Source organism: Pseudomonas sp., assembly GCF_050739935.1.
GTDB lineage: Bacteria > Pseudomonadota > Gammaproteobacteria > Pseudomonadales > Pseudomonadaceae > Aquipseudomonas.
Genome location: NZ_JBOICF010000043.1, coordinates 1 through 114,847 on the forward strand (window position 1 = coordinate 1; position 114,847 = coordinate 114,847).

A 114,847-nucleotide genomic window follows, 5' to 3' on the forward strand; every position below is an offset into this window, starting at 1 on the left:
CGGCGTGTCAGACAACGCATCTGTAACTGACTCACCGCATTCGCCAGCAAGCCGGCTTCTACACAGAGCGCGGTGTCAGTGATTTCGTCATCACCTCGCTTGAGTGCACGAGGGGTCCATTTACGACGCAGATCCATTCCAGAAGCCGGCTCGCTGGCGAACCCGGCGTGTCAGACAACGCATCTGTAACTGACTCACCGCATTCGCCAGCAAGCCGGCTCCTACACAGAGCGCGGTGTCAGTGATTTCGTCATCACCTCGACAAATTTGGCCGCCGCAGGGCTCAGCCCGAATCCCGCCCTCGTGATCAACCCAATCTCCCGACTCACTCCCGCATGTTCGATCTGCACCTGCACTAGATCGCCCCGTCCTTCGTCGGCCGATTCGGGCAGTAGAGTCATCCCCAGGCCCTGACGCACCAGCGCCATGACCGTCGACATGTAGTTCGCTTCCAGTCCAGGCGTCAGCGCCAAGCCTTCTTCGGCAAACAATTGCTCGACCCGCTCGCGCACGCTGCTGTCGCGGCCAGTGAGGATGATCGGTTCCCCGGCCAGCAGCGACAGCGGGATCGACCGACGCAGCGCCAGCGGATGCTCCTGTGGCACGAACAGGCTCAACCGGTCGACCATTACCACCTGAAAATCCAGTCCGTGACTCATCCGTGCCCGCACGCCCAGGCCGAAATCCACCTCACCCTCGCGCACCAGCGCATCGATGCGTTGCGCCACCACGTCGCGCAAACGCACTTCGACACCCGGAAACTGCTCGCGGAAGGACTTGAGGATCGGCGGCAGCGCTCCCGAGCACATGGAGGGCAAGGCAGCGATCGTCACGACTCCCCGACGCAACGCCGCCAGATCCCGCGAGCCGCTGACGATGTTGTCCAGATCGAGCAAGAGTTTTTCCATCGGTCCGCGATTATTCTGCCCGGCGGCGGTGAGGCTGACCTGACGCGGGCTGCGTTCCAGAAGGGTTACGCCGAGCCATTCTTCCAGTTGCTGAATCTGCACGGTCAGGGCCGAAGGGGACAGGTTCAGCTCGACCGCCGCCTTGGCGAAGCTGCCACTGTGGGCCACGGCCAGGAACGCGCGAATGTGCTGGATCGAATTTTTCATGCTGTTCCTTTGGAGAAGCCGGAATGATGGTTGCTCTGTAGCAGCACGGCTTGCCGAGGTAGCGGCCTTGAAATCGCCACCGCCGGCGAGCCGGACTGCTACAACGGGATCGCGCAGGACCGGCGGGCGGGTTTGATCGTTCCCCGCTCTGCGTGGGAATGCATTCCTCGACGCTCCGCGTCGTCAACATTAAATTCGGTTTTTCCGAATGCAGGCCCGCAAACATTTCAATTTACAAAGCTTACCCCCGTTTCGATACTCGCTGAAAACAACAACAGCTCATTCCGCCGCCTGCCGGACAGGAATGACAAGGACCGCCTATGCTCGCCACCCTCGGTGTCATCACCATTCTCTGTTTGCTCGCCGCCGTCATGAGCAAGCGTCTTTCGCCTCTGGTTGCCCTGATTGCCTTGCCCATCATCGCGGCGCTGCTCGGTGGTTTCGGCCTGCAAACCAGCGGCTTCATCATCACCGGCATCAAGAACGTCGCCCCCGTGGTCGGCATGTTCGTGTTCGCCATCCTGTTTTTCGGGGTGATGACCGACGCTGGCATGCTCGACCCGATCATTGACCGCATCCTGCGCACGGTTGGCACGCGTCCTACGCGGATTGTCGTCGGTACCGCTCTGCTGGCGTTATTGGTGCATCTGGACGGCTCGGGCGCGGTGACTTTTCTGGTGACCATCCCGGCGATGCTGCCGCTGTACACGCGACTGGGCATCGACCGTCGGATTCTTGCCTGCGTGGCAGCGATGGCGGCGGGCGTTAACTTCCTGCCATGGACCGGCCCGGTGCTGCGTTCGTCCGCAGCGCTGCACGTGTCGGTGGCCGAGCTGTTCCAGCCGCTGATTCCGGTGCAGATCGTCGGTCTGGCCTTCGTCTTCATCAGCGCCTGGCTATTGGGACGTCGTGAAGAGAAGCGCCTGGGGCTGGGCCGCCTTCAAGGGGCTGCCGCGAAGGTCGATGTGGTGCCTGAACGTGTGTTGACCGAGCAGGAAGAAGTGCTGCGTCGCCCGCGCCTGTTCTGGCTCAACCTGCTGCTGACCATCGTGGTCATGGCTGTGATGATCGCCGGTTGGGTCGATCCGGTGGTGATGTTCATGGTCGGCACCGTGCTGGCGCTATGCATCAATTACCCCAACGTTGACGCGCAGCGCGCACGCATTGATGCTCACGCCAAGACCGCGCTGACCATGGCCAGCATCCTGCTCGCGGCTGGGGTTTTTACCGGGATCATGCAGGGCACCGGCATGCTCAAGGCCATGGCCGAAGTGGCGGTGGCGCAAATTCCCGCCGGGCACGGCAAGCTGATTCCGATGATGGTGGGCTTCCTGTCCATGCCGCTGAGCCTGCTGTTCGACCCGGATTCCTTCTATTTCGGAGTGATGCCGGTGATCGCCGAAGTCGGCCGCGCGCTGGGTGTCGACCCGCTACAAGTGGCGCAGGCGTCCTTGCTGGGCGTACACACCACCGGTTTCCCGGTCAGCCCGTTAACCCCTGCGACTTTCCTGCTGGTGGGCCTGTGCAAGGTAGAACTGGCCGATCACCAACGCTTCACCATCCCGTTTTTGTTTGGCGCATCGGTGTTGATGACCCTCCGCACTGCTGCTGGGAGTGTTTTGAATGAAGATTTTACGCATTGGCTCCGGCGCCGGTTATTCGGGCGACCGCATCGAGCCTGCCGTGGAACTGGCCGACAAGGGTGCGCTGGATTATCTGGTGTTCGAATGCCTGGCCGAACGCACCATCGCCCTGGCGCAACAAGCGCGGCTGGCGAACCCCGAGGCCGGTTACGATCCTCTGCTGAGCGAGCGCATGCGCCGGGTGCTGCCGTTCGTAGCTCGTGGACGTGAAGCCGGGCAAAGACGTCTGCGGGTGATCAGCAACATGGGGGCGGCCAATCCGTTGTCGGCGGCGCGGGAAGTGCGGCGGATTGCGATGGAGCTTGGACTGCCTGGCTTGAAAGTCGCGGCTCTGACGGGGGATGACGTGCTCACGCAGCTGAATCCCGAGCAATTGCTGGATAACGGCGCGACAGTCGAATCGCTGGGTGAGCGTCTGGTGTCGGCCAATGCGTATCTGGGCGCCGAAGGGATTGTCCAGGCCTTGCAGGCCGATGCCGATGTGGTGATCACCGGGCGAGTGGCCGACCCTTCGCTGTTTCTGGCGCCGCAGTTGTTTGAGTTCGGTTGGGCGCAGGACGACTGGACGAGGTTGGGGCGCGGCACGCTGATCGGCCATCTGCTGGAATGCGCGGGGCAGATTACCGGTGGCTATTTTGCCGATCCCGGCGTGAAGGATGTGCCGGATCTGGCGCGTCTGGGCTTCCCGCTGGCCGAGGTCGATGCCGAGGGCAGGGCGGTGATCAGCAAAGTGCAGGGTTCCGGCGGACGTATCGACACCGCAACCTGCACCGAGCAGATGATCTATGAAGTGCATGATCCCAAGGCCTATCTGACGCCCGACGTGACCGCGGATTTTTCCGACGTCTCGTTCAGCGTCGTCGCGCCCGATCAGGTGCGTGCGGAGGGTGCCGATGGCCGAGAGCGCCCACAGACGTTGAAAGTCTCCGTGGGTTATCTCGACGGCTGGATTGGCGAGGGGCAGATCTCCTATGGCGGCCCCAGGGCATTGGCTCGGGCGCAGCTGGCGCGGGAGGTGGTGCTTGAGCGGCTGAAGATGATCGGCGTGGTCTTCGACGACGTGCGCGCCGAGTTGATCGGAGTCGATTCGCTGCACGGTCCTGATTTGGGCTCGCGTACGTCCAGCGAACCTTGGGAAGTGCGCCTGCGGGTAGCTGGCCGCTGCGCCGATAAATCCGAAGCAGTGCGCATCGGCAACGAAGTGGAAACCCTTTACACCAACGGCCCTTATGGCGGTGGCGGAGCGACCAAGAGCGTACGCCAGGTGGTGGCCGTGGCATCGCTGTTACTGCCCAGGGATGCCGTCACACCGCAGGTTCATCTGGAGGACGCATCGTGAGTGCGGTCAAATTGCGTGAGCTGGCCCATTCGCGGACCGGGGACAAAGGCGATACGTCGAATATCTCGGTGATCGCCTTCAAGGCCGAGGATTACTCACGCCTGCGCGATCAACTGACGGCCGAGCGCGTGGCAGCGCATTTCGCGCAGCTGCTGGACCCCAAGGCGGGGTCGGTGCGGCGGTATGAGTTGCCGAATGTGCAGGCGCTCAATTTCGTCTTGCCGGGGATCCTCAAAGGCGGGGTGACCCGATCCCTCGCGCTGGATGCTCACGGCAAGGCGCTGGGGGCGGCGTTGTTGGATATTGAGATCGAGCCGTAAGGCTTCTGCGTTCGGTGCATCCACCACGCCTTTCAATTGGTCAACAGCTGCGGGTCGGGGTTGCTGCTCCAGTCCCATCAGGTCGTAGATTTGGTGTGACTTTCGCTTTTAATTCTGGCCGCAGGCCGTAGGAGCCGGCTTGCTGGCGAACGCGGTGGGCCAGTGATGGAGGTGTTGGCTGACCCACCGCCGTTCGCCAGCAAGCCGGCTTGTACAGTAGGTCGGCGTTCAAGCCTCGGGATTTACTGAGCGGCGATAGCCGCACTGCGCCACTGCTTCGGACTTACCCCGAACCAGCGTTTGAACGCTCGGGAGAAGGCGCTGGTTTCCGAGTAGCCGAGCATCGAGGCGAGCTGGGTGACGCTGAGGTTTTGTTGCTTGAGGTGGGCGATGGCCGATTCCTGGCGGATCTGGTCTACCAGCTGCGTAAAGCTCAGGCTGTAGTCGCGCAATTTACGTTGCAAGGCCCATTCGGACAGGCCCAGGTGATGGGCGATCTCGTCCAGCGCGGGCTCGCCCAGATGCAGCGTGGCGAAGATGGTCTGGCGGGCGCGGTCCAGCAGGCCGGCTTCACTGCTGACGCCGCTGCCGGTATTACCTAGCTGGCGAATCGCGTCCTTGATCAGCATCAGCAGGATCGGGTCGCTGCCGGGCATGACCTTGTCGATGAGTTCGCATTTGGGAATCAGCAGAGAATTGCAGCCCTGAGCGAACTGCACGTCAGCCTGGAAGGCGTCGCGATGTTCGTGCCAGTCCTGGGGCCTTGCATGTTCGAAAGCGACCTGCCGAGGCGCCCATTCCGGGCCCAGCACATGGCGTACCAGATTCAGCGCCATGCCCATGGTCAGCTCGGCGTCCTGACGGCGTTCGTTGATCGCGCCATGCCGCACTTGGTAATCGAAGCGGTAACATTCGCCCTGATCCACTAGCTCGATCAGCGTGCTGTGCTGATGAAAGGGGAATGCTTCGGAGAAGTTGATCAGCGCGTGTTCCAGCGTTGCCGGGCACAGGCCTATGTAGCCAAGCAACCCCAAGGCCTGTGGTTGAAACTGTTGTCCGTAGTGCAGGCCGAAATTGTCGCAGCCGGTCTGCCGCGCGGCTTCTTCCAGTACTTTGCAGTAATTGGTCAGGGGCAGGCTGAGGGTCGGATGCAGCAGTTGCTCGGGGTCGATGCCGGAGCGGCCAAAGACCCGATCCAGGTCACCGCCGTGCTGCACGATAAAGCCATCCAGACCATTGGCGGCAGCCGACAACACACCGCGATTGCTGGCGGCAGGGGTGTTGGGAGCAGCGCTTGGCATGAGCGTCTGAAGCATTGGGTGAACGGCCTTCAGGATCTGTATGAATTTAATTCAAGCAAATGTCATACCTTGTCACGACTTGAGCCTGGATTGGCAAGCTCGGCAACGCCCGAAACCGTGGGAGTGAGCTTGCCCATGAATGCTATGGTGCAGCCCTGGATGAGGTGTCGGATGTCGGGGTCCCTTCGTGAGCAAGCTCGCTCCCACATGATTCTTCGTTACGAAGGTCACAGCTAACGCTGCAAATTTGCTACTCAACGACCCAATCTGCAAACGCAGCGTTGGGTAGTCAGGTGCCACCCCGCCCGATCATGACCTGAGATAACGCATATCCGTCATTGCACGCTCCAGCGTGGCGCAGCTATGCAAATACCCACAAAACTTGACCGCACAGGACAACCCGCGCTCTGCACGGTCAAGCCTTGGCCGCGCAGCTGTGGCTATGCTCGACGTCAGGCAAATACCGTCGATTGGCTACCGGGGTGCACAGACATGACTGTTTCACAACTCAAACCAACATTGGGAACCCTGCATTTATGGGGGCTGGCCGTGGGTCTGGTGATTTCCGGCGAGTATTTCGGCTGGAGTTATGGCTGGGGCACCGCTGGCACCCTGGGCTTTCTGGTGACCACGCTGATGGTGGCCGTGATGTACACCTGCTTCATCTTCAGCTTCACCGAGTTGACCACCGCCATCCCCAACGCAGGTGGGCCGTTCGCCTATAGTCTGCGCGCCTTCGGGGTGACCGGCGGAATGATCGCCGGCCTCGCGACCCTGATCGAATTCGTCTTCGCACCGCCAGCCATCGCCATGGCGATCGGCGCCTACCTCAACGTGCAGTACCCGTCGCTGGACCCTCGCATTGCGGCCATCGGCGCGTACATCGTGTTCATGACCCTGAACATCCTCGGCGTCAGCATTGCCGCAACGTTCGAACTGGTTGTCACGGTGCTGGCCGTCGCCGAACTGCTGGTGTTCATGGGGGTGGTCGCGCCGGGCTTCAGCTTCAGCAACTTTGTGCTGGGCGGCTGGGCCGGTTCCGACACGTTCGGCCTGCCAGCGATCAGCGGCATCTTCGCGGCGATTCCTTTCGCGATCTGGTTCTTCCTCGCCATCGAAGGCGCAGCCATGGCTGCCGAAGAAGCCAAGGATCCGAAACGCACGATCCCTCGCGCTTATGTCGCGGGCATTGTGACCTTGGTGACGCTGGCGATCGGCGTGATGATCTTTGCCGGTGGCGTGGGTGACTGGCGCGCGCTGTCGAACATCAACGACCCACTGCCTCAGGCCATGAAAGCGGTGGTAGGCAACAACTCCAATTGGATGCACATGCTGGTGTGGATCGGCCTGTTCGGTCTGGTGGCGAGCTTCCACGGCATCATTCTCGGCTACTCCCGGCAGTTCTTCGCCCTGGCCCGCGCGGGTTTCCTGCCACCGAGTCTGGCCAGACTGTCGCGCTTCCAGACCCCGCACCGGGCGATCATCGCCGGTGGCGTCATCGGCATCGCGGCGATTCTCAGTGACGGTCTGGTCAACCTGCAGGGCATGACCCTGACCGCCGCGATGATCACCATGTCGGTATTCGGCGCTATCGTGATGTACATCATCAGTATGCTCAGCTTGTTCAAGCTGCGTCGCAGCGAACCGCATCTGGAACGCAGCTTCCGTGCGCCAGGTTATCCGATCGTGCCGGGCATCGCGCTGGTGCTGGCTGTGGTCTGCCTGATGGCGATGGTCTGGTTCAATCTGGTGATCTGCGGCATCTTTGTCTGCCTGATGGCGCTGGGCACGCTGTTCTGCATGTTGGTACGCAGTCGCGGTCCGGTTGTTGCAGTGGCCGGTTAATCACGTTGATCGATAGAAGGAAGATTGCCCATGAGCTTCGCCCACAGCATCGGTGGCATGGTCTGGCGCTTCGACAGCCTGCGGGAGCTCATGGCCAAGGCCAGTCCTGCGCGTTCCGGCGATTTCCTGGCCGAGGTCGCCGCCACCAGTGACGCCGAACGTGCGGCGGCGCAGATGGCCCTGGCCGACGTGCCGCTCAAGCGCTTTCTCAATGAGGCGCTGATCCCCTACGAAGAAGATGAAGTCACACGGTTGGTCGTCGACAGTCACGATTTGGCGGCTTTCAGCCCGGTGAGTCATCTGACGATTGGCGGTTTGCGCGACTGGCTGTTGGGCGACGATGCCACCGAAGCCAGCCTCAAGGCCTTGGCGCCGGGGCTGACCCCGGAAATGGCGGCAGCGGTGTCGAAGATCATGCGCGTGCAGGATCTGGTGCTGGTGGCGCAGAAGATCCGCGTGGTCACACGCTTTCGCAACACCGTGGGGCTGCGCGGGCGAATGTCGACGCGCCTGCAGCCCAACCACCCGACCGATGACCCTGCGGGCATCGCCGCCAGCGTGCTAGACGGCCTGTTGTACGGCAATGGCGACGCGATGATCGGCATCAACCCGGCCACCGACAGCGTCAGCGCCATCAGCGAGCTGTTGAAGATGCTCGACGGTGTGGTTCGTCATTACGAGATTCCGACCCAGACCTGCGTGCTGACCCACGTCACCTCGTCGGTGGCGGCTATCGAAAAGGGCGTGCCGCTGGATCTGGTGTTTCAGTCCATAGCGGGCACCGAAGCGGCCAACAGCAGCTTCGGTATCAGCCTGGAGATTCTACGTGAAGGGTACGAAGCGGGCCTGAGTCTGAATCGCGGGCCGCTGGGTAACAACCTGATGTATTTCGAAACCGGGCAGGGCAGCGCACTGTCGGCCAACGCCCATCATGGCGTCGATCAGCAAACCTGCGAAGCCCGCGCCTACGCCGTGGCCCGGCATTTCAATCCGTTTCTGGTCAACACCGTGGTCGGCTTCATCGGCCCGGAATATTTGTACAACGGCAAGCAGATCATCCGCGCCGGACTTGAAGACCACTTCTGCGGCAAGCTGCTGGGCGTGCCCATGGGCTGCGACATCTGTTACACCAACCACGCCGAAGCCGATCAGGACGACATGGACGTGCTGCTGACGCTGCTCGGGGTCGCCGGGATCAACTTCATCATGGGCATTCCGGGGTCCGATGATGTGATGCTCAACTATCAGACCACCTCCTTTCACGACGCCTTGTACGCACGCAAGACGATTGGTCTGCGCCCAGCGCCGGAGTTTGAAGAGTGGCTGATGCGCATGGACATTCTGCGTCAGGATGACGGCGGCGTGCGGCTGGGGCAGGGTGTGCCGCCGCTCTTCCGCCAGGCGCTGGCGCAGCTGAAATGAGGATATGACCATGAGCGATGACCACAGCAAATCACCGGCTCAGGCCGATGCCTGGCGTCAGCTGCGTTCGCTGACTTCGGCGCGCATCGCCCTGGGGCATGCCGGGACCAGCCTGCCGACCGCCGCACAGCTGGATTTTCAGTTCGCCCATGCACAGGCCCGCGATGCGGTGCATCTGCCATTCGATCATGCTGCATTGAGCGAACAACTGAACGCCCGTCAACGTGAAACCCTTACGCTTCAAAGCTCGGCGCCGGACCGCAACACCTACTTGCAACGACCGGATCTGGGGCGACGCTTGTCGGCGGATTCGGCACAGCAATTGCGCAGTTACGTTGAGGCGCATCCCGAGGGCTTCGACCTTGCGGTGGTGATCGCCGACGGGTTGTCTTCATTGGCGGTGCAGCGCCACAGCCCGGCAATGCTTGAACGGATCGACCAGTTGGCAGCGGCCGAGGGCTGGAGCCTGACGCCGGTGGTGCTGGTGGAGCAGGGTCGGGTCGCGGTGGCTGATGAAGTCGCTGAACTGCTCAAGGCGCGGATGGTGGTGATCCTCATCGGCGAACGCCCAGGCCTCAGTTCGCCGGACAGCCTCGGTTTGTACTTCACTTTCGCGCCACGGATTGGCCTGAACGACGCTGCGCGCAACTGCATCTCCAACGTACGGCTTGAAGGCATGAGCTATGCGATGGCCGCGCATAAATTGCTGTACCTGATGCGCGAGGCCTGGCGTCGGCAGTTGTCGGGGGTGAGCCTGAAGGACGAAGCCCATGTGCCGGTGCTCGAGGCGGGCGAAGCAGCGCGGCCGGGGAATTTTTTGCTCGGTCCTGAATGACCTGTAAGCGATCACTTTTCAAACACGCCGCAATCCTTATAGGAGACATCGGAGGTTACGACGGCAGCGAAAGCGGGGTGTCAGCCGAAAGATGTGTATCTGACCCCCGATTCGCCAGCAATCCGGCTCCTGCAAGTACTGCGGTTTGATCCTCGGCGCGGGAGTCCTCAGAGGTTTACGGGATGTTCATCGGCATTGCGAGTCGGCGCAAGAATGACCCGCACCGAGTACACCGTGCCGAACAGGATCAATGCCAGACCAATGCCTTCGACCAGGCTCGGCAAACGACCGTGAAAGGCCAGCCCGAGCACCGTGGCGAAGAACGACTCCAGCGCGATCAACTGGCCCGACAGCACCATCGGCAGGCGTCGCGAAGCCAGGTTCCAGGCCCCGGCGCCGATGACCGAGGACAGCAGGGCGATCATAAAGGCCCAGGCGTAAAGGTGCAGCGCATCCGGCGTCGCGACACCCAGGATCGGCAGTCGCAGCAGGTTAGTCATCCAGGCCAGCGGCGTCAGTATCAGGGCAGCGAGACCTGCGCCGATCATCATCAGGCAGGTCCAGGCCGTAGTGGCGCTGGTATGCAGATGCTCTATCGCTGCCTGATTGACCACGCTGAACGACAGCCACAGCAGCACCGCGGCCAGAGAAAACGCCAGCCCCACCCACATCTGGGTACCGACTCCGTTCGGCTCATGCAGCAGTTGCAGATTGATCAGCATCAGCCCCAGACCCAGCATGCCGATCGGCATTGCCAGCTGACCCCAGCGCAGCGACCGGTGTTGCGCATTGCCAAGCAAGGCCTGCAATACCGGCACGGTGCCGATGAACGCAGCGATCAGCAGGGGCCCGCCGTAGATCACACCGCCAGCGATGCAGCTGCTGTAGCCCAGATAACCCAACACGCCGAGGCCCATGCCGGTCAGCCATTGCCTGGGGCGCAGACCGCGTAACTGAGCGCGGTAGAACGGCAGCAACACCGCGCCCAGCAGGCCGGCCATCAAGAAACGCACCAGCATGAAGTCCTGGATGCTGTAGCCCTGCAGCACGTAAGGCGCGATGAAATTGCACGCCCAACTCAGCGTCGCCAGCACTGCCAATGCCACGCCTTGCAAGATGATCGCGCGCGATGAGGTCATGTTAATTCCTGTGGTGAGGCTGACGCGATATCTGTAGCAACATGGCTTGCCGACGGCGGAGCCAATTGCAATCGCCCCGCCGCCAGCATGCTCCTACGGCCTTCTGCCAGAAGCGATCCAGTCCCTGGGCGTGCCTGCCGCTTCCGGCAGGAACCTGGTTATCGGTGCCATCTTGCCGATCCCCGACACTGTGCTACAAATGATTTCTGCGCCTCAATGCATTACTGGAACTTATTGGGTCTGGCGATAGGCTGGTCGCGGACCTCGCAGCGCAATGACAGCCGACAATAGATGAGGAAGTGCGCAGATGGCTCGACTCACCGCTAAGGATTTCGCCCCTGAGTTGCTTGATCTGTATGACTTTTACGTCCACGGCAAAATCAACCGCCATGAGTTCCTCGACCGTGCCGCGGTGTTCGCCCTGGGAGGTCTTACCGCGACAGCGATTCTGGCGTCGTTGAGTCCCGACTACGCGCTGGCTGAACAGGTTGAGTTCACCGACCCTGAGATCATCGCCGAATACATCGCTTACCCTTCTCCCAACGGCCACGGTCAGGTGCGGGGTTACCTGGTGCGTCCGGCGAAAGCGAGCGGCAAAGTGCCCGCAGTACTGGTGGTGCATGAGAACCGCGGTCTCAATCCGTATATCGAAGACGTGGCGCGACGGGTTGCCAAGGCCGGGTTCGTCGCGCTGGCACCCGATGGTCTGTCCTCGGTCGGCGGTTATCCCGGTAACGACGAAAAGGGGCGTGAACTGCAGCAGAAGGTCGACCCGGAAAAACTCATGAATGACTTCTTCGCGGCCATTGAATGGCTGATGGCCCATCACGCTTCAACCGGCAAGGTGGGCATCACCGGCTTCTGTTACGGCGGAGGCGTGGCCAATGCCGCCGCTGTGGCCTACCCGGAGCTGGCGGCGGCTGTACCGTTTTATGGCAAGCAACCGAAGGCCGAGGACGTTGGCCGGATCAAGGCGCCGCTACTGCTTCACTATGCGGAGCTGGACAAGCCCATCACTGATGGCTGGCCTGCTTATGAGCAAGCGCTGAAAGCTGCGGGCAAGACCTATGAAGCGCATATCTACCAGGGCACCAACCACGGTTTTCACAACGACTCGACCCCGCGTTACGACGACGCCGCTGCCAGGCTGGCCTGGGATCGGACCGTGGCGTGGTTCAACAAGTATCTGGTGTAAGCCAGTACGACCAATGGAAATGCTGCTGCCGCGAATCCTGTAGCGGTATGGCTTGCCGGCGGTGGCGTTCTGGGATCGGTGCCGCCAACAAGCCGTATTGCTACCGGGACTGCATCAGCCTGAGCACGTGAAGCGCCGTTGAACCTACGGGAGTACTGGAGCTGTGCGACAGTGGCAAATGCGCTGGTGTCAGGCTGCCTCGATCACCGCGGATTGCGCCGCTCCTCAACCTCGGCCAGCACCGCAAGATCCATCTCGCCCTGGCCGTGTTCGACCGCGTCCTGCAGGTTGGCGCGGACCCGGTCGGCGGTGGGCATTTGCACCGATACCTGACTGGCCGCGGCGAGGACCAGGTCGACATCCTTGAGCCCGAGCACGGCTTTGAACGCGGCCGGTTCATAGCGGCGTTCCCCGATCAACGCGCCGTAGCCGGAATAGACTGGGCCTGTGAGGATGGTGTTCGACACAAGGTCCACCAGATCCTTCGACTCCAGGCCGTGACGGCTCACCAGCACCGCCGCTTCGCTCATGGCCTGCACCGCCGATACCAGCAGGAAGTTGGCCGCCAGTTTCATCGCATTCGCGGCCGATGCCTTCTCGCCCAGTGGCCAGGTTTTGCGCCCGATCAGATCGAACAACGGCTGGACCTGATCGATGGACTGTGCAGGGCCGGCAGCCAGAATGTTCAGTTGTGCCGCTGCGGCGACATTCGGCCTGCCGAGTACGGGAGCGGCGATGTAGCTGATGCCCTGAGCGTCGTGCAGTCCGGCCAGCTCATCAGCGAAGGCCACCGAAATCGTCGCCATGTTGACGTGGATCAGCGGTGCCTTGAGCTGCTTCAACAGCCCGGAATCCAGCAACACCGAACGCAGCGCCTTGTCGTCGGCGAGCATGCTGAACAGCACATCGACGGCGACTGCCTGCGCCGGCTCCGTAACGGCTTTGGCGCCGAGTTCAACCAGCGGCTCGGTCGCTTGCGGCGAGCGATTCCAGACCACCAGTTCGTGCCCGCCTATCAACAGATTGGCCGCGATGGCCTGCCCCATGTTGCCAAGACCCAGGAAACCGATTTTCATCAGATGTATCTCCGGTAAGCAGCAGTAATGAAGGTGATGCGCGTAGTGACTGCACTCTAGCACCCTCATCGATGCTCACCGAACCTCAGCCGACATGATCTTCAGACCCCGCCATGCGCCTGATGATCAGATCGATCTGAATCTTGATTCCATCCCCGATGTGACCGAATCCAGAACCCCCAAGCGCCCGGATCGGCAGAGATCGGCCTTCGAATACGCCTGCGATCCGAAGCGATGAACGGTTTCGCACATCGCGTTAAGTCGCTACCCTTGCACCCCCCCTGGTGCGTCGGGAACGCCATTTCATGAGTCTGGAAGTGTTCGCAATCATCATGCTGGGCGCGATACTGCATGCGTCCTGGAATGCCGTGGTCAAGGGTGGCGGGGACAAGCTGCTGACCACCTGCACGATCACCTCGGTGGCGGCGGTGATTGCCTTGGTTGTCATTCCTTTCCTTCAGATACCCGCTAAAGAAAGCTGGCCATTCCTGGCTCTGTCGGTGGTTTTCCAAGTGCTGTATTTCGTGTTGGTGGCAACGACCTATCGGATCGCGGACATGAGCCAGACCTATCCGATCATGCGTGGCACCGCGCCTTTGCTGGTTGCGACTTTGAGCCTGATGCTGTTCCCGGAAACCTTGTCTGCATTGGCGTGGACCGGCATTGCCATCATTTGCCTCGGCATCCTGTGCATGGCGGGCCGTCCACCGGTTGGTCAGAGAAAGGGTGTGGTGCTGGCCCTGATCAATGCCTGCGTAATCGCCGGTTATACCTTGATCGACGGTCTGGGCGTACGTCGATCCGGGGCACCTGCGGCCTATTCCCTCTGGATATTTCTGCTGACCGGAATCCCTCTCGCTGCGTGGGCGCTGGCAAGCCATCGAGCTGCGTTCTGCACCTACGTCGCCCGTAACTGGCGGCTTGGAGTCGTCGGCGGCTTCGGAACGGCGGCATCCTACGGCCTGGCGCTGTGGGCGATGACTGAGGCACCGGTCGCGGTGGTGTCAGCTTTGAGAGAAGCGTCAATTCTGTTCGGTGTGGCGATCTCGGCACTGGTGCTTAAAGAACATCTGCCGCGTATTCGCATTGTCGCGGCCTGCATCATCGCGCTCGGCGCGATCGTGCTGCGTCTGGGATGAGGGATGGGAGCGGGGCGGCGACTCGCGGCTTTTGATTCTGGCCGCGTCTTGCGGGAAGAGCATCAATGCGCGGCACCGTCCTTGACTCCGCTCGGCAGCTTTTTGGTCAGCATCACCGCCAGCATGCTAATGCCCAGGGCCAGGCCGACAAAATGAAAGGCGTCGTTGTAGGCCATGATCGCGGCCTGCTGGTGGGCGATTTCGCTGAGTTTGCCCAGTGCTGCGGTTTCGTTGCCCAAGCGATCGGTGAGTTGCGCCATGCGCTCGGCGACCTGCGGGTTGGCCGCAGACACCGATTCGCGCAGGTAGTCGAAATAGGTCTTGGTCCGTGCGTCCAGCAGCGTAGCCAGCAAGGCGATGCCGATGGCGCCGCCCAGATTGCGCAGGATATTGAAAAGGCTCGATGCGGAACCGGCGTCCTGGGGCAGGATGTACGCAGTGGCGATCAGCGAGATGGTGACCATGATCAGCGGTTGGCCCAGCGCGCGGATGATCTGGATCTGGTTGAACTGCGGCCCGGCGAAATCGGGGTTGAGCACCCCGGATGAAAAACTCGCAATGCCGAACAGCCCGAACCCCAGCGTACACAGCACCTTGGGCGAGATGATCTTCATCAACTGCGGCACCAGCGGAATCAGAAACAGCTGCGGCACGCCCATCCACATGATCACTTCGCCGATCTGCTGGGCGTTGTAGCCCTGGATTTGCGCCAGATACAGCGGCAGCAGGTAGATCGAGCCATAAAGCCCAACGCCCATCCCGAGGCTGGAAATGCTCGACAGGCCGAAGTTGCGATTACCGAGAATGCCCAAATTGATCAGCGGTCTGGGTTTGGAGAACTGGATGATGACGAAGGTGATCAGGCTGAGCAGGGCGATGCTGCCCAGCGTGACGATCAGGCTCGATTCCAGCCAGTCCTTGCGATGACCTTCTTCGAGAAACACCTGCAGACATCCCAGACCTACGCCCAATGTGACGATGCCCGCGTAGTCGGTGCTCTTGAGCAGTTCCCAGTGTGGCGCTTTTTTCTCCAGGCCATACATCAGACCGGCGATCATCACCAGCCCTGGCGGGATGTTGATATAGAAGATGTACTCCCAGCCGAAATTTTCCGTTAGCCAACCGCCCAGGGTCGGGCCGATGGAGGGTGCGAAGGTCGCAGTCATGGCGAACAGCGCCATGCCCTTGGCGCGGTGATGTTCCGGCAATTTAATCAGGGTCAGCGTGAACGCCAGCGGAATCAGCGCGCCGCCGGTGAAGCCCTGCATGGCGCGGAACACGATCATGCTTTCCAGGCTCCACGCCATCGAGCAGAGCAGGGATGACACCAGGAAGCCCAGCGACACCCACACCGCCAGCCGACGCGCCGAAAGCAACTGCACCAGCCATGCGGTGAGCGGGATCATGATGATTTCCGCCACCAGATAAGAGGTCGAAATCCATGAGCCTTCTTCCAGAGTCGCCGACAGCGCGCCCTGAATGTCTTTGAGCGAGGAATTGGTGATCTGGATGTCGAGCACCGCCATGAAGGCGCCCAGCATCACGCTCATCACCGCGATCCAGTCGCGTCGGGACGGTTCGCCGACCGGGCGGAGCAGATCATCACCGGCCATTTTGTGCGTCGTCACCGGTTTTGTCGTTGGATTTGATGTTGACCGAGACGGTCACCGACATCCCCGGACGGATCTTGCCATGCAGCGGGTTATCGGGCTCGAACGTCAGTTTCACCGGAATACGCTGCACGACCTTGGTGAAGTTGCCGGTGGCGTTGTCGGGCGGCAACAGACTGAACTGTGCCCCCGATGCGGCGAACAGGCTATTCACCCGGCCCTGAATCGGCGTGCCGGGGAAGCTGTCGAAGGTCAGCTCGGCGGACTGGCCGATCTCCATGTGCTCGATCTGGGTTTCCTTGAAATTGGCCTGCACCCAGATGTCCTCATCGGGTACCACCGACAGCAGATAGGCGCCAGCCTGCACGTATTGGCCATTGCGTGCCGCACGCTGACCGATCAGGCCGCTGATGGGGGCATGGATTTGCGTGCGCTTCAGATTGATTTCAGCCTGAGACAGGTCGGCGCGAGCAGTGGCGATCTGTGCATCCAGACGCTTGATTTCGGCGTTCAGGGCATTGACCTGCTGGCGCTGACTCTGGGCATCGGCCTGGGCCTTGGCCACCTGTGAGCGCGCCACATTACTGTCGGCGGTCATGGTGGTGACTTGTGCTTCCGAGACGAAGCCCGGGGTGCGCAGCTTTTGCAGGCGCGCCAGATCAAGCTGGGTGCGCCCAAGGGTTGCCTGATTGGCCTGCACCTGCGCGTCACTGGCGGCAATCAGGCTTGATTGCTGAGTCAGTTTGCTCTGCGCCTGCATACGTTCCGCTTCGCGGGTGGCGAGCGTCGCCTGAGCGCGATCGATAGCCAGGCGAAAATCGTCCGGCTCCAGGCGCACCAGCAACTGGCCTTTTTCCACATGCTGGTTGTCTTGCACCAACACCTCACTGACCCGAGCGCCAAGCTGGCTCGAAACCCGGGTGATTTCCCCCTGAACATAAGCGTTGTCGGTAGTTTCGTAAAAACGTCCTTTTAAATACCATTCGGCGAGAAAGGCGAGGGCGATCAGCAAGACCACCACGAAAAAGATGAGCAGGCGGCGTTTGAGTTGGGCAGGCATGGTTGTTCTGGATTATTGGAATGTAAGGAAATTTATCAGCAAATTGACTTTGGCACCTAGCCATCGTCGTAAAAATGACTGGAACTGATGATTGAGTATTCATTTCCGACCCAACGCTGTGCGCCGACTATGCTGCATCCCCGCCCGCACGAATCTGGCCTCTGCTCGTTCCGATGCTGGAGCCGCGAGGGCTGCGCCTGTTAAGATTCGCGGCCTGTTCGACCTATTCGGAATTTTCCATGACCACCGTTCGTACCCGCATCGCGCCATCGCCTACCGGCGACCCCCACGTCGGCACGGCTTACATCGCACTCTTCAACTACTGCTTTGCCAAGCAGCATGGTGGCGAATTCATCCTGCGCATTGAAGACACCGATCAGCTGCGCTCGACCCGCGAGTCCGAACAACAGATTTTCGACGCACTGCGCTGGCTCGGCATCGAATGGAGCGAAGGCCCGGACGTCGGTGGCCCGCACGGCCCGTATCGTCAGAGTGAGCGCGGTGACATCTATAAGAAGTACACCCAGCAACTGGTCGACGCCGGCCACGCCTTCCCATGCTTCTGCACTGCCGAAGAACTGGATCAGATGCGCGCCGAACAGATGGCTCGTGGCGAAACCCCGCGTTATGACGGTCGCGCGCTGCTGCTCTCCAAGGAAGAAGTCGAGCGCCGTCTGGCCGCGGGCGAGCCGCATGTGATCCGCATGAAGGTCCCGAGCGAAGGCGTGTGCGTGGTGCCGGACATCCTGCGTGGCGAAGTCGAAATCCCGTGGGACCGCATGGACATGCAGGTGCTGATGAAGACCGATGGCCTGCCGACCTACTTCCTGGCGAACGTCGTCGACGATCACCTGATGGGCATCACCCACGTGCTGCGCGGCGAAGAATGGCTGCCATCGGCACCGAAACTGATTCTGCTCTACGAGTATTTTGGCTGGGAAAAACCGGCACTGTGCTACATGCCGCTGCTGCGTAACCCGGACAAGAGCAAGCTATCCAAACGCAAGAATCCGACCTCGGTAACGTTCTACGAGCGCATGGGTTTCATGCCTGAAGCGATGCTCAACTACCTGGGCCGCATGGGCTGGTCGATGCCGGACGAGCGCGAAAAGTTTTCTCTACAGGAAATGGTCGACAACTTCGACCTGAACCGCGTCTCCCTGGGCGGGCCGATTTTCGATATCGAGAAACTGTCCTGGCTCAACGGCCAGTGGCTGCGTGAACTGCCGGTCGAGGAGTTTGCCGCGCGGGTGCAGAAGTGGGCGTTCAACAGCGATTACATGATGAAGATCGCGCCGCACGTACAGGGACGCGTCGAAACCTTCAGCCAGGTTGCGCCGCTGGGCGGTTTCTTCTTCGCCGGTGGCGTGAACCCGGACGTGAAATTGTTCGAGCACAAGAAGCTTTCGCCCGAGCAAGTGCGTCAGGTGATGCAGCTGATTCTGTGGAAACTCGAATCCTTGCGTCAGTGGGAAAAGGACAGCATCACTGGCTGCATTCAGGCGGTGGTCGAGCATCTGCAACTCAAGCTGCGCGATGCCATGCCACTGATGTTTGCCGCGATTACCGGCCAGGCCAATTCGGTCTCGGTGACCGACGCCATGGAAATCCTCGGCCCGGACCTGACCCGTTACCGTCTGCGTCAGGCGCTGGACCTGCTGGGCGGCGTGTCGAAGAAAGAAAACAAAGAATGGGAAAAGCTGCTTGGCGCCATCGGCTGAGTGATGTGCGGTCGTTGTGCGTCCCATCACTGGACCGCGCAACGGCCAATGATCTCCGGGCCTTGCGGGGGAGGGCGGTAAGTGATTGTTATCCCGGAAAATTCTTTTGAAATATGTTTAAAAAAAGTTTGACAGGTATCCGGGTCGCACTTAATATGCGCCCCGTCCACACGGCAACACAGAAACACGGCGACAACGCAGTGTGATGTGTCAGTGTAATGTGGGGCTATAGCTCAGCTGGGAGAGCGCCTGCATGGCATGCAGGAGGTCAGCGGTTCGATCCCGCTTAGCTCCACCAATTTAGAAGCTTCAAGGTTGGCTACACTGCTTTGAAGTTTGTACCGCAAGTCGGAACCAGCACCGATCAGGTACACAAAGGGTTACGTCCCCTTCGTCTAGTGGCCTAGGACACCGCCCTTTCACGGCGGTAACAGGGGTTCGAGTCCCCTAGGGGACGCCAGTTTTACCGAGAGTCGCCGCAAGGTTAATCTCCGCCGCGAGGCGCTAAATCTGGGGCTATAGCTCAGCTGGGAGAGCGCCTGCATGGCATGCAGGAGGTCAGCGGTTCGATCCCGCTTAGCTCCACCAAATTTGCCAGGATTCGTCGAGAAGTAATTGGCGGATTCGATTGAAGGTTTTGCGTCCCCTTCGTCTAGTGGCCTAGGACACCGCCCTTTCACGGCGGTAACAGGGGTTCGAGTCCCCTAGGGGACGCCACGATTTCTCGCTCTGCGAGACCAAGGGTCATTCGATTATTGAATGGCCCTTTTGTTTTTTTGGGGCTTTATTTTCCCGCCTTGATTCAGTCGCTTAGACCTGAACGCCTTTCTGACCGAAACCCGGTTCTTTAGCAGTAAGGCTTGTCGGCGGTGGCGATTTCAACGACGCCACCGCCGCAAGCTATGCTGCTACAGGGGCCGTAGCCCGCATCGGTCGTCGCCCTTGCCATCCCAGATGATGCAGATAATATTACTGCCATCATCCCGGAGGCGGACATGAACGACAAAAAAGCACAAACCCGCGAACGCATTCTCGGCGCTGCCAGCGCAGCACTGATTGCGCGCGGTCCCGTGGAGCCCAGCGTCAACGAAATCATGGGCGCAGCAGGGTTGACGGTCGGCGGGTTCTACGCGCATTTCGACAGTAAGGAGGCCCTGATGCTGGAGGCTTTCAACCAATTGCTCGGCGAGCGTCGCGAGATGGTCGCGAAGATCGACGATCGACTGCCGGGTGACGAGCGCCGGGCCTTGCTGGCGGCGTTTTATCTATCGCGCAAGCACCGGGACGCCGAAGAGCACGCCTGTCCATTGCCCACCGCAATCGGGGAGATGGCGCGTCTGTCGGACGATTTCCGTGGCGCCTTGTCCGAACACATCGAACTGATGGTCGCGCAACTGGCTTCAAGCCCCGAAGAAACCGACAAGACCCTGGCTGACATCGCCCTGATGCTCGGCGGACTTGCGCTGGCCCGCGCATTGGGGCCTAACGAGCTGTCCGACCGGGTGCTGCGAGCTGCAAAGTCGGCCATGCAGTGAGGCGTTCAGGTCAGATCGAAACCATCGTCCGACGCTTTTGGTTACACTGCCTCGCGAATGTATTCATGAGGAGCTGGAACGAGGATGGTCTGGGATCTGGCAACGCCGTTCGTCATCGACCTGCAGGTCGGTGGGGACGACATCGATGGATTGGGGCACGCCAACAATGCCGTGTATGTCACCTGGCTGGAGCGCTGCGCGTGGCGTCATTCGCAAGTCCTGGGGCTGGACCTGGCCGAGTATCGGCGTCTGGATCGGGCGATGGCAGTGGTCCGGCACGAGATCGATTACCTGGCCAGCGCCTATCAGGATGACGAGTTGCAATTGGCGACCTGGATCGTCGATTGGGATCAGCGCCTGAAGATGACCCGGCGCTTTCAGCTCAAGCGTCCCAGTGATGGCGTAACGCTGCTGCGAGCGCAAACCACTTTCGTCTGCATCGAACTGTCCACCGGCAAGCCCAAGCGCATGCCGACCGAGTTCATCGAGGGTTATGGACCGGCCTTACAGTTGGCCGTTTCCTGACGCGCGGCCCGTTCACAATCCAGTCGCCACTGCGTAAACTGCCGGACTTTTTTCGAGTGTGACCCCATGCAAATTGCTCTGGCGCCCATGGAAGGCCTGGTCGACGACATACTGCGCGATGTGCTGACTCAGGTCGGCGGCATCGATTGGTGCGTGACCGAATTCATCCGGGTGACCGAGCGTCTGTTGCCCGAGCACTACTTCCACAAGTTCGCTTCTGAACTGCTCAACGGCTCGAAGACCCGCGCGGGCGTGCCGTTGCGCGTGCAGCTGCTCGGCTCCGATCCAGTGTGTCTGGCGGAAAACGCCGCATTCGCCGCCGAACTGGGCGCGCCCGTGATCGACCTGAACTTCGGTTGCCCGGCCAAGACCGTGAACAAGTCGCGGGGCGGGGCAGTGCTGCTCAAGGAGCCGGAACTGCTGCACTCGATCCTCAGCCATGTTCGGCGTGCGGTACCTGCGCACATTCCAGTCACCGCCAAGATGCGCCTGGGCTACGACAGCACCGAGCCTGCGCTGGATTGCGCGCGGGCGCTGGAAGCGGGCGGCGCCGAGCATATCGTGGTTCACGCGCGGACCAAGGTCGACGGCTACAAGCCGCCAGCGCACTGGGAATGGATCGGCAAGATTCAGGACGTGGTGAAGATCCCGATCATCGCCAATGGCGAGATCTGGACGGTCGACGACTGGCGCCGCTGCCGCGAAATCTGCGGCGCCCGGGACATCATGATCGGCCGCGGTCTGGTGGCGCGCCCGGATCTGGGGCGGCAGATCGCTGCAGCGGAGGCGGGGCGGGAGGTTGTCGAGATGACCTGGCAAGAGCTGCAACCCCTACTTCGGCACTTTTGGCTGCAAGCACTGGCGAAGATGACCCGCGTCCAGGCTCCAGGTCGGCTCAAGCAGTGGGTCGTGCTGCTGACCAAGAGCTACCCCGAAGCCACTGTGCTGTTCGATTCCTTGCGTCGTGAGACCGACTGCGAGCGGATAGGCCAGATGCTCGGTGTCAGCCAGTCAGAAGCAGCCTGAAAAAAATTTCATAGCGACTCTTGAAACAGAAGTGACTGTCCCTATCTAGGGATTACGCGATGCCGAAGTCGGGTCGCGGAGACAAACACTTGCTGATTATCAGGAGATTCACATGACTACCGCATTTTCTCTGGCTCCACTTTTCCGCTCTTCCGTGGGCTTCGACCGCTTCAACGACCTGTTCGAGTCGGCGGCCCGTAATGAGTCGGCCAGCACCTATCCTCCCTACAATGTCGAGAAACACGCAGACGACCAATACCGCATCGTCATCGCGGCTGCGGGTTTCCAGGAAGAAGACCTGGAGTTGCAGGTCGAAAAGGGCGTGCTGACCGTCACCGGAAACAAGCGCGAAAAAGCGGCTGAAGACGTAACCTTCCTGCATCAGGGCATTGCCCAGCGTGGGTTCAAGCTGTCGTTCCGTCTGGCCGATCACATCGAAGTGCAAAACGCTGCGCTGGCAAACGGCCTGTTGAACATCGATCTGCTGCGGCTGGTGCCGGAAGAGGCCAAGCCAAAACGCATTCAGATCAACGGGCAGAAGACTCTGACTCATTGATGCGTAGCCAGTAACGAAAGAAGGCGCCCCGCAGGGCGCCTTCTTTTTTTGTAGCTCTGGTCCAGTCGATATCGCTCAGGCGACATCCGCCTGGGCATCGAGCAACGCCATGAAGGCCCTTGCGGCGTTCGACAGCGTGCGTTCCGTGTGGACAATGTAGCCGAGCTGGCGACGCAGTTGTATCCCAGGCAGCGGAATGCGTCTGACTTGCTCATCGAGCATGGTTCTTGGCAGCACGCTCCATGCCAGTCCGATGGACACCATCATCTTGATCGTCTCCATGTAGTTGGTGCTCATGGCGATGTTGGGTTTGAGTCCCTGGGCCTCGCACAGGCCGCTGACAATGTGGTGGGTGAAGGTATTGCCGCCGGGAAACACCGCCGGGTAATCCGCGATGTCGGCCAGACTGACGTTCGGGGTGTTTGCCAGCGGGTGTTCAGGGGCCGCGACGAAATCCAGTGGATCGTCCCAGACCATCACGGCCTTGACCAGCGAGTGCGGCTCGGGCGCCAGCGTGATGACGGCCAGTTCTGCGCGTCCGTGGAGTATTTCATCGTAGGCCACTTCCGAATCCAGAAACTCGATGTCCAGTGCGACATCGGGGTAGGTGCGGGTAAACGTCCTTAATAGAGAAGGCAAACGGTGCAGACCAATATGATGGCTGGTCGCCAGACTCAGTCGGCCGCTCACTTCCCCGGTGAGGTTGGTCAACGCCCGGCGCGTATCGTCCAGCACGTTGAGGATCTGATAGGCGCGAGGCAGCAGCGCGCGTCCGGCCTCCGTCAGGCTGACTTCCCGTCCGAGCCGGTCGAACAGGCGTACATTAAGCTGCTGCTCGAGTCCCGCGATACGTTTGCTGACCGCAGGCTGGGTCAGGTGCAGGCGCTCACCGGCGGCCGAAAAACTGCCGGTCTCGGCAATGGCAATGAAGGCATTAAGGTTCGCCAGGTCCATCTCGAATTCCTGTGGGTTATCCAAAGCATGAAAAATATGAATTTGAGTTATTTAAGCATATTCCATAGCATCGTCCCCACAAGCAAGGGGGTCTTTGCAGCGTCATCGTGATGTCGCTGAGCAAGACATGGAACACGCTGATCAGGGTGCCAGGAGCGCACGGGCGGGCTGCGACGAATTCATGGTTACATGCAGTGAAACAGTGAATTTGAGTGGTTGGCCGACGTCTCTTAGCATCTCCCCACGAGCCAGGGGATCGCTGACATGTCGCTGTGATGTCGATGACCCCAGGGCATAGAAACAAGCTGATGAGGAAACCGTCTGATGACCGGCAAAACGCTCTACGACAAGCTCTGGGATTCGCATTTGGTCAAGCAGCGCGACGATGGTTCGGCGCTGCTCTATATCGATCGTCACATCATCCATGAAGTGACCTCGCCACAGGCGTTCGAGGGCTTGCGCCTGGCTGGCCGCAAACCCTGGCGTATCGACGCCAACGTCGCCACCGCTGACCACAACGTTCCGACTACCCCGGACCGCAAGGACGGCGTCGACGCCATCGTCGATCAGGTTTCGCGCCTGCAGGTCCAGACCCTGGACGATAACTGCGACGAATACGGCATCACCGAATTCAAAATGAACGATGTGCGTCAGGGCATCGTGCACGTGATCGGCCCTGAGCAGGGCGCAACCTTGCCGGGCATGACCGTAGTCTGTGGTGACTCCCACACCTCTACCCACGGCGCGTTCGGTGCCCTGGCTCACGGTATCGGCACCTCCGAGGTCGAGCATGTGCTCGCCACCCAGTGCCTGGTCGCCAAGAAGATGAAGAACATGTTGGTGAAAGTCGAAGGCAAACTGCCGTTCGGCGTCACCGCCAAGGACATCGTGCTGGCGATCATCGGCAAGATCGGCACCGCCGGCGGCAACGGCCACGCCATTGAATTCGCCGGTAGCGCCATCCGCGACCTCTCGGTCGAGGGCCGCATGACCATCTGCAACATGTCTATCGAGGCAGGCGCTCGCGTCGGCCTGGTGGCCACGGATGAAAAGACCATTGCCTACGTCAAAGGTCGCCCGTTCGCACCCACGGCCGAGCAGTGGGACGCGGCTGTCGAAGCGTGGAAGGATCTGGTTTCCGACGACGATGCAGTGTTCGACACCGTAGTCGAGCTCGACGCCGCCCAGATCAAACCGCAAGTGAGCTGGGGTACCTCGCCGGAAATGGTACTGGCCGTGGATCAGAATGTGCCGGATCCTGCGCAGGAAGCCGATCTGGTCAAGCGTGATTCCATCGAGCGCGCGCTGAAGTACATGGGCCTCAAGGCCAATCAGGCAATCACCGACATTCAGCTGGATCGCGTGTTTATCGGGTCCTGCACCAACTCGCGAATCGAAGACCTGCGCGCAGCGGCGGATATCGCCAAGGGCCGCAAGGTCGCCTCGACCATCAAGCAAGCGATCGTGGTCCCAGGCTCGGGCCTGGTCAAGGCGCAGGCGGAGCAGGAAGGTCTGGACAAGGTCTTCATCGAAGCTGGTTTCGAATGGCGTGAGCCAGGTTGCTCGATGTGTCTGGCGATGAACCCGGATCGCCTGGAAAGTGGCGAGCATTGCGCGTCCACCTCCAACCGTAACTTCGAAGGCCGTCAGGGCGCCGGTGGTCGTACCCACCTGGTGAGCCCGGCAATGGCGGCGGCAGCGGCGGTCAATGGTCGTTTCGTCGATGTTCGCACCATGAACCAGCACTAAGGAGCCCAGCATGAAGCCTTTTACCCAACACACCGGTTTGGTCGCTCCGCTGGATCGTGCCAACGTCGACACCGATCAGATCATCCCCAAGCAGTTTCTGAAGTCGATTCGCCGCACCGGTTTCGGTCCGAATCTGTTCGACGAGTGGCGTTATCTGGATGTGGGTCAACCGTATCAGGACAACTCCAAGCGTCCGCTGAACCCTGATTTCGTGCTCAACCACGAACGTTATCAAGGCGCCAGCGTGTTGTTGGCGCGGGAAAACTTCGGTTGCGGTTCGAGCCGCGAGCATGCGCCCTGGGCGCTGGAAGAATATGGTTTTCGCAGCATCATCGCGCCGAGTTACGCCGACATCTTCTTCAACAACAGCTTCAAGAACGGTCTGCTGCCGATCATCCTGAGCGAAAGCGAAGTCGATGAACTGTTCAAGGCGGTGGAAGCCAAGCCGGGCTACCAGCTGAAAGTGGACCTCGACGCGCAGACCGTGACCCGCGAAGACGGCAAGGTGTACAACTTTGAAATCGATGCCTTCCGCAAGCACTGCCTGCTCAATGGCCTGGACGACATCGGGCTGACGCTGGTGGACGGCGACGCGATTGCGACGTTCGAGAGCAAACATCGCGCGGCGCAGCCTTGGCTCTTTCGGGATGCCTGATTGACGCACGACTGTAGGAGCCGGCTTGCTGGCGGACCGGTGGTGTCAGTCAACAGATGGGTAGCTGACCCAGCGCACTCGCCAGCAAGCCGGCTCCTACGGTTTGAAACACCCGCTTTTTAAATCGGCGCTCCTGCAGCGCCGATGCACATATTGAAACGAGGATGTTATGAGCAAGCAGATTCTGATTCTCCCAGGTGATGGCATCGGCCCGGAAATCATGACCGAAGCGGTCAGGGTGCTCGAGCTGGCCAATGAGAAGTATCAGCTGGGATTCGAATTGAGCCACGATGTCATCGGCGGCGCGGCCATCGACAAGCACGGCGTGCCTTTGGCCGACGAAACGCTGGAGCGTGCTCGCGCCGCCGATGCGGTACTGTTGGGCGCGGTGGGCGGTCCCAAGTGGGATGCCATCGAGCGTGACATCCGTCCTGAGCGCGGTCTGCTGAAAATCCGTTCGCAGCTGGGTCTGTTCGGCAACCTGCGCCCGGCGATTCTCTACCCGCAACTGGCCGATGCCTCCAGCCTCAAGCCGGAGATCGTGTCGGGCCTGGACATCCTCATCGTTCGCGAGCTGACCGGCGGTATCTACTTTGGCGCGCCACGCGGCACCCGTGAGCTGGAAAACGGCGAGCGTCAGTCTTACGATACCCTGCCGTACAGCGAGAGCGAGATCCGCCGTATTGCCCGCGTCGGTTTCGACATGGCGCGCGTACGGGGCAAGAAACTATGCTCGGTGGACAAGGCCAATGTGTTGGCGTCCAGCCAACTGTGGCGTGAAGTGGTCGAGCAGGTCGCCAAGGACTATCCGGACATCGAGCTGAGCCACATGTATGTGGACAACGCCGCCATGCAGCTGGTGCGCGCACCCAAGCAGTTCGATGTGATCGTCACCGACAACATGTTCGGCGACATCCTGTCCGACGAGGCCTCGATGCTCACCGGTTCCATCGGCATGCTGCCGTCGGCGTCGCTGGATTCGAACAACAAGGGCATGTACGAGCCATGTCACGGTTCGGCTCCGGACATCGCGGGCAAGGGCGTGGCCAACCCGCTGGCGACCATCCTGTCGGTGTCGATGATGCTGCGTTACAGCTTCAATCAGCACGCTGCGGCCGATGCCATCGAGAAGGCGGTGAGCCTGGTTCTGGATCAGGGCCTGCGCACGGGCGATATCTGGTCCGAAGGTAACGCCAAAGTCGGTACGCAAGAAATGGGTGACGCCGTAGTCGCCGCGCTGCGCAATCTGTAATATCTCGGGCCCACTGCTGCAAGATCGAGTCGAAAAGCTCTCTGCGGGAAGGGGCCCCACTTTTAATTAAGGTGTAGTTGCGATGAAACGTGTAGGTCTGGTCGGTTGGCGCGGTATGGTTGGTTCCGTGCTCATGCAGCGCATGCTGGAAGAGCAGGATTTCGATCTCATTGAGCCGGTTTTTTTCACCACCTCCAACGTCGGCGGACAAGGCCCGTCGGTGGGCAAGGATATTGCGCCGTTGAAAGATGCCTACAGCATCGACGAGCTCAAGACCCTGGACGTGGTGCTGACCTGCCAGGGCGGCGACTACACCAACGAGGTGTTCCCCAAGCTGCGTGAAGCGGGCTGGCAGGGTTACTGGATCGACGCGGCCTCATCCCTGCGCATGCAAGACGATGCGGTGATCGTTCTTGATCCGGTCAACCGCAAGGTCATCGACCAGCAACTGGACAACGGCACCAAAAACTTCATCGGCGGCAACTGCACCGTCAGCCTGATGCTGATGGGCCTGGGCGGTCTGTTCGAGGCCGGTCTGGTCGAGTGGATGAACGTCATGACGTATCAGGCGGCCTCTGGCGCGGGCGCGCAGAACATGCGCGAACTGATCAAGCAGATGGGCGCCATCAATGCGTCGGTTGCCGACGAACTGGCCAATCCGGCCAGCGCCATTCTGGATATCGACCGCAAAGTGGCCGACGCCATGCGTGGCGACAGCTTCCCGACCGAAAACTTCGGTGTGCCGCTGGCTGGCAGCCTGATTCCATGGATCGACAAGGAACTGCCAAACGGCCAGAGCCGCGAGGAGTGGAAAGGGCAGGCAGAGACCAACAAGATCCTCGGTCGCTTCAATCGTCCGATCCCGGTGGATGGTATCTGTGTGCGCATCGGCGCCATGCGTTGCCACAGTCAGGCGCTGACTATCAAGCTGAACAAAGACGTGCCGATCGCCGATATCGAGGGCATGATCAGTCAGCACAACCCTTGGGTGAAGCTGGTGCCGAATAACCGCGAGGCGAGTATTCAGGAGCTGAGCCCGACTGCGGTAACGGGCACGCTGAATATTCCGGTGGGTCGCTTGCGTAAGCTGAATATGGGCTCGCAGTATCTGGGCGCGTTTACGGTGGGTGACCAACTGTTGTGGGGCGCGGCTGAGCCGTTGCGTCGCATGTTGCGGATCTTGCTGGAACGGTGATTCAGCGGGTTTGGTAGAGATAAAAAAACCGCCTTTTAGGGGCGGTTTTTTATGGCTTGTTTTTCGGGGGCGGTTGCTGATTTTGGGTGTATATCCGTTATTTGGGGTGGCGCTGGGGTTTGTTCTGCCTGGGGGCAGAAGAACCAGCGTTCACGGCCTCACCGCAACGCCCTTCAAACCTGCTCGGGCCGCGGATCATCCTTGCGCCGGCGGTACAGCGTGCCGCGTTTCCAGTGTTCGCCGAACCGGATCCCCGGCGCTTCGATGTAGCAGTGGGTCAACATCGACACCACAACCACGGCGACAACGACGAACAGCATCAACAAGTTGTCATTCAATGCGCTGCCAGTGCTCAGATAACGCACCATTGTCCCGGCAGCCTCGCTGGGCTTGTCCATCAGTAGCGCGTATCCGCTGAATTTCGCTGCCACCGCCAGAGCAGTCGCCAGTACGAAAATCACTGCCGCATGAGTCAGGTAAATCGATAGCCATAATCGCCCCAGCGCCGGAAACAACCGCAGGCGCAGCAGTTGCGATATGAGTCCTGCCTCTTGGGAGAAAATCAGGATCGCGGCGCAAAAGAGCAGCCCCAACTCGATGGTCAGCGGTTGCTCGCCCTCGGTCATCATCCAGTAGATACCGCCCAGCACTGCCACCTCCAGCACCGTTGCGATGAACGGTCCAGGCATGGAGTCGCGCAAGCGAACATAAACCCGATAAGTGATCGCGCCTGCGAAGAAGCAGGAAATCCCCCACAGCACATTGCGCGGGATCAGGCTGAAATCCCGGTACAGCGCCACGAATGCGAGCACGCACAGCAGCGAAAAGATCTTTCGCGCGAAGCCGGGAAGGGCGAACAGAATCAGCGCGAAGATCGTCCAGGTATAAAACTGCACACTGATGAGCCAGGACGGGTAGTTGAATGACAGTGCGTTGAACCCCGGCCACCAGGCCTGAATCAGCAACAGGTTGGGCAGAATTTCTCCCGGCGCACGGTCACCACTGAAGGCTGGGTAGTTCAACGACAAGCCGTAGCGCTCCAGCACCAGCTTCAGACATTCGAAGCCGATGAAGAACAGCAGCACGGCGATATGCAGGGGCACCACGCGGCAGATGCGGTTGACCATCAACTCGCCCAACTGTCGCGTCGTGCTCACACGATCGATGTAGCGCCGGTAAATCAGAAAGCCGCTCAATGCGAAGAAGAATCCAGCGAACTGGCTGGCATTCCGGAAAAATGTCAGCTCAGTGATGCTGCGCTCGATGTGCGAGTGATGGACGATCAGGGCCAGCGCGCAGAGGCCGCGGAAGCTGTCGAGCACGAGGAATCGCTTCATCTTACGGGTCCTTTTGTAGATGCGTGAAGAAGCGGATGGCAGTGCAGACCATGCGCGAAACGCACACGTCCGAATCCCGAGACGGGTAAGAAAAAAGCGGGGAAGTTACCACCTTCAGCACTGATGGCTGATGAGCGGTGGTGTTGCATGGTTGTGCAAAGCCTTCTAGCGACACCATGCCGGTGTCGGCATTTTCGAGATTGCTACCGCTAGCGAGCCATGCAGCTACGCAAGCAAAACCAGAATGGCCGGGGCCAATCAGCCGCGAGTATGCCCCAGACGCTCCCGGCGCTGCCATAGACGAATATCAGGCTCTCGCGTACGTTCGTCGTAAATCGTTAGATGCTCCCACTATGTGGGACAACAAATTACATATTGAGATATTTCCGATTTCAGGTTTATAGTTCGCCTCGCATTCACTCATTAATAACAATCAGGTGAAGCCATGCAGGCGCAATTGATCGCGCTCGATTGGGGAACGACCTCCCTTCGTGCGTATCGACTCGGCGAACAAGGCCGGGTACTGGAACAACGCTCACTCGGTGCGGGCATCATGCAGTTGCCAACGACGGCTCGACCCATTGCCGGGCAGATGTGCTCCGACGGTTTCGAACTGGCCTTCGATGAAGCCTGTGGTGATTGGCTCGACCTTGAACCGAACCTGCCAGTCATTGCCTGCGGCATGGTGGGCAGTGCGCAGGGCTGGCGTGAGGCTGTGTATCAGGAGACGCCCGCCAGCGTTGGCGCGCTCAGCAGCGCGCTAGTGACGGTGCGCAGTGTCCGAGGCGTTGATATCCACATCGTTCCCGGTGTGCTGCAGCGCTCTGAGCTGCCCAATGTCATGCGCGGAGAAGAAACCCAAGTCCTCGGCATCCTCAGTTCGTTGCCCGCCAGCGAAACCGGCAAACCTCTGCTGATCGGTCTGCCCGGCAGCCATTCGAAGTGGGTGAGGGCGGTGGACGGGCGGATTGTGCATTTCGATACGTTCATGACTGGCGAGGTCTACGCCGCGCTGTCCAGTCACACCATCCTCGGTCGCACGCTGCAACGCAGTGAGGTGTTCGATTCGGCAGCATTCGATCGCGGCGTCGGTGTTGCGCGGTCGGCCCAGGGCGCTGCTGGCCCCTTGTCGACGATCTTCAGCTCCCGGACGCTGGGCCTGACGGGCGTTTTGTCCGGTGCTGCGCAGTCCGACTATCTGTCTGGCCTGTTGATTGGCCATGAGATCGTAGCCTTGGCCCAATTGCTGAATCAGACCAAAACCTCTTTGCCTGAAGTGATTCTAATCGGCAGCGGCCCGTTGCTTGAGCGCTATCAGCGCGCGCTGGACGCCAATGGCTTCCCTCAGGTGACCTTCGCCGAGCAGGCCACGGAGCGTGGCCTGTGGCAGGTCGCTATACAGGCCGGTCTGATCTTATCCCCTTCTACGGCCGTCGTCCGGCCCTTTCATATCGAGAACTGAAATGCTCAAACAAGCCCTCGCGCAAAATGGTTTGGTCGCAATCCTGCGCGGCCTGCGCCCCGAAGAAGCCCCGGCAATCGGTGATGTCCTGTACACCGCGGGTTTTCGCGTCATTGAAGTGCCGCTCAATTCCCCGCAACCGTACGACAGCATCCGCCTGCTGCGTCAGAGCCTGCCCGCTGATTGCCTGATCGGTGCTGGCACGGTGCTGACCCCCGAGCAGGTACGCCATGTGAAGGAAGCGGGCGGCCAGGTCATCGTCATGCCCCACAGCGATCCTGAAGTGCTGCGTGCCGCCAAGTCCGAAGGCTTGCTGCTCTCCCCGGGTGTGGCAACGCCGACTGAAGCGTTTGCCGCGCTGGCCAACGGCGCGGACGTGCTGAAGATGTTCCCAGCCGAGCAGATGGGGCCAGCGGTGGTCAAGGCTTGGCTGGCAGTGTTGCCGGCCGACACGGTGTTATTGCCGGTGGGGGGCATCACGCCGGACAACATGCAGGTTTTCCTTGATGCAGGGGTGCGTGGTTTCGGCCTGGGTTCGGGCCTCTTCAAGCCGGGCATGAGTGCTGACGACGTGGCCGAGCGGGCCAAGGCCTATGTCGCCGCCTGGAATCAATCCCGTCCCGCGAGCAGCAAATAGCCTGACTTAGTCGAGCCGTCCATGACGTGCCGTAGCTGAAGAATCGTCTTTGAATAAGCGTCTTCGAATAAGAGAGATATGAGATGAAAATCACCAAACTCACGACCTTCATCGTTCCGCCGCGCTGGTGTTTCTTGAAGGTTGAAACCGATCAGGGCGTTACCGGTTGGGGCGAGCCCGTGGTCGAGGGCCGCGCGCACACGGTCGCCGCTGCCGTTGAAGAACTGTCCGATTACCTGATCGGCAAAGACCCGCGCAATATCGAAGACATCTGGACCGTGCTCTATCGTGGCGGTTTTTACCGCGGCGGCGCGATTCACATGAGCGCACTGGCCGGTATCGACCAGGCACTGTGGGACATCAAGGGCAAGGCGCTGGGGGTTTCGGTTAGCGATCTGTTGGGCGGCCAGGTGCGTGACAAGATTCGCGTGTACTCGTGGATCGGCGGCGACCGTCCGGCCGACACCGCGCGTGCTGCCAAGGAAGCTGTCGAACGTGGCTTCACGGCGGTGAAGATGAACGGCACCGAAGAGCTGCAATTCCTCGACACTTTCGAGAAGGTCGATCTGGCCTTGGCCAACGTCGCCGCCGTGCGAGATGCGGTGGGTCCGAATGTCGGCATCGGCGTGGATTTTCATGGCCGGGTGCACAAGCCCATGGCCAAGGTGCTGATGAAGGAACTTGACCCGTACAAACTGATGTTCATCGAAGAACCGGTGCTCAGCGAAAACTACGAAGCGCTCAAGGAGCTGGCGCCGCTGACCAGCACGCCGATCGCGCTGGGCGAACGCCTGTTCTCGCGCTGGGATTTCAAACGTGTGCTAAGTGAAGGCTACGTCGACATCATCCAGCCGGACGCCTCCCACGCGGGTGGTATCACCGAGACGCGCAAGATCGCCAACATGGCCGAAGCCTATGACGTCGCCCTGGCGCTGCATTGCCCGCTGGGACCGATCGCGCTGGCGGCGTGCCTGCAACTGGATGCGGCCTGTTACAACGCGTTCATCCAGGAGCAGAGCCTGGGCATTCACTACAACGAGAGCAACGACCTGCTCGACTACATCAAGAACCCCGAAGTCTTCGACTATGACAAAGGGATGGTGAAAATCCCCAACGGGCCAGGCCTGGGGATCGAGATCAACGAGGAGTACGTCAAGGAACGCGCGGCCCTCGGTCATCGCTGGCGCAACCCGATCTGGCGTCATGCCGATGGCAGTTTTGCCGAGTGGTGATTGAACGCCGGACCGCTCTGCCGAAGCCGTCGGCGGCACATGTTGGCTAACGCAGAAATCGAGCGTCGGCCGCAGAACCTGTAGGAACCGGCTTGCTGGCGAAAGCGGTGGGTCAGGCGCTGTATTGGTGAATGACAGATTGCGTTCGCCAGCAAGCCGGCTCCTCCAGGAACGATGACTCACACACGAAATACTAAATTCCAGACCTCAGACAACCATAAAAAGAGGCACTCCCATGCGCACGCAGACCTTGCCGGAGGCGCGGGCAATCGCCGCCACGCCGACTCGCAAACGCTTTTTCATCATGGTGCTGTTGTTCATCACCGTGGTCATCAACTACCTGGACCGCAGCAACCTGTCCATCGCCGCGCCGGCCCTGACCAGCGAGTTGGGCATCGATCCGGTGCACGTCGGCCTGGTGTTTTCGGCCTTCGGTTGGACCTACGCCGCCATGCAATTGCCCGGCGGCTGGCTGGTGGACCGCGTGCCGCCGCGCATTCTCTACACCGTCGCGCTGGCGCTGTGGTCGGTGGCAACCATCTTTCTCGGTTTCGTCGGCAGCTTCATCGGCCTGTTTGTCCTGCGCATGGCCGTTGGCGCGCTGGAAGCGCCGGCTTACCCGATCAACAGTCGAGTGGTCACCGCCTGGTTCCCGGAAAAGGAGCGCGCCACTGCCGTCGGTTTCTACACCTCCGGGCAGTTCGTCGGTCTGGCCTTTTTGACCCCCGTCCTGGCCTGGCTTCAGGCCACGTTCGGCTGGCACATGGTGTTCGTCGCCACCGGTGGCGTGGGTGTCCTGTGGGCAGCGATCTGGTACATGGTCTATCGCGAGCCGCGTGATTTCAAAGGCGTGAATCAGGGCGAGATCGAGCTGATCAAGGATGGCGGGGGGCTGGTCGATATCCAGACCGACACGGCTCGGGTCAAGACCGGTTTCAGTTGGGGGGATCTGGGCATCGTCCTCAGCAAACGCAAGCTGTGGGGCATCTACCTTGGTCAGTTCTGCCTCAACTCGACGCTGTGGTTCTTTCTCACCTGGTTCCCGACCTACCTGGTGAAGTACCGAGGCATGGATTTCATCAAGTCCGGTCTGCTGGCATCGCTGCCGTTTCTGGCAGCCTTCATCGGCGTGCTGTGCTCGGGCTTCTTCTCGGACTGGCTGATCCGCCGCGGCTACACCGTGGGCTTTGCGCGCAAGTTGCCGATCATCGCTGGTTTGCTGATTTCGACTTCGATCATCGGCGCCAACTATGTCGAGTCGACGCCGTTGGTGATCGCGTTTCTGGCGTTGGCGTTCTTCGGCAACGGTCTGGCGTCGATCACCTGGTCGCTGGTGTCGACGCTGGCTCCAGCCCGTTTGCTGGGCCTTACCGGTGGCACCTTCAACCTGATCGGCAACCTGGCTGCTGTCGCCACGCCAATCGTGATTGGCTTCCTTGCCTCGGGTGAATCGTTTGCCCCAGCGATTACTTACATCGCTGTTCTGGCCCTGCTCGGGGCGCTGTCCTACATCCTGTTGGTAGGCAAGGTCGAGCGGATCGAGATCTGACCCTTGGCACTGAAAACAGCTGGCGACGATAATGCCGCCAGCTTTCTGATTCGATAAGGCGGGATATGCAAGACACTTCCGACACGACAGGCGTGGCTGGCAAAGATGCCGCCGCACCCACCGGCACACAAACCCTGCTGCGCGGGCTGGGCGTGGTGCAGGCGGTGGCCAGCGGCGCCCGTGACCTCAAGGAAATCGCCCGCTTGATCGGTACCACACGCAGCACGACCCATCGGCTCGCCAGTTGCCTGGTCGATGAGCGTTATTTGCGCGTGCTGCCGCAAGTCGGGTATCTATTGGGGCCCAAGCTGATCGAGCTGGGGTTTCAGGCGCGTGAAGAACTGCCCCTGGCAATGCTGGCCCGGCCGTTTCTCGACGAGTTGTCGGCGCTGACCGGCGATACCGTGCATCTGGCCGTTCGCGATGGCGATGAGGTGCTGTATCTGCACAAGAACCCTGGCCGTAATGGCCCGGAAATGCGTTCTCGAGTTGGTCATCGCATGCCATTGGCGCGTACCGGCATTGGTAAGGCGCTGCTGCTGGACAGCCCGGAAAGCGAGTGGCGGCGGCTGTATGACATCAGCGTGCCGGAGGTGACGCGAAATCCGCTCTGGCCCGCGCATCAGGAGCAGACCTGGGAACAAGTGCGCGAGCGGATGCACGAGTATGTGAAGGGCGGCTATGCCTTCGATCTGGAAGACAACGAACCGTCGATCCGCTGCGTAGCGGCGCCGATTCGCGATGCCAGCAAGCACATCGTCGCTGGAATCAGTATCGCCAGTACCGTGCCGTACATGCCGCTGGAAAAGATGGCCGACCTGGTGCCAGTGATCAAGGAGACCGCGGCGCGGTTGTCAGCGGAGTTGGGTGGGTAGGCCTTGCGGGCAGGGAAAATGTGTTCCTGAATGGGCGCGACCTGTCTTGTGTTGCATAACCCTATGGGACCGACATTTGGGATAGGCCGGTACATCCGCCGCATTCCATCGGCTGACACATCGCATCCCGAATAAATCCGGTCCCACAGGAATCGCCCCGCGGCAGGCGGGGCGATCCATCGTCAGGCCTTCAACGTCGCCATATCGATCACGAAACGGTACTTCACATCCCCCGCAATCATCCGGCTGTACGCTTCGTTGATATTCTTGATGTCGAGCATTTCGATGTCACAGCTGATGTCATGCTCGGCGCAGAAATCCAGCACTTCCTGAGTTTCCGCGATGCCGCCGATCAAGGAACCTGCCAGAACACGGCGCTTCATGACCAGATTGGCGGCGTGCAGCGCCGGATCGACCGGTTCGATCAACCCCACCAGAATATGCACGCCGTCGAAGCGCAGGGTTTCCAGGTACGGGTTCAGGTCGTGCTGCACGGGAATGGTGTCCAGCAGGAAGTCGAAGTGACCGGCCGCGGCCTTCATCTGCTCCGCATCGGTGGATACGATCACGTGATCGGCGCCCTGACGACGGGCTTCTTCTGCCTTGCTCGCCGAACGGGTGAACAATGTCACTTCAGCGCCCATGGCTTTGGCGAACTTGATGCCCATATGGCCCAGACCGCCCATGCCCAGTACGCCCACCTTGTCACCCGCCTTGACGCCGTAGTGTTTGAGCGGGGAATAGGTGGTAATGCCTGCGCAGAGAATCGGTGCGGCCGCGGCCAGGTCCAGCTTTTCCGGAATGCGTACCACGAAGTGTTCGCTGACCACGATGCTGCTGGAGTAGCCGCCCATGGTGTTGGTGCCGTCGATGCGGTCCGGCGTGGCGTAGGTCAGGGTCGGGCCTTCCAGGCAGTATTGCTCCAGATCTGCAGCACAGGCCTCGCAGTGACGGCAGGAGTCGACCATGCAGCCGACGCCGACCAGATCGCCTACTTTATGTCTGGTAACGTTGGCGCCGACTTCGGTGACCTTGCCGACGATTTCGTGACCGGGCATCAACGGGTAAACGGCGATACCCCATTCGTTGCGCGCCTGATGGATGTCGGAGTGGCAGACGCCACAGTAGAGGATGTCGATGGCCACGTCGTCCGGGCGCGGACTGCGGCGGTTGAAGGTCATGGGGGCGAGGGGAGCAGTGGCCGATTGGGCGGCATAACCGATAGCTGTGTACATGTGAAACCTCGCAAAAACGCTGACAGTTGAGGCGATACATTCTGCGCAGCGAGCTCATTTGCGGCCATGATCATTCCTCCGTGTGTCATGCCTAATCCTCCGGAACTGCCTCGTGGGGTGCTGCTTTGTGCCGCAGATCTGCGATGATGCCAGTGTCTAATCCTCTGTCCGGCCGCCCATGTCTCTGACTCTTCATTCTGACGCCAACGCGACTCTGCTTGCCCTGATCAAGCCGCTCGCCTCACGCCCGGGCTTCGTCGATACGCTTGTTCCGGGCGTGCAGGCAATGTTCTGGGATTACTACGTCGCCAGCAGTCCGCAGATCTACGAACCGAGCCTGGTGATCCTCGCCCAAGGCAGCAAACTTGCGCGACTGGGATCTCGGACCCTGGAATATGGGGCTGGTCATTATCTGGTGCAGGCGCTGTCGGTGCCGTTCATGTGCGAGACCTTCGCTACGCAAGCAGAGCCTATGTACGGGGTGGCGGTGATGATCGATCGCACGGTGCTCAGCGAGTTGGTGCAAACCATGGGGCAGGCGCCGGATGTCACGGTGCGGGCGCAGACGCCGGAGTCCATGAGTTCGGCCGAACTGGATGCGTCGATGCGCGAGAGTGTCGAGCGTCTGTTGCAGTGTCTGCATGACCCGCTGGACGCTCAGGTGATGGGGCCGGCACGGGTGAGGGAGGTCTTGTACGCGGCGTTGCGCGGACCGCAGGCCGGGGTGCTGCGGGCGTTGGTCGAGCAGCAGGGGCATTTCGCGCGTATCGGCGCGGCGTTGCAATATCTGCGCGATCATTACAGCGAAACCTTGAGCGTCGACGATCTTGCCCGATGCGCCAACATGAGCGCATCGACGTTTCACGAACATTTCAAACGCAGCACGATGCTGTCGCCGGTGCAGTACCTGAAGCGTCTTCGATTGCTCAAGGCGCAACAGATGCTGATCGGTGAAGGGATGGGCGTGGCCCAGGTGGCACACAAGGTCGGGTATCAGAGCACGTCGCAATTCAGTCGTGAGTACAAGCGCTACTTCGAGCGTAATCCGGGGGAAGAGGGCGAGCGGCTGAGGGTTTCGGCCTGATGGTGTGCAAATGAGAACACTGCGGGGCCGAATTCATTCGCGAAAACCCGTCCAGGCGATAGAGGTGTATCGGTTGTGCCCATCTCGCGCGAATGGATTCGCTCGCGGGGTGGGTGTCAGCTTTCGAGTCGGCGTCTGTCTGATGCTCATAAAAAAGGCGCCATGATCGGCGCCTTTCTTTTGCAGCTTAAAGCCTGTTCCTGCTGTTTACATATTCGGGTAAGTCGGCCCGCCCGCGCCTTCAGGGGCTACCCAGATAATGTTCTGCGACGGATCCTTGATGTCGCAGGTCTTGCAGTGCACGCAGTTCTGCGCGTTGATCTGGAAGCGCTTGGCCCCGTCCTCCTGCGTCACCACCTCGTACACGCCTGCCGGGCAATAGCGCTGCGCGGGCTCGTCGTACTTGGGCAAGTTGACGTTGATCGGAATGCTCGGATCCTTCAGCTTCAGGTGGCAAGGCTGCTCCTCTTCGTGGTTGGTGCCGGAGATGAATACCGAACTCAATTTGTCGAAGCTCAGCTTGCCATCGGGTCTCGGGTAGTCGATGCGCTTGGAATCGGCTGCCAGCTTCATGCACGCATAGTCAGGCTTGTTGTCGTGCAGGGTGAACGGGATCTTGCCGCCGAACAGGTTCTGATCGATGAAGTTGAACGCGCCGCCCAGAATCGGACCGAACTTGTGGATCGCCGCGCCGAAGTTGCGACTGGCGAACAGCTCTTCATGCAGCCAGCTGCCTTTGAACGCATCGACATAGGTGTTCAGTGCGTCGCCGCCTTCGTTGCCGGCGAACAGCGCGTCGGCCACCGACTCTGCCGCCAGCATGCCGGACTTCATGGCTGTGTGGCTGCCCTTGATCTTGGCGAAGTTGAGCGTGCCCAAATCGCAACCGATCAGCGCGCCACCCGGGAAAACCATCTTCGGCAGCGAGTTCAGACCGCCCTTGCAGATCGCGCGAGCACCGTAGCTTACGCGCTTGCCGCCTTCCAGATACTGCTTGAGGATAGGGTGATGCTTGAGACGCTGGAACTCGTCGAATGGCGACAGGAAAGGGTTGGCGTAGGACAGGTCGACGATCAGGCCGACCACCACCTGATTGTTTTCCAGGTGATACAGGAAAGAGCCGCCGGTGTTCTCTGTACCCATCACATCCAGCGGCCAGCCAGCGGTGTGCACGACCAGACCCTGCTGATGCTTTGCCGGATCGATTTCCCAGATTTCCTTCAGACCGATGCCGTAATGCTGGGCGTCGGCGTCGCTGTCCAGGTTGAAACGCTTGATCAACTGCTTGCCGATGTGGCCGCGGCAGCCTTCGGCGAACAGCGTGTATTTGCCACGCAGTTCCATGCCAGGGGTGTACAGGCCTTCTTTTGGGTTACCTTCGCGGTCGACACCCAGATCGCCGGTGACGATCCCGCGGACCACGCCGTTTTCATCGATCAGTGCTTCCTGAGCGGCGAAACCCGGATAGATTTCCACGCCCAGGTTCTCGGCCTGTTGCGCCAGCCAGCGGCACAGGTTACCGAGCGAAATAATATAGTTGCCTTCGTTGTGCATGGTCCTGGGCACGAACGCGCCTGGGACTTTGGTGCCGGCTTCGGAGCTGGTCAGCACATAGATGTCATCGCTCTTGACGGGCGTGTTCAGCGGTGCGCCCAGTTCTTTCCAGTCAGGAAACAGCTCGTTCAGTGCCCGGGGTTCGAATACCGCACCCGAGAGGATGTGAGCGCCAACTTCAGAGCCTTTTTCCACCACGCAAACGCTGATTTCCTGGCCAGCTTCGGCGGCCTTCTGTTTCAGACGGCATGCGGCGGAAAGCCCGGCGGGGCCGGCTCCGACGATGACGACGTCGAATTCCATAAATTCGCGTTCCACTGGCTATCTCCTGATCAAGGCTCAACGGTATTTTTTTATAAGTGCTGAAAACCGACACGCGGAACGGTTGTCATCCGTGCGTCATCTTAAAGGGGCGCATTATATCTACACCACCTTGCAGGTCCAATACAAACGTTTGTTTGAATCAGCTGAAACCCTGATAAAACATAGGGAGACGGCTTGTGACTGGCGTTTTTGTCGTATTGACCGCACTAGGCGTTCCGGTCAAGATACGGGCGGTTTTGCGCTCGCCGTAGGCTGACCGTTGGTAAGAGAACTCCTCTGAAAACGACGCCAGTGCCGTGCAGCAATTCTGCTTCATCCCCGGCATTGGCGGGCGGGGAGCAGTTTACACGCACGGCCTGCGTATGACTTGGCCTGGAACGGGAGGGCGGTTGTTTTTTGCTGAACTCACCGTTAGGCAACAACGAATACGCTGTTTTCAAAGGTGTTCTTTACACTGACGTGTACCCATCGCCAGGCTTGGCCTGGCGACTTCTTTTCACCGGAGAGTAACGAGGAATCCATGAAGGTTCTTGTAGCTGTCAAACGAGTGGTCGACTACAACGTCAAAGTTCGCGTCAAAGCGGACAACTCCGGCGTCGATCTCGCTAACGTAAAAATGTCGATGAACCCCTTCTGCGAAATCGCCGTGGAAGAAGCCGTACGCCTGAAAGAGAAAGGCGTTGCGACCGAGATCGTCGTCGTTTCCATCGGTCCGACCACCGCTCAAGAGCAACTGCGTACCGCTCTGGCGCTGGGTGCCGATCGCGCCATTCTCGTTGAATCCGCTGACGAGCTGACCTCCCTGGCCGTGGCCAAACTGCTCAAGGCCGTTGTCGATAAAGAGCAGCCACAGCTGGTTATCCTCGGTAAACAGGCCATCGACAGCGACAACAACCAGACCGGTCAAATGCTGGCTGCGTTGAGCGGTTACGCGCAAGGTACCTTCGCTTCCAAAGTCGAAGTCTCCGGTGACAGCGTCAATGTCACCCGTGAGATCGACGCCGGTGCACAGACTGTTTCCTTGAAGCTGCCAGCTATCGTCACCACCGACCTGCGCCTGAACGAGCCGCGCTACGCGTCGCTGCCGAACATCATGAAAGCCAAGAAGAAGCCTCTCGAAGTGCTGACGCCTGATGCCCTGGGTGTTTCCACGTCCTCCACCAACAAGACCCTCAAAGTCGAAGCCCCAGCTGCCCGCAGCGCTGGCATCAAGGTCAAGTCGGTTGCAGAACTGGTCGAGAAACTGAAAAACGAAGCGAAGGTGATCTAAATGGCTACCCTGGTACTCGCTGAGCACGAAAATGGCGTGATCGCTCCCGCCACCCTGAACACCATTGCCGCTGCCGCCAAGATCGGTGGTGACATTCACGTGCTGGTCGCTGGCCAGAACGTGGGCGCCATTGGCGAAGCTGCCGCGAAAATCGCTGGCGTGACCAAAGTCCTGGTCGCCGACAACGCTGCCTATGCCCACCAGTTGCCGGAAAACGTAGCGCCTCTGGTCGCCGAGCTTGCTTCCGGTTACAGCCATGTGTTGGCTGCCGCCACCTCCAACGGCAAGAACATCCTTCCCCGCGTTGCTGCGCAGCTGGACGTCGATCAGATTTCCGAGATCATCTCGGTCGAAAGCGCCGACACTTTCAAGCGTCCGATCTATGCCGGCAACGCCATTGCGACCGTGCAGTCCTCGGCCGCTATCAAGGTCATCACTGTGCGCGCTACCGGTTTCGACGCCGTTGCCGCCGAAGGTGGCTCTGCTGCGGTTGAAGCGGTGGCTGCCGCCCACGACGCGGGCAAATCGTCCTTCGTCAACGAAGAGCTGGCCAAATCCGATCGTCCCGAACTGACCGCCGCCAAAATCGTCGTTTCTGGCGGTCGCGGCATGCAGAACGGCGATAACTTCAAACACCTGTACGCCCTGGCCGACAAGCTGGGCGCTGCGGTCGGTGCGTCCCGCGCGGCTGTCGACGCAGGCTTCGTACCCAACGACATGCAGGTCGGGCAGACCGGCAAGATCGTTGCGCCGCAGCTGTACATCGCGGTCGGTATTTCCGGCGCGATCCAGCATCTGGCCGGCATGAAAGACTCCAAAGTGATCGTTGCGATTAACAAGGACGAAGAAGCGCCGATATTCCAGGTCGCCGATTACGGTCTGGTGGCGGACCTGTTCGAAGCCATTCCCGAGTTGGAGAAGCTGGTCTAATCCAGCCACCTGACTTATAAAGAGAACCCGCTCGTTTCAGGGCTGTTCGAAAGCGTTGACCGTCGAGATTTTTCGATGACTTGCGCTTTCCGCAGCTTTGAATGAGCGGGTTTTTTATTGGCTCGAGAAAAGGATGTTGCCATGTGGTCGCCGAGGCAAACGCTGACATCGCTGGTCACAGCAGTGTTGTTGTTTCAATCGATGAGCGCCCTTGCGGCCGGGAAATGCGAGCGACTGGTCGTGACCGGCAGCCCGGACGCGCCGCCTTATCTGTGGCGCGACCCTCAGGATCCCAAGCACTTGATGGGCGCCAACGCTGATCTGCTCAAGGAAGCGGCGACGCAGATCGGCGTCAAGATCGAGGTGCTTTACGCAGGCAAACGCGGCCAGGCCCTTGAAGAAGTGCGCACGGGACGCATGGACCTGCTCGCCGATACGCCGTTGAACAACAGCGAACTGGAATCGCTGGATTTCATCCACCCACCGATCACCCAGAACGAAATCATGGTCTGGACCCGCGTGGGACAAGCGCAGCCATTCAATTCCCTTGCCGATCTGCATGGGCATCTCGGGGCGATATCCGAAAAAACCCGGATCACTTCAAATTTCGATGCGGCGATCAAAGACCACCTGACCCTCGAACAGCAGCCCACTTTGACCCAGGCATTTCAAAAGCTGGTGCTGGGGCAGGTCGAGTTCGTGCTTGCCGGTCGTTATGCCGGCATGGCGTTGACCCAGACCCTGGGCCTGTCCAAGGACTTGCTGACGCAACCACTGCCGCTGGATAGGCCAGGCTTGTACCTTGCGCTGTCCTTCAACTCAGCGTGCAATGATTCGTGGTTGCGCGGACAGTTGACGAAAAAAATGACAGAATTGGCGGCTTCGGGCCGCTCCGCTGAAGCCATCTCACGCAATCTGGAGTTATGGAAGACTCAGCAGCCGCCGCCAGCGCCGTAAATCAGTAGGAATGTTTTTTTGAGCGTTTTTTTGAAAGCACGACCTTTATTCGCAGCCGTGGCGATCGCCGCCCTGTCCGGCTGCGCCAGCGATCCAGCGCCAACAGAGCAGCTGAAACTGACCGAGCAGGCCGTTGCCCAGGCCACAGCCGTTGGCGCCACTGATGACCAACCGGACATGGCCACTGCCCAATCGAAGTTGACTCAGGCGCAGGCGGACATGGCTGACAAATCCTACAAGCAGGCGCGCATGCAAGCCGAACAGGCCGAACTGGACGCGCGATTGGCCGAAGCGCGGGTGCTGACCGAGAAGAGCGAAGAGCAGCTGGGTCAGGTGAACACGCGACTGGATCGTCTGCGCAAGCAACTGGGGGCTGCACAATGAATCGCATCCCTCGTTTATTGAGCGTTTTGCTGTTGCTGGGCAGCGCCGGGTTGTACGGTTGTGCGGGTCACCAGAACAGTGAACACGCTTTGCAGAGTGCCAACGCCGATTTTCAAAAGGTAAAGGGCGACACCAATGTGTTGCGCAGCGCACCAAAAGACGTGATTCGAGCCGGTGAATTACTGGCGCGGGCCGAACGTCTATCCAGTTACGTCGGCAGCTCGGACGATGTCAGCCATTACGCTTACCTGAGCAGTCGCTACAGCGCTATCGCAGCCGAGCACAGTCAGTTGCTGCTCAACCAGGAAAAACTCGCTCGCCTTGAACTCGAGCGTCAGCGTCTACAGTTGGCGTTGCGCGAAGCCAAACTTGCCGGCGCGCAGCAGCAAGGCAAATGGGCCGAGGATCAGGTCATCAGCCTCTCGACTCAGCAGAGCGAGCGGGGCCTGGTGATGACCTTGGGTGACATGCTGTTCGACACTGGCCGGGCGGAACTCAAGAGTACGGCCAATCGCACCGTGTTGAAGGTCGTGCAGTTCCTGCAGTTCAACCCCAAGCGCGTCGTTCGCATAGAAGGCTACACCGACAGCACCGGCGATAGTCAGGAAAACCTGCAGCTGTCCCGTGATCGCGCCCAAGCGGTGGCTGATGTGCTCACGGACCTTGGCATCGAGGATGAGCGTATTCGGGTCGAAGGCTATGGCGACCAGTTTCCGGTCGACGTGAATACCTCTGAACGTGGCCGTGCGCAAAATCGTCGAGTGGAAATTGTGTTTTCGGACGAGAAAGGCAATCTGAGCGCCGCCCGCTGAAAAATATTTGCTATTAAGCCCGGTTTTTCGAGAAAAGCCGGGCTTTTTTGTGCAAAAAAGCTGCTCATTTGGCGCTTATGTCACGTAAATTTTTTCAGCAAACTAAGGAAGTACTGGCAGTCTCGGTAACTGTCCCCGTACAATTGCGAACTGTTCCGGTGATCTCTTCGCTGCGATTGCCGCCCATTGCCGAAAAAATGGTTTCGCAAGCGTGCATCGAGGGACGCCAAATGACCAATCTTCTGCTGTATCAACGCATCGCCCAGCAGTTGGCTGAGGACATTCGTCGTGGTGTTTATCAGCCCGGTGAGCGGGTTCCTTCCGTACGGAAGATGAGTTCGCAGCTCAATGTGAGCCATGCAACGGTGCTCCAGGCGTATGCCAACCTTGAAGATCAGGGTCTGATCCGAGCGCGCCCCCAGTCCGGTTACTACGTACACCAAACTCCGGCGTTGACCGCGCCAACCCCTGATATTGCGCGCGTGGAGCGGCCTGGCCTAGTCACCCGCGCCAGTATTATCCAGCAGGTATTGGTGGAAGCTCGGCGTGAAGGTGTCTTCGCATTCGGCGCGGCGGTGCCTCATATCGATTACTTGCCGTTACGTGCTCTGCATCAGCAATTGGCCAAGGTCACCCGGTTCCAGAGTCCTCGCGCTTTCAACTATATGTTCAGCCCTGGGTTCGAGCCCCTGCGGCGGCAGGTGGCGATCCGCATGCGTGACGCTGGCGTCGTGGTCGACCCTTCGGAAGTGGTGATCACCCACGGCTGTGTAGATGCGCTGCAGATGTCTCTGCGGGTACTCACCAGCCCCGGCGACCTGATCGCTGCCGAGTCACCGACCTATTATGGGTTACTTCAACTGGCGGATTTGCTGGGTTTGAAGGTTATCGAGATCCCCAGCGACCCGAACACCGGGATCAGCCTGGAGGCCTTGCAGTTGGCGGCCAATCAGTGGTCGATCAAGGCGCTGGTAATGACCTCGCGCCTGAGCAACCCGTTGGGCAGTACCATGCCGGAGGAGCGGCAGAAGCATCTGCTGCGGCTGGCATCGGACTTCGATATCCAGGTCATTGAAGACGATATCTATGGCGAGTTGATGTACGAGCAGAACAAGACCAAGGCGCTCAAGGCGTTCGATCGTCTGGGTCGGGTGATCTACTGCTCGAGTTTTTCCAAGACCCTTTCGCCAGGGGTGCGGATTGGCTGGATGATTGCCGGTAAATACCAGGCGGAAATCCAGCGATTGCAGACCTTCAGCACTCATTCGGCCTGCAGCGTGACGCAGATGGCAGTAGCGTCCTACCTCGAAAATGGAGGTTACGACCGTCATCTGCGCTATATCCGTCAGGAGCATCGCAAGAATCTCAGCGCGTTTCAGCTGGCGGTGCAGCAGATGTTTCCGGAGGGTACGCAGATCAGTCGGCCTGCGGGCGGTTTCATTCTGTGGATCAGCCTGCCGGGCAGGGTCAATACGCAAGAGCTGCATGTACGTGCGCTGGAGCAGGGCATCAGCATCGCGCCGGGCCTGATATTCAGCAATACAGAGCAGTTCAACCACTGCATTCGCCTCAATTGTGGGCTGCCTTGGAACCGGGAGGCGGAGAGGGCACTGATGACGCTGGGGATGCTCGCCAAGCAGTTATGCCAGGACGCCGGTCAGGCGTGGTGAACTCGGAGCCGACGGCGTTTTCCATCATTTGAAGGGGCCGGCTGACGAGGCATTTACTTGTCAGCGGCCATGCAAAGAGCCAGCATATGGCTTGTGCCTATTTTCCTGCCGTCAATTATGAATTCACTGCGATGTATCGGTTTGCTTTTGGTGATGTTGCTGAGCGCCTGTGATGCCGAAAAGGCTCCTGCACCAACGCCTAAGGTTGCTGCTCAAGTTCCTTCCGAATCGTCTCAACCGACGACGCAGGCCGTTGCGCCTGTTCCCCGGCCGCCTGAAAAGCCCGTCCAAAAGACCGCCGAGGCTGAGGCGCCGGTCCATGAATTGAAACCAAATGTATCGGTGGTGCCAGTAGTTGCTGCTAGCAAGCCTGATCCGGCGAAATCCGAAGCCGCAAAAAAAATCACCACTGCGGCCAAGGCTGCGTCTGTCGAGCGAAAGGCGCCTAGCAGCAACGCTAAATCAGCCAAGGTCAAAGCGGATAACGCCGAGATCGCCAATCGCGCACCGGTCTCCAGCAAGAGCAAATCCGCCTCACAAGTCGTAAAGGATACCCGCTTGCCCAAGGCGTCTCTGGACCTGAGCCTCCCTACGGATATGGTCAAGCAGCTGGCGCCGCCGCCCGGCGTCATTACTGCTGCAGCCAAACCGAAGACGCCGGCTGCCGGGGCCAAACCGCTGCTGCCGAAGATGTTTCCCGACTCTGACAGTGATCCGGACTTCCAGCTTCAAGGGCGTTTGCTCAGCAACGAGATGCAGTTGCAATTGCGCAACGAAGCGCGCAAGGACGTGGAAGGTGCGGCACTGGATTTCACTTTCAAGCAGTGATCCATCCAGTCTGGTCGCTGGATCTCGCATTTCAAACATACGTTTAAGCGGGTAACATCCGCTCATCTCCCATCGTCTCCTGTGAGGATGTTCCATGGAATGCCGTCCGGGCTGCGGCGCCTGTTGCATCGCGCCGTCGATTTCTTCGCCGATTCCTGGCATGCCGCAGGGCAAGGCCGCCGGAGAGCGCTGCATCCAGCTTTCTGTCGACATGCTGTGCAAGATTTTTGGTCAGCCCAATCGGCCGGCGGTATGCAGCCATTTCTCTGCCGATCCCGAAGTCTGTGGTAGCAGCTCCGAGGAGGCGGTCCGTCTGATTGGCTGGTGGGAGCAGGTCACCTCCGTTGCTTAGTGGGGAGGGCCTAATTGCAGCACTGCGACATTTGATCTGCATCGGAACTACAGACAATAAGGAATAAGATATGGGTTCGCTGTACCGGATTGCATTTGGCATTGGCATGACTGTACTGGTCGTCGGCGCCGTTCAGGCCGATGATTGGAAGGTGGCCAAGGACGAAGACGGGATCAAGGTTTTCCTCAGTGATGTCACGGGCTCGAAGTATCAGGCCTATCAGGGGGTGACGACGATCAAGGCCAGTGTCGCCAAGCTCAGGGGATTGCAAGAGGATGTCGCGGGAGCCTGCGCCTGGGTTCATGAATGCAAGTCGCAGAAGATCCTTAAGCACGAAGGCAACAAGACGTGGACCTACACCCAGTTCAACACGCCTTGGCCGGTAACGCCGCGGGATTCGGTTCTGCAGATCACCACGGTCGAAGGAGCGGATGGCAGCCTGACGCGCAACCTACGGGGTGACCCCAAGTACATTCCGGAAGAAAAAGACTTCGTGCGCGTGGCTCAGGTCGAAGGCTTCTGGAAGCTCGTTCCAAAAGGGCCGAACGAGACCGAAGTGACTTATCAGGTTCACACCGAGCCGGGCGGCAGCGTGCCATCCTGGGTAGCCAACAAGTTTGTCGTGGACGCTCCTTTCAATACGTTGAAAGCGCTGCGGGAGCGGGCAGCGAAGTGACAGGCTGACCGATACAGTTTTTGCGAGAATTAAAAAAGGCTGCCACTGGCAGCCTTTTTGTTTTCAGTGACGCTTACTGCTTACTTGCGTTCAGCAAGTGGAACGATGTCGCGAGAAACTTCACCAGTGTACAGCTGGCGAGGACGGCCGATCTTGTATGGGCTGGAGAGCATTTCTTTCCAGTGCGAAATCCAGCCGACGGTACGCGCCAACGCAAAGATCACGGTGAACATGCTGGTTGGAATGCCGATCGCTTTGAGGATGATGCCCGAGTAGAAGTCAACGTTCGGGTACAGAGAGCGCTCGATGAAGTACGGGTCGGTCAGCGCGATTTCTTCCAGGCGCATCGCCAGCTCCAACTGTGGATCGTTGGTGACGCCCAGCTCGCGCAGGACTTCATCGCAGGTCTGCTTCATCACGGTTGCGCGTGGGTCACGGTTCTTGTAAACGCGGTGACCGAAGCCCATCAGCTTGAATGGATCGTTCTTGTCCTTGGCCTTGGCGATGAATTTGTCGATGTTCGAGACATCGCCGATTTCATCGAGCATGGTCAATACGGCTTCGTTGGCGCCGCCGTGGGCAGGGCCCCACAGTGCAGCGATACCGGCGGCGATACAGGCGAACGGGTTGGCACCCGAAGAGCCCGCCATGCGCACGGTGGAAGTCGATGCGTTCTGTTCGTGGTCGGCGTGGAGGATGAAAATCCGGTCCATCGCCTTGGCCAGCGTCGGGCTGATCGGTTTGATCTCGCACGGCGTGTTGAACATCATATGCAGGAAGTTTTCCGCGTAGCTCAGGTCGTTGCGCGGATACATCATGGGTTGGCCCATGGAGTATTTGTAAACCATCGCGGCCAGGGTCGGCATCTTGGCGACCAGGCGGATCGCGGAGATTTCGCGATGCTGCGGGTTATTGATGTCCAGCGAGTCGTGGTAGAACGCCGATAAGGCGCCGACGACGCCGCACATGACGGCCATCGGGTGAGCGTCGCGACGGAAGCCGTTGAAGAACGTCTTCAGCTGCTCATGCACCATGGTGTGATTCTTCACGGTGACGACGAATTGGGCTTTCTGCTCGGCGGTTGGCAGTTCGCCGTTGAGCAGCAGGTAGCAGGTTTCCAGGTAATCCGATTGCTCGGCCAGTTGCTCGATCGGGTAGCCGCGGTGCAGCAGAATGCCGTTATCACCGTCGATGTAGGTGATCTGGGATTCGCATGAAGCGGTCGACATGAAGCCTGGGTCGAATGTGAAGCGTCCGGTGGCGGTCAGGCCGCGTACGTCGATTACATCGGGACCAACGGTGCCGGTCAGAATGGGCAGCTCGACGGGGGCTGCGCCCTCGATGATCAACTGCGCTTTTTTGTCAGCCATGTGGCCTCCTATTTATGCTTCAAATCATCAGACAGGCCCCCCACGCAGGGCCCGCATCACTATAGTGAGATAAATTCTAAAGTCAATTTGCCGAAAGTGTTGTGGGAGAAGGCCTTAACCCAAGGTTTTCCTCGAAATTCCCTGCCATTTACGCCTTTTATTCCGCTAAAGCAATCCGCCATTAGGGGCGGGTCTGTGCGTTGTCATTAGTTGGCTAACTGTCTATACTCGGCACCCGACCGCCAGGGGCTTGCAGGCCCGTTTTTCTGGGGGTCGTCACTTCCTGGGTAGTGGGTACCTGACCAGTGCACTTCCCAACAACTTGCCCTGATTGTTAGGGGCTCTTCAGTGTGAAAAAAAGCCGTGAAAAGCCAACGACCTGTAAATCTAGACCTAAGGACCATCAAACTCCCCATCACTGCGATAACGTCGATCCTTCATCGCGTCTCCGGCATCATTCTCTTCGTCGGCCTTGCCATCATGCTTTACGCATTGAGCAAGTCGCTGGGTTCCGAGGAAGGTTTCGCCGACGTGAAGGCATCCTTGACCAGTCCTCTGGCCAAGTTCATCGCGTGGGGGCTTCTGTCTTCCCTGTTGTATCACCTGGTAGCCGGTATTCGTCACCTGATCATGGATACGGGTGTCGGTGAGACGCTGGAAGGCGGAAAGCTGGGCTCGAAAATCGTCATCGCCATTTCCCTGGTGCTGATCGTTCTGGCGGGAGTTTGGATATGGTAACCAGCGTTACGAACCTGTCTCGTTCGGGCCTCTACGACTGGATGGCGCAACGCGTCTCCGCTGTAGTGCTCGCGGCTTATTTCATTTTCCTGATCGGATACCTGATCGCGCACCCTGGCATCGACTACGCCACGTGGCACGCTCTGTTCTCCCATAACGGAATGCGCATCTTCAGTCTGTTGGCCCTAGTTGCCCTGGCGGCTCACGCCTGGGTCGGCATGTGGACCATTGCGACCGACTACCTGACTCCCATGAGTTTCGGCAAGTCCGCACTGGCTGTGCGTTTCCTTTTCCAGGCGGTGTGCGGCATTGCGATGTTCGCGTACTTCGTCTGGGGTGTGCAGATTCTTTGGGGTATCTGATTCATGGCTAACATTAATACACTCTCATTCGACGCCATCATCATTGGTGGCGGCGGTGCAGGCATGCGTGCGGCGTTGCAGCTGGCTCAGGGCGGCCACAAGACCGCTGTAGTCACCAAGGTCTTCCCGACCCGCTCGCACACCGTGTCCGCACAGGGCGGCATCACTTGCGCCATCGCTTCGGCCGACCCGAACGATGATTGGCGCTGGCACATGTACGATACCGTCAAGGGTTCCGACTACATCGGTGACCAGGACGCTATCGAGTACATGTGTCAGGAAGGCCCGGCTGCGGTCTTCGAACTGGACCACATGGGCCTGCCGTTCTCGCGTACCGAAACCGGCCGTATCTATCAGCGTCCTTTCGGCGGTCAGTCCAAGGACTTCGGCAAGGGTGGTCAGGCTGCCCGTACCTGCGCAGCGTCCGACCGTACCGGTCACGCACTGCTGCATACGCTGTATCAGGGCAACCTGAAAGCGGGTACTACCTTCCTGAACGAGTACTACGCCGTTGATCTGGTGAAGAACCAGGACGGCGCGTTCGTGGGCGTGATCGCGATCTGCATCGAAACCGGCGAAACCATGTACATCCGCGCCAAGGCGACTGTACTGGCTACCGGTGGCGCAGGCCGTATCTATGCATCCACCACCAATGCCCTGATCAACACCGGTGACGGTATTGGCATGGCGTTGCGTGCAGGTGTTCCGGTCCAGGACATCGAAATGTGGCAGTTCCACCCAACCGGCATCGCCGGCGCAGGTGTACTGGTCACAGAAGGTTGCCGCGGTGAAGGTGGTTACCTGATCAACAAGCACGGCGAGCGTTTCATGGAGCGTTATGCGCCCAATGCCAAGGACCTTGCAGGTCGTGACGTTGTGGCTCGCTCGATGGTCAAGGAAATCATCGCGGGCAATGGTTGCGGTCCTAACGGCGACCACGTGATGTTGAAACTCGACCACTTGGGTGAAGAAGTGCTGCACAGCCGCCTGCCAGGTATCTGTGAGCTGTCCAAGACCTTCGCTCACGTCGACCCGGTCGTCGCGCCGGTTCCGGTCGTTCCAACCTGCCATTACATGATGGGCGGCGTCGCCACCAACATTCATGGTCAGGCGATGACTCAGGACGCCGAAGGCAACGATCAGGTCATTCCTGGCCTGTTCGCTGTAGGTGAAGTGGCGTGCGTATCGGTTCACGGTGCCAACCGCCTGGGCGGTAACTCGCTGCTCGACCTGGTGGTATTCGGTCGTGCTGCCGGCCTGCACCTGGAAAAAGCGCTGACCGACGGGATTGAATACGCCGAAGCCAGCAACACCGACATCGACGTCGCGCTGAGCCGTCTCAACAGCCTCAACGAACGTACCGATGGCGAAGACGTCGCTACCCTGCGCCGTGAGCTGCAAAACTGCATGCAGAACTACTTCGGTGTGTTCCGTACCGGCGAATACATGCAGAAAGGCATCGAGCAACTGGCCGACCTGCGCGTTCGTATCGCCAACGTCAAGATCAACGACAAGTCCCAAGGCTTCAACACCGCGCGTATCGAAGCGCTGGAGCTGCAGAACCTGCTGGAAGTCGCTGAAGCCACTGCAGTTGCTGCGGAAGTGCGTAAAGAGTCCCGCGGCGCTCACGCCCGTGAAGACTTCGAAGATCGCGACGATGAAAACTGGCTGTGCCACACCCTGTACTTCCCGGGTGAGAAGCGGGTCGCCAAACGTGCAGTCAACTTTGCGCCGAAGACCGTACCGGCGTTTGAACCGAAAATTCGGACTTACTAAGGGTGGCCGCTATGTTGAAAGTCGAAGTTTATCGTTACAACCCCGATACCGACTCTGCGCCCAAGACCCAGGTGTTCGACGTCGATACCGGCGGCAAGGACCTGATGGTGTTGGACGTGCTGGCGCTGATCAAAGAGCAGGACGAAGGCTTCTCGTATCGTCGTTCCTGCCGCGAAGGCGTTTGCGGTTCCGACGGCATGAACATCAACGGCAAGAATGGCCTGGCGTGCATCACGCCGCTGTCCGCCGTGGTCAAGAACGACAAGCTGGTGGTGCGTCCGCTCCCTGGTTTGCCAGTGATTCGTGACCTGGTCGTCGATATGAGCATCTTCTACAAGCAATACGAGAAGGTGAAGCCATTCCTGCAGAACGATACGCCGGCTCCGGCGATCGAACGTCTGCAGTCGCCTGAAGAGCGCGAGAAGCTGGACGGTCTGTACGAGTGCATCCTGTGCGCTTGCTGCTCCACGAGCTGCCCTTCGTTCTGGTGGAACCCTGACAAGTTCCTGGGTCCAGCTGCACTGCTGCAAGCCTACCGTTTCCTGGCTGACAGCCGTGACACCAAGACTCAGGAGCGCCTGGCATCGCTGGACGATCCGTTCAGCGTGTTCCGTTGCCGCGGGATCATGAACTGCGTGAGCGTCTGTCCGAAAGGCCTGAATCCAACCAAGGCTATCGGTCACGTTCGCAACATGCTTCTCACCAACGGTATCTGATGTTCGCTGCACCTGTGGTATCGATGCAAAGCGGTATTTGAAACTGTTGTACCCGTAAACGCTGCGGCGCAGGCTTCAACCGGCGCCGTAGTTTTAACCTGAGCAGCGGTCATATGGCTGCGGCTCTTATTTTGAAGAAATGAGACCAGCAGGGGCATCCGGGCTGGTACCCGGACTATCTGCGTGATTCCAGGTGACTTGATACAGTCGCTGCACATGGACTTTTCAAGATTTGCTTGGGTGTCGGCGCCGATGGTGTCCCCTAACCGAGGGTGACCAAGCATGCAAGAAAGCGTGATGCAGCGCATGTGGAACAGCGCCCACCTTTCCGGTGGTAACGCTGCCTATGTGGAAGAGCTCTATGAGCTCTACCTGCACGACCCTAACGCTGTGCCAGAAGAGTGGCGCACCTATTTTCAGACGTTGCCGGCTGACGGCAGCACTGCCACCGATGTATCGCACTCTACGGTTCGCGATCATTTCGTGTTGCTGGGAAAAAACCAGCGCCGCGCTCAGCCGGTCTCCGCCGGTAGCGTGAGCAGCGAACACGAGAAGAAGCAAGTCGAAGTGCTGCGGCTGATCCAGGCATTCCGTATGCGCGGCCATCAGGGTGCGCAACTCGATCCTCTGGGTTTGTGGAAGCGTACTGCGCCAGCTGACCTGTCGATCAACCATTACGGCCTGACCGACGCTGACCTCGATACCACCTTCCGTGCCGGCGACCTGTTCATCGGCAAGGAGGAGGCGAGCCTACGTGAAATCGTCGACGCCTTGCAGAAGACATATTGCCGCACCATCGGCGCCGAGTTCACGCACATCGTCGATTCTAATCAGCGCAACTGGTTCATGCAGCGCCTCGAAAGCGTGCGCGGCCGTCCAGCTTACTCCGCCGACATTCAGAGCCATCTGCTCGAGCGCGTCACCGCGGCTGAGGGACTGGAAAAGTACCTGGGCACCAAATACCCGGGCACCAAGCGTTTCGGTCTGGAAGGCGGCGAAAGCCTGATCCCGATGCTGGACGAGCTGATCCAGCGTTCCGGTTCCTACGGCACCAAGGAAATCGTCATCGGCATGGCCCACCGTGGCCGTCTGAACGTGCTGGTCAACACCTTCGGCAAGAATCCGCGCGAGCTGTTCGACGAGTTCGAAGGCAAGAAGAAGGTCGAACTGGGTTCCGGTGACGTGAAATACCACCAGGGCTTCTCGTCCAACGTGATGACCACTGGTGGCGAAGTTCACCTGGCGATGGCCTTTAACCCGTCTCACCTGGAGATCGTGTCTCCGGTGGTCGAAGGTTCCGTGCGCGCCCGTCAGGACCGCCGCAACGACACCACCGGCGAAAAAGTGCTGCCCATTTCCATCCACGGTGACGCTGCATTCGCAGGTCAGGGCGTGGTTCTGGAAACTTTCCAGATGTCGCAGACCCGCGGCTTCAAGACTGGCGGCACGATCCACATCGTAATCAACAACCAGGTCGGTTTCACCATCAGCAACCAGGAAGACTCGCGCTCCACCGAGTACGCGACCGACGTTGCCAAGATGATCCAGGCGCCGATTCTCCACGTGAATGGCGATGACCCTGAAGCCGTCATGTTCGTGACTCAGCTGGCCATCGACTACCGCATGCAGTTCAAGCGTGACGTGGTGATCGACCTGGTCTGCTACCGTCGTCGCGGTCACAACGAAGCTGACGAACCGAGCGGCACCCAGCCGTTGATGTACCAGCAGATCGCCAAGCAGCGCACCACCCGTGAGCTGTATGCCGAAGCGCTGGCCAACGGTGGCATCCTCAGCGCCGAAGCGGCTCAGACCAAGGTCGACGAGTACCGCAACGCGCTGGATAACGGCATGCACGTTGTGAAGAGCCTGGTAAAAGAGCCTAACAAGGAACTGTTCGTCGACTGGCGTCCATACCTGGGCCACGCCTGGACTGCGCGCCATGACACCCGCTTCGACCTCAAGACCCTGCAGGAGCTGTCGGCCAAGCTGATGGAGCTGCCGGAAGGCTTCGTGGTTCAGCGTCAAGTCCAGAAGATCTACGAAGACCGCCAGAAGATGCAAGCCGGTGGCCTGCCGATCAACTGGGGCTACGCCGAAACCATGGCTTATGCCACGCTGGCGTTCGAAGGTCACCCGGTGCGTATCACAGGACAAGACGTCGGTCGCGGTACGTTCTCGCACCGCCACGCTGTTCTGCATAACCAGAAAGACGCGACTACCTACGTGCCTCTGCAGAACCTGTATGCCGGTCAGCCTCGCTTTGACCTGTACGACTCGTTCCTGTCGGAAGAAGCGGTACTGGCGTTTGAATACGGCTACTCGACCACTTCGCCAAATGCGCTGGTGATCTGGGAAGCCCAATTCGGTGACTTCGCCAACGGTGCGCAGGTCGTGATCGACCAGTTCATCACCAGCGGCGAGCACAAATGGGGCCGTCTGTGCGGTCTGACCATGCTGTTGCCACACGGTTACGAAGGCCAGGGCCCCGAGCATTCCTCGGCACGTCTGGAGCGTTACCTGCAGTTGTGCGCCGAGCACAACATTCAGGTATGCGTGCCGACTACGCCAGCTCAGATCTACCACCTGTTGCGCCGTCAGGTGATTCGTCCGCTGCGCAAACCTCTGGTTGTGCTGACGCCGAAGTCGCTGCTGCGCCACAAACTGGCCATCTCGACCCTGGAAGATCTGGCCGAAGGCTCGTTCCAGACTGTCATTCCGGAAATCGACACGCTCGATCCGGCGAAGGTGACTCGTCTGGTGCTATGCAGTGGCAAGGTCTACTACGACCTGCTGGAAAAACGCCGTGCCGAAGGCCGCGAAGATATTGCCATCGTGCGTATCGAGCAGCTCTACCCGTTCCCGGAAGACGACCTGATGGAGGCCATCGCGCCTTACACCAACCTGACCAATGTGGTCTGGTGTCAGGAAGAGCCGATGAACCAGGGCGCCTGGTACAGCAGCCAGCATCACTTGCGCCGTAGCATCGGCAATCACAACCGCAACCTCGTTCTCGAGTATGCCGGTCGTGATGCTTCCGCTGCTCCAGCTTGTGGCTACGCTTCGATGCACGCCGAACAGCAGGAAAAACTGCTGAAAGACGCGTTCACTGTTTAACGCCTTCGCGCACTAGAAACCGAATTAAGGAATTACAGACAATGGCTATTGAGATCAAAGCCCCCTCTTTCCCGGAATCCGTTGCCGACGGCACCATTTCCAAATGGCACAAACAGCCGGGCGAGGCGGTGAAGCGTGACGAGCTGCTGGTCGACATCGAAACCGACAAGGTCGTACTCGAAGTTCTGGCCGAAGCTGACGGCGTTTTGGCGTCCATCGTCAAGGGCGAGGGCGACACCGTCCTGTCCAACGAACTGATCGCAACCCTGGATGCAGGCGGTACCGCATCGGCCGCTCCTGCTGCTGCACCGGCTCCTGCCGCCGCTGCGCCTGCTGCTGCCCCGGCTGCCGCAGCTCCAGCTGCAGGCGACGAAGACGCCATCGGCGCTCCGGCTGCTCGCAAACTGGCTGAAGAAAACGGCATTGCCCTGTCCAGCATCAAGGGCACCGGCAAAGACGGTCGCGTGACCAAGGAAGACGTGGTTGCTGCCATCGAAGCGAAGAAATCCGCTCCGGCCGCTGCGCCTGCCGCCAAGCCAGCTGCCCCGGCCGCTGCCGCTCCTGTGTTCGCTGCTGGTGACCGCACCGAGAAGCGCGTTCCAATGACCCGTCTGCGTGCCAAGGTTGCCGAGCGTCTGGTTGAAGCTCAATCGACCATGGCCATGCTGACCACCTTCAACGAAGTCGACATGACCGAAGTCATGGCTCTGCGTTCGAAGTACAAGGATCTGTTCGAGAAGTCCCACAACGGCGTACGCCTGGGCTTCATGTCGTTCTTCGTCAAGGCTGCCACCGAAGCACTGAAACGCTTCCCTGCGGTCAACGCTTCGATCGATGGCTCCGACATCGTTTACCACGGCTATGCCGACGTAGGCGTCGCGGTATCCAGCGACCGTGGTCTGGTGGTTCCGGTTCTGCGTAACGCAGAGCAGATGAGCCTGGCTGAAATCGAAGGCGGCATCGCCACCTTCGGCAAGAAAGCCCGTGACGGCAAACTGTCCATCGACGAGATGACCGGTGGTACCTTCACCATCACCAACGGTGGTACTTTCGGCTCGATGATGTCGACCCCGATCGTCAACCCGCCACAAGCGGCCATCCTGGGCATGCACAACATCGTTCAGCGCCCGATGGCGATCAACGGTCAGGTCGTTATCCGTCCGATGATGTATCTGGCACTGTCCTACGATCACCGCTTGATCGATGGTAAAGAAGCTGTGACCTTCCTGGTAACCATCAAGAACCTGCTGGAAGATCCGGCTCGTCTGTTGCTGGATATCTGATGAGGCAGCCGCAAGCTGCATGCCGCAAGCTTCAAGATAGAAGCAGGCCGGCGTGCAGCTTAAGGCCCGTAGTTCGCATCCAATGAATAAGTCGCAAGCCCGATCTGCAGTTCATCGCGGATCAGCTTGCAGCTTGCAGCTTGAAGCTCGCAGCTAAAGAGGAACTCTTTTTATGTCCCAGAAATTCGACGTGGTAGTGATTGGCGCAGGCCCGGGCGGTTATGTTGCCGCCATCAAGGCCGCGCAACTTGGTCTCAAGACTGCCTGCATCGAGAAGTATCAGGATAAAGAGGGCAAGCTGGCTCTCGGCGGTACCTGCCTGAACGTAGGCTGCATCCCGTCCAAGGCGCTGCTCGACAGCTCCTGGAAGTTCTACGAAGCCAAGAACCAGTTTACGACTCACGGTATCTCGGTTTCCGACGTGAAGATGGACGTGGCCGCCATGGTTGGCCGCAAGTCGCAGATCGTCAAAGGCCTGACCGGCGGCGTTGCCAGTCTGTTCAAAGCCAACGGTGTTACTTCCCTGCAAGGTCACGGCAAGCTGCTGGCTGGCAAGAAAGTCGAACTGACCAAGCCTGACGGCACCACCGAAGTCATTGAAGCCGACAACATCATCCTGGCTTCCGGTTCGCGTCCGATCGACATTCCACCGGCTCCGGTCGACCAGAATGTCATCGTCGACTCCACCGGCGCCCTGGAATTCCAGACCGTGCCTGAGCGTCTGGGCGTTATCGGTGCTGGCGTCATCGGTCTGGAACTGGGTTCGGTATGGTCGCGTCTGGGTTCCAAGGTGACTGTTCTGGAAGCGCTGGAGAAGTTCCTGCCAGCCGCTGACGAAGCGGTTTCCAAAGAAGCGCAGAAAACCTTCACCAAGCAGGGTCTGGACATCAAGCTGGGCGCTCGCGTGACCGGCTCGAAAGTCAATGGCAACGAAGTTGTCGTCAACTACACAGATAAAGACGGCGAGCAGAACATCACTTTCGACCGCCTGATCGTTGCTGTAGGCCGTCGTCCTGTGACCACTGATCTGCTGGCTTCCGATAGCGGTGTCGATATCGACGAGCGCGGTTTCATCTTCGTCAACGATCAGTGCGAGACCAGCGTTCCTGGTGTTTACGCGATCGGCGACGTGGTCCGTGGTCTGATGCTGGCACACAAAGCTTCGGAAGAAGGCATCATGGTGGTCGAGCGCATCAAGGGCCACAAAACCCAGATGAACTACGACCTGATCCCATCGGTTATCTACACTCACCCGGAAATCGCGTGGGTTGGTAAAACCGAGCAGACCTTGAAGGCCGAAGGCGTAGAGGTTAACGTCGGCAGCTTCCCGTTCGCGGCCAGTGGCCGTGCAATGGCAGCCAACGACACTGGCGGTTTCGTCAAGGTCATCGCTGATGCCAAGACCGACCGTGTACTGGGTGTACACGTCATTGGTCCGGGCGCGGCAGAACTGGTTCAGCAGGGCGCGATCGGTATGGAGTTCGGCACCAGTGCCGAAGACATCGGCATGATGGTCTTCTCCCACCCGACGCTGTCCGAAGCCCTGCACGAAGCTGCTCTGGCTGTGAATGGCGGTGCCATCCACATTCAGAACAAGAAAAAACGCTAAGAAAAAACCACGACGGACCGCCCGTCGCACGCCTTGATCCCAAGGCCTGCCGCGGAAGGTCCGTTGGACTCGAACTCCCGGCGGATTTCGAACCTGCACCAAGGTGCAGGCGCGGGATCTTCCGGGAGAAGCGGTCACAGGTGGTGCGGCACGCCTAGACGAGCAGCACCGAATGCGCAGTACCTAACGAAGACGGTAATAAGCATGAATCTTCACGAGTATCAGGGTAAGCAGCTGTTTGCTGAATACGGCCTGCCAGTATCCAAGGGCTTTGCAGTAGACACCCCGGAAGCAGCAGCAGAAGCATGCGACAAGATCGGTGGAACCGAGTGGGTCGTCAAAGCCCAGGTTCACGCAGGTGGTCGCGGTAAAGCGGGCGGCGTCAAGCTGGTTCGCAGTAAGGAAGACGCAGCTGCGTTCGCCCAACAGTGGTTGGGCAAGCGTCTGGTCACTTACCAGACTGATGCCAACGGTCAGCCAGTCACCAAGATCCTGGTTGAATCCTGCACTGACATCGCCAAAGAGCTGTACCTGGGCGCTGTAGTCGATCGTTCGAGCCGTCGTATCGTGTTCATGGCTTCCACCGAAGGTGGCGTGGACATCGAGAAAATCGCTCACGACACTCCTGAGAAGATTCTCAAAGCCACTATCGACCCACTGGTTGGCGCTCAGCCGTTCCAAGGTCGCGATCTGGCATTCCAGCTGGGTCTGGAAGGCAAGCAGGTTGCTCAGTTCGCCAAGATCTTCACCGGTCTGGCCAAGCTGTTCCAGGACCACGACCTGGCTCTGCTGGAAGTGAACCCGCTGGTGATCAAGGCTGACGGCGATCTGCACTGCCTGGACGCCAAGATCAACATCGACGCCAACGCCATGTACCGTCAGCCAAAGCTGAAGGCGTTCCACGACCCATCGCAAGACGACCCACGTGAAGCCCATGCTGCCAAGTTCGAACTGAACTACGTGGCACTGGAAGGCAACATCGGCTGCATGGTCAACGGTGCTGGCCTGGCCATGGGTACCATGGACATCGTTAACCTGCACGGCGGTAAGCCAGCCAACTTCCTCGACGTAGGTGGTGGCGCTACCAAAGAGCGCGTGACCGAAGCCTTCAAGATCATTCTGTCCGACACCAACGTCGCTGCAGTACTGGTCAACATCTTCGGCGGCATCGTTCGCTGCGACATGATCGCCGAAGGCATCATCGGCGCCGTGAAAGAAGTCGGCGTGAAAATCCCGGTCGTTGTTCGCCTTGAAGGTAACAACGCCGAGCTGGGCGCTGAAGTACTGGCAAAAAGCGGCTTGAACATCATCGCAGCTACCAGCCTGACCGACGCTGCTCAACAAGTCGTCAAAGCTGCGGAGGGCAAATAATGAGCGTCCTGATCAATAAAGACACCAAAGTTATCTGCCAGGGCTTCACCGGCTCGCAAGGTACTTTCCACTCCGAACAAGCCATTGCCTACGGCACCAAAATGGTTGGCGGCGTGACTCCAGGCAAAGGTGGCACCACTCACCTGAACCTGCCAGTGTTCAACACTGTTGCTGAAGCTGTGAAGCAAACCGGCGCTACCGCTTCGGTTATCTACGTTCCGGCTCCTTTCTGCAAAGACTCGATCCTGGAAGCCGCTTTCGGTGGCATCAAACTGATCGTCTGCATCACCGAAGGCATTCCTACCCTGGATATGCTGGATGCCAAGGTCAAGTGCGACGAGCTGGGCGTAGTCCTGATCGGTCCTAACTGCCCAGGCGTCATCACTCCGGGCGAGTGCAAGATCGGCATCATGCCAGGCCACATTCACTTGCCAGGCAAAGTCGGTATCGTGTCGCGTTCCGGCACCCTGACTTACGAAGCTGTGAAGCAGACCACTGACGCCGGTTTCGGTCAGTCCACCTGCGTCGGTATCGGTGGCGACCCGATCCCGGGCTCCAATTTCATCGACATCCTGAAGCTGTTCCAGGAAGACCCGAAGACCGAAGCGATCGTCATGATCGGTGAGATCGGCGGTTCGGCTGAAGAAGAAGCGGCTGCCTACATCAAAGCAAACGTGACCAAGCCAGTCGTTTCCTACATCGCGGGTGTGACTGCTCCTCCGGGCAAGCGCATGGGCCATGCGGGCGCGATCATCTCTGGCGGTAAAGGTACTGCGGACGAGAAGTTCGCTGCCCTGCAAGACGCTGGCGTGAAAACCGTGCGTTCGCTGGCAGACATCGGCAAAGCCCTGGCTGAGCTGACTGGTTGGGAAGTGAAGAAGGCTTAATCGCCGTCTGATCATTGCTTGATCGACAAAAGCCACCTTCGGGTGGCTTTTGTGTTTTCAGCCCTTTTATGCCGGACACAGTCTTTTGCAGCTCACACCAGCCGCTGTGGGAGCGAATTGTGCCTATTAGCTCTATTTCGATACGCGGCAAAATCCCGCGGAAGACGCCGGGTGCGCCGGTAGGACCGCATCGAACGAAGTCGGAGTTATGCTTGGCACACGGTTGTAGGACTTTTCCGAAATGCGACCTGAATGTGCGTTCATCGGTCGCACCGCCCTGTATTGGGGCGGCAAATAGGGTAGGCTAGCCGCCATTTTGCGTGGTCGGCCCCCATAAGGAGCCGTCATGCCCAACGGGCCTGTTCTAAAAGAACGGGTAGCATTTCCCTCGACCCTCCGGGAAATCCTCTTCTTAATTCCGATTCAGCAGTGTGGTTTCTTTGATGAAAGTGTTGAAAGGTCAGGACATCCTGGCGCTGGGTTTCATGACATTCGCGTTGTTCGTGGGTGCCGGTAATATCATCTTCCCCCCGATCGTTGGCTTGCAGGCCGGACCCCACGTGTGGATGGCGGCGCTGGGCTTTCTCGTAACGGCGGTAGGTCTTCCCGTGGTGACGGTCATCGCGCTGGCCAAGGTTGGCGGCGCCATGGATGCGCTAAGCAGTCCCATCGGCAAGGTCGCAGGGACAGTGCTCGCCGCAGTGTGCTATCTGTCGGTGGGTCCGCTGTTCGCGACGCCGCGTACCGCCACCGTGTCGTTCGAAGTCGGCCTCGCGCCGCTCACCGGTGAAAGCCCTCTGGCGTTGTTCCTTTACAGCCTCGTGTATTTCCTGCTGGTATTCTGGATCTCGCTGTATCCGGGGCGTCTGCTGGATACGGTAGGGCGGTTCCTCGCGCCGTTGAAAATCATTGCGCTGGCTGTATTGGGCATCGCCGCATTCGCCTTGCCCGCCGGTGATGTTGGAACGGCGCAGCCTGCCTACGTCGCCGCCCCGTTTTCCCAGGGTTTCATCAATGGCTACCTGACCATGGATACCCTCGGCGCACTGGTGTTCGGCATCGTCATCGTCAATGCGATCCGTTCCCGTGGTGTCGAGTCGCCACGGCTGATCACCCGCTACGCCATCATCGCCGGCCTGATCGCCGGTCTCGGGCTGGCGCTGGTATACATCAGTCTGTTCCGTCTGGGTTCCGGCAGTCATGCCGTCGCGGCCACTGCTACCAACGGCGCGGCGGTACTGCATGCCTACGTACAACATACCTTCGGCTCGCTGGGCAGCGGCTTCCTCGCCGTGCTGATTTCCCTGGCCTGTCTGGTCACCGCTGTGGGGCTGACCTGTGCCTGCGCTGAATATTTCAGCCGCTTGCTGCCGCTATCCTACAAAGCCCTGGTAATTCTGCTGGCAGCATTTTCCCTGCTGGTATCCAATCTGGGTCTCACCAACCTGATCCATTTTTCGATTCCGGTGCTCACCGCGATCTACCCGCCTTGCATCGCCTTGGTAGCGCTGAGCTTCTGCAAGGATTTCTGGCATGTGCAGGGACGTATCGTCGCGCCGGTCATGTTGATGTCGTTGCTGGTTGGCATTATCGATGGCGTAAAAGCAGCCGGAATGACCGAGGACTTGCCACGAATCTTCGCTAACCTGCCGTTGAGCGACCAAGGGCTGGCCTGGCTGATCCCTTCGTTGCTCACTCTGTTCGGTGCGTTCGTGGTCGATCGGATGCTGGGTAAGCGCAGCGAAGCGCTGGCTTGAAGGGTAGGGCGGTACGGGTTTCACTCTCCGTACTGCTCTAACTAGACAAAAAAATAAAGCCCGCATTTATGCGGGCTCTATTTTTTGAAAACTTTGGAACTTACGGCTTAGTTGGCGCAGGGGCCTGTTCGTTATTCTCTTTGGCACGCTCTTGAGCGGCCTCGGCATTCTTCTGAGCGGCCTCCTGACTTTCCTTGGCGGCGTCGTTCACTTTGTCTTGAGCCTTTTGCATCGACTCCTGAGACTGCTCGGCAGCCTTGTTGGCATCTTGCTGTTTATCCTCGGATTTTTTATCGCAGGCAGCGAGACCCAGGGTGGCAGAAAGCATGAGGGCAATGGCTAAAGTCTTACGCATGGGGTATTTCTCCTTATTGAACATCTACGTGCCTTCGAACGCGCCCTTATAAAGTTAGTTCCATATTTGCGCGGGATAAATAATAAGCGGTTCACGCTCGTAATGCTGAGCAGTTCTTTCAGTGATTAACCGTTTTAGCTTCCGCCGCAGCCTGCTGTCCGTTGAGAACAGCTGCGTGTTGGCCATGAAGATTGAACACGCCGCCTGCGCAGGCTCTTGAAATCCCCGACCCAGCCCCCACCTTGATGACAACCCGCCGCCCAGCACCCTGCTACTAACGGGGTCCTTGGGCGGCTACCCCTATTTGTGTGGACTGATTGGAGTTTGATGACCATGAGTGTGGAAACTCAAAAGGAAACCCTGGGCTTCCAGACCGAGGTGAAGCAACTGCTGCACCTCATGATCCATTCGTTGTATTCGAACAAGGAGATTTTCCTCCGCGAGCTGATTTCCAACGCTTCCGACGCGGTGGACAAGCTGCGCTTCGAAGCCTTGTCCAGGCCTGAACTGCTGGAAGGCGGGTCTGAGCTGAAAATCCGTGTGAGCTTCGACAAGGACGCGCAAACCGTCACCCTCGAAGACAACGGCATCGGCATGAACCGTGAAGATGTGATCACCCATCTGGGTACCATCGCCAAGTCCGGCACCGCTGACTTCATGAAGAATCTGACCGGTGACCAGAAGAAGGATTCGCACCTGATCGGTCAGTTCGGGGTGGGCTTCTATTCCGCGTTCATCGTCGCCGACAAGGTCGATGTCTACAGTCGTCGTGCAGGCACCCCCGCCAGCGAAGGTGTGCATTGGTCCTCTCAGGGTGAGGGCAATTTCGAAGTCGCGACGATCGACAAAGCCGAGCGCGGCACACGTATCGTCCTGCACCTCAAAGGCGCAGAAAACGAGTTCGCCGACGGCTACCGCCTGCGCAACATCATCAAGAAATACTCCGATCACATCGCTTTGCCGATCGAGCTGCCGAAAGAGCAGAACGTCGTCGAAGGCGAGCCTGCGCCTGAGCAGGAGTGGGAAACCGTCAACCGCGCCAGTGCCCTGTGGACCCGTCCACGCACCGAGGTCAAGGATGAGGAATACCAGGAGTTCTACAAACACATCGCCCATGATTTCGAGAACCCGCTGAGCTGGAGCCACAACAAGGTCGAAGGCAAGCTGGAGTACAACTCGCTGCTTTACGTGCCGGCCCGCGCGCCATTCGACCTGTATCAGCGTGAAGCGCCCCGTGGCCTGAAGCTGTACGTGCAGCGCGTGTTCGTCATGGACCAGGCCGAGTCGTTCCTGCCGCTGTACCTGCGTTTCATCAAGGGTGTGGTGGACTCCAACGATCTTTCGCTGAACGTTTCTCGCGAGATCCTGCAGAAAGACCCGATCATCGACTCGATGAAATCGGCGCTGACCAAGCGCGTGCTGGACATGCTGGAAAAACTCGCGAAGAACCAGCCGGAAGAATACAAGGGGTTCTGGAAAAACTTCGGTCAGGTCATGAAAGAAGGCCCGGCCGAAGACTTCGCCAACAAGGAAAAGATCGCCGGTCTGCTGCGTTTCGCATCGACGTCCGATGACAGCGGCGAGCAGAGCGTTTCGTTGGCCGACTACTTGGCTCGCGCCAAGGAAGGCCAGGACAAGATTTATTACCTCACTGGCGAGAGCTACGCGCAGGTCAAGAACAGCCCGCACCTGGAAGTCTTCCGCAAGAAAGGCATCGAAGTGCTGTTGCTGACCGACCGCATCGACGAATGGCTGATGAGTTACCTGAGCGACTTCGACGGAAAAGGCTTCGTCGACGTGGCTCGTGGCGATCTGGATCTGGGCAAGCTGGACTCCGATGAGGACAAGAAAGCCCAGGAGGAAGTCGCCAAGGACAAAGAAGGTCTGATCGAGCGTCTGAAGGTCGCGCTGGGCGATGCCGTCAGCGAGGTACGGGTTTCCCACCGCCTGACCGATTCGCCTGCGATTCTGGCTATTGGTGAGCAGGATCTGGGTCTGCAGATGCGTCAGATTCTGGAAGCCAGCGGTCAGAAGGTTCCGGATTCCAAGCCTATCTTCGAATTCAACCCGACTCATCCGCTAATCGGCAAGCTGGACAACGAGCAAAGTGAAGACCGCTTCGGCGAGCTGTCGCACATCCTGTTCGATCAGGCCGCCCTGGCGGCTGGCGACAGTTTGAAGGATCCGGCCGCTTACGTGCGCCGTCTGAACAAGTTGTTGGTCGAACTGTCGGTTTAACATTGGATCGACGGCAAAACCCGCTTCGGCGGGTTTTGTCATTGCATCGCCCTACATTCTCAAAAGCAGGAGTCAGCAATGAGCAACGTTACTGTGCAGTCCGTGGTGTATCAGATCGACGGCCAGAGCTATGAGAGTCGCCTTGTGTTCAGTGAGAGCGGCAAAGCCGCTCCGGGGCTGGTGATGGCGCCGAACTGGATGGGCATCAGCGAGGACGCCGAGCAGATCGCCAAACAAGTGGCGAGCAAGGGCTACGTAGTGCTGCTCGCTGACCTTTACGGTCAAAACGTGCGCCCGAACAACGGCGACGAAGCGGCTGCCGCGATGATGCCTTTGAAGAACGATCGCAGTTTGCTGAACAAGCGCATGCAGGCTGCTTTGGACCAGTTGACAGGGCAATCCTTCACAACCGTGGATACGGGCCGCCTTGCGGCGTTCGGCTTCTGCTTCGGCGGTTGCTGTGCGCTGGAACTGGCGCGCACCGGTGCGCCTCTCAAAGCAGCGGTCTCGTTCCATGGCACGCTGGATACCACCAATCCGGCTGACGCGAAGAACATCAAAGGCAAGGTGCTGGTGTTGCACGGCGCATCTGACCCATTGGTGCCGAAAGAGCAATTGCCTGCGCTCGAAGCGGAAATGAATGCGGCTAACGTCGATTGGCAACTGGTGAGCTATGGCGGCGCGTTCCACTCATTCACCGACGTGCATGCGAACAACCCGGGCAAGCAGATGTACAACCCGCTGGTGTCCAAGCGTGCGTTTACAGCGATGCACAACTTGCTGGACGAAGTGTTCGCGGGTTGATGCGGCGTTTCTGACACACCGATAACCCCTGTAGGAGCCAATTCATTCGCGCAACGATGGAACATCCGACACATCAGCGTCGGATGTAACAGCCCCTCGCGAATAAATTCGCTCCCACAGATACGTTGCCCGGCGCGACTGAGTGGGGGGCCTTATTTTCTACTCACTGGCAATTCAATTCGCGTCACTTCCCCCGGCACGGTCGGCCAATCGCCGGCCGCCCATTTCGCTCGCGCCTGGTCGATCAACGCCGGATCGCTGGCAACGAAATTCCAGTTCATCCTTCGCGGCCCATCCAGCGCCGCACCGCCGATCAACACTGCGTGGCACTCACTCGCGGCACATAGGGTCGGTTCATCGCCAGGTTCAAGCACCACCAGGCTGCGGGGCTCTACCGGTTCGCCATCGAGCAGCCCTTCGCCTGCGATCACATACAGCGCTCGTTGTTCATGCTCAGCTGGAATCAATAGCGTCGTCGCGGCCTGCATTTTCAGCTCGGCGTACAGGGTCGGCGAAAGCACGGGTACCGGCGACTCCAGGCAAAAGCCTTTGCCAGCGATCATCCGAATGCTGATTCCCATCCCCTCACTGACCGGCAGGCTGTCGGCCGGGTGATGACTGTAATGGCCCGTACCCTGCTCATGTGCCTTTGGTGATGCCAGCCAGACCTGCAAGCCATGCAACCGCGAGCCGCTGTCATGCTGGGCCTGCGGGGTGCGTTCAATGTGGGCGATGGCCTTGCCTGCGGTCATCCAGCTCACTTCGCCGGGCATTACGTGCTGGTCGCTGCCCAGGCTGTCCTTGTGCTGGATCTGCCCTTCGAACAAGTAGGTGAGAGTCGACAACCCGATATGCGGATGTTGGCGGATGTCCATGCCGGTCCCAGGCGCGTAGGACGTTTCCAGCATGTGGTCGAAGAATACGAACGGCCCGACACTGCGGCATTTCGCGGAAGGCAGGGGACGCAGGATCGGCTGGCCTTCGACGTCTTCTGCGCGGGGTTTGATGGTCAACATGGCATGGCTCTCGGAGGCTTGGCGACAGGATACGGATCACGCACCCCACCGTCTGGATCGTATGTGCTTCGAATTCCATTCGAACGGTTAGCATTGCGAACGACTCTCAAATGAATCTCTGAAACTTCCTACAGAATCTAGCCCTTGTAGCCGATAGCAGTGGCGTCAACCAGCCCGATTTTCAAAGGCAAGAAATTTTTGGGGAGGGACCCATCGTGACCGTAAGAAATATGAATATCGCACCCCGTGCCGCACTCGGTTTTGGTGTGCTGGCGCTGCTGGTTTTTGCCCTCGGTGCCTTCGCGTTGATGCAGATGTCGAGCATGCGCAAGCAATCGGATCTGGTGGACAGCAAGTGGCTGCCCAGCGTCATGGAACTGGGGTCGATGGGGCAGGAGCTGATGCGCATCAGGACCCTGACCCTGCGCCTGATGCTCAATCGCGATCCGGCAGCGCTGCAGGAAAACACCACCAAACTCGAACAGCTCAAGGCCAATCTGCAAACCACCGAACAGCGATACGTCTCGCTGATCGAGGCCCCTCGCGAACGCGGCATGTATGAACAGTTCTCCGTTGCCAAGCAGGCTTATTTTCAGCGGCAGGGACGGGTAATGGAGTTGTCGGCGCACAATCAGCTGGATGAGGCCCTTCGGGTGATCAACGGCGAGATGAATCAGCACGCCGACCAGATGACTCAGGCTCTCAACGAACTCAGTGCGTTGAATAAGCAAGGGGCCAACGACGCGACCAATGTGGCCCAGTCGGTGTTCGGCAGCGCTCAGCGGTGGATGGCTGGCATGATGGTGCTGACCGCGCTCATCACCCTGGTATTGGCCTGGGTACTGACCCGCAGCATCGTCCAGCCGCTGGCTCAAGCCTTGGGCATTGCCCAGGTTATCGCGGCGGGGGATCTGACGGCCGATATCGTCGTCCGTGGGCGCGATGAGCCTGCGCGATTGCTGGAGGCGTTGAAAGCCATGCAACAGAGCCTGCGCCGCACGCTCCTGCGCATTTCCGATTCCTCGGGCCAGCTGGCGTCAGCGTCGGAAGAGTTGAGCACCGTGACCGAGGATTCCACTCGCGGACTGCGTCAGCAAAATCTGGAAATCGACCAGGCGGCCACGGCGGTCAACCAGATGACGGCGGCAGTGGAGGAAGTAGCGCGTAACGCGGTGGCCACTTCCGAGGCTTCTGATGAATCCGAGCGCATCGCTCAGCGTGGTCGTCAGCAGGTGCAAGACACGGTGCTCTCGATCAATCATCTGGCGCGAGATGTGACGCAGACCGGCGATCAGGTGGAAATCCTGGCGCAGAAAGTCTATGGCATCAGCAAGGTGCTGGATGTGATTCGTTCGGTGGCCGAGCAGACCAACCTGCTGGCACTCAACGCTGCAATCGAGGCGGCGCGGGCGGGGGAGGCCGGTCGTGGATTTGCCGTGGTCGCCGATGAGGTGCGGGCGCTGGCCCATCGCACCCAATCATCGACCCAGGAGATCGAGGTGCTGGTCGGCGATATTCGTCAGGGCACCGATGAGACGGTCGCGGCGATGCAAGGCAGCAATAGCCGTGCACGTTCGACGCTTGAACTGGCGCAGTCGGCAGGCGTGGCGCTGGACGAGATCGCAGCCGCGATTTCCCTGATCACCGAGCGCAACACGGTGATCGCCAGTGCCTCCGAACAGCAGGCGCAAGTGGCGCGGGAGGTCGACCGTAACATCACCAACATCCGCGACCTGGCGTTGCAGAGTTCGGCGGGCGCCCACCAGACCAGCGCGGCCAGCCATGACCTGTCGCGGCTGGCGACGGATCTGAACGCAATGGTGGCGGAATTCGCGGTGTAACGTGCTAATGATTTGAACTGTAGGAACTGGCTTGCTGGCCAATACGGTGGATCAGTAGTAAATGAGCTGTCTGGTACTGCGCATTCGCCGGCAAGCCGGCTTCTGCGATGGACCGCGTTTCTTCAGGCATTAAAAAGGCGCCCCGAGAGGCGCCTTTTCACATGCTGCGATCGGTCGGATTACTTACCGGTCCAGCGCTTCATTACCAGCGTGGCGTTGGTGCCACCGAAGCCGAAGCTGTTGCTCATGACCAGATTGATCTCGGCGTTTTCGCGAGTCTTGGTCAGGATCGGCAGGTCAGCGACCGCTGGGTCCAGCTCATCGATATTGGCGGAACCGGCCATGAAGTTGCCTTCCATCATCAGCATGCAGTAGATCGCTTCGTGCACGCCGGCGGCGCCCAGGGAGTGACCCGACAGGCTCTTGGTTGAGCTGATGGCTGGCGCGTTGTCGCCGAACACTTCACGCACACCTTTCATTTCCGCGACGTCGCCGACCGGGGTCGAGGTGCCGTGGGTGTTCAGGTAGTCGATCTTGCCGTCGACGGTCGACAGCGCCTGCTGCATGCAGCGGATGGCGCCTTCGCCGCTAGGCGCGACCATGTCGTAGCCATCGGAGGTTGCACCGTAGCCAACCAGTTCGGCGTAGATCTTCGCGCCGCGAGCCAGAGCGTGTTCCAGTTCCTCGACGACGACCATGCCGCCACCGCCGGCGATCACGAAACCGTCACGGTCGGCGTCGTAGGCACGGGATGCCTGTTCCGGGGTTTCGTTGCGCTTGCTGGACAGTGCGCCCATGGCATCGAACAGGAACGACTGGCTCCAATGTTCTTCTTCGCCGCCACCGGCGAACACGACGTCCTGCTTGCCCATCTGGATCTGCTCCATGGCGGTACCGATGCAGTGAGCACTGGTAGCGCAGGCAGAAGCGATGGAGTAGTTCAGGCCCTTGATCTTGAATGGCGTCGCCAGGCAAGCCGAAACGGTGCTGCTCATGGTGCGGGTCACACGGTACGGGCCGACACGCTTGACGCCTTTTTCGCGCAGGATGTCCAACGCTTCCATCTGGTTCAGGGTCGAAGCACCGCCGGAGCCTGCGATCAGGCCAGTGCGGGGATTGGAAACCTGCTCTTCGCTCAGGCCCGAATCCTTGATCGCGTCCTGCATCGCCAGATAGGCATAGGCCGCGGCGTGACCGACGAAACGGTAGATCTTGCGGTCGATCAGCTCTTCGAGGTTGAGGTCGATCGAGCCGGAAACCTGGCTGCGCAGGCCCATTTCGGCATATTCCGGATTGAAACGGATGCCAGGGCGGCTTGCACGCAGGTTGGCGGAGACGGTGTCTTTGTCATTGCCCAAGCAGGAAACAATGCCCAGACCAGTGATAACGACGCGGCGCATGCGAATACCCTTAGAAATTGTCAGTGGAGGTGAACACGCCGACCCGTAGGCCTTCGGCGGTGTAGATTTCGCGACCGTCCACGGTCACCGAACCGTCGGCGATCGCCAGGTTCAGCTTGCCTTTGAGGACGCGCTTGATTTGGATGTTGTAGGTGACCTTCTTGGCGGTCGGCAGGACCTGGCCGAAGAATTTGACTTCGCCCGAACCCAGCGCACGGCCACGGCCCGGCAGACCTTGCCAGCCCAGGAAGAAACCGACCAGTTGCCACATGGCGTCGAGGCCCAGGCAGCCCGGCATCACCGGATCGCCTTCGAAGTGACAGCCGAAGAACCACAGGTCCGGGCTGATATCCAGTTCGGCGACCAATTCACCTTTGCCGTACTTGCCGCCTTCCTCGCTGATATGAGTGATCCGATCGATCATCAACATGTTGGGGGCGGGCAGTTGCGCGTTACCTGGGCCGAACAGCTCGCCGCGACTGCAGCGCAGCAAGTCTTCCCGGGTAAAGGCGTTTTGTTTGGTCATGCGAGCTCCTCGATAATCCTGTGCGGCAGGGTGTGGCGTACTAACCCAATCTGACCAGCGTGCTGGCAGCCTACTCATAGACTATTGCGTTGTAGTGAAAGTCACAGCACGGGTGAAATGAATGTACACCTGTGCACTGAAATTTTCCGTCCGCGCGTCGGCGCGGGTCGATCACGGCACACAAGACTGCCGCAATTTATCATTTATCGCCAGTCGCAGATGCCTTAATGGTCAGCCAGCGCTGTAAAACCTGCTGTAAATCAGCACGTTTGAAGGGCTTGGCCAGGTAATCGTTCATACCCGCCTGTAAACAGACATCCCGGTCTCCGTGTCGAGCGTTGGCGGTCAGGGCGATGATAGGCAGCGTTTCGCGGCCGGGGAGCTGGCGAATCCTGCGCGTCGCCTCGTACCCGTCCATGACTGGCAGACGGCAATCCATCAGGATCAGGGCGAATTTTTCATGGCAGGCCATGCTCACCGCCTGTGCACCATCGCCCGCCACGCTGACTTGTAAACCCAGGCTGCGCAGCATGGCTTCGACTACGGTGCGATTGACCGGGTTGTCCTCGACCAGCAGCACGCCGCCTTCGCGCGTCTGAGACATCTCGTCTACCGCGCCGGGCAGTGCCAGGGAGTCTTCCTGTTGGACCCATTGCAAGGGAATCTGCAGGGTGAACACTGAGCCGATTCCTTCACTGCTCTGCGCCTGCAGCGATCCGCCCATGCGCTCGGCCAGGTTTCTGGCAATGGGCAGGCCGAGGCCGGTGCCGCCGTAACGCCTGGAAATCGAGTTGTCCGCCTGTTGAAACGCGTCGAACATCGATTCCAGCAATTGCGCGGAAATGCCTATGCCGCTGTCACGCACCGCGCAGGTGAACAGGATGTGCTGAGCATCGTGCTGTTGCCATGACGTCTCCACCCGCACGCTGCCGAACTCGGTGAACTTCAGCGCGTTGCCGATCAGGTTCACCAGAATCTGCCGGATGCGGGTTGGGTCACCGTTGACCCGCAACAGATCCAGGCCCGGTTGCAGCTCGAGTTCCAGCGTCAGACCCCGCTGTTGGGCGTTGTGGGCAAACGCCTGAACCGAGGTGACGATCAGTTCGGCGAGATTGAACGAAATGTTCTCCAGTTCCAGTGCGTCGCGTTCGAAACGGGAGAAATCGAGAATGTCGTTGATCACACGCAGCAGATGTTCGGTGGACTCAGTGGCCAAGGCCGCATATTCGGCCTGCTCCTCGGTCATCTTTGTGGTTTCCATCAACTGCAGCATGCCCAGGACGCCGTTCATCGGGGTGCGCAGTTCGTGGCTCATCATCGCCAGAAACTCCGATTTGGCGCTGTTGGCGCGCTCGGCTTCTTCGCGGGTTCTGATCAGCTCATCCATGGCTTTTTTCTGTTCGCGACTGGCTTTCTCGAGCCCCAGCGCCAGATTGTTGATATGCCGCGCCAGATCGCCCAGTTCGGCGTCGTCGGCCACTGGTAAGGGGACAGTGTAATCGCCGTGTTGAATGGCCTTGACCGCGTCACTCATGGCGCTGATCGGCTGGGACAGACTCAGGGACAGACGTCGCGCCAGAATGTAGGTAAACAGGAGGGCAAACAGGGCGAGGATCCCGGCCTTGAGCAGGATTTCCTGTTCGCGCACGTTGAAGGCATCGCTGGACATCCCTACCAGCACGCGTCCGACATAATCCTCGACGGGCACGCTGGCGAAGTCATCGGCATCGCCCAGGCGACGGCTATCGGCTTTGATCTGCTGTAGACGGATGGGCGCCTGAAAGATCTCCATTGGCCGGGTGTGACCGTTCTCGCCGGCCTGCTCAACGTGTACCAGGACTTTGCCGGTGCTGTCCTGAACCTCGAGAAAACGCACATGAGGCGTGCTCATGGTGGCTTTCATGAGACTTTCCAGCAGCTCGTCGCTGCCCACGATCACGCCATATTCGCACGCTGGAGCCAATTGATTGGCGATCAATTGACCGGTATGAGTCAGTTCCTGGCGAAGGTCCTGAATGCGCACCACAGTGAAGAAGCTGATCAGCAGCAGGGTCAGCAGCAAGGCCGGGCCCAGGCTCAGGATTTGTGTGCGGGTGCTGATGTTCCAGCCACGTTGTGCAGTCATGGCCAGGTTATCGTCGTCATGGGCGGTTCATTCACCATCGTGTGCGAGGCACCAGGCCTGGGAAGGGGGTCGGGTCATTGACTGATCTCATCAAGAAACGCTCTGACAATAGCTCATCGGCGCCGCGGTGGAATTTTCATTCGGCGCGCGCATCTTAACCGAGCCGTAGGGATTTTCCTTATCAAGAGTAGGCGCTCCACCTGTGAGACGCGCTGCCTTGTTTTGCCGCTGGTGGCGAGCACGGCGCTCCGTATAATGCTGTCATCGCCAGATCTGATGGCTCTAAATGGATTGTTTTATGACCCAACAGCAACCGATCGCAGTTCTGGGTGGCGGCAGCTTCGGGACGGCCGTGGCCAACCTGCTGGCCGAGAATGGCCACCGGGTCCTGCAATGGATGCGTGACCCCGAGCAGGCCGAGGCGATTCGCGTCAATCGCGAGAATCCGCGCTATCTCAAGGGCATCAAGGTGCTCGATGCGGTGAAGCCGGTGACGGACCTGCAGAGCGTGTTGAGCGACAGCCAGTTGGTGTTCGTCGCCCTGCCATCCAGCGCGCTGCGTAGCGTATTGACGCCGCATGTCGAGCTGCTGACCGGCAAGATGCTGGTCAGTCTGACCAAAGGCATCGAGGCCCAGACCTTCAAACTGATGAGCGAAATCCTCGAAGACATCGCGCCAGAGGCCCGCATCGGCGTGCTGTCCGGGCCGAACCTGGCGCGCGAAATCGCCGAACATGCACTGACCGCCACCGTGGTCGCCAGCGAAGATGAAGACCTCTGCCAGCAGGTTCAGGCGGCCCTCCACGGTCGTACCTTCCGTGTATACGCCAGTGCCGATCGTTTTGGCGTGGAGCTGGGTGGGGCGCTGAAAAACGTGTACGCCATCATCGCCGGCATGGCGGTGGCGCTGGGCATGGGCGAGAACACCAAAAGCATGCTGATCACGCGCGCGCTGGCGGAGATGACCCGGTTCGCCGTGAGCCAAGGCGCCAACCCGATGACGTTTCTCGGCCTTGCTGGTGTCGGTGACCTGATCGTGACCTGTTCCTCGCCCAAGAGCCGCAATTACCAGGTCGGTTTCGCGCTGGGGCAGGGCTTGAGCCTGGACGAAGCCGTGACCCGGCTGGGCGAGGTGGCCGAGGGGGTCAACACGCTCAAGGTGCTCAAGGCCAAGGCGCAGGAAGTCCAGGTGTACATGCCGCTGGTCGCAGGTCTGCATGCGATTCTCTTCGAAGGGCGCACGCTGGAACAGGTCATCGAATTGCTGATGCGCGCCGAACCCAAGACCGACGTCGATTTCATCTCGACCAGCGGTTTCAACTGATTTCACTGCTACGCCGGTGTGTAGCCTCGATATAAGCCCCTGTGGAGAAGCTCTTGAACGAATCAAAATTCAAGCAACACGAATCGATCCTCCTGCGCATCCTGTGGATGGTGGTGTTTGTCGTGGTCTGGCAGGTCGCGGAAATCGTTCTGGCTGTCGTGGTGCTGGTGCAACTGGCTTACCGCCTGTTCTATGGAGCGCCGAGCCTGAGCCTGATGTCATTCGGCGACAGCTTGAGCCAGTTCCTGGCACAGATCGGCCGTTTCGGCACCTTTCATACCGACCAGAAACCCTGGCCGTTTGCCGACTGGCCCGCGCCACGCGCGCCGGAAGGGGAGGCTCCGCACAGCGTGCCTGCCGCCGAGCATCCAGTGCGAGACGAGGAACCGAAGCTATGAAAATGTGGATTCTGCGTCACGGCGAAGCTCAGAACCGGGCCCGTACGGACGCCGAACGCGAGCTGACCGCCAAAGGCCGCGAAGAAGTGCTGACCAGTGCCGCACACCTGATGGGTCGTCCACTGCGCTGGATCATCGCCAGCCCGTACGTGCGCGCCCAGCAAACCGCTGAACTGGTGCGTCAGGCTCTGGGCTTCGCCGACTCTGTCGTCACCGTGCCCTGGCTGACCCCGGATACCGATCCGCGCAAGGTACTGCAAAACCTGGATCTATATGCGTCGGACGACGTGCTGCTGGTCAGTCATCAGCCGCTGGTGGGTTCGCTGATCGGTCTGGCGGTACATGGCAATCTGCAGCAAGCCGAGCCAATGCACACTGCCGGCCTTGCCGAGCTTGAAGCGGACTTTCCGTTGGCCGGGGCGATGACCCTGGTAGGCGTTCGGCATCCGGGGTGACGCCCGTATACCCACACCGATGACATTTAATGTAGGAGCCGGCTTGCTGGCGAAAGCGGTCGTTCGGTTACATAAAATGGCGCCTGATACGCCGCGTTCGCCAGCAAGCCGGTTCCGACAATGTTCATGCGCACCATTCGATTGCGCGTCTATTCAAAACAAGGAAGAACAATGAGTCTTTGGCGTGAAACTCCCAACCTCGAAGCCCTCAATGCCATGCAGAAGAACACCATTGGCGAGGTGCTGGATATTCGTTTCGAAGCGTTCGACGACCAGTCGCTGACCGCCAGCATGGTGGTCGATCATCGCACCCATCAGCCCTACGGCCTGCTGCACGGCGGCGCTTCGGTGGTGCTGGCGGAAACCGTCGGTTCTTCCGCCAGTTATCTGGCCATCGATACCAGTAAATACTTCTGTGTGGGCCTTGAAATCAACGCCAACCACTTGCGCGGCCTGCGCAGCGGGCGCGTGACCGCCGTGGCGCATGCGGTTCACATCGGCCGCACGACCCATGTCTGGGACATTCGCCTCACCAGCGATGAAGGCAAGGTCAGTTGCATCTCTCGCCTGACCGTCGCGATCGTTCCTTTGGGCGAGCAGCCGCCAGCACGCTGATCAGAAGCGTGCATGACCGGAGTGTCATCACCGATGGCAGTTCCGGTCATTGCTGCTGCCAGATGCCGGCGCGCACAATTGCACCCTGATCAGGGCTCACTGGAAGTGCCGGCATGACTCAACACGTATTCTTCGCTCACGCCAACGGCTTTCCCTCAGCCACCTACGGCAAGTTGTTCGCGGCACTGGGGGATGAGTTTCAGATCACTCACTTGGCGCAGCACGCTCACGATCCACGTTTTCCGGTGACCGACAACTGGCCCAATCTGGTCGACGAACTGATTCATCATTTGCGCGAACAGCCGCAGCCGGTATGGGGTGTCGGGCACTCACTCGGCGGCGTGCTGCATTACCATGCCGCGTTACGTCATCCTGAGTTGTATCGCGGCGTGGTCATGCTCGATTCCCCGGTCTTGACGCGCTTCGATCAATGGATGATCCGGGCGGCCAAGCGTTTCGGCTTCATTGATCGCATTACGCCTGCCGGCCGCACCCTTGGCCGGCGTGAAATCTTCAGTGACCTGGACGCCGCCCGGCATTATTTCTCCGGCAAGACCCTGTTCCGACGCTTCGATCCCGAATGCTTCGAGGCCTATCTGCTGCACGGGCTGCAAGCGGATGGCGAGCAACTGCGCTTGCGCTTCGACCCGGCGACGGAGATCAGTATCTACCGCAGCGTGCCCCACACCAGCCCTGGCATGGCCCGTCATTTGCGGGTGCCGCTGGCAATGGTCCGGGGCGAGCACAGCGATGTGGTACGCCGTCATCATGCGATGTCGGTGAAAAGCATGCGCGAAGGCGTGTATCTTTCGGTCCCGGGCGGGCACATGTTTCCGCTGGAACACCCCCAGGACACCGCGCAATTGCTCAAGAACCTGTTCTCCCGCTGGAGCGCCCGCACCCAACCCGCCAATGACGGCCTGACTCGGCAACAGGTCAGCGCATGACGTGTTCGGTCGAAGAAATCCGCCTGAGCCTGCCGCACATCGAACTGGCGGCGCACCTGTTCGGGCCGCAAGACGGCCAGCCGGTGATTGCACTGCACGGTTGGCTGGATAACGCCAACAGCTTTGCCCGGCTGGCGCCGAAGCTCGACGGCTTGCGCATTCTGGCGCTGGACATGGCAGGCCACGGCCATTCCGACCATCGTCCACCAGGCGCCGGTTACGCCTTGCCGGATTACGCCCACGATGTATTGCAGGCGGCGAGGCAGATGGGGTGGGAGAAGTTTTCGCTGTTAGGGCATTCGTTGGGCGCCATCGTTTCGGTGATCATTGCTGGCGCCTTGCCCGAGCGAATCAATCGCCTGGCACTGATCGACGGTCTGATCCCGCCGCTGGGCGAGCCCGAAGGTGCCGCCGAGCGCATGGGTGCGGCCTTGCAGGCGCAACTGGTGGCGTCGAGCAAGCGCAAGCCGGTGTATGCCGAAATGGATCGTGCGGTCGAGGCGCGAATGAAGGGCATGGTCGCGGTCAGTCGTGACGCTGCCGAGCTGTTGGCCCAGCGCGGGCTGATGCCGGTACCCGGCGGCTACACATGGCGCAGCGACAGCCGCCTGACCCTGGCGTCCCCGACTCGCCTGACCCGCGCTCAGGCGTTGTCCTTTGTCAATGCCGTGCGCTGTCCCGCGCAACTGGTGGTGGCGCAGGAGGGCATGTTGGCCCAGAACAAGGAGCTGCTCGACAGTGTGCCGTTTCAGGTGACTGTGCTGCCCGGCGGGCATCATCTGCATCTCAATGACGAGGCTGGCGCGAACGCTGTTGCAGACTGTTTCAATCGGTTCTTCGCCGTTCCTTGACTTGCACAGCGCAACTGTCGACGCTGGGCGAGTTGAAACAGGAGACAGCACGATGGACCACCGCCCACGCTCGACAAGTTCACCCCGCCCCATGCCGCACATCCGTGCGGTATTCGTTTGCCCCTCGATTTTCCTGCGATGAGAGCCCCTATGCGTCTATCACGTGCTCTGGGTTTGCTGCTATGCCTGAGCGGTTACGCCACCATCAGTCCTGCGGCTGATGTCCCAGGCAGTCAGGATTTCGCTAACCTGCCACGGCCCACCGACGCGGAAATCGTCGATTACCGACCTGCCGTAGAGCTTGAACGCGTCTATCCGCTGGGCTCGATTCGCAAGATCAGTGGCCAGCTGCGTTTCGACGGCCAGGTTTCTTCCCGTGGCAGCGCCTCTTCGATCACCTATCAATTGCCCGCCGAGCGCTCCGCCGATGAAGCCTTTACAGCGGCCCGCGAGGACTTGCAGAAGCAGGGCGCACAGCTGTTGTTCTGGTGTCAGGCACGGGATTGCGGCGAGAGCAGCCTGTGGGCCAACGAAGTGTTTGGCAACTCCAGGCTGTATGGCTCGGACAACGGCCAGGCTTATCTGCTGCTGCGTCTGATGGCGCCCGATAACGACAAACTGGTCGCGTTGTACAGCATCACCCGAGGCAACCGTCGAGCCTATCTGCATGTCGAGCAATTCCAGGCCAGCGCACCGCTAGGGGAGCTGCTGCCGACTTCCGCGACCTTACTGCGCGAGCTGAAAAGCTCGGGCGATCTGGAGCTGCCGATGCTCAATGGCGCGCCGGCAGAGCCGTGGATTACCTTGCTGTCACGGGGCCTTAATCTGGACAGCAGCTTGCGCGTGACGATTTCCGGACCACGAGGCGAGGCCTGGCGCGAAGCACTGGTCAACGGTGGCGTACGTGCCGCGCGACTGGAAGCAGGAAACAAACAGACCCAGGGCCTGACCCTCGAACTCATTCGCTGAAGCGCGCTCTGTCTCTGAAGCTTGAGGTGTGATGAGGCGAGCCGTGGGGTTCGCCGTTATGCTTCACGTCTTCGGACTTTTCTTCTATGGAATGAACCCATGATCAATAACGATCGCCTATTGGTGCAGATTCTTCTGCTGGCACTGCTCGGTGCCTGTTTATGGGTGATGGCGCCGTTCTGGTCGGCGCTGTTCTGGGGTGCGGTATTGGCCTTTGCCAGTTGGCCGCTGATGCGCCTGCTGACTCGCGCGCTCAACGGCCGTGAGTCACTGGCAGCGAGCATCCTGACCCTGGGCTGGATGCTGCTGGTGGCGGCGCCGCTGGTGTGGCTGGGATTCAATCTGGCCGATCATGTGCGCGATGCGACGGCTTTCGTGAAGGACGTGCAGGTCGACGGTCTGCCCGATCCGCCCACCTGGCTGGGCAGCATTCCGTTGGTGGGCGAACGGCTTGTGGGCTACTGGACCACTATCGATCAGCAGGGCGCCGCACTGCTGGCCAGTCTCAAACCTTATCTGGGTCAGGTCGGCAACTGGTTGCTGGCGCGCAGCGCGCAGATCGGCGGCGGCATTCTCGAACTGACCCTGAGCATCGTTTTCGTATTCTTCTTCTACCGCGATGGCCCACGATTGGCGGCGTTCGTGCTCAGTCTGCTGGAGCGGCTGATCGGTGACCGCGCGCAGTATTACGTCGATCTGGTGGCGGGCACTGTTCAGCGAGTGGTCAACGGGGTGATCGGCACGGCTGCGGCACAGGCGGTGTTGGCGCTGATCGGCTTTCTGATTGCAGGGATTCCCGGAGCATTGGTCCTGGGGATCGGCACCTTTCTGCTAAGCCTGGTGCCGATGGGACCGCCACTGATCTGGATACCGGCCACGGCCTGGCTGGCCTGGAAGGGCGAGTACGGTATGGCGATCTTTCTCGGCCTCTGGGGCACGTTCATCGTCAGCGGCGTGGATAACGTGCTCAAGCCTTACCTGATCAGTCGCGGCGGTAACCTGCCCCTGGTGATCGTATTGCTGGGGGTGTTTGGTGGCTTGCTGGCGTTCGGCTTCATCGGCCTGTTCATCGGCCCGACCCTGCTGGCAGTAGCCTACAGCCTGTTGCTGGACTGGGTGGCCGAGAGTCGAGTGCGGCAGTTGCCCAAATAGGCTTGTTGGCGCTCTATCAATGTTGTGGATGTCAGGGCTTTACGCGGGCAAGCGCGCAGCTACTAACTTGCAAAACCTGCGCTGCAGATGACGCTGGATGGCGGGTTCAGACCCTGGGCAGATCCAGCACAGCGGTGAGGCCGCCGCCTGGCGTCTCTTCAAGGCGCAGATCACCGCCCATGCGCCGTGCGGCTTCGCGGGCGATGGTCATGCCGATACCGACCCCGCCGGAGTTGCGATTGCGTGAGCCTTCAACGCGGTAAAACGGCTCGAACACCGCTTCACGCATGTGCTCCGGGATGCCGGGGCCAGAGTCCATCACCCGAACCCGCAGGCGATCGCTGGAGTCTTCGATCACCACCCGCGCATGTCCGGCGTAGCGCAAGGCATTGTCGATCAGGTTGTGCAGGCATGAACGCAGGGCCATCGGCTGGGACTTGAGCGGCCGACAGGTGCCGCTGGCCTCGATGTCATCGCCGTTGTCCTGAGCATTCTCGGTCAGGGATTCGATCAACGCCTGCACATCGAAATACTGCAGGGCTTCGCGGGTACGCTGTTCGTTCAGATAGGTCAGGGTCGCATCGAGCATGCCGATCATGTCGTTCAAGTCCTGGGACATTTGGCCATGCAGCTTGGGCTCCTCGATCTGCTCGACCCGTAACTTGAGGCGGGCGAGGGGGGTGCGCAGATCGTGGGAAACCGCGGCGAGCATGCGTCCACGTTGTTGTACCTGCTCGCGGATGCGCTCCTGCATCAAGTTGAAGGTGGCCGCAGCCTGGCGTGCTTCTCGGGGGCCGGTGATCGTCAACGGTGGGCTGTCCAGGTTTTCACTGAGTCGCTCGGCGGCGTCGCTGATCCGTTGCACCGGCCGGCTAAGGGCCTTGGCGCCGAACCAGGCGGCGATCACCAGCGTCACCAGTTGGAAGAACAGTGGAATCAGCGGGATGCCGAAAAAGGGTGGCCGTCCCGGAGGTGGATGCGGCGGCCGCAGGGCCTCCAGAGCCGACTCCAATTTACCGATATCTGTGTCGGATGCGCCGGGTTGAGCGCTCGGCGGCATCGGCGGTGGCGGCATCGGCGGGCCGTAATGATGAAACCACATGAACGCCAGCAAATGCGCCAGCACGATTGCCAGCAGCGCGCCGCCGAACAGTCGGGCGAAGAGTGTATCGGCCGAACGGATCAACCAATCTCCCTGGCGTCGAACATATAGCCTTCGCCCCGTACCGTCTTGATCAGTTGCGGTGATTTGGGGTCATCCCCCAGTTTCTGTCGCAGCCGCGAGACCAGCAGGTCAATGCTGCGGTCGAAGGCCTCGATGGAGCGGCCACGGGCGGCGTCCAGCAGTTGTTCGCGATTGAGCACCCGGCGCGGGCGTTCGAGAAATACGCGCAGCAGGCGGAATTCGGCGTTGGACAGCGGCACCACCAGCCCGTCGGGGGCGGTCAGCTGGCGCAGGACACTGTTCAGGCGCCAGTTGTCGAAGCGCAGGGTGGTGCGTTCTTCGGTGCGATCGTCGCGCACCCGACGCAGGACAGTCTGAATGCGGGCGACCAACTCCCGCGGCTCGAAGGGTTTGGCCATGTAGTCGTCGGCGCCCAGTTCCAGACCGATGATGCGGTCGGTGGGTTCGCAGCGGGCGGTGAGCATCAGGATCGGTATGTCCGAGGAACTGCGTAACCAGCGGCACAGCGACAGGCCGTCCTCACCGGGCAGCATCAGGTCCAGCACGACAACATCGTAGGTTTCTTCGGCCAGAGCCTGGCGCATGGCGTTGCCGTCGGTGACCCCGGTGCTCTGGATGTTGAAGCGAGCCAGGTAGTCGCACAGCAGTTCCCGGATCGGTATGTCGTCGTCGACGATCAGCGCGCGGGTGTTCCAGCGACGCTCTTCGGCCTGGGGGCTGGCGGTGCTGCTATCGGGGGTCGTTTGCATGTGGCTGCCATGTAATGCCGCCGGGTTGGGCCGCGAGTGAGGAACGACGCTGCCATGCTACTTCGCCGGCGAGCGGGGCGGAAGGGTGACGGGGCCAGATGTCGGCGGATTGTCTGGAATGTATCCGGATAGGTACAAGCGGCACGGTTGGATGGCATGGCGGCGTTGAGATTGGAGGCATACCGTCATTTCAGGTGGCGCCCGGATATTGGCTGCGCTTTACAGCGGGTCACTGTGGGAGACGTCGCAGCCTTTGATCCGCCAGAAGTTCTGCGGCAAACCCGGCGTATCAGTCTGTACGCTAATTCTCGATGAACGAGCTGATTGCGATGATAACGCTTCCACTGTTTGCAACATCTGGTTCGTGGCTGAAGCGTTGCGAGAGCTATCAGTTGTCCGACCGCGCCCCCCAGCAACGGCATCGAATCAGTGACACCGTCGGTCATTTCTAGCGTGTACAGGACGTAAAGACGCCGTTCGTCAGCACGCTGGCGTCAAAAAGTGATCAAAATATTTCAAGCCGTACGATCTTCGGCCGATAGGTCATCACCACACGACCGAAGGTGACTAGTTCCATGAAGCTTACTGTGAAGAGCAAATTGCTCTGCCTAGCGATCATTCCAGCGCTCCTGTTTGCCATGATTCTCAGCGGCGTCGCTGCATGGATGTTGCAAAGCAGCGCCGACCAGCAGATGAGAGAAACCCGCCAGCAGCTGGTGGAGCGTAACCGGCAAGTGCTGAAGAATTACGTGGACGTGGCGCTGACGACGATCAAGCCGTTGCACGATGCTTCCGCACAAGGCGACATGGCCGCGCGGGACAGGGCACTGGAATTGCTCAAGCCGATGAAGTACGGCGAGGACGGATATTTCTTCGGCTACGACACAAAGGGCGTGCGGGTCTTTCGCGGCGACAGCCCGGCCGGACTGGGCAAAAGCTTCTGGGACACTCGCGATCCGGACGGCACCTACCACTATCAGACCTTCGTCGAGGTCGCCAAAAACGGAAAGCATTACATCGACTACGCCGCCCCCAAGCCGGGTGACGAAGCGGTTCAGGTGCCAAAGCTCGGCTACACCGTGTACCTGGAAAAGTGGGACATGGTGCTGGGCAGCGCGATCAATATGGATGACATCGACGCCGCCATGGTCCTCGAACAGGCAGCCGTGACCAGCCGTACCCACAATATTCTCGCCAGCGTCTTCGTGGTGACCCTGATCCTGTTGCTGGTGACCGCTGCCGCCGGTATATGGACCGCAAACGGCATCGTGCGCCCGCTGCGCATTCTCAAGACCAATCTGGACGACATCGCGGCGGGCGACGGCGACCTGACTCACCGCCTGGTGGTGACCAGCCGCGACGAGTTGGGCGATCTGGCAACGTCGTTCAACCTGTTCGTCGACAAGATCCACGCCATGGTGCGCCAGATCGCGCAAATGACCACCGACCTCGCCGGGCTGGTGGATCAGGCCTCGCAGCAGACTCAGCATTCGGAGAAGGCCATGCAGCGTCAGCGCGAGGAGACCGATCAGGTCGCCACCGCGATTCACGAAATGTCCGCTGCCGCCCAGGAAGTCGCCACCAGTGCGCAACGCGCCGCCCAGGCCGCCGCCGAAACCGACCAGCAAGGCCAGGCCGCGCGTAAGGTCGTGGGCAGCAACATCACCGGCATGGACTCGCTGGTCAACGATATTCGCAAGAGCGGTGTCAGCCTCGACAGCCTGCAGCAGGATGTGCGCTCCATCGTTTCGGTGCTCGATGTGATCCGCTCGATCGCCGAACAGACCAATCTGTTGGCACTCAACGCAGCCATCGAAGCCGCGCGCGCCGGTGAAGCTGGCCGAGGGTTTGCCGTAGTCGCCGACGAAGTCCGTGCGTTGGCCAGCCGCACGCAGCAGAGCACGCAAGAAATCCAGGGCATGATCACGCGTCTTGAAACGGGCACCCATGCTTCCGTCGAAGCCATGCGTCGATCCACCGAAGCGGGCGAGGGCGCCAACGTGCAGACCAACGAAGTCGGCGTTTCGCTGGATTCGATCTCGGACCTGATCGGCACCATCAACGCGATGAACGCCCAGATCGCCAGCGCTGCCGAAGAACAGACCTCGGTCGCCGAGGAGATCAACCGCAGCGTGCACCAGATTGCCGGCGCGGTGGAAAACCTGGCTGAAGAAACCGAGCAGAGCGCGCGCACCATGCGAGACGTTTCGGCATTGGGCGGCAATCTCAGCGAGCTCGTTCGTCAATTCAAGATCTGATGAAACGTTTAAGCTTGCCGTGCTGCTGGCACAGAACGGCAAACGCTGTTTTAGTAACGCCCGAATGCTTAGTTTGATAATTATTAGCTAGCAATCCAGTCGCCCGGCGCTCGTCTGCGCCGGGCCACCCATAACAAGAAACCAAAAGAAAAATCAGTACACCCGTGTTCAGTCCAGGAGAAAAAGAAACATGCTCGATGACGAGACCTCCCCGGCGCGTCGCGATTTTCTACGCAAGTCGCTAACGCTCATCCCCGTCGTAACGCTGGCCAGTGCAGGCCTTCCCACCAGTTCCTTTGCGCAGACTCCGGCAAGCGACGCGAAACAGGCCTCGGCCGCAGTACCTGCCCCCGCTCCAGGCGACTACAAACCGACGTTCTTCACGCCCGAAGAATGGGCGTTTCTGACTGCCGCCTGTGATCGCCTGATCCCGTCCGATCACGTGGGCCCGGGCGCCGTCGAGCTCGGCGTCCCTGAATTTCTCGACCGCCATATGCAGACCCCGTATGCCAACGGCGGCATCTGGTACATGCAGGGGCCGTTCCTCGAGGCTGCACCGGAATTCGGTTACCAGGGGCGTCTGAACCTGCGCGAAACCCTTCGCATCGGCATCAAGTCGATGGACGCCTATAGCAAGAAGAGTTTCTCCGGCAAGGCGTTCGCCGAACTTTCCCAAGCTCAGCAGGAAGACCTGCTCAAGTCCGCCGAGAGCGGCAAGCTGGCGCTGGACGACATTTCCTCGAAGCTGTTTTTCACCAACCTGCTCAACGAAGTGCGTAATGGTTATTTCGCTGACCCGTCCCACGGTGGCAACAAGAACATGGGTGCTTGGAAGATGATCGGCTATCCCGGCATGCGCGCCGATTACATGGACTGGATCACGGTGCGCGACAAGCCGTATCCACTGTCGCCGGTCGATCTGTCCGGGCGGAGGGGCTGAACATGGCGAACGCAAAAGAAAAAGTGGACGCCGTGATTGTCGGCATGGGCTGGACCGGTGCGATTCTGGCCAAGGAACTGACCGATGCAGGTCTGCACGTTGTAGTACTGGAGCGCGGCGCGGATCGCGATACCCAGCCGGATTTCGCCTATCCCAAGGTGGTCGATGAGCTGGAAGGTTCGGTGCACCGCCGCTACCTGCAAAGCCTGGCGCAGGAAACGGTCACCGTACGGCATAACCTCACGTCCACCGCTGTGCCGTATCGGCAGATGGGCTCCTTCAAGCCCGGCACCGGTGTCGGCGGCGCGGGTAGTCACTGGTCCGGCTGTCACTTCCGCGCGCTGCCGGAAGACTTCAAGCTGCGCAGCAATGTCGAGCAGCGCTATGGCGCTAGTTTCATTCCGTCCGACATGAGCATCCAGGATTTCCCGGTCAGCTACGAAGACCTCGAACCGCATTTCGACCATTTCGAACATGTCTGCGGCACTTCGGGCAAGGCGGGAATCATCAACGGGGTCAAGCAGGCCGGCGGCAACCCGTTCGAAGGGTCGCGTTCGCGGGAGTTTCCGTTGGGACCGAACCCGAATTATCTGGGCGCTGAAATGTTCTACAAAGGCGCTCGGGAGATGGGCTGGGACCCATATCCGATCCCGGCTTCCAACGCCTCCGCGCCTTACGTCAACCCGTACGGTTGCCAGATGGGGCCATGCAATGCCTGCGGTTTCTGCAGTGATTACGGCTGCCTGAACTACTCCAAGGCCAGCCCCAACATCAGCATTCTGCCGGTACTGCGTCAGCGCAAGAATTTCGAACTGCGCACCCACGCGCAGGTGCTCAAGGTCAATCTGGACAGCGACGGCAAGAAGGCCACGGGCGTGACCTATCTGGATGCTCAGGGTCGTGAGGTCGAGCAACAGGCCGACCTGGTCCTGCTGTGCGCGTTCTCGCTGTACAACGTGCACCTGATGCTGCTGTCGGGCATCGGCAAACCATACGATCCGCAAACCGGCGAGGGCACCATCGGTCGCAACTACTCCTACCAGAACCTCAACCGCGTGGTGTTGTTCTTCGGCAAGGAAGTGCAGGCCAACCAGTTCATCGGGATCGGTGGCGCGGGCACGACCATGGACAACCTCAACGGCAACCAACTGGACAATGCCAAGGCCGGTTTCGTCGGCGGCGGCATCATCTGGGCGCGTCAGCCGGGCGCGGGTCCGGTGCGCGGGATCAATGTGCCGCCGGGTACGCCAAACTGGGGCACGGCCTGGAAACAGGCGGCCAGCGATGCGTTTCGCCATTCGTTCTATTTCGAAGTTCAGGGCGCCTGCATGTCGTACAAGCAGCATTACCTGAGCCTCGATCCGACCTACAAGGACGGCTTTGGCAGACCGCTGCTGCGCATGAACTTCGACTGGCATGACAACGAGGTCAAGGCCTCGCAATATCTGGTGGGCAAGGCACTGGAGATGTCCAAGGTCCTCAACCCGACCGCGATGGCCGGTGACGCCAAGAAGCCAGGCGAGCACTACAACATCACCAAGTACCAGAGCACCCATACCTGTGGCGGCGCGATCATGGGCAGCGATCCGAAAACCTCGGCACTGAACCGCTACCTGCAATCCTGGGACGTTCACAACGTGTTCGCCATCGGCGCCAACGCGTTTCCGCAGAACAACGGCTATAACCCGACCGGGATGGTGGGTGCGCTGGCGTACTGGTCTGCCAAGGCCATTCGCGAGCAGTACCTGAAAAACCCCGGCCCGCTGGTTCAGGCATAAGGAGTGACGACCATGAAAAAGTTTCTCCTGAGCCTGATTACCCTCGCGGTGGTGGTGTTTGTCGCATTGCTGGTATTTGCCTTTTGGCCGACCTCGACCCCTGCGCTGGACACCACTGCGGGTACCGATCAGGCGGCATTGATCGAAAAAGGACGGTATCTGGCCGACGCCGGTGACTGCACGGCCTGTCATACCGCCAAGGATGGAAAACCGTTCGCCGGTGGCCTGCCGATCGCATCGCCGATCGGTACGCTGTACAGCAGCAACATCACGCCCGACAAGGCATCCGGCATTGGCAACTACTCGCTGGATGACTTTGACCGGGCGGTGCGCCACGGTATCGCCGCCAACGGCAACAGCCTGTACCCGGCGATGCCATACCCGGCCTATGCTCGAACCAGCGACGATGACATACGCGCCCTGTATGCGTACTTCATGCACGGCGTCGCTCCGGTCCAGGCCGAAAACCGCGCCAATGATGTGCCGTGGCCGTTGTCGATGCGCTGGCCTCTGGCGATCTGGCGCAAGGTGTTCGCACCCGCGCCGCAAGCGGTGGCGTTCGATGCCGGACGTTACAACGATCCGCAGATTGCCCGCGGTGCGTACCTGGTGCAGGGCCTGGGACACTGTGGCAGTTGCCACACCCCGCGTGCGCTGACGTTGCAGGAGAAGGCGCTGGATGAGTCGGGGCCAGAGTTCTTGTCTGGCGGTCCGGTGATTGATGGCTGGCTGGCGGTGAACCTGCGCGGCAACCCGGCTGACGGCCTGGGGAGCTGGAGCAACGAGGATATCGTCGCGACCCTGCGCAGCGCGCGAAGCGCCACCCATGCGGTACTGGGCGGGGCGATGGGTGATGTGGTGGTGCACAGCACGCAGCATCTCAACGACGCCGATCTGCACGCGGTGGCGGCGTACCTGAAAAGCCTGCCGGCCAGTGAGCGTCAGGTCTCAAGCTTCAAGGCCGATCCGGGCACGGCCAAGGCTTTGGCGGCGGGGCAGGAAGGCAGTCGCGGCGCGGAGTTGTACGTCGACAACTGCGCCGCCTGTCACCGCACCAACGGACAGGGTTACGAGCGAGTGTTCCCGAAGATCGCGGGCAACTCGTCCGTGCTCTCGGAAGACCCGGTATCGATGATTCGTCTGGTTCTGGCCGGCAGTAAATTACCGCCCACCGCCACCGCGCCATCGGAACTGGGCATGCCCGGTTTTGCCTGGCGGATGTCGGATGAGGAAGTGGCGCAACTGCTGACCTTCATCCGCAGCAGCTGGGGCAATCAGGCACCCGCGGTGAATGCCGGACAAGTGGCGCAGTTACGCGCGACCTTGCCCAAGGAATCGCCAGCGGTGAGTCGTACGGATATTGCCAAGCCGTGAAATAGGCATTGCGGGTAACCCCCTGTAGGAGCCGGCTTGCTGGCGAAAGCGTCAGGTCTGTCGACACCGATGTGTGTTGATTGACCATTCGCCAGCAAGCCGCCTCCTACAATTCGGCGTCAGGACCGCTGACTGCGCGCATACCATCCCACCACTACAAAACATCCCAGCGGCAGCAGATACGCCAATGCCGTCGAAAAGTGATCCGCCACCAATCCCATGAAATACGGCATCAACGCGCCGCCGACGATGGCCATGATCAGGAATGAGCTGCCGCGTTTGGTGTGAGGTCCGAGGTTTTTCACGCCCATGGCAAAGATGGTCGGGAACATGATCGACATGAAGAAAAAGATCGCGATCAGCGCCACCACCGACACGTTCTCCACCCCGCTGACCACCACCGCACAAAGCGCGACGTTGATCCAGGCGTAGACCGTCAACAGCCGTTGCGCGGGAATCCGGCCCATCAGCCAGGTGCTGAAGAAGCGCCCTCCCATGAAGCAGATCATCCCCACCGACAGCAGGTACGCCGCCGTCTGGCTGGTCATGCTCGCCCAGTGTTCGGTGACGTAATTGATGAAGAACGCGCCGACTCCCACCTGCGCCGCCACGTAGAAAAACTGGGCGACGACGCCGCCGACGAACTCGCGATGCTGCCATAGCGTCTTGCTGTCGCGGTGCTGGATTTTGGACTCCTGCTCACGCAGGTCCGGCATCGGTGTGCGGGCGAACAGCGCAGCCACCAACAGCACGATCACGGCAATGACCACGTACGTAGTCTGCAACGAGCTGTTGTCGGTGGCGCTGGCATTGCCGCCGAAGAACAGCGCGCCGCCCAGCAACGGGCCGACGAACTGGCCCAGGCCATTGAATGATTGCGCCAGATTCAGGCGACGTTCCGCGCCTTGGGGATCACCCAGCACCGTGGCGTAGGGATTGGCCGCGGTCTCAAGACAGCCCAGCCCCAGCGCGATGACGAACAGCGCGAACAGGAAAAACGGAAAGCTGGCCGCGCTCGCAGCAGGCATGAACAGCAGCGCACCGGCTGCATACAGGCACAGCCCCAGCAGAATCCCGGCCTTGTAGCCGAAGCGATCCATGAGCAAACCGGCGGGCAGAGCAATGATGAAATACGCCCCGAAATACGCCGCCTGCAGCAGACCGGACTGGGCCTTGCTGACGTTGAGGGTTTCCTGGAAGTGCTTGTTCAGCACATCGAGCAGTCCGTAGGACAGGCCCCAGAGAAAAAACAGACTGGTCACCAGCATCAGCGCCAGACGCACCGAAGGAACGGCGGGGCTGTACGCCTGGGTGTGGACTTTCGTGTCTTTGGTCAACATGACGCTCTCCTTTTGTTTTTGTTTGCGGCGTTTCAGTGCTGCGAATACGTATCCCTGTTGCAGTTCGGCATGCCGGCGGTCGCATCAGTGCGTTCGCTACCGTCGGCACGCGGTGCTGCTACGGGGGAATGGCGATTCCATTCAGGGCGCCGATCAAGACGGCTGCTCCACCAAACTGAAAATCCGCTCCATCGGCTGCCACTTGTTGCCCGGCTCGGTCCATGGCGTCGGTCGCTGAAAACGCCACATCAGCGCTTCCCATTCCTGCACCCTGGGATTCGCCGCCGAGGCCTTGTCCATCGCATCGGCGCTGAAACCCGGCGCGGTTTCCATGACCATGAACAGCCGCGTGCCCAATCGCCAGATCTGCATGTCCAGCAGGCCCTGACTGCGCAGATGCGCGGCGATATCGGGCCAGATCCGCTGGTGCAGACGCTGGTACTCGGCAATCGAACTCTCGTCCTCGGCCAGGTCCAACGCCAGGCAAAACCGCTGCGCGCTCATGTCAGCGCCCGGTCGAGGTGGGTGTAGCCGCCGTCCACTACCAACCATTGCCCGGTGGTGTGGGAGGCGCGTGCCGAGAGCAGGAACAACACACTGTCGGCGATTTCATTCGGGGTAGTCATGCGCTGGCCGAGAGGGATTTTCTCGACGATCTTCGCCAGCTTCGCCTCCGGGTTCTCGAAGCTCGAAATCCAGCGCTCGTACAGTGGGGTCATCACTTCGGCCGGGATCACCGCGTTGACCCGCACGCCATCGTCCAGCAGGGACGCCGCCCATTCGCGAGTCAGCGACAGTTGCGCGCCCTTGGAGGCGGTGTAGCCACTGGTGCCGCCTTGCCCGGTCAGCGCGGTTTTCGAAGCGATGTTGACGATCGCGCCCTTGCTGGCTTTCAACGCGTCGACGCACAGGTGAGTCATCAAGTAGTAATGGATGAGATTCTTCTCCAGCGACTCGATGAAGGCGCCGCGCCCGGCTTCCAGACCGACGTTGTCATTGATACCTGCGTTATTGACCAGCCCGTCTATATGGCCAAAGCGTTCGAGCACCTTGCCCACCGCCGCCGCGCATCCGGCTTCGTCACGCAGTTCGACCTGCACGAACAGACTTTGCGGTTGGCGCTTGTCCAGCTCCGCGGCGAGTTCGGTGGGCAGCGGTTGATTGGCGAAGATCACCGGGATCGCGCCTTCTTCGGCCAGGCCCAAGGAGATCGCCGCGCCGATGCCGGAGCCGCCTCCGGTGACGATGATGACTTTGTCTTGCAGATGCAGATTCATGGGCAGTCTCCTTGCAGGCCATAAAGGCGAATGGCAGTCCCGCCACGGATCGCTGCCTGCTCGTCGGCGGACAGTTCATGGATGGCGGACTCGAACAATTGATGCACGTCGCGGTAACTGCCAGCGAGTTGGCATACCGGCCAGTCAGAGCCGAACATCAGGCGTTGTGGGCCGAACAGTTCCAGTGCGAGGTAGAAATACGGCAGCAACTCCACAGGGCGCCATCGCTGCCAGTCGGCTTCGGTGATCAGCCCCGACAATTTGCAGCTGACGTGGGGCAGGGCGGCCAAGGGCGCGATGCGATCGGCCCAGGCGACCGGATCCTCCTGAGACAAGTCCGGTTTGCCGAGGTGATCGAGGACCAGATGATGCACGTCGTGGCGTTGGCAGAACTGCGCCGCGGCCTGCAGATCAGCGTCCTTGATCAGCACTTCGTAAACCCGCCCGCGCTGCTGTAACAGGTCCACGCCACGGTTAAACGCCGGGTCCTGCATGAACAACGAAGGCGAGGGTTCGTCCTGAACCTGGTGACGAAAACCCACCAGTTTTTCGGCGTCGGACCAGCGTGCCAGTTGCTGCTCAAGATCGGGCGCACGCAGATCGACCCAGCCCACCACGCCGACGACCCAGGGGTGCTGTGCGGCCAGGGCGAGCAGGGCATCGGTCTCTTCCAGACCATGCCGCGCCTGCACGGCGATGCAGCCATCAATGCCGTGTTGATCGAGCAGCGGCTTCAGATCGTCCGGCAGAAAGTCGCGCCGCAGGACGCCCTGGCGATCATCGATCCACGGATAATCCTGCGCACGGTAACGCCAGAAATGTTGATGGGCATCCACGCGCAATAGCGGCGCTGGAGGCGGTGTGTCATGGGACGACATTGTTGTTGTACTCCGTCCTCGGTGATTCGGGTGTACCTGATCCCTGTAGGAGCTGTCGGAGGTTACGACGGTGGCGAAAGCGGTGTGTCAGGCAGATCGCATTCGCCACCGTCGTAACCTCCTGCAGCTCCTACAGGGCTTCTTCATTTCATGTGGAGACGCGGCGATTACCCGCGATACGCATACCGCTGCCTCGAAGCCTCTTTCATCTGAATCGAAAACCCCGGTGCAGTCGGCGGCATGTACGCCGCGTCGCGAATCACGCACGGGTCTTCGAAGTGCTCATGCAGGTGATCGACGAACTCAACCACACGCCCCTCGTGAGTCCCGGCGATGCACAGGTAATCGATCATCGACAAGTGCTGGACGTATTCGCAAAGCCCGACCCCACCTGCGTGCGGACATACCGGCAAGTGGTATTTGGCGGCCATCAGCATCACTGCCAAGACTTCGTTGACCCCGCCCAGCCGGCAGGCGTCGATCTGCACCACATCGATGGCTTCGCGCATGATCAGCTGCTTGAAGACGATGCGGTTCTGGCACATCTCCCCGGTGGCGACCTTGACTGGCAAGACCCCGAGACGAATCTTGCGATGGCCCTCGACATCGTCCGGGCTGGTGGGCTCTTCGATGAACCACGGCTTGGCGAAGGACAGCTCGCGCACCCAATCGATGGCGGCGTCGACTTCCCAGACCTGATTGGCATCGATCATCAAATGGCGATCCGGCCCGAGCACCTCGCGCGCAATGCGCACACGACGAATGTCGTCCTCAAGGTCGCGACCGACTTTGAGTTTGATGTGGGAGAAACCGCCGTCCACCGCTTCCTGACACAGCCGGCGCAGCTTGTCGTCCGGGTAGCCCAGCCAGCCGGCGGATGTGGTGTAGCACGGGTAGCCTTCCGCTTGCAGCGATTGCATGCGCTCGGCCTTGCCCTCGGCCCGGTCGCGCAGCAGGGCCAGCGCTTCGTCGGGGGTGATGCAGTCGGTGATATAGCGAAAATCGATGCAGCGCACCAGTTGCTCGGGACTCATGTCGGCCACCAGTTGCCATACCGGTTTGCCTTCGGACTTGGCCCACAGGTCCCACGCCGCGTTGACCACCGCACCGGTGGCCAGATGAATCGCGCCCTTGTCCGGGCCGATCCAGCGCAACTGGCTGTCGCTGGTGACGTGACGCCAGAAACGGCCCATGTCTTCGGCGATCCATTCCAGTTTCAAACCGACCATGACCCCGGCCAGCGCATTGATCGCCGCGCAGCAGATCTCGTTGCCGCGGCCGATGGTGAAGGTCAGACCGTGGCCTTGCAGGGTAGGGTGATCGGTTTCCAGAATGACGTAGGCTGCCGAGTAGTCCGGGTCCGGATTCATCGCATCGGAGCCGTCGAGTGACTGCGAAGTGGGGAAGCGAATATCTTCAACGCGCAGGGCGGTGATGGTGGTCATGGCAGGTCCCTTTGGAGTTGTTTTGGGGGCTTGGCAGTGAATCTCGGATCCTGCGGGATCCTGGGGGAGGGAGCTTGCTCACGAAGGGGCCGGTACATCCGCTGCATCTTCAGCGGCCCTGACTACACCTTCATGAGCAACCTCACTCCCACAAGTAATAAGCCGCAAGCTCACTCCCACAGGTACAGCGCCGCCAGTCGGCACGACGGCGCACTCCCGGTCAGGCATCCACAGTGAGTTGCTCCTGCTCGCCCAGCCCTTCGATGCCCAAACGCATGCGCTGGCCAGCACGCAGGAACACCGGTTCCGGTTTGATCCCCAGCCCCACGCCCGGCGGGGTGCCGGTGGAGATCACGTCTCCCGGTTGCAGGCTCATGAATTGGCTCAGGTAGCTCACCAGTTTCGGGATCTGGAAAATCATCGTACGGGTGTTGCCGTTCTGATAGCGCTTGCCATCCACCTCCAGCCACAGGTCGAGCTGATGCGGATCGGCGACTTCGTCACGGGTCACCAGCCACGGTCCCATTGGCCCGAAGGTGTCACAGCCCTTGCCCTTGTCCCAGGTGCCGCCGCGCTCGATCTGGAATTCACGCTCGGACACGTCGTTGATCACGCAATAACCCGCCACGTGTTCCAGCGCGCTGGCTTCGTCGATGTAGCGGCCACCCTTGCCGATGACCACGCCCAGCTCAACTTCCCAGTCGGTTTTTTTCGAGTTGCGCGGGATTTCCACGTTGTCGTTGGGACCGACGATGGCGCTGGTCCACTTATTGAAAATGATCGGTTCCTTGGGAATATCCGCCCCGGTTTCAGCGGCGTGGTCGGCGTAGTTCAGGCCGATGCAGATGAACTTGCCGACCTGGCCGACGCAAGGACCGATGCGCGGATTACCCTCGATCAACGGCAGGCTGTTCGGGTCGATCGCTTTCAATCGGGCAATGCTCTCGGGGCTCAGGGCCTGACCGGATACATCGTCAATGATTTCCGACAGATCGCGAATGCCACCGTCGGTGTCCAGCAGGGCAGGGAGTTCTTTACCGGGTTCGCCGTAACGCAGCAACTTCATGGGGTGTCCTCTTTGAAATGAGTGGTGTTTTCCAGGCGCCGACCTGTAACAGTCCGGCTGGCCAGCGGTAGCGATCACCAATCCATCACCGCCGGCAAGCCGTGTTGCTACCTGCACGTGCGCCGTCGATTCGAGTTGATCGCCACCAAAATTTAGGCGAACGAAAGCGCCTCAGTTACTCCAGCCGCCATCGATGATCTGCGCCGTCCCGGTGGTAAATCCGCTGGCCGGTGAGCCAAGATATAACGCCAGTTGCGCAATCTCCTGCGGAGTGCCCAGACGGCCCATTGGCTGACGGGCCTCGAACGCCGCATACACTTGGGCCTCATCGCGCTGCTCGCGTTCAGCCTGCTCGGCGACACGCTGACGCAGCGAAGGCGACTCCACCGTGCCTGGGCAAATGCAGTTGCAGCGGATGTTCTGCCCGACGAAATCGGCGGCCACCGAGCGGGTGATGCCGATCACCGCGGCCTTGCTGGCGCAGTAGGCAAAACGATTGGGCACGCCCTTGATGGCGGAGGCAACGGAAGACATGTTGATGATCGAGCCGCCGCCATTGGCCAGCATCGCCGGCAGAAACGCGCGAATCATCTTGTACATGGCGGTGACGTTGAGGTCGAAGGCGAAGCTCCAATCCTTGTCGGAGCATTCGAGGATGTTGCCGCTGTGGACCACGCCTGCGCAGTTGAACAGCACATCCAGCGCGCCGATTTCAGCGGCCAGACGTTCGATGGCGGCGTGGTCGGTCACATCCAGCACGTGCTTGTGCACGCCCTGCAGCTTGTCCAGCGCAGCGCCGTTGATGTCGACAGCGAAGACTTCCGCGCCGGCATTCAGGTAAGCCTCGACACTGGCTTGACCGATGCCTTGGGCGGCGGCGGTGATGAGCACTCGCTTACCGGTGAGATCCATGCTGAGTCCTTGTTCTTATTGTGGAAACGATCTTGGAAACAATGCTGTTTCAGGTCTAAAGGTCAGGCCATTGGAGGCGCGCTGGTGAGGTGTGTAATCAAGCTCAACCCTGACGAGGTTTGCTATGATCCGCTCAGTGCAGCGATCCAATGGTCAGGCCACTGGTCCTTTTTGTAGCACTTGTATTCGGCCTCAACAAGGCCATTTTTTTGCTGATCCGCGTGCTGAAATCCTGAGCTGAGTGCTGATGCCTATCCAAGCTATTGATAACCAAAGACTTTACAGACAGATTGCCGACCAGTTGCGAGCGTTGATCGACAGCGGTGAATTTCCTCCAGGCAGCCGGCTCCCAGCCGAACGTGAACTGGCCAAAATGCTGGGGGTCAGTCGGGCGTCGGTGCGCGAGGCGATGATCGCGCTGGAAGTGATCGGGCTGGTGGACGTGCGCGTCGGCAATGGCGTGCTGGTGTGCGAGCCGCCGGTGCAGTTGCTGTCAGATGAACCGGTGATGACTCAGGCCACCCGCAATCAGTGGAAGGATCCCGATCCCGAGTTGGGCATCGAGGTGGATTTCAGTGCGGAAATCCCGCCGTTCGCGTTGTTGCAGGCGCGCCGTCTGATTGAGCCGGAAACCGCTGCATTGGCTGCGCAGAACGCCAGCGACGAAGAACTCCAGGGCATTCGCGCCGCATTCGACCGCAATGCCCGCGACAACCGCGCGCACTCGCATACGCACCCAGGCGATCGCCTGTTCCACATCCGCATTGCCCAGGCTTCGGGCAATGCCGCGTATGCGCTGCTGATCCAGCACCTGTTGGGGCATCAGTACGGCAGTATGTTCCAGCGTCTGCAGGCGCATTACACCTCGGACGACATGCCGTTCAGGTCCGAGCACGAGCACATCCTGATCCTGCAAGCCCTGGAAAATCGCGATCCCGAGGCCGCGCGCCGGGCTATGGCGGGGCATCTGGATGAAGTGATCAGGATATTCAGTCGGGGCGGGATGTAGGGCGCAATCTGGTCGTTGGCCAAACGGGTTCACAGGGGATCACCAATCTGAGGAACCTGCCTTACCCCCGAACATTCGCCGTATTCTTCGTCACCAGGCGCAACCCGCTGGCGATGCTGCCCACGGCCGCGAACCCTGCGCCGATGCTTAGCGCCAGGACCGGGCCGTGGCTGCTGGAAATGCCGAAGCTCAACGCAACCAGCGCCGCCCCGGTCGCCTGACCGATCAGGCGCGCTGTGGCGATAGTGCCGCTGGCACCGCTGGAGCGTTCTTTCGGGGCGCTGGTCATCAGCGCTTTCTGATTCGGAGCCTGGAAGAAACCGAATCCCAAGCCGCATAGAATCATCCGCGCGCCAATGGAAATCACACTGGCATCGGCAGGCATGGTCGCCAGCGAGATCATCCCCAGGCACAGCATCGCCAGACCGATCCCGCCCAACAGTCCTGGCGGATAACGATCGGACAGGCGCCCGGCAAACGGCGCGATCATCGCCACCACCACCGACCACGGTGTCATGAGAAAGCCGGTCTGCACCGGATCACGTCCCAGCGTCGACTCGAAAAAGAACGGCAGTGAAACGAACGCCAGACCCTGCGTCGCGAACGAACAGAACGCGGTCAGCGCCGACAGCGCGAACATCGGGCGCTTGAGCAGATCCAGCGGAAACATCGGCGCAGGGTGCCCGGCTTCACGCTTGAGCATCGCCGCGCCGCCCACCAGAAATATCGCCAGGGCGATCAGCACGCTGCTCATCGAACCCAGTTGCGCGGCCTGACTCAAGGCGAAGATCAGTGCGCCGAAGGTGACCACGTTGAGGATCGCAGTCGTGCGGTCGAACACCAAAGTGCCGGGTTTGCTGGTGGGCAGGGAGTTCCAGGCAAACGCCAGCGCGAACACACCAATCGGCAGGTTGATCGCGAACAGCCACGGCCAGTTGGCGACCGACAGCACCAGCGAAGCAACGGTGGGACCGATTGAAAATGCAGTGCCGACCACCAGTGCGTTCATGCCCAGGCCGCGACCAAGGCGGTGCGCGGGAAAGATCGAGCTGATCAGCCCGGCGTTGACGCTCATGATGGCGCTGGCGCCGATACCCTGCAGCACCCGAGCGACGGTCAGAGTCGGCAATGACCAGGAAAAGGTGCACAGCGCCGATGACACCACGAACAGAATCAGGCCGCCGAGGTACACCTTGCGTTGCCCCAGAACCCCGCCCAATGCCGCGAAGGGTAACAACGTGGCAACCGCCGCCAATTGATAAGCGTTGATGATCCATACCGAAGCGGCGGGAGAGGCATTCAGGTCGGCAGCGATGGCGGGCAACGCGGTATTGGCGATGGCGGTGTCGAGGGTCGCCAGGGCGATGGACATCAAAATCGCCGCCATGCCGCGAAATTCGCGGGGGGTGAGCTTTTCGCCGAGGCGCGGGGAATCCTGAGTAGCGGGCTGGACCATTATCGACAACGCTCCGGGGGGTACTGCTGGCAAGACTGCAAGCACAGAAGAAAGCGTGATGGTGCCGGTTTGTCAGGACGCTATGCAATGGGCAGATGGGCGAGTTTGAGCGAGCGCGCCCAATAAAAGGGCTAAACGCTGATCAGGTATCGAGGGGGCGGCTTGCCGGCGGACGCCTGAGTTTGAGCGGATGCCGGAGGTACGACGCAATTTAACGTTAGGGCCGGCGCCCTCACGCAGCAGAACCTGTACCTGTAGGAGCCGGCTTGCTGGCGAACGCGGCGTCATTCGACATTGAGGTGTCTGACCGAACGCCTTCGCCAGCAAGCCGGCTCCTACAAATGATCGCGGTCACGTTCTGCACCGCAGACGACGCACTTGTGCCTAACCGCCCTGAGTATCGATATCGGAGTCGGTTTCGCCCGTATCTTTCTGTTCACTCGTGGTGTCGTTCGATTCGTGTTCTTCAGGCTTGAAGTTCGGCGTGAAGCTGTTTTTCCCGGACTGATCGCCATTGTTCTCCTGGGTCTGCGTACCGTCGTTGCTCTGGGTTTGCGATCCGCCCTGAGTCTGCTCGCCCTCAGCCGGTTCAGGCGTCTTATCCTGGCCCATGTGATTGTCCGGGGTGTCCGGGTCGATGGCAGGATCGTTGCGCTCGGTGGTTTGGTTGTTGTCTTGGGTAGCCATATGCACCTCTTCTGAATGCCCGATTGACTGGGGTTATAGATATCGAGGGCACAGCGGCGCAGGCGTTCGATGAATCTGCTGACCGGTTGTCTATCCGGCTCAGCTGTCGCGATAAGCGCCCGTGACCGGCAATCGGCTGCCAAGACGATAGCGCGAAGACGGATGCACCAGACGCACGTACGTCACCACCCGCCCGCTGTTCCAGGTACGGCGCATCAGCACCAGGCAAGGCTCGGCAGGGTCGATCTGCAGGTGCCTGAACTCGTCGGAGGAGGGATGGCTGGCTTCGACGATATGTTCCATTTCGTCCGGTTGGATGATCTGCAGCAAGTAACGCGCGGACTGCAATTGGTCGCCAAACGGCTGCTGCAAAAACTCCGGTGCGGCCTGCGGATTGACGTAGCGATCTTCAAGTTGCACCGCGACGTCGTCCTCGTAATGCACGCAAAGCAGATGAAAAACCGACGCCCCGGTGGGCAATGACAACGCCGAGGCGATGGTCATCGACGCCGATTCGCGCGCCAGGTTCAGCACCTGACAGCGATAGCGATGGCCGCGGGCGAGGATTTCGTCGGCAATGTTGGTGATGTGCAGCAGGTTCGACTGCGGTTTGCTTTCAGCGACGAAGGTGCCAACCCCGGAAATCCGCAGCAGCCGCCCTTCTTCGGTCAACTCCCGCAGCGCCCGGTTGACGGTCATGCGCGACATCCCCAGCTCCAGCACCAGGCGATTTTCCGAAGGAATCAGATCGCCGGGTTTCCATTCCCCGGACACAAGCTTGCTCTGCACGAACTCCTTCGCCTGCCGGTACAGGGCTTGTGGGACAGGCTTGTCCATCAGCTGTCCTGCGCCATGTCTGTCCAAGCGCAACCCTGCTGTAGCAGCACGGCTTGCCGGCAGTAGCGATTTCCAATTCGCCGCCCGGCCGGAGCATTGCGGGAAATGCTCACAGCTGGCTGGCCTCTCTGCCGTCTTGCCAAAACGCGTTGCGGTCCAGGTAATTCTGCAGAAACTGCCGCAAGCGCGGCTGTGAGGCGTTATGGAAAATCTGCTGCGGGGTGCCACGCGCCACCACTTCACCCTGATCGAGGAAGATCACCGAATCGGCCACTTGCGCGGCGAAACCCATCTCATGGGTGACCACGACCATCGTCATGCCTTCCTTGGCCAGGGTCTTCATCACCTGCAGCACTTCGCCCACCAACTCCGGGTCCAGGGCCGAGGTGGGCTCGTCGAACAGCATGATGTGCGGCTCCATCGCCAGCGCCCGGGCAATCGCCACGCGCTGTTGCTGACCGCCCGAGAGCTGCGCCGGCCAGGCATCAGCCTTGTGCGCGAGCCCGACCTTTTCCAGCATCGCCATGCCGCGTTTGTTCGCTTCATCGGGCGACAGCTTGCGCACCCGACGCAGGGCCTCGCAGACGTTGCCGATGGCAGTCATGTGCGGCCACAGGTTGAACTGCTGGAAAACCATGCCGATATTGCGGCGCACTTGATTGATCTGCGACTGCGGGGCGCGTCGCCGGCCCTTGTCGGTGTCTTGCCAGCCAAGCAACTGGCCTTCGATATGAATCTCGCCCTCGTCGTATTCCTCAAGAAACGCCATGCTGCGCAGCAGGGTGCTCTTGCCGGAGCCGGACGGGCCGATCAGGCACACCACTTCCGAGCGTTGCACCGCAAAATCGATGCCCTTGAGCACGCGCAGGGCACCAAAGCTTTTGCCGACCTTGCTCAGCGTCAGAATGGTGGGCTGTTCGCCGGGCGCTGTTGCCGAAGTCTTCATGCTTTCACCTTGTTTCTCGCGTCTGTTGGCGGACACGGTGCCGCTGGGAATCAGGATGCTGTTCATCGCGGTTGCCTGCTCATGAAGCGGCCGACGCGGCTTTCCAGGAACATGCCCAGCCGCGAGCACAGTTCCACCAGAATCAGGTAGCCGATGCACAGCATCAGCAGGGTCTCGACGAAGGCGAAGGTCTCCGAGCCAATGCCGGTGAGCACCATCGTCAGTTCCGGGATGGTGATGATCGACAGCACGGCGGTTTCCTTGCACAGCACGGTAATCATGTTGATCAGCGCCGGGAGGATGATCACCAGCATCTGCGGCAGCTGAATGCGCCAGATGCATTGCAGGCGGGTGATACCCAGACAGTCGGCGGCTTCCAGCTGACCTCGGGCGACTGACTGGAAACCGGAGCGGAAGATCTCGGCGAAGTACACGCTGCCGTAGACACCCAGCCCGAGGATGCCAGCGGGGATCGGGTCCAGGCTCAGGCCAAACGCCGGGCCGCCGTAATACACCAGAAACAGCTGCACCAGAAACGGCGTGCTGCGGATCAGTTCGATGAACACCCGCAACGGCGCGCGCACCAAGGTGTTACCGAACAGTTGCGCCACGGCGATCAGCATCCCGAGGGTGATGCCGAGCACCACGCCGCTGCTCCAGGTGCCGAGGGTGACCAGAAACCCCGAGCCGATATCGCCCAGATGGTCGGTGATGATTGTCGGGTCGAAGATCACGCGGTCTGCTCCTTCAAACGCCTTTCAAGCGCGCTGCCGCAGTACGCCAGCGGGATATTGATCAGGCAGTAGAAGCCCGCCAGCATCAGGTAGTCCTGCACAAACATGTAATCACTGGCGGCGAGGTTCTGCGCAGTGCGGGTCAGGTCTGCCAGACCGACCACCGAGACCAGCGATGAGGCCTTGATCAGCAGAATCATTTCGTTGACCAGCGCAGGCAGCGTCAGGCGCACGGCCTGCGGCACGCGAATGCGCAGCAGCATCTGGCTGGCGCTCAAGCCCAGCAGACCGGCCGCTTCCAGTTGGCCGCCGGGAATCGCAAGAAACCCGCCACGCATGATCTCGGCGATGTAGGCGCCCGCGGCCAATGACAGACCGATGATCGCCGCCACCGTGGGCGAGACATTCGGCAGGCCGATGCGTGGCAGGAAGTAATAGATGAACAGCAGTTGCACCAGCAGCGGGATGCCGCGAAACACGAAAATGTAGGCACCGCCCAGGCGGCGGAGCAGGGGAAGCGGCGACAGGCGCAGGCTACCGACGATGATGCCGATGACAAAACCGATCGCCAGCGCGGCAATGGAAACCTGCAACGTCACCCACAGGGCATCGAGCAGGAGCGGGGCGTTTTGCTGCAGCAAGGGCCAATCGAACACGGTGTGACTCCAGCTTATCGACGCAATTTCGAACCATGTATTCAAGCACGGTGAAAATCCCCTGTGGGAATGGACCTCCCGGTTTTCCAGGCTGGGTCCAACCCCCCTGTGGGAGCGAGTTCATTCGCGATGGGCTGGTACATCCGACGCATTTCTATCGGCCGTACCCGCGTCTCGCGAGTGAATTCGCTCCCACAGGGATGCGGGCAATCTGATCGCCCGCGTCACGTGCCAGATGCGTTAAGCGTCTTACCAGGTCGGTTCGAAATCACCCTTGGGCACATCCATCTCGGCGCCGAGCCATTTCTTCTGCAGGGCAGCCAGGCGGCCGTCGTCGTGCATCTTGGTCACGGCGGCATCCAGTGCGGCGATCAGGCTGTCGGCATCAGCGTCTTTGCGGCCCAGATAGGCGAAGTAGGATTTCTTGCCGAACGGCGGTTGCACCACTTTGTACAGATTGGATTTCTGCGCGGCGACGTAGGAAATGTTCGGCAGCGAGTTGGCCACCGCGACAATGCGCTTGGCCGCAAGGTCGGCGTAGGCCTGGTTGTTGTCGACGTATTCGCGAATGGTGACCTTCTCCGGCAGGGTCGCGGCGAAGGTTTTCAGCTCTTCCAGCTGTGCCGAGCCTTTACCGGCACCGACTGTTTTGCCCGAGATGTCTTCTGGCTTGTTGATGCTGTCGTCCTTGGCACCGGCGATCAATGCCACCGTGGCTTCGGCAATCGGCGAGACGAAGTGGTACCGCTCTTTGCGGGCCTTGGTGACGATGATCGGGCCGGCCACCACGTCGAACTTCTTCGCTTCCAGGCCCGGCAGTACGCTCGGCCACGGCAGGTCGAGGAACTTGATCTTGACCCCCAGTTCCTTGCCCAGTTCGGCGAACAGCTCGGCGTTCAAGCCTTGCTGTTTCCCCGCTTCGAGGAAATCGAACGGGGCGAACTGCATTTCGGTACCGACCACCAGTTCACCGGCTTTCTTCACGTCGGCCAACTGATCGGCGTGTGCAACCACAGGCAGCAGCGCCATGGCGGCGGTGAGGCTCAGGCTCTTGAATGTCTTACCCAGCACGTTGTTACCGAAGCAGCTGTTACCGAAACAGGAATGAAATGGCATGCGGATGCTCCCAGGTTAGATGCGGTGTTGTGTCGTCGTATGGCAAAGCGTTTGAAGCGGCGAAGCGATGTGAAGCGCATATGAAGTGAATGTGCAGTTAGCGTGCCATACCGGTATATACAACTGGCGGGCCGCTTAGACGAAGATTTTCCCCGGATTCAGAATGCCGTTGGGGTCGAAACTGCGCTTGAGCTCGGCCATGGTTTGCAGTGCTTCAGCACTCACCGAGTGATGCAGAAACTCGCGTTTGAGCAGGCCGATGCCATGTTCGGCAGACACCGCGCCTCCCAATTCGCCGACGGCGCTGTACACCAGCTCTTCGATTTCCAGGATAGGCGCGGGCTGCGGCAGGCTGTTGCAGTCCACGGTCAGGTGCAGGTTGCTGTCACCGATGTGGCCGAAATACACGCTGTGGTTAGCGGGCCAGCGCTGTTCCAGACGCTGCCGACAGAGCGCGGCGAAGTCGCCGATCTGGCCGATGGGCAGGCTGATGTCGAAATTCAGCGGCGCCAGACGCACCGGGAATTCGCCCGTGGCTTCGCGAATCTTCCACAGGCTGCGAGCCTGGGTCTGCGAAGTGGCGAGAATCGCATCGACCACCTCGCCAGCCTCGATGGCGGCTCGCAGCGTCTGCTCCAGGACTTCGCTGGCCGCCGAGGACTCAAGCAGCACATAGAGCGGGTGATGATCGGGCATCGGCGCGACGGGATGTTCCAGCCATGACACGCCCATGCGAAAGAAGTCCTGCCACATCAGCTCATAGGCCTGAGGTGTACCGGCGCTTCGCTGCAGGCGTCGCAGCAGGGCGACGGCGCTGGTGTAGTCCGGCAGGGCGCAGAGCAGGGTGGTGGTCTGCCCCGGTTGCGGCGCCATCTTCAGCACCGCGCGGGTAATCACTCCAAGAGTGCCTTCACTGCCGATGAAGCACTGTTTCAGGTCATAGCCGCAGTTGTTCTTGATCATCTTGTTCATCAGGTTCAACACACGACCGTCGGCCAGGACGACCTCCAGACCCAATACCAGATCGCGGGTCATGCCATAGCGAATCACCGCATTGCCACCGGCATTGGTGGCGATATTGCCGCCGATCTGACACGAGCCGCGGGCGCCAAGATCCAGCGGGAACAGATAACCGGCGTCGCCCACCGCCTGCTGAATCTCCTGCAAGGTGGTGCCCGCCTTGACCGTGACAGTGGCCGCCGCGACGTCGATTTCCTCGATTCCGCGCAGGCGATCCAGCGACAGCGCGATGTCGCTCGAGCGCGGTACGGCGCCGCCCGCCAGCCCAGTCATGCCACCTTGTGGCACCACCGCTTGTCGAGCGGCATTGCAGATGCGCAGGGCGGTGGCGACTTCGGCCGTGTCCCTGGGCAGGATCAACGCGGCGGGGCACGTCGGTGCGTGGCGAGTCCAGTCGCTGTAGTGGCGCTGACTGATGGCCTCACCGGTCAGGACCTGCGCGTCGCCCAGGGCCTCGCGTAGCTGAGTGATGGTTTGTCGCACGTATGGAAATCCTTGCTCAGGCTGTATAGACAGCCGAGGCAAGATGCAGGCCAGTTCAGCGAGGGTGGTCATTCTGTGGGCTGGCGCCTGGCCGCTGGAAATAACCGCCGATGGATGTCACCAAAGGTTGCACCGAATGAGGCCGGGGCGCCCACTGCTGGGGCGTGCCGAAACCGCATGCTTGCTCAGCGTCCAGAGCGCGCTTGCCGGCGATGGCGGTTTGTCAGACGGAGAGGTGGCATCTGAACCACCTCAATGGCGGGCAGGCGCGCTCCCAACGGGCGGCCGTTGATGCGCGGCACGTTAAATGCTTCTGCTGTCTATACAGCCTACCGCCTCAATCACCGCCAGGAGCCTGCATGACTGCCACCGCCAACCTTCCGTTGATCGACATGGCCGGCGTCCGCGACGGCGACGAGGCCGCCATCCTTCGGGCCGGCGAGGCGATTCGCAAGGCCTGTAGCGAGACCGGCTTCTTCTACATCATCAACCACGGTGTGCCGCAATCGGTGATTGAAACGGCCATGGCTGCCGCGAAAACCTTCTTCGCTTATCCGTTTGATGTGAAACGTCAGGTCGCGGTGAACAAGCGCCATCGGGGTTGGCACGCGCTGGGTGGGGCGCTGATGTATGAGGCGACCAAGCCAGACTTCAAAGAGTTTTTCAGCATGGGCCTGGAGCTGCCGGAGGATGATCCTTGCGTGCTGGCCGGGGAGGCGTTGCGCGGACCGAATCAGTGGCCGGATTTCATGCCTGAGTTGCGCATGGCGCTGGATGCGTATTACCAGGAAGTCGGTCTGGCAGGGGCCGACCTGCTCAAGGCGGTGGCGGTCGGGCTGGGCATCGAGCCGGGCTTTTTTGCACCGAAATACGGAAAGCGGTTGCAGCGTACGCAGATGGTGTACTACCCGCCGCACCCACCACTGGCCGAAGCCGATCAGTTTGGTGTCGCGCCGCATACCGATTACGGCTGTATCACGTTGTTGTATCAGGATGACAGTGGCGGGTTGCAGGTGCGTGAGTTAGGCAGTAACCGTTGGATCGACGCCACGCCCATCGAGGGCAGTTTGGTGGTCAATGTGGGTGATCTGTTGGCGCGTTGGTCGAATGATCGTTTTCGTTCGACGTTGCATCGGGTGATCAATAAGTCGGGGCATGAGCGGTATTCGATTGCCACGTTTTATGACCCCACCTACGACGCAGTGGTCGACCCTTGTGATCTGGGCATCGACGCAGCCAGCAGCCTGTATCCGCCAGTAGCTGCGGGGGCTTATATCTTGAAGCGGATTGATGATTCGATGGCTTATCGCAAGAAGGCCCAGTGATTGGGGGTGATAGCCGTGTCCGGGCTATCACGCATGAAGGGCAACAGCCTGTGCGCTGGAGCCAACGCTCTTCGCCTTTGTAGGTGAATGTCTTGATCGTTCCACGTTCTGGGTGGGAACGATCACATCATAAAAACCCCGATACGCTGCAAACCGAAATAACGGAAATACACCCAAAAACCAGCGCCACCAATGCCCTGATAAACAAAAAAGGGGAAGCAGACCCAAATCCGCTTCCCCTCTTGCAGCTTGTAACTCGCCGCTGCTCTTTAGATAACCGCCAGAATTGCCTTGGTCACCGCCTCGATGTTGCTCTTGTTCAAAGCAGCCACACAAATGCGCCCAGTATCCAGCGCATAGATACCAAACTCGCTACGCAGGCGATGAACCTGCGGCGTGGTCAGGCCCGAATACGAAAACATCCCGCGCTGGCGAGCGACAAAGCTGAAGTCCTGACCGGCGGCGTTATTTGCCAAACGGTTGGTCATTTCTTCGCGCATGCCACGAATGCGCAGGCGCATTTCGGCCAATTCCTCTTCCCACTTCTGACGCAACTCAGGGTTGTTCAGCACCGCGGCAACGATGGTCGCGCCGTGCGTCGGCGGGTTGGAGTAGTTGGTGCGGATCACCCGCTTGACCTGGGACAGCACGCGAGTGGTTTCTTCTTTCGAGTCGGTCATGATCGACAGCGCGCCGACACGTTCGCCGTACAGCGAGAACGATTTGGAGAACGAGCTGGAAGCGAAAAAGGTCAGGCCCGAATCGGCGAACAGGCGCACGGCAGCGGCGTCTTCGTCGATGCCGTCACCAAAGCCCTGATAGGCCATGTCGAGGAACGGTACGTGGCCTTTGGCCTTGAGCACTTCGAGGACCTTTTTCCAGTCTTCGAGAGTCAGGTCGACGCCGGTCGGGTTGTGGCAGCAGGCGTGCAGCACGACGATCGAACCGGATGGCAGGTTTTGCAAGTCTTCGAGCATGCCCGCGCGATTCACGTCATGGGTTGCCGCATCGTAGTAGCGATAGTTCTGAACCGAGAAACCTGCGGTTTCGAACAGCGCGCGATGGTTTTCCCAGCTCGGATCGCTGATTGCCACCACGGCATTCGGGGACAGTTGCTTGAGGAAGTCCGCGCCGATTTTCAGGGCGCCGGTGCCGCCAACGGCCTGCACCGTCATCACCCGGCCCGAGGCCAGCAGCGGTGACTCGGCGCCGAACAGCAGGGTCTGCACGGCCTTGTCATAAGCGGCGATGCCGTCGATCGGCAAGTAGCCACGCGGGACGTGTTGAGCGACGCGAATTTCCTCTGCTTCGGCAACGGCACGCAGCAGCGGGATTTTCCCTTCTTCGTTGCTGTAGACGCCTACGCCCAGGTTGACCTTGGTCGGACGGGTATCGGCGTTGAATGCTTCGTTGAGGCCCAGGATAGGATCGCGTGGTGCCATTTCGACAGCGGAGAACAGGCTCATTTTTACGGCGGCTCTGAATGGGGAGTGAATGGGTCGCATCGCTCCGGCCGAATGCACTAGAGCGGTGCGCAAACGGGGAGTCAGTATAGAGACCATCGCCAACCGGAGCGACAGGTCGGGGCCGGTTTTTTCCGGGTTTTTCCGATTATTTTCGACCATTAGTCATGTCGCGAGGACTAATGTCCTGATGATGGCTTGAAAGCTGGCAATGCGGACTCCATCTGTAGTCCCATCATTCTTTTCTTCGTACGCCTTTTCTCTGGTGAGATCAGTCGTCCGCGCTCATCACGCTTCGGCCCGCGAGTAATCCGGGCGAGCGCGAACCCAGGTCGCAAAACAACCAGGGTCGCCAACAAAGAGGTACGTTATGTCCGAGTTTCAGCTCGTTACCCGTTTTGAGCCGGCCGGTGATCAACCGGAGGCGATACGTCAATTGGTCGAAGGCATCGACGCCGGTTTGTCCCACCAGACCCTGCTCGGTGTGACCGGTTCGGGCAAGACTTTCAGCATCGCCAACGTCATTCAACAGGTGCAGCGTCCGACCCTGGTGCTGGCGCCGAACAAGACCCTGGCCGCGCAGTTGTATGGCGAGTTCAAGGCGTTCTTCCCTAATAACGCGGTCGAATATTTCGTTTCCTACTACGACTACTATCAGCCCGAAGCCTATGTGCCGTCGTCGGACACCTTCATCGAGAAGGATGCCTCGATCAACGACCACATCGAGCAGATGCGTCTTTCCGCCACCAAGGCACTGCTGGAGCGCAAGGACGCGATCATCGTCACCACGGTGTCGTGCATCTACGGCCTGGGCAGTCCGGAAACCTATCTGCGCATGGTCCTGCATGTCGACCGGGGCGACAAACTCGATCAGCGCGCCTTGCTGCGTCGTCTGGCCGACCTGCAATACACCCGCAACGACATGGATTTCGCCCGTGCGACCTTCCGCGTGCGCGGCGATGTGATCGACATCTTCCCGGCCGAATCGGACCTGGAAGCGATTCGCATCGAATTGTTCGACGATGAAGTCGAGAGCCTGTCGGCATTCGACCCGTTGACCGGCGAGGTCATCCGCAAACTGCCGCGTTTCACCTTCTACCCGAAGAGCCACTACGTGACACCCCGCGAGACACTTCTGGATGCCATGGAAGGGATCAAGGTCGAACTGCAGGAGCGTCTGGAATACCTGCGTGGCGCCAACAAGCTGGTGGAAGCGCAGCGTCTGGAGCAACGCACCCGTTTCGATCTGGAGATGATCCTCGAACTGGGCTATTGCAACGGCATCGAAAACTACTCGCGTTATCTGTCAGGTCGGCCATCCGGCGCGCCACCGCCGACCTTGTATGACTACTTGCCGGCGGATGCTCTGCTGGTGATCGACGAATCCCACGTCAGCGTGCCGCAGGTCGGCGCGATGTACAAAGGCGACCGCTCACGCAAGGAAACCCTGGTCGAATACGGCTTCCGTCTGCCATCGGCGCTGGACAACCGGCCCATGCGTTTCGACGAATGGGAAGGCGTCAGCCCACAGACCATCTTTGTTTCGGCGACCCCTGGCCCGTACGAAGGCGAGCATGCCGGGCGGGTGGTTGAACAGGTGGTGCGGCCGACCGGTCTGGTCGACCCGCAGATCGAGATCCGTCCGGCGCTGACCCAGGTCGACGATTTGCTGTCCGAGATCAAAAAGCGCGTAGACATGGAGGAACGGGTGCTGGTGACGACCCTCACCAAACGCATGTCCGAAGACCTCACCGATTACCTCGCCGACCACGGCGTGCGGGTGCGCTATCTGCACTCGGACATCGATACGGTGGAGCGGGTCGAGATCATCCGCGACCTGCGTCTGGGCACCTTCGACGTGCTGGTGGGGATCAACCTGCTGCGCGAGGGGCTGGATATGCCGGAGGTGTCGCTGGTCGCGATTCTCGACGCCGACAAGGAAGGCTTCCTGCGTTCCGAGCGCTCGCTGATCCAGACCATCGGCCGGGCCGCGCGAAACCTCAATGGCCGGGCGATTCTCTACGCCGATAACATCACCGGCTCCATGGAGCGGGCCATCGGCGAGACCGAGCGCCGTCGCGACAAGCAGATTGCCTTCAACCTGGAAAACGGCATCACCCCCAAAGGTGTGGTCAAGGACGTCACCGACATCATGGAAGGCGCCACCGTGCCCGGCTCGCGCAGCAAGAAGCGCAAGGGCATGGCCAAGGCTGCCGAAGAGAATGCCAAGTACGAAGCCGAATTGCGCTCACCGAGCGAGATCACCAAGCGCATTCGTCAGCTGGAAGAAAAGATGTATCAACTGGCACGGGACCTGGAGTTCGAAGCGGCAGCGCAGATGCGCGACGAAATCACCAAGCTGCGCGAGCGCTTGCTCGCGGTTTGAGGCGTCTGGGGACCGCGACCGCGCGGTCGATGGGTAAACGTGGTCACGCTGTGGGAGCGAATTCATTCGCGAGAGGCCGTCGGTCGATGCATTTTCCGTCGCTTGATGCATCTTCCCCGAATGAATTCGCTCCCACAGGGGAATGCGTTGCCAACCTGACAGCGCCGCGGCCGTCCTCACTGGGATCACGTTGATTGAGTAACAGCAGGGGTTTTGAGGTCCCTGGCATTGACTCCAATGACAAGAAAGGCGCATCGATGCAACGAACCACAGAGCGACTGATTCTGCGCGCCCCGACCCTGGGTGACCTCGACAGCCTGTTCGCGATCTACGGCGATCCTGCGACCAACCAGTTCAACCCGTCCGGGCCGTTAAGCCGAATCGGGCAGGCGCAATCGCTTCTCGAAGGCTGGCTGGCCCATTGGCAAAGCGAAGGTTATGGGCAGTGGGCGATCACCATGCGTGAACGCCCCGATCGGGTCATCGGCTTCGGTGGTATCGATGCGCGCTGGTACCTGGATGTCGTGCGACTCAATCTGGGCTATCGCTTTGCCGTGCAGGCCTGGGGGCAGGGTTATGCCACCGAACTTAGCCAAGCGGCGCTGGACTTCGCGTTCACTGAGTTGGTGGTTCCGGAAGTCTTCGCAGTGGTCAGGCCCCAGCACCATGCATCGATCCGTGTACTGGAGAAGGCCGGGATGCAGCGCATCGACACCCTCAACGATGTGCCGGGGCAGGCGCCGAGTCTGGTGTATCGTGCGTCTCGGGATGAAGTGGTCAGCCGCGAGCAGTGATGGACGCGGCTGGCGTCTGGGAGCGGTCAGTCTTCGGAAAGTTCGCAAAAACGCAGTCGGTTGCCGAACGGGTCGGCGATTTCCATCACCTTGCCCCAGCCCTGTTCCTGTATCCCCGGCCTTGCATGCTTGTAGCGCTTGGCGTTCAGCTCGGCATGCAGCGCTTCGATGTCCCGCACCGGGACGAAGATCGTAGAGCCCGGCGTGGCATCGCCGTGGTGGCCAGTCAGATGGATCACCAAATCCCCGCGCCTGACTTGGGCATACAGCGGCAGATCCGCTTCGAAGCGATGCTCCCACTCGATGCGAAAGCCTAGAAAATCAACATAAAACGCTTTGGCTTCTTCTTCGGAAAAGATCCGAAGCAACGGAATAGCCCCTGAAATCTGCATCGTCCCACACTTCCTTATGGTTAAAGCCGCGAGTCTAGTTCATTGGCTATGCACGACCACAGGCGGCCATCTTGCGGGACGGATGTAGGCATCTGCTCGGCCCCCGCGCCTGCACGCGGTAACTCGACACCACCACCGCGACGCACATGGCTTCAGCCAGATGCTTTCTGGGCAAGACCGGCACCATCACCTTCGGCAACCGTCGCTGCTCGGCGGTGTATGCCGCGCCGGGGGCAGTGGCGAAGAGCTGAGCGGAGGCGCTGGCCTGGCGTCATCATGACCGAGGGGGTGGGATATCGGTTGTTGGCGTCTTGAAGGCTATTTCCTACAGTCTGGGCCGTGAGCGTTGCTTAAATGTGTGGGTTTCGCAGACGCAGCTTCGATGCGATCTCGCTGGGAGGGCGTCGTGGAACGTCCGCTCCCCTGTATTCGGGGTCGACGCTTCGCTTTCTGCATCCCGCGGCCCGGGTCACTCGTCAGCAGTTTTGAGGGGCCAGATCGGCGTCCACCATCCCGTCCATCTGTCAGACCGTCTGTTGAGTTTACTTACAGACCGATCCGGGCCATTTGTGTGAACTATCCGAGCGAGCCTTAGCGTCTTGTGGCGCATGTTTGATCACTCTAGCCTCTGTCCGTTGCCGCCAGATCAGTGAGTGTCGGTCAGGTGGGTACGGGCAAAGGATCCTTCGTGGAAGCGGCCAGGGCGGCGGCGCCGACGCTAACTCGACTAGGTAGGACAATTTGAAAGTTTGCGTAGGAAGTTTCCCTTAGTGCCTCACGCTTATTGTTGGCAGAGCGGGGTTGGTTCACTGTGCTGTCCCTCCCGCTGAGCTGAGGAATTGCGTAGGGCTTTTCCTGATTTTATAAAACCGTGTGAGGTGATGACGTTTTTTGCGGTCGGCCAGTTGACATGAGCGCTCACCGCCGAATATCTGTAAAAAACACGTGTCACGCACCGTTCAAGGAGGATGCATGGCTTCAAACAGTTTTCAAAACGAAGTACCCAAAGCCCGTGTCAATATCAAACTTGATTTGCACACAGGGGGTGCGCAGAAAAAAGTAGAATTGCCGCTGAAATTGATGTTGATGGGCGACTACAGTAACGGCAGTGAGGCAGCACCCCTGTCGGAACGCAAGAAGATCAATATTAATAAGAATAACTTCAATAGCGTGTTATCCGAGTTTTCGCCCAGCGTAAAACTGGCAGTGGAAAATACATTGGTGGGTGATGGGTCTGACACTCCTGTTGATCTGGTTTTTCGCACATTGAAGGATTTTGAACCCGAGCAGGTGGCGCGACAGATTCCGGCATTACGCGCCTTGTTGGCGATGCGTAATTTATTGCGTGATCTGAAATCCAACCTGCTGGATAACGCCACCTTCCGTCAGGAATTGGAGCGTATTCTTCGTGACGAAACATTGAGCGAAGGGTTGCGTAGCGAATTGGCCGCCTTATCGGTCGAGTGAATATTTCGAACTAGCGTCAATCAATCAGGGAACTCCCATGACTGCAACAAATGCCAGCGCGACTTCGCGCGATGCAGCCGCATTGTCTGATGAAAATCAAAGTATCTACGGCGCATTGTTCAGCAAGATCAATCTCAGTCCGGTCGTCTCGCTCGGCAGCATCGATGCGTTTCAGGATATCGAAGCGCTGTCCGACGTCTCTGCCGATGAGCGAGTCACTGCCGCCGTCAGCGTCTTCCTCGGCATGCTCAAGCAGTCCGCGCACAAGGTCGAGCGGCTGGACAAGGTTCTTTTGGATGAACACATCGCGTCTCTGGACATGCAGATAAGCCGCCAGTTGGACGTCGTCATGCACCATGCAGACTTTCAGCGCGTGGAATCCACGTGGCGTGGAGTGAAGTCGCTTATCGACCAGACGGACTTCCGCCAGAACGTCCGTATCGAGTTGCTGGATATCAGCAAGGATCATCTTGTTCAGGACTTCGAAGATGCGCCGGAAATCACTCAAAGTGGCTTATACCTGCACACTTACACTCAGGAATACGATACCCCCGGTGGTGAACCTATCGCAGCGGCAATATCCAACTATGAATTCAATCGCGGGCCGCAGGATATCGCGCTGCTGCGCAATATATCGAAAGTGGCCGCTGCGGCGCACATGCCGTTCATTGGCGCGGTGGGGCCGGCGTTCTTCGGGAAAGAGACGATGGAAGAAGTGGCGGCGATAAAGGATATCGCCAATTACTTCGACCGTGCGGAGTATATAAAATGGAAGTCTTTCCGCGACAGCGATGACTCACGGTATATCGGCCTGACAATGCCGCGGGTATTGGGCCGTTTGCCATATGGCCCGGATACCGTACCGGTGCGAAGTTTCAATTACGTCGAAAATGTCAAAGGTGACGATCACCATAAGTACCTGTGGACCAACGCGTCGTTCGCCTTCGCTGCGAATATGGTGAAAAGTTTCATCGCCAACGGTTGGTGCGTTCAGATCCGCGGGCCGCAGTCCGGGGGGGCGGTTCAGGACCTGCCCATCCATTTATATGATCTGGGCACCGGTAATCAGGTCAAGATTCCATCGGAAGTGATGATTCCCGAAACGCGGGAGTTCGAATTCGCCAACCTTGGTTTTATTCCTCTCTCGTATTACAAGAATCGGGATTACGCGTGTTTCTTCTCGGCCAATTCCACGCAAAAACCTGCGCTTTATGACACCGCCGATGCCACGGCCAACAGTCGAATCAACGCCCGGCTGCCGTATATCTTTTTACTCTCGCGTATCGCCCATTATCTGAAACTCATCCAGCGGGAAAACATCGGTACGACCAAGGACCGGCGTTTGCTCGAACTGGAGTTGAACAAGTGGGTCGGGGGGCTCGTGACGGAAATGACTGACCCGGGCGACGACCTGCAGGCATCTCATCCGTTGCGTGAAGCGCGGGTGATCGTCGAGGACATCGACGACAACCCGGGTTTCTTTCGCGTCAAGTTGTATGCCATTCCGCATTTTCAGGTGGAAGGCATGGACGTCAACCTCTCGCTGGTGGCGCAGATGCCCAAGGCGAAAACGTGAAACGCGCACGGAGTCTGAGTCATGAAGATTGACCGTCCTGCGTGGGTCGCGGGTGCATTGTTGTCTCCCCAGCAGTTTCAGCAACAGGCGCGGTGGGAGGCCTTGACCAACGAGCGGATCGCCCATTTGGGCCTCGTTCACCCCTGGGGTGTCGAGGTCGCGATGTTCGATCGGCAAGCGTTGGCGCTGGGCAAGCTCAAGGCCAGCCGATTAAGCCTGCGCATGCCTGACGGCACGCTCATCGATACCGATCAGGTAGACCGCCTTCCCGATGCGTTGGACTTGGGGCATTTGCCGGGCGAACAGCGGGATTTCCTCGTGCTGTTGGCCCTGCCGCTGGTGCAAGCCAATGGCGGCAACTGCCTGTTCGAAGACAGCCGGGCTGATCGGCCTGTGCGGTATCGACAGGACTGGCGTACGGTGCAAGACATCCTTGGCGATGAGGCCCAGTCGATTGGCGCGCTCGAACATGTGCTGAGTTTGCGGCAGGCCGGCGACGACAATGCTGACTACGTCACCTGCCCGATCGTTCGGCTCGTGCGAGACACGCAAGGCGCGTGGACGGTCGATGACGCTTATGTCCCGCCGTTGCTGAGTTTCGCGGCGCATCCGGGGTTGCTGACTCAGCTGGAGAATCTGTTGATTCAGCTGTCGGCCAAGCGACAGCGGCTGATGGGCATGCGCCGCGAAAGCAACCAGCGCATGGCCGATTTTGCAGTGGCCGATGTGTCGCTGTTCTGGCTGCTCAATGCACTGAATACCTATCAGCCGGTGATCGCCGATCTCAAGGCTTTTCCCGCGCGCCATCCCGAGCAGGTGTATCTGGAGCTGGTGCGCTTCGCCGGAAGCCTGCTCACATTCTCCCTGGAATACGACATTGACCGGATTCCAGCCTATCGCCATGACCGTCTCGAAACCGTGTTCGCGCCCTTGATGCAAACCATCTCGCTCCTGCTGGAGGCCAGCCTGCCGTCGCGGGTCATCGCGCTGAACATGGAGCAACAGGGCGGTAATCGCTGGCGGGCAGAGCTCAATGATCCTCGTTTGAAAGAGCCTGACGGGGCTGATTTCTATCTCTCGGTGCGCAGTCGCGAACCGGCTGCCCAGCTGCAGCGCCAGTTCCCGCGTCTGTGCAAGGTGGGTACGGCCGATGACGTTGACCGGCTGGTGAATGCGGCGCTGGATGGCGTTCCGTTGCTGCCCCTGGGGCATGTTCCGGCGGCGATCCCCTTGCGTCTGGAGAACCAGTATTTCGCCCTCGACTTTAAACACCCCTGCGGCCAGGCAGTGCTCGCGGCAGGGACGTGCGTGTTTTACGTGCCGGGGACCTTGACCGACGTGAAACTTGAACTGTTTGCGGTGTTACGCACATGAAATCGAAAACCTCGATCAAGCCTTCTCTGGATATCGATGAGCTGCTGCAAGACAGTTACCTGTTGGTGGTCGAACTGCGTCAGGGCGGTTCGGCCAGCAGCAGCGACGCGCTGTGGGACTTTTGCGTCCAGCAGATCGAGCACGTCCGGCAGGTGCTCAGGGATGCCGGTATGAACCTGCGTAGCATCGATCACATCAGCCATGCGCAGTGCGCACTGCTCGATGAAAGTGTCTTCACCCACGCCGAGGAGAACGCGCGCAGCAAATGGGCGGGCGAACCGCTGCAGGCCAGATTCTTCAATCGGCATCAGGCGGGTGAATGCCTTTATGAAGAAATGCGTGAGGTGTTGCGCGAGCCAATGCCGGACCGCTGCGTGCTGACCGTTTACCAGCGAGTCATGTTGCTGGGCTTCATGGGGCGCTACCGCGACGTCAACGATCCAGAACGCAGGCAACTGGTTGCGCAGCTGCAAGAGCGTGTGCCGCCAATGCAGTTGGACGCTGCGCCGATCACGCGCCTGATTGCCGGTCGGTCTCGCAGTCCCTTGC

Annotated in this window: 99 protein-coding genes, 4 tRNA genes and 4 pseudogenes (1 of these 107 cut by a window edge); 72 read left to right on the forward strand and 35 right to left on the reverse strand. The window is 59.9% G+C overall.

Annotation, left to right across the window (positions count from 1 at the left end):
• Positions 1–221 precede the first annotated feature (221 nt).
• Positions 222–1,115, reverse strand: coding sequence for a LysR family transcriptional regulator (locus ACRER8_RS07265; protein ID WP_431745669.1), 894 nt, complete (start codon positions 1,113–1,115; stop codon positions 222–224).
• 320 nt (positions 1,116–1,435) lie between these two features.
• On the opposite strand from ACRER8_RS07265, the pseudogene ACRER8_RS07270 reads away from it, so the two are divergent.
• The 3 genes and pseudogenes from ACRER8_RS07270 to ACRER8_RS07280 all read left to right on the forward strand — a co-directional run bounded on the left by ACRER8_RS07270 (position 1,436) and on the right by ACRER8_RS07280 (position 4,417).
• Positions 1,436–2,738, forward strand: a pseudogene (locus ACRER8_RS07270) (CitMHS family transporter).
• Positions 2,739–4,097: an acyclic terpene utilization AtuA family protein gene (locus tag ACRER8_RS07275; RefSeq protein WP_431745670.1), complete on the forward strand. Its 1,359-nt coding sequence runs from the start codon at positions 2,739–2,741 to the stop codon at positions 4,095–4,097.
• Entirely contained in the window at positions 4,094–4,417 is a 324-nt protein-coding gene (locus ACRER8_RS07280) for an AtuA-related protein (protein WP_431745671.1), read from the forward strand. The genes ACRER8_RS07275 and ACRER8_RS07280 overlap by 4 nt, the downstream gene beginning before the upstream one ends.
• A 242-nt stretch (positions 4,418–4,659) precedes the next feature.
• On the opposite strand, the gene qhpR is transcribed toward ACRER8_RS07280, so the two are convergent.
• On the reverse strand, positions 4,660–5,733 hold the full coding sequence (gene qhpR, locus ACRER8_RS07285) for an AraC-like transcriptional regulator QhpR (protein ID WP_431745672.1): 1,074 nt from the start codon (positions 5,731–5,733) through the stop codon (positions 4,660–4,662).
• A 477-nt stretch (positions 5,734–6,210) separates the two neighbouring features.
• On the opposite strand from qhpR, the gene eat reads away from it, so the two are divergent.
• From eat to eutC, 3 genes are read left to right on the forward strand one after another with little or no spacing between them, the layout of a single operon-like run.
• Positions 6,211–7,563, forward strand: coding sequence for an ethanolamine permease (gene eat, locus ACRER8_RS07290; RefSeq protein ID WP_431745673.1), 1,353 nt, complete (start codon positions 6,211–6,213; stop codon positions 7,561–7,563).
• A gap of 30 nt (positions 7,564–7,593) precedes the next feature.
• Positions 7,594–8,985, forward strand: coding sequence for an ethanolamine ammonia-lyase subunit EutB (locus tag ACRER8_RS07295; protein ID WP_431745674.1), 1,392 nt, complete (start codon positions 7,594–7,596; stop codon positions 8,983–8,985).
• A 10-nt stretch (positions 8,986–8,995) separates the two neighbouring features.
• Positions 8,996–9,820 carry an ethanolamine ammonia-lyase subunit EutC gene (eutC, locus tag ACRER8_RS07300; protein WP_431745675.1) on the forward strand — a complete coding sequence of 275 codons (825 nt, stop codon included), beginning with the start codon at positions 8,996–8,998 and terminating at the stop codon, positions 9,818–9,820.
• 167 nt (positions 9,821–9,987) lie between these two features.
• Here eutC and ACRER8_RS07305 read toward each other — a convergent pair whose 3' ends face one another.
• Positions 9,988–10,959 (reverse strand): DMT family transporter, encoded by a 972-nt coding sequence (locus tag ACRER8_RS07305; RefSeq protein WP_431745676.1) that lies wholly within the window; start codon positions 10,957–10,959, stop codon positions 9,988–9,990.
• 307 nt (positions 10,960–11,266) lie between these two features.
• Here ACRER8_RS07305 and yghX point away from each other — a divergent pair, with 307 nt between their 5' ends.
• Positions 11,267–12,154: a YghX family hydrolase gene (yghX, locus tag ACRER8_RS07310; protein WP_431745677.1), complete on the forward strand. Its 888-nt coding sequence runs from the start codon at positions 11,267–11,269 to the stop codon at positions 12,152–12,154.
• A 203-nt stretch (positions 12,155–12,357) separates the two neighbouring features.
• On the opposite strand, the gene ACRER8_RS07315 is transcribed toward yghX, so the two are convergent.
• Positions 12,358–13,299 (reverse strand): NAD(P)-dependent oxidoreductase, encoded by a 942-nt coding sequence (locus tag ACRER8_RS07315; protein ID WP_431745678.1) that lies wholly within the window; start codon positions 13,297–13,299, stop codon positions 12,358–12,360.
• A gap of 236 nt (positions 13,300–13,535) precedes the next feature.
• On the opposite strand from ACRER8_RS07315, the gene ACRER8_RS07320 reads away from it, so the two are divergent.
• Positions 13,536–14,369 (forward strand): EamA family transporter, encoded by an 834-nt coding sequence (locus ACRER8_RS07320; protein ID WP_431745679.1) that lies wholly within the window; start codon positions 13,536–13,538, stop codon positions 14,367–14,369.
• A 62-nt stretch (positions 14,370–14,431) separates the two neighbouring features.
• On the opposite strand, the gene ACRER8_RS07325 is transcribed toward ACRER8_RS07320, so the two are convergent.
• Together ACRER8_RS07325 and ACRER8_RS07330 are read right to left on the reverse strand one after the other, a co-directional pair.
• Positions 14,432–15,922 carry an MDR family MFS transporter gene (locus ACRER8_RS07325; protein WP_431745762.1) on the reverse strand — a complete coding sequence of 497 codons (1,491 nt, stop codon included), beginning with the start codon at positions 15,920–15,922 and terminating at the stop codon, positions 14,432–14,434.
• 49 nt (positions 15,923–15,971) lie between these two features.
• Positions 15,972–17,039 carry an HlyD family secretion protein gene (locus ACRER8_RS07330; RefSeq protein ID WP_431745680.1) on the reverse strand — a complete coding sequence of 356 codons (1,068 nt, stop codon included), beginning with the start codon at positions 17,037–17,039 and terminating at the stop codon, positions 15,972–15,974.
• Positions 17,040–17,278: 239 nt separating this feature from the next.
• On the opposite strand from ACRER8_RS07330, the gene gltX reads away from it, so the two are divergent.
• The 9 genes from gltX (at position 17,279) to ACRER8_RS07375 (ending at position 22,402) form a co-directional block, all read left to right on the forward strand.
• Positions 17,279–18,760: a glutamate--tRNA ligase gene (gene gltX / locus ACRER8_RS07335; protein ID WP_431745681.1), complete on the forward strand. Its 1,482-nt coding sequence runs from the start codon at positions 17,279–17,281 to the stop codon at positions 18,758–18,760.
• Between the two features lie 222 nt (positions 18,761–18,982).
• Positions 18,983–19,058 (forward strand) — tRNA-Ala (locus tag ACRER8_RS07340).
• An 86-nt stretch (positions 19,059–19,144) separates the two neighbouring features.
• A tRNA-Glu gene (locus ACRER8_RS07345) sits at positions 19,145–19,220 on the forward strand.
• A gap of 52 nt (positions 19,221–19,272) precedes the next feature.
• Positions 19,273–19,348 (forward strand) — tRNA-Ala (locus ACRER8_RS07350).
• A 53-nt stretch (positions 19,349–19,401) separates the two neighbouring features.
• Positions 19,402–19,477, forward strand: a tRNA-Glu gene (locus tag ACRER8_RS07355).
• 278 nt (positions 19,478–19,755) lie between these two features.
• Positions 19,756–20,295, forward strand: coding sequence for a TetR/AcrR family transcriptional regulator (locus tag ACRER8_RS07360; protein ID WP_431745682.1), 540 nt, complete (start codon positions 19,756–19,758; stop codon positions 20,293–20,295).
• A gap of 84 nt (positions 20,296–20,379) precedes the next feature.
• On the forward strand, positions 20,380–20,820 hold the full coding sequence (locus ACRER8_RS07365) for an acyl-CoA thioesterase (RefSeq protein ID WP_431745683.1): 441 nt from the start codon (positions 20,380–20,382) through the stop codon (positions 20,818–20,820).
• Between the two features lie 66 nt (positions 20,821–20,886).
• Positions 20,887–21,846: a tRNA dihydrouridine synthase gene (locus ACRER8_RS07370; RefSeq protein ID WP_431745684.1), complete on the forward strand. Its 960-nt coding sequence runs from the start codon at positions 20,887–20,889 to the stop codon at positions 21,844–21,846.
• Between the two features lie 112 nt (positions 21,847–21,958).
• Positions 21,959–22,402 carry an Hsp20 family protein gene (locus ACRER8_RS07375; protein ID WP_431745685.1) on the forward strand — a complete coding sequence of 148 codons (444 nt, stop codon included), beginning with the start codon at positions 21,959–21,961 and terminating at the stop codon, positions 22,400–22,402.
• A gap of 75 nt (positions 22,403–22,477) precedes the next feature.
• On the opposite strand, the gene ACRER8_RS07380 is transcribed toward ACRER8_RS07375, so the two are convergent.
• A complete protein-coding gene (locus tag ACRER8_RS07380) occupies positions 22,478–23,356 on the reverse strand; it encodes a LysR family transcriptional regulator (protein WP_431745686.1) in 879 nt (292 codons plus the stop codon).
• A 324-nt stretch (positions 23,357–23,680) separates the two neighbouring features.
• Between ACRER8_RS07380 and leuC the strand changes: the two genes are divergently transcribed.
• From leuC to asd, 4 genes are all read left to right on the forward strand, one after another.
• Positions 23,681–25,105 (forward strand): 3-isopropylmalate dehydratase large subunit, encoded by a 1,425-nt coding sequence (gene leuC / locus ACRER8_RS07385; protein WP_431745687.1) that lies wholly within the window; start codon positions 23,681–23,683, stop codon positions 25,103–25,105.
• A gap of 10 nt (positions 25,106–25,115) precedes the next feature.
• Entirely contained in the window at positions 25,116–25,760 is a 645-nt protein-coding gene (gene leuD, locus ACRER8_RS07390) for a 3-isopropylmalate dehydratase small subunit (protein WP_431745688.1), read from the forward strand.
• 169 nt (positions 25,761–25,929) lie between these two features.
• Complete coding sequence (gene leuB / locus ACRER8_RS07395) at positions 25,930–27,012, forward strand: 3-isopropylmalate dehydrogenase (protein ID WP_431745689.1); 1,083 nt, start codon at positions 25,930–25,932, stop codon at positions 27,010–27,012.
• An 82-nt stretch (positions 27,013–27,094) separates the two neighbouring features.
• Positions 27,095–28,207: an aspartate-semialdehyde dehydrogenase gene (gene asd, locus ACRER8_RS07400; RefSeq protein WP_431745690.1), complete on the forward strand. Its 1,113-nt coding sequence runs from the start codon at positions 27,095–27,097 to the stop codon at positions 28,205–28,207.
• 173 nt (positions 28,208–28,380) lie between these two features.
• Here the strand turns inward: asd and ACRER8_RS07405 are convergent, their stop codons facing one another.
• Positions 28,381–29,544: an acyltransferase family protein gene (locus ACRER8_RS07405; RefSeq protein WP_431745691.1), complete on the reverse strand. Its 1,164-nt coding sequence runs from the start codon at positions 29,542–29,544 to the stop codon at positions 28,381–28,383.
• Between the two features lie 445 nt (positions 29,545–29,989).
• On the opposite strand from ACRER8_RS07405, the gene ACRER8_RS07410 reads away from it, so the two are divergent.
• The 5 genes from ACRER8_RS07410 to ACRER8_RS07430 all read left to right on the forward strand — a co-directional run bounded on the left by ACRER8_RS07410 (position 29,990) and on the right by ACRER8_RS07430 (position 35,299).
• Complete coding sequence (locus ACRER8_RS07410; RefSeq protein ID WP_431745692.1) at positions 29,990–31,006, forward strand: 2-dehydro-3-deoxygalactonokinase; 1,017 nt, start codon at positions 29,990–29,992, stop codon at positions 31,004–31,006.
• A gap of 1 nt (position 31,007) precedes the next feature.
• Complete coding sequence (locus ACRER8_RS07415; protein WP_431745693.1) at positions 31,008–31,643, forward strand: 2-dehydro-3-deoxy-6-phosphogalactonate aldolase; 636 nt, start codon at positions 31,008–31,010, stop codon at positions 31,641–31,643.
• Between the two features lie 83 nt (positions 31,644–31,726).
• Positions 31,727–32,875 (forward strand): galactonate dehydratase, encoded by a 1,149-nt coding sequence (gene dgoD, locus ACRER8_RS07420; RefSeq protein ID WP_431745694.1) that lies wholly within the window; start codon positions 31,727–31,729, stop codon positions 32,873–32,875.
• Between the two features lie 235 nt (positions 32,876–33,110).
• Positions 33,111–34,424, forward strand: a complete 1,314-nt coding sequence (locus tag ACRER8_RS07425) for an MFS transporter (protein ID WP_431745695.1) — start codon at positions 33,111–33,113, stop codon at positions 34,422–34,424.
• Positions 34,425–34,489: 65 nt separating this feature from the next.
• On the forward strand, positions 34,490–35,299 hold the full coding sequence (locus ACRER8_RS07430; protein WP_431745696.1) for an IclR family transcriptional regulator: 810 nt from the start codon (positions 34,490–34,492) through the stop codon (positions 35,297–35,299).
• Between the two features lie 182 nt (positions 35,300–35,481).
• On the opposite strand, the gene ACRER8_RS07435 is transcribed toward ACRER8_RS07430, so the two are convergent.
• Entirely contained in the window at positions 35,482–36,534 is a 1,053-nt protein-coding gene (locus tag ACRER8_RS07435) for an NAD(P)-dependent alcohol dehydrogenase (protein ID WP_431745697.1), read from the reverse strand.
• Between the two features lie 178 nt (positions 36,535–36,712).
• On the opposite strand from ACRER8_RS07435, the gene ACRER8_RS07440 reads away from it, so the two are divergent.
• The gene (locus tag ACRER8_RS07440; protein ID WP_431745698.1) at positions 36,713–37,618 is read left to right on the forward strand and encodes an AraC family transcriptional regulator N-terminal domain-containing protein; all 906 of its coding nucleotides are present in this window, start codon (positions 36,713–36,715) and stop codon (positions 37,616–37,618) included.
• Positions 37,619–37,825: 207 nt separating this feature from the next.
• Here ACRER8_RS07440 and ACRER8_RS07445 read toward each other — a convergent pair whose 3' ends face one another.
• Complete coding sequence (locus ACRER8_RS07445; protein ID WP_431745699.1) at positions 37,826–39,490, reverse strand: electron transfer flavoprotein-ubiquinone oxidoreductase; 1,665 nt, start codon at positions 39,488–39,490, stop codon at positions 37,826–37,828.
• A gap of 526 nt (positions 39,491–40,016) precedes the next feature.
• On the opposite strand from ACRER8_RS07445, the gene ACRER8_RS07450 reads away from it, so the two are divergent.
• The 9 genes from ACRER8_RS07450 to ACRER8_RS07490 all read left to right on the forward strand — a co-directional run bounded on the left by ACRER8_RS07450 (position 40,017) and on the right by ACRER8_RS07490 (position 47,375).
• A complete protein-coding gene (locus tag ACRER8_RS07450; RefSeq protein WP_074753422.1) occupies positions 40,017–40,766 on the forward strand; it encodes an electron transfer flavoprotein subunit beta/FixA family protein in 750 nt (249 codons plus the stop codon).
• Entirely contained in the window at positions 40,767–41,696 is a 930-nt protein-coding gene (locus ACRER8_RS07455) for an electron transfer flavoprotein subunit alpha/FixB family protein (protein WP_431745700.1), read from the forward strand.
• Positions 41,697–41,837: 141 nt separating this feature from the next.
• Positions 41,838–42,653, forward strand: coding sequence for a substrate-binding periplasmic protein (locus ACRER8_RS07460; RefSeq protein ID WP_431745701.1), 816 nt, complete (start codon positions 41,838–41,840; stop codon positions 42,651–42,653).
• Positions 42,654–42,683: 30 nt separating this feature from the next.
• Entirely contained in the window at positions 42,684–43,037 is a 354-nt protein-coding gene (locus tag ACRER8_RS07465; RefSeq protein WP_431745763.1) for a DUF4398 domain-containing protein, read from the forward strand.
• Positions 43,034–43,849 carry an OmpA family protein gene (locus ACRER8_RS07470; RefSeq protein WP_431745702.1) on the forward strand — a complete coding sequence of 272 codons (816 nt, stop codon included), beginning with the start codon at positions 43,034–43,036 and terminating at the stop codon, positions 43,847–43,849. The genes ACRER8_RS07465 and ACRER8_RS07470 overlap by 4 nt, the downstream gene beginning before the upstream one ends.
• A 230-nt stretch (positions 43,850–44,079) precedes the next feature.
• Positions 44,080–45,519, forward strand: coding sequence for a PLP-dependent aminotransferase family protein (locus ACRER8_RS07475; RefSeq protein WP_081567133.1), 1,440 nt, complete (start codon positions 44,080–44,082; stop codon positions 45,517–45,519).
• Between the two features lie 93 nt (positions 45,520–45,612).
• Positions 45,613–46,347, forward strand: a complete 735-nt coding sequence (locus ACRER8_RS07480; protein WP_431745703.1) for a translation initiation factor 2 — start codon at positions 45,613–45,615, stop codon at positions 46,345–46,347.
• Positions 46,348–46,441: 94 nt separating this feature from the next.
• Complete coding sequence (locus tag ACRER8_RS07485; RefSeq protein ID WP_431745704.1) at positions 46,442–46,699, forward strand: YkgJ family cysteine cluster protein; 258 nt, start codon at positions 46,442–46,444, stop codon at positions 46,697–46,699.
• A 70-nt stretch (positions 46,700–46,769) separates the two neighbouring features.
• Positions 46,770–47,375 carry an START domain-containing protein gene (locus ACRER8_RS07490; protein WP_431745705.1) on the forward strand — a complete coding sequence of 202 codons (606 nt, stop codon included), beginning with the start codon at positions 46,770–46,772 and terminating at the stop codon, positions 47,373–47,375.
• Positions 47,376–47,455: 80 nt separating this feature from the next.
• Here the strand turns inward: ACRER8_RS07490 and gltA are convergent, their stop codons facing one another.
• Positions 47,456–48,745 (reverse strand): citrate synthase, encoded by a 1,290-nt coding sequence (gene gltA / locus ACRER8_RS07495; protein WP_431745706.1) that lies wholly within the window; start codon positions 48,743–48,745, stop codon positions 47,456–47,458.
• A gap of 363 nt (positions 48,746–49,108) precedes the next feature.
• Between gltA and sdhC the strand changes: the two genes are divergently transcribed.
• From sdhC to brnQ, 10 genes are all read left to right on the forward strand, one after another.
• Positions 49,109–49,483: a succinate dehydrogenase, cytochrome b556 subunit gene (gene sdhC / locus ACRER8_RS07500; RefSeq protein ID WP_431745707.1), complete on the forward strand. Its 375-nt coding sequence runs from the start codon at positions 49,109–49,111 to the stop codon at positions 49,481–49,483.
• Complete coding sequence (gene sdhD, locus ACRER8_RS07505; protein WP_431745708.1) at positions 49,477–49,845, forward strand: succinate dehydrogenase, hydrophobic membrane anchor protein; 369 nt, start codon at positions 49,477–49,479, stop codon at positions 49,843–49,845. Before sdhC ends, sdhD begins: the two co-directional genes overlap by 7 nt.
• 3 nt (positions 49,846–49,848) lie before the next feature.
• Complete coding sequence (gene sdhA / locus ACRER8_RS07510) at positions 49,849–51,621, forward strand: succinate dehydrogenase flavoprotein subunit (protein ID WP_431745709.1); 1,773 nt, start codon at positions 49,849–49,851, stop codon at positions 51,619–51,621.
• A gap of 11 nt (positions 51,622–51,632) precedes the next feature.
• Positions 51,633–52,337 (forward strand): succinate dehydrogenase iron-sulfur subunit, encoded by a 705-nt coding sequence (locus ACRER8_RS07515; protein ID WP_431745710.1) that lies wholly within the window; start codon positions 51,633–51,635, stop codon positions 52,335–52,337.
• 282 nt (positions 52,338–52,619) lie between these two features.
• Entirely contained in the window at positions 52,620–55,451 is a 2,832-nt protein-coding gene (locus ACRER8_RS07520) for a 2-oxoglutarate dehydrogenase E1 component (RefSeq protein ID WP_431745711.1), read from the forward strand.
• Positions 55,452–55,492: 41 nt separating this feature from the next.
• The gene (gene odhB, locus ACRER8_RS07525; RefSeq protein WP_431745712.1) at positions 55,493–56,734 is read left to right on the forward strand and encodes a 2-oxoglutarate dehydrogenase complex dihydrolipoyllysine-residue succinyltransferase; all 1,242 of its coding nucleotides are present in this window, start codon (positions 55,493–55,495) and stop codon (positions 56,732–56,734) included.
• 172 nt (positions 56,735–56,906) lie between these two features.
• A complete protein-coding gene (lpdA, locus tag ACRER8_RS07530; protein WP_081567123.1) occupies positions 56,907–58,343 on the forward strand; it encodes a dihydrolipoyl dehydrogenase in 1,437 nt (478 codons plus the stop codon).
• 204 nt (positions 58,344–58,547) lie between these two features.
• Complete coding sequence (gene sucC / locus ACRER8_RS07535) at positions 58,548–59,714, forward strand: ADP-forming succinate--CoA ligase subunit beta (RefSeq protein WP_431745713.1); 1,167 nt, start codon at positions 58,548–58,550, stop codon at positions 59,712–59,714.
• Positions 59,714–60,601: a succinate--CoA ligase subunit alpha gene (sucD, locus tag ACRER8_RS07540; RefSeq protein ID WP_431745714.1), complete on the forward strand. Its 888-nt coding sequence runs from the start codon at positions 59,714–59,716 to the stop codon at positions 60,599–60,601. The genes sucC and sucD overlap by 1 nt, the downstream gene beginning before the upstream one ends.
• A 443-nt stretch (positions 60,602–61,044) precedes the next feature.
• Positions 61,045–62,358, forward strand: coding sequence for a branched-chain amino acid transport system II carrier protein (gene brnQ / locus ACRER8_RS07545; RefSeq protein WP_431745715.1), 1,314 nt, complete (start codon positions 61,045–61,047; stop codon positions 62,356–62,358).
• A 100-nt stretch (positions 62,359–62,458) separates the two neighbouring features.
• Here the strand turns inward: brnQ and ACRER8_RS07550 are convergent, their stop codons facing one another.
• Positions 62,459–62,713, reverse strand: a complete 255-nt coding sequence (locus ACRER8_RS07550) for a hypothetical protein (protein ID WP_431745716.1) — start codon at positions 62,711–62,713, stop codon at positions 62,459–62,461.
• Between the two features lie 333 nt (positions 62,714–63,046).
• On the opposite strand from ACRER8_RS07550, the gene htpG reads away from it, so the two are divergent.
• Positions 63,047–64,951, forward strand: coding sequence for a molecular chaperone HtpG (gene htpG / locus ACRER8_RS07555; protein WP_431745717.1), 1,905 nt, complete (start codon positions 63,047–63,049; stop codon positions 64,949–64,951).
• A 78-nt stretch (positions 64,952–65,029) separates the two neighbouring features.
• Complete coding sequence (locus tag ACRER8_RS07560; RefSeq protein WP_431745718.1) at positions 65,030–65,755, forward strand: dienelactone hydrolase family protein; 726 nt, start codon at positions 65,030–65,032, stop codon at positions 65,753–65,755.
• A gap of 152 nt (positions 65,756–65,907) precedes the next feature.
• On the opposite strand, the gene ACRER8_RS07565 is transcribed toward ACRER8_RS07560, so the two are convergent.
• Positions 65,908–66,771: a pirin family protein gene (locus tag ACRER8_RS07565; RefSeq protein ID WP_431745719.1), complete on the reverse strand. Its 864-nt coding sequence runs from the start codon at positions 66,769–66,771 to the stop codon at positions 65,908–65,910.
• 230 nt (positions 66,772–67,001) lie between these two features.
• Here ACRER8_RS07565 and ACRER8_RS07570 point away from each other — a divergent pair.
• Together ACRER8_RS07570 and ACRER8_RS07575 are read left to right on the forward strand one after the other, a co-directional pair.
• Positions 67,002–67,754: pseudogene (locus tag ACRER8_RS07570) on the forward strand (MCP four helix bundle domain-containing protein); the annotation flags it as partial.
• Entirely contained in the window at positions 67,749–68,612 is an 864-nt protein-coding gene (locus tag ACRER8_RS07575; RefSeq protein ID WP_431745764.1) for a methyl-accepting chemotaxis protein, read from the forward strand. The pseudogene ACRER8_RS07570 and the gene ACRER8_RS07575, both read left to right, overlap by 6 nt.
• A 179-nt stretch (positions 68,613–68,791) precedes the next feature.
• Here ACRER8_RS07575 and fabB read toward each other — a convergent pair whose 3' ends face one another.
• The 3 genes from fabB to ACRER8_RS07590 all read right to left on the reverse strand — a co-directional run bounded on the left by fabB (position 68,792) and on the right by ACRER8_RS07590 (position 72,663).
• The gene (fabB, locus tag ACRER8_RS07580) at positions 68,792–70,012 is read right to left on the reverse strand and encodes a beta-ketoacyl-ACP synthase I (RefSeq protein WP_431745720.1); all 1,221 of its coding nucleotides are present in this window, start codon (positions 70,010–70,012) and stop codon (positions 68,792–68,794) included.
• Positions 70,013–70,022: 10 nt separating this feature from the next.
• Positions 70,023–70,538 carry a 3-hydroxyacyl-[acyl-carrier-protein] dehydratase FabA gene (gene fabA, locus ACRER8_RS07585; protein ID WP_431745721.1) on the reverse strand — a complete coding sequence of 172 codons (516 nt, stop codon included), beginning with the start codon at positions 70,536–70,538 and terminating at the stop codon, positions 70,023–70,025.
• A gap of 199 nt (positions 70,539–70,737) precedes the next feature.
• Positions 70,738–72,663, reverse strand: a complete 1,926-nt coding sequence (locus ACRER8_RS07590) for a response regulator (protein ID WP_431745722.1) — start codon at positions 72,661–72,663, stop codon at positions 70,738–70,740.
• Between the two features lie 298 nt (positions 72,664–72,961).
• Here ACRER8_RS07590 and ACRER8_RS07595 point away from each other — a divergent pair, with 298 nt between their 5' ends.
• The 8 genes from ACRER8_RS07595 to ACRER8_RS07630 all read left to right on the forward strand — a co-directional run bounded on the left by ACRER8_RS07595 (position 72,962) and on the right by ACRER8_RS07630 (position 79,374).
• Entirely contained in the window at positions 72,962–73,987 is a 1,026-nt protein-coding gene (locus ACRER8_RS07595; RefSeq protein WP_431745723.1) for an NAD(P)H-dependent glycerol-3-phosphate dehydrogenase, read from the forward strand.
• A gap of 107 nt (positions 73,988–74,094) precedes the next feature.
• Entirely contained in the window at positions 74,095–74,385 is a 291-nt protein-coding gene (locus ACRER8_RS07600; protein WP_431745765.1) for a DUF4389 domain-containing protein, read from the forward strand.
• Entirely contained in the window at positions 74,382–74,840 is a 459-nt protein-coding gene (gene sixA / locus ACRER8_RS07605) for a phosphohistidine phosphatase SixA (protein ID WP_431745724.1), read from the forward strand. Before ACRER8_RS07600 ends, sixA begins: the two co-directional genes overlap by 4 nt.
• Positions 74,841–75,011: 171 nt before the next feature.
• Entirely contained in the window at positions 75,012–75,455 is a 444-nt protein-coding gene (locus ACRER8_RS07610; RefSeq protein ID WP_431745725.1) for a hotdog fold thioesterase, read from the forward strand.
• A 113-nt stretch (positions 75,456–75,568) separates the two neighbouring features.
• Positions 75,569–76,402, forward strand: a complete 834-nt coding sequence (locus ACRER8_RS07615) for an alpha/beta fold hydrolase (protein ID WP_431745726.1) — start codon at positions 75,569–75,571, stop codon at positions 76,400–76,402.
• Positions 76,399–77,253 (forward strand): alpha/beta fold hydrolase, encoded by an 855-nt coding sequence (locus ACRER8_RS07620; protein WP_431745727.1) that lies wholly within the window; start codon positions 76,399–76,401, stop codon positions 77,251–77,253. The genes ACRER8_RS07615 and ACRER8_RS07620 overlap by 4 nt, the downstream gene beginning before the upstream one ends.
• A gap of 150 nt (positions 77,254–77,403) precedes the next feature.
• Positions 77,404–78,222 carry a DUF4892 domain-containing protein gene (locus ACRER8_RS07625; RefSeq protein WP_431745728.1) on the forward strand — a complete coding sequence of 273 codons (819 nt, stop codon included), beginning with the start codon at positions 77,404–77,406 and terminating at the stop codon, positions 78,220–78,222.
• A gap of 99 nt (positions 78,223–78,321) precedes the next feature.
• Entirely contained in the window at positions 78,322–79,374 is a 1,053-nt protein-coding gene (locus tag ACRER8_RS07630; RefSeq protein ID WP_431745729.1) for an AI-2E family transporter, read from the forward strand.
• A gap of 106 nt (positions 79,375–79,480) precedes the next feature.
• On the opposite strand, the gene ACRER8_RS07635 is transcribed toward ACRER8_RS07630, so the two are convergent.
• Both ACRER8_RS07635 and ACRER8_RS07640 read right to left on the reverse strand, forming a co-directional pair.
• A complete protein-coding gene (locus ACRER8_RS07635; RefSeq protein WP_431745730.1) occupies positions 79,481–80,560 on the reverse strand; it encodes a sensor histidine kinase in 1,080 nt (359 codons plus the stop codon).
• Positions 80,557–81,309 carry a response regulator gene (locus ACRER8_RS07640; protein WP_431745731.1) on the reverse strand — a complete coding sequence of 251 codons (753 nt, stop codon included), beginning with the start codon at positions 81,307–81,309 and terminating at the stop codon, positions 80,557–80,559. The genes ACRER8_RS07635 and ACRER8_RS07640 overlap by 4 nt, the downstream gene beginning before the upstream one ends.
• Before the next feature lie 665 nt (positions 81,310–81,974).
• On the opposite strand from ACRER8_RS07640, the pseudogene ACRER8_RS07645 reads away from it, so the two are divergent.
• From ACRER8_RS07645 to ACRER8_RS07665, 5 genes and pseudogenes are all read left to right on the forward strand, one after another.
• Positions 81,975–82,709 (forward strand): annotated as a pseudogene (locus ACRER8_RS07645) (cache domain-containing protein); the annotation flags it as partial.
• Positions 82,710–82,811: 102 nt separating this feature from the next.
• Positions 82,812–83,567, forward strand: coding sequence for a methyl-accepting chemotaxis protein (locus ACRER8_RS07650; protein WP_431745766.1), 756 nt, complete (start codon positions 82,812–82,814; stop codon positions 83,565–83,567).
• A 190-nt stretch (positions 83,568–83,757) separates the two neighbouring features.
• Entirely contained in the window at positions 83,758–84,507 is a 750-nt protein-coding gene (locus ACRER8_RS07655; RefSeq protein ID WP_431745732.1) for a gluconate 2-dehydrogenase subunit 3 family protein, read from the forward strand.
• A gap of 2 nt (positions 84,508–84,509) precedes the next feature.
• The gene (locus tag ACRER8_RS07660) at positions 84,510–86,285 is read left to right on the forward strand and encodes a GMC family oxidoreductase (protein WP_431745733.1); all 1,776 of its coding nucleotides are present in this window, start codon (positions 84,510–84,512) and stop codon (positions 86,283–86,285) included.
• 12 nt (positions 86,286–86,297) lie between these two features.
• The gene (locus ACRER8_RS07665; RefSeq protein WP_431745734.1) at positions 86,298–87,659 is read left to right on the forward strand and encodes a cytochrome c; all 1,362 of its coding nucleotides are present in this window, start codon (positions 86,298–86,300) and stop codon (positions 87,657–87,659) included.
• A gap of 119 nt (positions 87,660–87,778) precedes the next feature.
• Here the strand turns inward: ACRER8_RS07665 and ACRER8_RS07670 are convergent, their stop codons facing one another.
• The 7 genes from ACRER8_RS07670 to ACRER8_RS07700 all read right to left on the reverse strand — a co-directional run bounded on the left by ACRER8_RS07670 (position 87,779) and on the right by ACRER8_RS07700 (position 94,577).
• Positions 87,779–88,999 carry a sugar MFS transporter gene (locus ACRER8_RS07670; protein ID WP_431745735.1) on the reverse strand — a complete coding sequence of 407 codons (1,221 nt, stop codon included), beginning with the start codon at positions 88,997–88,999 and terminating at the stop codon, positions 87,779–87,781.
• Positions 89,000–89,152: 153 nt separating this feature from the next.
• Positions 89,153–89,503: an L-rhamnose mutarotase gene (locus tag ACRER8_RS07675; RefSeq protein ID WP_431745736.1), complete on the reverse strand. Its 351-nt coding sequence runs from the start codon at positions 89,501–89,503 to the stop codon at positions 89,153–89,155.
• Positions 89,500–90,276 carry an SDR family oxidoreductase gene (locus tag ACRER8_RS07680; protein WP_431745737.1) on the reverse strand — a complete coding sequence of 259 codons (777 nt, stop codon included), beginning with the start codon at positions 90,274–90,276 and terminating at the stop codon, positions 89,500–89,502. Before ACRER8_RS07680 ends, ACRER8_RS07675 begins: the two co-directional genes overlap by 4 nt.
• The gene (locus tag ACRER8_RS07685) at positions 90,273–91,154 is read right to left on the reverse strand and encodes an amidohydrolase family protein (protein ID WP_431745738.1); all 882 of its coding nucleotides are present in this window, start codon (positions 91,152–91,154) and stop codon (positions 90,273–90,275) included. Before ACRER8_RS07685 ends, ACRER8_RS07680 begins: the two co-directional genes overlap by 4 nt.
• A 167-nt stretch (positions 91,155–91,321) precedes the next feature.
• Positions 91,322–92,599 (reverse strand): L-fuconate dehydratase, encoded by a 1,278-nt coding sequence (locus ACRER8_RS07690; RefSeq protein ID WP_431745739.1) that lies wholly within the window; start codon positions 92,597–92,599, stop codon positions 91,322–91,324.
• Positions 92,600–92,819: 220 nt separating this feature from the next.
• Positions 92,820–93,665 (reverse strand): ureidoglycolate lyase, encoded by an 846-nt coding sequence (locus tag ACRER8_RS07695; protein WP_431745740.1) that lies wholly within the window; start codon positions 93,663–93,665, stop codon positions 92,820–92,822.
• 171 nt (positions 93,666–93,836) lie between these two features.
• Positions 93,837–94,577 carry an SDR family oxidoreductase gene (locus ACRER8_RS07700; protein WP_431745741.1) on the reverse strand — a complete coding sequence of 247 codons (741 nt, stop codon included), beginning with the start codon at positions 94,575–94,577 and terminating at the stop codon, positions 93,837–93,839.
• A gap of 247 nt (positions 94,578–94,824) precedes the next feature.
• Here ACRER8_RS07700 and ACRER8_RS07705 point away from each other — a divergent pair, with 247 nt between their 5' ends.
• On the forward strand, positions 94,825–95,586 hold the full coding sequence (locus ACRER8_RS07705; protein ID WP_431745742.1) for a FadR/GntR family transcriptional regulator: 762 nt from the start codon (positions 94,825–94,827) through the stop codon (positions 95,584–95,586).
• 61 nt (positions 95,587–95,647) lie between these two features.
• On the opposite strand, the gene ACRER8_RS07710 is transcribed toward ACRER8_RS07705, so the two are convergent.
• The 8 genes from ACRER8_RS07710 to ACRER8_RS07745 form a co-directional block, all read right to left on the reverse strand.
• On the reverse strand, positions 95,648–96,973 hold the full coding sequence (locus tag ACRER8_RS07710) for an MFS transporter (protein WP_431745767.1): 1,326 nt from the start codon (positions 96,971–96,973) through the stop codon (positions 95,648–95,650).
• A gap of 453 nt (positions 96,974–97,426) precedes the next feature.
• The gene (locus ACRER8_RS07715) at positions 97,427–97,729 is read right to left on the reverse strand and encodes a hypothetical protein (RefSeq protein WP_431745743.1); all 303 of its coding nucleotides are present in this window, start codon (positions 97,727–97,729) and stop codon (positions 97,427–97,429) included.
• Between the two features lie 99 nt (positions 97,730–97,828).
• Positions 97,829–98,566, reverse strand: a complete 738-nt coding sequence (gene hutC, locus ACRER8_RS07720) for a histidine utilization repressor (protein WP_431745744.1) — start codon at positions 98,564–98,566, stop codon at positions 97,829–97,831.
• Between the two features lie 109 nt (positions 98,567–98,675).
• Positions 98,676–99,512, reverse strand: coding sequence for an amino acid ABC transporter ATP-binding protein (locus ACRER8_RS07725; protein ID WP_431745768.1), 837 nt, complete (start codon positions 99,510–99,512; stop codon positions 98,676–98,678).
• A gap of 62 nt (positions 99,513–99,574) precedes the next feature.
• Positions 99,575–100,246 (reverse strand): amino acid ABC transporter permease, encoded by a 672-nt coding sequence (locus tag ACRER8_RS07730; protein ID WP_431745745.1) that lies wholly within the window; start codon positions 100,244–100,246, stop codon positions 99,575–99,577.
• The gene (locus ACRER8_RS07735; RefSeq protein WP_431745746.1) at positions 100,243–100,902 is read right to left on the reverse strand and encodes an amino acid ABC transporter permease; all 660 of its coding nucleotides are present in this window, start codon (positions 100,900–100,902) and stop codon (positions 100,243–100,245) included. The genes ACRER8_RS07730 and ACRER8_RS07735 overlap by 4 nt, the downstream gene beginning before the upstream one ends.
• 249 nt (positions 100,903–101,151) lie before the next feature.
• Entirely contained in the window at positions 101,152–102,018 is an 867-nt protein-coding gene (locus ACRER8_RS07740; RefSeq protein WP_431745747.1) for a transporter substrate-binding domain-containing protein, read from the reverse strand.
• 135 nt (positions 102,019–102,153) lie between these two features.
• On the reverse strand, positions 102,154–103,521 hold the full coding sequence (locus ACRER8_RS07745) for an FAD-binding oxidoreductase (protein ID WP_431745748.1): 1,368 nt from the start codon (positions 103,519–103,521) through the stop codon (positions 102,154–102,156).
• A gap of 359 nt (positions 103,522–103,880) precedes the next feature.
• On the opposite strand from ACRER8_RS07745, the gene ACRER8_RS07750 reads away from it, so the two are divergent.
• Entirely contained in the window at positions 103,881–104,846 is a 966-nt protein-coding gene (locus ACRER8_RS07750) for an isopenicillin N synthase family dioxygenase (RefSeq protein ID WP_431745749.1), read from the forward strand.
• Between the two features lie 269 nt (positions 104,847–105,115).
• Here ACRER8_RS07750 and ACRER8_RS07755 read toward each other — a convergent pair whose 3' ends face one another.
• Positions 105,116–106,312, reverse strand: a complete 1,197-nt coding sequence (locus ACRER8_RS07755; protein WP_431745750.1) for an amino acid aminotransferase — start codon at positions 106,310–106,312, stop codon at positions 105,116–105,118.
• Positions 106,313–106,679: 367 nt separating this feature from the next.
• On the opposite strand from ACRER8_RS07755, the gene uvrB reads away from it, so the two are divergent.
• Entirely contained in the window at positions 106,680–108,695 is a 2,016-nt protein-coding gene (gene uvrB / locus ACRER8_RS07760) for an excinuclease ABC subunit UvrB (protein WP_431745751.1), read from the forward strand.
• Between the two features lie 257 nt (positions 108,696–108,952).
• The gene (locus tag ACRER8_RS07765) at positions 108,953–109,489 is read left to right on the forward strand and encodes a GNAT family N-acetyltransferase (RefSeq protein ID WP_431745752.1); all 537 of its coding nucleotides are present in this window, start codon (positions 108,953–108,955) and stop codon (positions 109,487–109,489) included.
• A 26-nt stretch (positions 109,490–109,515) separates the two neighbouring features.
• Here ACRER8_RS07765 and ACRER8_RS07770 read toward each other — a convergent pair whose 3' ends face one another.
• Entirely contained in the window at positions 109,516–109,881 is a 366-nt protein-coding gene (locus tag ACRER8_RS07770; RefSeq protein ID WP_431745753.1) for a glyoxalase superfamily protein, read from the reverse strand.
• Positions 109,882–110,048: 167 nt separating this feature from the next.
• Between ACRER8_RS07770 and ACRER8_RS07775 the strand changes: the two are divergent.
• From ACRER8_RS07775 to tssL, 5 genes and pseudogenes are all read left to right on the forward strand, one after another.
• Positions 110,049–110,155, forward strand: a pseudogene (locus ACRER8_RS07775) (hypothetical protein); the annotation flags it as partial.
• Between the two features lie 698 nt (positions 110,156–110,853).
• Positions 110,854–111,348 carry a type VI secretion system contractile sheath small subunit gene (gene tssB, locus ACRER8_RS07780; RefSeq protein WP_431745754.1) on the forward strand — a complete coding sequence of 165 codons (495 nt, stop codon included), beginning with the start codon at positions 110,854–110,856 and terminating at the stop codon, positions 111,346–111,348.
• Positions 111,349–111,385: 37 nt separating this feature from the next.
• On the forward strand, positions 111,386–112,924 hold the full coding sequence (gene tssC, locus ACRER8_RS07785) for a type VI secretion system contractile sheath large subunit (protein WP_431745755.1): 1,539 nt from the start codon (positions 111,386–111,388) through the stop codon (positions 112,922–112,924).
• 21 nt (positions 112,925–112,945) lie between these two features.
• On the forward strand, positions 112,946–114,298 hold the full coding sequence (gene tssK, locus ACRER8_RS07790) for a type VI secretion system baseplate subunit TssK (RefSeq protein WP_431745756.1): 1,353 nt from the start codon (positions 112,946–112,948) through the stop codon (positions 114,296–114,298).
• A protein-coding gene (gene tssL / locus ACRER8_RS07795; RefSeq protein WP_431745757.1) for a type VI secretion system protein TssL, short form crosses the window boundary here: on the forward strand, positions 114,295–114,847 show its 5' portion. It continues 122 nt past the right edge of the window; the window shows 553 of its 675 coding nt (coding positions 1–553); it begins with the start codon at positions 114,295–114,297; its stop codon lies beyond the right edge, outside the window. Before tssK ends, tssL begins: the two co-directional genes overlap by 4 nt.

Bases quoted from the DNA above. Each gene is read 5' to 3' on its own strand.
- eutC (WP_431745675.1), top strand. From the start codon at position 8,996: ATGAGCGATGACCACAGCAAATCACCGGCTCAGGCCGATGCCTGGCGT.
- ACRER8_RS07365 (WP_431745683.1), top strand. From the start codon at position 20,380: ATGGTCTGGGATCTGGCAACGCCGTTCGTCATCGACCTGCAGGTCGGT.
- ACRER8_RS07600 (WP_431745765.1), top strand. From the start codon at position 74,095: ATGGTGGTGTTTGTCGTGGTCTGGCAGGTCGCGGAAATCGTTCTGGCT.
- ACRER8_RS07455 (WP_431745700.1), top strand. From the start codon at position 40,767: ATGGCTACCCTGGTACTCGCTGAGCACGAAAATGGCGTGATCGCTCCC.
- asd (WP_431745690.1), top strand. From the start codon at position 27,095: ATGAAACGTGTAGGTCTGGTCGGTTGGCGCGGTATGGTTGGTTCCGTG.
- ACRER8_RS07550 (WP_431745716.1), bottom strand. From the start codon at position 62,713: ATGCGTAAGACTTTAGCCATTGCCCTCATGCTTTCTGCCACCCTGGGT.
- eat (WP_431745673.1), top strand. From the start codon at position 6,211: ATGACTGTTTCACAACTCAAACCAACATTGGGAACCCTGCATTTATGG.
- brnQ (WP_431745715.1), top strand. From the start codon at position 61,045: ATGAAAGTGTTGAAAGGTCAGGACATCCTGGCGCTGGGTTTCATGACA.
- ACRER8_RS07695 (WP_431745740.1), bottom strand. From the start codon at position 93,665: ATGAAGTTGCTGCGTTACGGCGAACCCGGTAAAGAACTCCCTGCCCTG.
- ACRER8_RS07295 (WP_431745674.1), top strand. From the start codon at position 7,594: ATGAGCTTCGCCCACAGCATCGGTGGCATGGTCTGGCGCTTCGACAGC.
- sucD (WP_431745714.1), top strand. From the start codon at position 59,714: ATGAGCGTCCTGATCAATAAAGACACCAAAGTTATCTGCCAGGGCTTC.
- gltA (WP_431745706.1), bottom strand. From the start codon at position 48,745: ATGGCTGACAAAAAAGCGCAGTTGATCATCGAGGGCGCAGCCCCCGTC.
- ACRER8_RS07485 (WP_431745704.1), top strand. From the start codon at position 46,442: ATGGAATGCCGTCCGGGCTGCGGCGCCTGTTGCATCGCGCCGTCGATT.
- ACRER8_RS07705 (WP_431745742.1), top strand. From the start codon at position 94,825: ATGCCTATCCAAGCTATTGATAACCAAAGACTTTACAGACAGATTGCC.
- ACRER8_RS07380 (WP_431745686.1), bottom strand. From the start codon at position 23,356: ATGGACCTGGCGAACCTTAATGCCTTCATTGCCATTGCCGAGACCGGC.
- ACRER8_RS07715 (WP_431745743.1), bottom strand. From the start codon at position 97,729: ATGGCTACCCAAGACAACAACCAAACCACCGAGCGCAACGATCCTGCC.
- odhB (WP_431745712.1), top strand. From the start codon at position 55,493: ATGGCTATTGAGATCAAAGCCCCCTCTTTCCCGGAATCCGTTGCCGAC.
- ACRER8_RS07615 (WP_431745726.1), top strand. From the start codon at position 75,569: ATGACTCAACACGTATTCTTCGCTCACGCCAACGGCTTTCCCTCAGCC.
- leuB (WP_431745689.1), top strand. From the start codon at position 25,930: ATGAGCAAGCAGATTCTGATTCTCCCAGGTGATGGCATCGGCCCGGAA.
- ACRER8_RS07330 (WP_431745680.1), bottom strand. From the start codon at position 17,039: ATGCCTGCCCAACTCAAACGCCGCCTGCTCATCTTTTTCGTGGTGGTC.
- hutC (WP_431745744.1), bottom strand. From the start codon at position 98,566: ATGGACAAGCCTGTCCCACAAGCCCTGTACCGGCAGGCGAAGGAGTTC.
- ACRER8_RS07625 (WP_431745728.1), top strand. From the start codon at position 77,404: ATGCGTCTATCACGTGCTCTGGGTTTGCTGCTATGCCTGAGCGGTTAC.
- lpdA (WP_081567123.1), top strand. From the start codon at position 56,907: ATGTCCCAGAAATTCGACGTGGTAGTGATTGGCGCAGGCCCGGGCGGT.
- sixA (WP_431745724.1), top strand. From the start codon at position 74,382: ATGAAAATGTGGATTCTGCGTCACGGCGAAGCTCAGAACCGGGCCCGT.
- sucC (WP_431745713.1), top strand. From the start codon at position 58,548: ATGAATCTTCACGAGTATCAGGGTAAGCAGCTGTTTGCTGAATACGGC.
- yghX (WP_431745677.1), top strand. From the start codon at position 11,267: ATGGCTCGACTCACCGCTAAGGATTTCGCCCCTGAGTTGCTTGATCTG.
- leuD (WP_431745688.1), top strand. From the start codon at position 25,116: ATGAAGCCTTTTACCCAACACACCGGTTTGGTCGCTCCGCTGGATCGT.
- ACRER8_RS07710 (WP_431745767.1), bottom strand. From the start codon at position 96,973: ATGGCGGCGATTTTGATGTCCATCGCCCTGGCGACCCTCGACACCGCC.
- ACRER8_RS07725 (WP_431745768.1), bottom strand. From the start codon at position 99,512: ATGAAGACTTCGGCAACAGCGCCCGGCGAACAGCCCACCATTCTGACG.
- ACRER8_RS07665 (WP_431745734.1), top strand. From the start codon at position 86,298: ATGAAAAAGTTTCTCCTGAGCCTGATTACCCTCGCGGTGGTGGTGTTT.
- ACRER8_RS07765 (WP_431745752.1), top strand. From the start codon at position 108,953: ATGCAACGAACCACAGAGCGACTGATTCTGCGCGCCCCGACCCTGGGT.
- ACRER8_RS07610 (WP_431745725.1), top strand. From the start codon at position 75,012: ATGAGTCTTTGGCGTGAAACTCCCAACCTCGAAGCCCTCAATGCCATG.
- ACRER8_RS07595 (WP_431745723.1), top strand. From the start codon at position 72,962: ATGACCCAACAGCAACCGATCGCAGTTCTGGGTGGCGGCAGCTTCGGG.
- ACRER8_RS07750 (WP_431745749.1), top strand. From the start codon at position 103,881: ATGACTGCCACCGCCAACCTTCCGTTGATCGACATGGCCGGCGTCCGC.
- ACRER8_RS07410 (WP_431745692.1), top strand. From the start codon at position 29,990: ATGCAGGCGCAATTGATCGCGCTCGATTGGGGAACGACCTCCCTTCGT.
- sdhA (WP_431745709.1), top strand. From the start codon at position 49,849: ATGGCTAACATTAATACACTCTCATTCGACGCCATCATCATTGGTGGC.
- ACRER8_RS07360 (WP_431745682.1), top strand. From the start codon at position 19,756: ATGAACGACAAAAAAGCACAAACCCGCGAACGCATTCTCGGCGCTGCC.
- ACRER8_RS07515 (WP_431745710.1), top strand. From the start codon at position 51,633: ATGTTGAAAGTCGAAGTTTATCGTTACAACCCCGATACCGACTCTGCG.
- ACRER8_RS07460 (WP_431745701.1), top strand. From the start codon at position 41,838: ATGTGGTCGCCGAGGCAAACGCTGACATCGCTGGTCACAGCAGTGTTG.
- ACRER8_RS07275 (WP_431745670.1), top strand. From the start codon at position 2,739: ATGAAGATTTTACGCATTGGCTCCGGCGCCGGTTATTCGGGCGACCGC.
- ACRER8_RS07675 (WP_431745736.1), bottom strand. From the start codon at position 89,503: ATGAGCGCGCAGCGGTTTTGCCTGGCGTTGGACCTGGCCGAGGACGAG.
- fabB (WP_431745720.1), bottom strand. From the start codon at position 70,012: ATGCGCCGCGTCGTTATCACTGGTCTGGGCATTGTTTCCTGCTTGGGC.
- ACRER8_RS07755 (WP_431745750.1), bottom strand. From the start codon at position 106,312: ATGAGCCTGTTCTCCGCTGTCGAAATGGCACCACGCGATCCTATCCTG.
- ACRER8_RS07370 (WP_431745684.1), top strand. From the start codon at position 20,887: ATGCAAATTGCTCTGGCGCCCATGGAAGGCCTGGTCGACGACATACTG.
- ACRER8_RS07685 (WP_431745738.1), bottom strand. From the start codon at position 91,154: ATGTCGTCCCATGACACACCGCCTCCAGCGCCGCTATTGCGCGTGGAT.
- ACRER8_RS07375 (WP_431745685.1), top strand. From the start codon at position 21,959: ATGACTACCGCATTTTCTCTGGCTCCACTTTTCCGCTCTTCCGTGGGC.
- qhpR (WP_431745672.1), bottom strand. From the start codon at position 5,733: ATGCTTCAGACGCTCATGCCAAGCGCTGCTCCCAACACCCCTGCCGCC.
- sdhD (WP_431745708.1), top strand. From the start codon at position 49,477: ATGGTAACCAGCGTTACGAACCTGTCTCGTTCGGGCCTCTACGACTGG.
- ACRER8_RS07690 (WP_431745739.1), bottom strand. From the start codon at position 92,599: ATGACCACCATCACCGCCCTGCGCGTTGAAGATATTCGCTTCCCCACT.
- ACRER8_RS07415 (WP_431745693.1), top strand. From the start codon at position 31,008: ATGCTCAAACAAGCCCTCGCGCAAAATGGTTTGGTCGCAATCCTGCGC.
- ACRER8_RS07470 (WP_431745702.1), top strand. From the start codon at position 43,034: ATGAATCGCATCCCTCGTTTATTGAGCGTTTTGCTGTTGCTGGGCAGC.
- ACRER8_RS07315 (WP_431745678.1), bottom strand. From the start codon at position 13,299: ATGAGGGTGCTAGAGTGCAGTCACTACGCGCATCACCTTCATTACTGC.
- htpG (WP_431745717.1), top strand. From the start codon at position 63,047: ATGAGTGTGGAAACTCAAAAGGAAACCCTGGGCTTCCAGACCGAGGTG.
- ACRER8_RS07575 (WP_431745764.1), top strand. From the start codon at position 67,749: ATGCAACAGAGCCTGCGCCGCACGCTCCTGCGCATTTCCGATTCCTCG.
- ACRER8_RS07305 (WP_431745676.1), bottom strand. From the start codon at position 10,959: ATGACCTCATCGCGCGCGATCATCTTGCAAGGCGTGGCATTGGCAGTG.
- ACRER8_RS07425 (WP_431745695.1), top strand. From the start codon at position 33,111: ATGCGCACGCAGACCTTGCCGGAGGCGCGGGCAATCGCCGCCACGCCG.
- ACRER8_RS07320 (WP_431745679.1), top strand. From the start codon at position 13,536: ATGAGTCTGGAAGTGTTCGCAATCATCATGCTGGGCGCGATACTGCAT.
- ACRER8_RS07405 (WP_431745691.1), bottom strand. From the start codon at position 29,544: ATGAAGCGATTCCTCGTGCTCGACAGCTTCCGCGGCCTCTGCGCGCTG.
- uvrB (WP_431745751.1), top strand. From the start codon at position 106,680: ATGTCCGAGTTTCAGCTCGTTACCCGTTTTGAGCCGGCCGGTGATCAA.
- ACRER8_RS07450 (WP_074753422.1), top strand. From the start codon at position 40,017: ATGAAGGTTCTTGTAGCTGTCAAACGAGTGGTCGACTACAACGTCAAA.
- ACRER8_RS07680 (WP_431745737.1), bottom strand. From the start codon at position 90,276: ATGAATCTGCATCTGCAAGACAAAGTCATCATCGTCACCGGAGGCGGC.
- ACRER8_RS07630 (WP_431745729.1), top strand. From the start codon at position 78,322: ATGATCAATAACGATCGCCTATTGGTGCAGATTCTTCTGCTGGCACTG.
- tssK (WP_431745756.1), top strand. From the start codon at position 112,946: ATGAAGATTGACCGTCCTGCGTGGGTCGCGGGTGCATTGTTGTCTCCC.
- tssC (WP_431745755.1), top strand. From the start codon at position 111,386: ATGACTGCAACAAATGCCAGCGCGACTTCGCGCGATGCAGCCGCATTG.
- ACRER8_RS07435 (WP_431745697.1), bottom strand. From the start codon at position 36,534: ATGTACACAGCTATCGGTTATGCCGCCCAATCGGCCACTGCTCCCCTC.
- fabA (WP_431745721.1), bottom strand. From the start codon at position 70,538: ATGACCAAACAAAACGCCTTTACCCGGGAAGACTTGCTGCGCTGCAGT.
- ACRER8_RS07700 (WP_431745741.1), bottom strand. From the start codon at position 94,577: ATGGATCTCACCGGTAAGCGAGTGCTCATCACCGCCGCCGCCCAAGGC.
- ACRER8_RS07265 (WP_431745669.1), bottom strand. From the start codon at position 1,115: ATGAAAAATTCGATCCAGCACATTCGCGCGTTCCTGGCCGTGGCCCAC.
- ACRER8_RS07655 (WP_431745732.1), top strand. From the start codon at position 83,758: ATGCTCGATGACGAGACCTCCCCGGCGCGTCGCGATTTTCTACGCAAG.
- ACRER8_RS07520 (WP_431745711.1), top strand. From the start codon at position 52,620: ATGCAAGAAAGCGTGATGCAGCGCATGTGGAACAGCGCCCACCTTTCC.
- ACRER8_RS07565 (WP_431745719.1), bottom strand. From the start codon at position 66,771: ATGTTGACCATCAAACCCCGCGCAGAAGACGTCGAAGGCCAGCCGATC.
- ACRER8_RS07590 (WP_431745722.1), bottom strand. From the start codon at position 72,663: ATGACTGCACAACGTGGCTGGAACATCAGCACCCGCACACAAATCCTG.
- ACRER8_RS07475 (WP_081567133.1), top strand. From the start codon at position 44,080: ATGACCAATCTTCTGCTGTATCAACGCATCGCCCAGCAGTTGGCTGAG.
- ACRER8_RS07670 (WP_431745735.1), bottom strand. From the start codon at position 88,999: ATGTTGACCAAAGACACGAAAGTCCACACCCAGGCGTACAGCCCCGCC.
- ACRER8_RS07660 (WP_431745733.1), top strand. From the start codon at position 84,510: ATGGCGAACGCAAAAGAAAAAGTGGACGCCGTGATTGTCGGCATGGGC.
- ACRER8_RS07430 (WP_431745696.1), top strand. From the start codon at position 34,490: ATGCAAGACACTTCCGACACGACAGGCGTGGCTGGCAAAGATGCCGCC.
- leuC (WP_431745687.1), top strand. From the start codon at position 23,681: ATGACCGGCAAAACGCTCTACGACAAGCTCTGGGATTCGCATTTGGTC.
- ACRER8_RS07620 (WP_431745727.1), top strand. From the start codon at position 76,399: ATGACGTGTTCGGTCGAAGAAATCCGCCTGAGCCTGCCGCACATCGAA.
- ACRER8_RS07490 (WP_431745705.1), top strand. From the start codon at position 46,770: ATGGGTTCGCTGTACCGGATTGCATTTGGCATTGGCATGACTGTACTG.
- ACRER8_RS07770 (WP_431745753.1), bottom strand. From the start codon at position 109,881: ATGCAGATTTCAGGGGCTATTCCGTTGCTTCGGATCTTTTCCGAAGAA.
- tssB (WP_431745754.1), top strand. From the start codon at position 110,854: ATGGCTTCAAACAGTTTTCAAAACGAAGTACCCAAAGCCCGTGTCAAT.
- ACRER8_RS07650 (WP_431745766.1), top strand. From the start codon at position 82,812: ATGCAGCGTCAGCGCGAGGAGACCGATCAGGTCGCCACCGCGATTCAC.
- ACRER8_RS07440 (WP_431745698.1), top strand. From the start codon at position 36,713: ATGTCTCTGACTCTTCATTCTGACGCCAACGCGACTCTGCTTGCCCTG.
- ACRER8_RS07560 (WP_431745718.1), top strand. From the start codon at position 65,030: ATGAGCAACGTTACTGTGCAGTCCGTGGTGTATCAGATCGACGGCCAG.
- dgoD (WP_431745694.1), top strand. From the start codon at position 31,727: ATGAAAATCACCAAACTCACGACCTTCATCGTTCCGCCGCGCTGGTGT.
- ACRER8_RS07740 (WP_431745747.1), bottom strand. From the start codon at position 102,018: ATGCCATTTCATTCCTGTTTCGGTAACAGCTGCTTCGGTAACAACGTG.
- gltX (WP_431745681.1), top strand. From the start codon at position 17,279: ATGACCACCGTTCGTACCCGCATCGCGCCATCGCCTACCGGCGACCCC.
- ACRER8_RS07640 (WP_431745731.1), bottom strand. From the start codon at position 81,309: ATGCAAACGACCCCCGATAGCAGCACCGCCAGCCCCCAGGCCGAAGAG.